The sequence below is a fragment of the Streptomyces sp. NBC_00878 genome (assembly GCF_026341515.1).
Classification (GTDB): Bacteria; Actinomycetota; Actinomycetes; order Streptomycetales; family Streptomycetaceae; genus Streptomyces.
Map to the genome: position 1 here is coordinate 6,243,851 of NZ_JAPEOK010000001.1, position 114,269 is coordinate 6,358,119.

109 protein-coding genes and 1 pseudogene (2 of these 110 running past the window's edge) are annotated in these 114,269 nt (G+C 68.8%); 72 read left to right on the forward strand and 38 right to left on the reverse strand.

Annotated features, from left to right (window positions below; translation table 11 throughout):
• The 4 genes from OHA11_RS26935 to OHA11_RS26950 all read left to right on the forward strand — a co-directional run.
• Positions 1-666, forward strand: the 3' end of a protein-coding gene (locus OHA11_RS26935; protein WP_266507478.1) for a lantibiotic dehydratase. It extends 2,283 nt beyond the left edge of the window; only the last 666 of its 2,949 coding nucleotides appear in the window; its start codon lies beyond the left edge, outside the window; the stop codon is at positions 664-666.
• On the forward strand, positions 663-1,940 hold the full coding sequence (locus OHA11_RS26940; RefSeq protein WP_266500634.1) for a lanthionine synthetase C family protein: 1,278 nt from the start codon (positions 663-665) through the stop codon (positions 1,938-1,940). The genes OHA11_RS26935 and OHA11_RS26940 overlap by 4 nt, the downstream gene beginning before the upstream one ends.
• 24 nt (positions 1,941-1,964) lie before the next feature.
• Positions 1,965-4,052 (forward strand): methyltransferase, FxLD system, encoded by a 2,088-nt coding sequence (gene fxlM, locus OHA11_RS26945; protein WP_266500637.1) that lies wholly within the window; start codon positions 1,965-1,967, stop codon positions 4,050-4,052.
• A gap of 87 nt (positions 4,053-4,139) precedes the next feature.
• Positions 4,140-5,285, forward strand: a complete 1,146-nt coding sequence (locus OHA11_RS26950; protein WP_266500640.1) for a hypothetical protein — start codon at positions 4,140-4,142, stop codon at positions 5,283-5,285.
• On the opposite strand, the gene OHA11_RS26955 is transcribed toward OHA11_RS26950, so the two are convergent.
• Both OHA11_RS26955 and OHA11_RS26960 read right to left on the reverse strand, forming a co-directional pair.
• Positions 5,239-6,330: a DUF5937 family protein gene (locus tag OHA11_RS26955; RefSeq protein ID WP_266500642.1), complete on the reverse strand. Its 1,092-nt coding sequence runs from the start codon at positions 6,328-6,330 to the stop codon at positions 5,239-5,241. The two genes, OHA11_RS26950 and OHA11_RS26955, sit on opposite strands and share 47 nt — an antisense overlap.
• Before the next feature lie 55 nt (positions 6,331-6,385).
• A complete protein-coding gene (locus OHA11_RS26960; RefSeq protein WP_266500644.1) occupies positions 6,386-7,960 on the reverse strand; it encodes an AbgT family transporter in 1,575 nt (524 codons plus the stop codon).
• Between the two features lie 319 nt (positions 7,961-8,279).
• Here OHA11_RS26960 and OHA11_RS26965 point away from each other — a divergent pair, with 319 nt between their 5' ends.
• On the forward strand, positions 8,280-10,256 hold the full coding sequence (locus OHA11_RS26965; RefSeq protein WP_266500647.1) for a CocE/NonD family hydrolase: 1,977 nt from the start codon (positions 8,280-8,282) through the stop codon (positions 10,254-10,256).
• Positions 10,257-10,343: 87 nt separating this feature from the next.
• Here the strand turns inward: OHA11_RS26965 and OHA11_RS26970 are convergent, their stop codons facing one another.
• Positions 10,344-11,369 carry an Lrp/AsnC family transcriptional regulator gene (locus tag OHA11_RS26970; protein ID WP_266500650.1) on the reverse strand — a complete coding sequence of 342 codons (1,026 nt, stop codon included), beginning with the start codon at positions 11,367-11,369 and terminating at the stop codon, positions 10,344-10,346.
• A gap of 115 nt (positions 11,370-11,484) precedes the next feature.
• Between OHA11_RS26970 and OHA11_RS26975 the strand changes: the two genes are divergently transcribed.
• From OHA11_RS26975 to OHA11_RS26990, 4 genes are all read left to right on the forward strand, one after another.
• Entirely contained in the window at positions 11,485-13,053 is a 1,569-nt protein-coding gene (locus OHA11_RS26975; protein ID WP_266500652.1) for an AbgT family transporter, read from the forward strand.
• Between the two features lie 57 nt (positions 13,054-13,110).
• Entirely contained in the window at positions 13,111-14,406 is a 1,296-nt protein-coding gene (locus OHA11_RS26980; protein ID WP_266500654.1) for a M20 family metallopeptidase, read from the forward strand.
• Positions 14,407-14,559: 153 nt separating this feature from the next.
• Complete coding sequence (locus OHA11_RS26985; protein ID WP_266500656.1) at positions 14,560-15,135, forward strand: helix-turn-helix domain-containing protein; 576 nt, start codon at positions 14,560-14,562, stop codon at positions 15,133-15,135.
• Positions 15,136-15,355: 220 nt separating this feature from the next.
• Positions 15,356-16,444, forward strand: coding sequence for a low specificity L-threonine aldolase (locus OHA11_RS26990; protein ID WP_266500658.1), 1,089 nt, complete (start codon positions 15,356-15,358; stop codon positions 16,442-16,444).
• Between the two features lie 107 nt (positions 16,445-16,551).
• Here the strand turns inward: OHA11_RS26990 and OHA11_RS26995 are convergent, their stop codons facing one another.
• Both OHA11_RS26995 and OHA11_RS27000 read right to left on the reverse strand, forming a co-directional pair.
• Positions 16,552-16,974: an arsenate reductase ArsC gene (locus OHA11_RS26995; RefSeq protein WP_266500661.1), complete on the reverse strand. Its 423-nt coding sequence runs from the start codon at positions 16,972-16,974 to the stop codon at positions 16,552-16,554.
• A gap of 48 nt (positions 16,975-17,022) precedes the next feature.
• Positions 17,023-17,658 (reverse strand): low molecular weight phosphatase family protein, encoded by a 636-nt coding sequence (locus OHA11_RS27000; RefSeq protein WP_266500662.1) that lies wholly within the window; start codon positions 17,656-17,658, stop codon positions 17,023-17,025.
• A gap of 123 nt (positions 17,659-17,781) precedes the next feature.
• On the opposite strand from OHA11_RS27000, the gene OHA11_RS27005 reads away from it, so the two are divergent.
• The 4 genes from OHA11_RS27005 to OHA11_RS27020 all read left to right on the forward strand — a co-directional run bounded on the left by OHA11_RS27005 (position 17,782) and on the right by OHA11_RS27020 (position 20,395).
• Positions 17,782-18,096, forward strand: coding sequence for a helix-turn-helix transcriptional regulator (locus OHA11_RS27005; protein WP_266500664.1), 315 nt, complete (start codon positions 17,782-17,784; stop codon positions 18,094-18,096).
• A 139-nt stretch (positions 18,097-18,235) separates the two neighbouring features.
• Entirely contained in the window at positions 18,236-19,066 is an 831-nt protein-coding gene (locus OHA11_RS27010) for an MIP/aquaporin family protein (RefSeq protein WP_266500666.1), read from the forward strand.
• A 100-nt stretch (positions 19,067-19,166) separates the two neighbouring features.
• Entirely contained in the window at positions 19,167-19,724 is a 558-nt protein-coding gene (locus OHA11_RS27015) for a GNAT family N-acetyltransferase (RefSeq protein ID WP_266500668.1), read from the forward strand.
• A gap of 59 nt (positions 19,725-19,783) precedes the next feature.
• Positions 19,784-20,395 carry an HAD family phosphatase gene (locus OHA11_RS27020; RefSeq protein ID WP_323186779.1) on the forward strand — a complete coding sequence of 204 codons (612 nt, stop codon included), beginning with the start codon at positions 19,784-19,786 and terminating at the stop codon, positions 20,393-20,395.
• A 208-nt stretch (positions 20,396-20,603) separates the two neighbouring features.
• Here OHA11_RS27020 and OHA11_RS27025 read toward each other — a convergent pair whose 3' ends face one another.
• A complete protein-coding gene (locus OHA11_RS27025) occupies positions 20,604-21,263 on the reverse strand; it encodes a hypothetical protein (protein WP_266500671.1) in 660 nt (219 codons plus the stop codon).
• Positions 21,264-21,704: 441 nt separating this feature from the next.
• On the opposite strand from OHA11_RS27025, the gene hemL reads away from it, so the two are divergent.
• The 9 genes from hemL to OHA11_RS27070 all read left to right on the forward strand — a co-directional run bounded on the left by hemL (position 21,705) and on the right by OHA11_RS27070 (position 31,786).
• Entirely contained in the window at positions 21,705-23,105 is a 1,401-nt protein-coding gene (gene hemL / locus OHA11_RS27030; protein ID WP_266500672.1) for a glutamate-1-semialdehyde 2,1-aminomutase, read from the forward strand.
• Complete coding sequence (locus OHA11_RS27035; RefSeq protein ID WP_266500674.1) at positions 23,102-23,776, forward strand: histidine phosphatase family protein; 675 nt, start codon at positions 23,102-23,104, stop codon at positions 23,774-23,776. Before hemL ends, OHA11_RS27035 begins: the two co-directional genes overlap by 4 nt.
• A 170-nt stretch (positions 23,777-23,946) precedes the next feature.
• Positions 23,947-25,257 carry a hypothetical protein gene (locus OHA11_RS27040; protein ID WP_266500676.1) on the forward strand — a complete coding sequence of 437 codons (1,311 nt, stop codon included), beginning with the start codon at positions 23,947-23,949 and terminating at the stop codon, positions 25,255-25,257.
• A 101-nt stretch (positions 25,258-25,358) separates the two neighbouring features.
• Positions 25,359-26,090, forward strand: a complete 732-nt coding sequence (locus tag OHA11_RS27045; protein WP_266500677.1) for a TlpA disulfide reductase family protein — start codon at positions 25,359-25,361, stop codon at positions 26,088-26,090.
• Positions 26,091-26,096: 6 nt separating this feature from the next.
• Positions 26,097-26,900: a cytochrome c biogenesis CcdA family protein gene (locus OHA11_RS27050; protein ID WP_266500678.1), complete on the forward strand. Its 804-nt coding sequence runs from the start codon at positions 26,097-26,099 to the stop codon at positions 26,898-26,900.
• Between the two features lie 3 nt (positions 26,901-26,903).
• Positions 26,904-28,892 (forward strand): cytochrome c biogenesis protein ResB, encoded by a 1,989-nt coding sequence (locus OHA11_RS27055; protein WP_266500679.1) that lies wholly within the window; start codon positions 26,904-26,906, stop codon positions 28,890-28,892.
• Entirely contained in the window at positions 28,889-30,034 is a 1,146-nt protein-coding gene (gene ccsB, locus OHA11_RS27060) for a c-type cytochrome biogenesis protein CcsB (RefSeq protein ID WP_266500681.1), read from the forward strand. Before OHA11_RS27055 ends, ccsB begins: the two co-directional genes overlap by 4 nt.
• Positions 30,035-30,266: 232 nt before the next feature.
• Positions 30,267-30,854, forward strand: a complete 588-nt coding sequence (locus tag OHA11_RS27065; protein ID WP_266507479.1) for an RNA polymerase sigma factor — start codon at positions 30,267-30,269, stop codon at positions 30,852-30,854.
• The gene (locus OHA11_RS27070; RefSeq protein ID WP_266500683.1) at positions 30,851-31,786 is read left to right on the forward strand and encodes a hypothetical protein; all 936 of its coding nucleotides are present in this window, start codon (positions 30,851-30,853) and stop codon (positions 31,784-31,786) included. The genes OHA11_RS27065 and OHA11_RS27070 overlap by 4 nt, the downstream gene beginning before the upstream one ends.
• Positions 31,787-31,912: 126 nt before the next feature.
• On the opposite strand, the gene OHA11_RS27075 is transcribed toward OHA11_RS27070, so the two are convergent.
• From OHA11_RS27075 to OHA11_RS27085, 3 genes are all read right to left on the reverse strand, one after another.
• Complete coding sequence (locus OHA11_RS27075) at positions 31,913-33,097, reverse strand: hypothetical protein (protein WP_266500685.1); 1,185 nt, start codon at positions 33,095-33,097, stop codon at positions 31,913-31,915.
• A 232-nt stretch (positions 33,098-33,329) separates the two neighbouring features.
• Positions 33,330-34,280 carry an isopenicillin N synthase family oxygenase gene (locus OHA11_RS27080; RefSeq protein ID WP_266507480.1) on the reverse strand — a complete coding sequence of 317 codons (951 nt, stop codon included), beginning with the start codon at positions 34,278-34,280 and terminating at the stop codon, positions 33,330-33,332.
• 61 nt (positions 34,281-34,341) lie between these two features.
• Positions 34,342-34,800 carry a nucleoside deaminase gene (locus tag OHA11_RS27085; protein WP_266500686.1) on the reverse strand — a complete coding sequence of 153 codons (459 nt, stop codon included), beginning with the start codon at positions 34,798-34,800 and terminating at the stop codon, positions 34,342-34,344.
• A 186-nt stretch (positions 34,801-34,986) separates the two neighbouring features.
• On the opposite strand from OHA11_RS27085, the gene OHA11_RS27090 reads away from it, so the two are divergent.
• On the forward strand, positions 34,987-36,267 hold the full coding sequence (locus OHA11_RS27090; RefSeq protein WP_266500687.1) for a PucR family transcriptional regulator: 1,281 nt from the start codon (positions 34,987-34,989) through the stop codon (positions 36,265-36,267).
• A gap of 13 nt (positions 36,268-36,280) precedes the next feature.
• Here the strand turns inward: OHA11_RS27090 and OHA11_RS27095 are convergent, their stop codons facing one another.
• The 4 genes from OHA11_RS27095 to OHA11_RS48405 all read right to left on the reverse strand — a co-directional run bounded on the left by OHA11_RS27095 (position 36,281) and on the right by OHA11_RS48405 (position 39,344).
• Positions 36,281-37,090 carry a VOC family protein gene (locus OHA11_RS27095; RefSeq protein WP_266500688.1) on the reverse strand — a complete coding sequence of 270 codons (810 nt, stop codon included), beginning with the start codon at positions 37,088-37,090 and terminating at the stop codon, positions 36,281-36,283.
• Positions 37,091-37,401: 311 nt separating this feature from the next.
• A complete protein-coding gene (locus tag OHA11_RS27100; RefSeq protein ID WP_266500690.1) occupies positions 37,402-38,394 on the reverse strand; it encodes an aldo/keto reductase in 993 nt (330 codons plus the stop codon).
• 29 nt (positions 38,395-38,423) lie between these two features.
• Positions 38,424-38,885, reverse strand: coding sequence for a nuclear transport factor 2 family protein (locus tag OHA11_RS27105; protein ID WP_266500691.1), 462 nt, complete (start codon positions 38,883-38,885; stop codon positions 38,424-38,426).
• Between the two features lie 234 nt (positions 38,886-39,119).
• Positions 39,120-39,344: a hypothetical protein gene (locus OHA11_RS48405; protein WP_323186673.1), complete on the reverse strand. Its 225-nt coding sequence runs from the start codon at positions 39,342-39,344 to the stop codon at positions 39,120-39,122.
• 117 nt (positions 39,345-39,461) lie between these two features.
• Between OHA11_RS48405 and OHA11_RS27115 the strand changes: the two genes are divergently transcribed.
• Complete coding sequence (locus tag OHA11_RS27115) at positions 39,462-40,406, forward strand: helix-turn-helix transcriptional regulator (protein WP_266500693.1); 945 nt, start codon at positions 39,462-39,464, stop codon at positions 40,404-40,406.
• On the forward strand, positions 40,363-40,482 hold the full coding sequence (locus OHA11_RS27120) for a DUF397 domain-containing protein (protein ID WP_266507482.1): 120 nt from the start codon (positions 40,363-40,365) through the stop codon (positions 40,480-40,482). The genes OHA11_RS27115 and OHA11_RS27120 overlap by 44 nt, the downstream gene beginning before the upstream one ends.
• Before the next feature lie 7 nt (positions 40,483-40,489).
• Here the strand turns inward: OHA11_RS27120 and OHA11_RS27125 are convergent, their stop codons facing one another.
• Positions 40,490-41,917: a cytosine permease gene (locus OHA11_RS27125; protein WP_266500694.1), complete on the reverse strand. Its 1,428-nt coding sequence runs from the start codon at positions 41,915-41,917 to the stop codon at positions 40,490-40,492.
• A gap of 140 nt (positions 41,918-42,057) precedes the next feature.
• On the reverse strand, positions 42,058-42,522 hold the full coding sequence (locus tag OHA11_RS27130; RefSeq protein ID WP_266500695.1) for a PLD nuclease N-terminal domain-containing protein: 465 nt from the start codon (positions 42,520-42,522) through the stop codon (positions 42,058-42,060).
• Positions 42,523-42,684: 162 nt separating this feature from the next.
• On the opposite strand from OHA11_RS27130, the gene OHA11_RS27135 reads away from it, so the two are divergent.
• From OHA11_RS27135 to OHA11_RS27175, 9 genes are all read left to right on the forward strand, one after another.
• Positions 42,685-44,145 carry a menaquinone biosynthesis decarboxylase gene (locus tag OHA11_RS27135; protein ID WP_266500697.1) on the forward strand — a complete coding sequence of 487 codons (1,461 nt, stop codon included), beginning with the start codon at positions 42,685-42,687 and terminating at the stop codon, positions 44,143-44,145.
• On the forward strand, positions 44,142-45,050 hold the full coding sequence (mqnP, locus tag OHA11_RS27140) for a menaquinone biosynthesis prenyltransferase MqnP (protein ID WP_266500699.1): 909 nt from the start codon (positions 44,142-44,144) through the stop codon (positions 45,048-45,050). The genes OHA11_RS27135 and mqnP overlap by 4 nt, the downstream gene beginning before the upstream one ends.
• 47 nt (positions 45,051-45,097) lie before the next feature.
• Positions 45,098-45,670, forward strand: a complete 573-nt coding sequence (locus OHA11_RS27145; protein WP_266500700.1) for a Uma2 family endonuclease — start codon at positions 45,098-45,100, stop codon at positions 45,668-45,670.
• A gap of 31 nt (positions 45,671-45,701) precedes the next feature.
• The gene (locus OHA11_RS27150; protein ID WP_266500704.1) at positions 45,702-46,379 is read left to right on the forward strand and encodes a UbiX family flavin prenyltransferase; all 678 of its coding nucleotides are present in this window, start codon (positions 45,702-45,704) and stop codon (positions 46,377-46,379) included.
• 77 nt (positions 46,380-46,456) lie between these two features.
• Positions 46,457-46,912 carry an Lrp/AsnC family transcriptional regulator gene (locus OHA11_RS27155; protein ID WP_266500706.1) on the forward strand — a complete coding sequence of 152 codons (456 nt, stop codon included), beginning with the start codon at positions 46,457-46,459 and terminating at the stop codon, positions 46,910-46,912.
• A gap of 49 nt (positions 46,913-46,961) precedes the next feature.
• A complete protein-coding gene (mqnE, locus tag OHA11_RS27160; protein WP_266500708.1) occupies positions 46,962-48,125 on the forward strand; it encodes an aminofutalosine synthase MqnE in 1,164 nt (387 codons plus the stop codon).
• Positions 48,126-48,342: 217 nt separating this feature from the next.
• Complete coding sequence (locus OHA11_RS27165) at positions 48,343-48,867, forward strand: GNAT family N-acetyltransferase (protein WP_266500709.1); 525 nt, start codon at positions 48,343-48,345, stop codon at positions 48,865-48,867.
• A gap of 139 nt (positions 48,868-49,006) precedes the next feature.
• The gene (locus tag OHA11_RS27170) at positions 49,007-49,309 is read left to right on the forward strand and encodes a DUF4229 domain-containing protein (protein WP_266500710.1); all 303 of its coding nucleotides are present in this window, start codon (positions 49,007-49,009) and stop codon (positions 49,307-49,309) included.
• A gap of 125 nt (positions 49,310-49,434) precedes the next feature.
• Positions 49,435-50,085 (forward strand): TetR/AcrR family transcriptional regulator, encoded by a 651-nt coding sequence (locus OHA11_RS27175; protein ID WP_266500711.1) that lies wholly within the window; start codon positions 49,435-49,437, stop codon positions 50,083-50,085.
• A 120-nt stretch (positions 50,086-50,205) separates the two neighbouring features.
• Here the strand turns inward: OHA11_RS27175 and OHA11_RS27180 are convergent, their stop codons facing one another.
• Entirely contained in the window at positions 50,206-51,192 is a 987-nt protein-coding gene (locus OHA11_RS27180; RefSeq protein ID WP_266500713.1) for a MaoC/PaaZ C-terminal domain-containing protein, read from the reverse strand.
• Between the two features lie 314 nt (positions 51,193-51,506).
• Between OHA11_RS27180 and OHA11_RS27185 the strand changes: the two genes are divergently transcribed.
• Positions 51,507-53,387, forward strand: coding sequence for a long-chain fatty acid--CoA ligase (locus OHA11_RS27185; RefSeq protein WP_266507484.1), 1,881 nt, complete (start codon positions 51,507-51,509; stop codon positions 53,385-53,387).
• 167 nt (positions 53,388-53,554) lie between these two features.
• Here the strand turns inward: OHA11_RS27185 and OHA11_RS27190 are convergent, their stop codons facing one another.
• A complete protein-coding gene (locus OHA11_RS27190; protein WP_033319512.1) occupies positions 53,555-53,758 on the reverse strand; it encodes a cold-shock protein in 204 nt (67 codons plus the stop codon).
• 382 nt (positions 53,759-54,140) lie between these two features.
• Here OHA11_RS27190 and OHA11_RS27195 point away from each other — a divergent pair, with 382 nt between their 5' ends.
• Positions 54,141-55,007, forward strand: coding sequence for a menaquinone biosynthetic enzyme MqnA/MqnD family protein (locus tag OHA11_RS27195; RefSeq protein WP_266507486.1), 867 nt, complete (start codon positions 54,141-54,143; stop codon positions 55,005-55,007).
• A 121-nt stretch (positions 55,008-55,128) separates the two neighbouring features.
• On the forward strand, positions 55,129-56,916 hold the full coding sequence (locus tag OHA11_RS27200) for a serine/threonine-protein kinase (protein ID WP_266500723.1): 1,788 nt from the start codon (positions 55,129-55,131) through the stop codon (positions 56,914-56,916).
• Positions 56,917-56,935: 19 nt separating this feature from the next.
• Here OHA11_RS27200 and OHA11_RS27205 read toward each other — a convergent pair whose 3' ends face one another.
• Positions 56,936-57,562, reverse strand: coding sequence for a hypothetical protein (locus OHA11_RS27205; RefSeq protein WP_266500725.1), 627 nt, complete (start codon positions 57,560-57,562; stop codon positions 56,936-56,938).
• 148 nt (positions 57,563-57,710) lie between these two features.
• Here OHA11_RS27205 and OHA11_RS27210 point away from each other — a divergent pair, with 148 nt between their 5' ends.
• From OHA11_RS27210 to OHA11_RS27220, 3 genes are all read left to right on the forward strand, one after another.
• Positions 57,711-60,047, forward strand: a complete 2,337-nt coding sequence (locus OHA11_RS27210) for a serine/threonine-protein kinase (protein ID WP_266500726.1) — start codon at positions 57,711-57,713, stop codon at positions 60,045-60,047.
• A 61-nt stretch (positions 60,048-60,108) separates the two neighbouring features.
• Entirely contained in the window at positions 60,109-60,567 is a 459-nt protein-coding gene (locus OHA11_RS27215) for a hypothetical protein (RefSeq protein WP_266500729.1), read from the forward strand.
• 159 nt (positions 60,568-60,726) lie between these two features.
• Complete coding sequence (locus OHA11_RS27220) at positions 60,727-65,175, forward strand: FtsK/SpoIIIE domain-containing protein (RefSeq protein ID WP_266500730.1); 4,449 nt, start codon at positions 60,727-60,729, stop codon at positions 65,173-65,175.
• A gap of 137 nt (positions 65,176-65,312) precedes the next feature.
• Here OHA11_RS27220 and OHA11_RS27225 read toward each other — a convergent pair whose 3' ends face one another.
• Positions 65,313-65,579, reverse strand: coding sequence for a WXG100 family type VII secretion target (locus OHA11_RS27225; protein ID WP_107020882.1), 267 nt, complete (start codon positions 65,577-65,579; stop codon positions 65,313-65,315).
• 101 nt (positions 65,580-65,680) lie between these two features.
• Here OHA11_RS27225 and OHA11_RS27230 point away from each other — a divergent pair, with 101 nt between their 5' ends.
• The 3 genes from OHA11_RS27230 (at position 65,681) to OHA11_RS27240 (ending at position 69,035) form a co-directional block, all read left to right on the forward strand.
• A complete protein-coding gene (locus tag OHA11_RS27230) occupies positions 65,681-66,082 on the forward strand; it encodes a hypothetical protein (RefSeq protein WP_266500732.1) in 402 nt (133 codons plus the stop codon).
• A gap of 117 nt (positions 66,083-66,199) precedes the next feature.
• Positions 66,200-68,293, forward strand: coding sequence for a hypothetical protein (locus tag OHA11_RS27235; protein WP_266500734.1), 2,094 nt, complete (start codon positions 66,200-66,202; stop codon positions 68,291-68,293).
• Between the two features lie 103 nt (positions 68,294-68,396).
• Positions 68,397-69,035: a hypothetical protein gene (locus OHA11_RS27240; RefSeq protein ID WP_266500736.1), complete on the forward strand. Its 639-nt coding sequence runs from the start codon at positions 68,397-68,399 to the stop codon at positions 69,033-69,035.
• A 20-nt stretch (positions 69,036-69,055) separates the two neighbouring features.
• On the opposite strand, the gene OHA11_RS27245 is transcribed toward OHA11_RS27240, so the two are convergent.
• From OHA11_RS27245 to OHA11_RS27280, 8 genes are all read right to left on the reverse strand, one after another.
• Entirely contained in the window at positions 69,056-69,907 is an 852-nt protein-coding gene (locus OHA11_RS27245; protein WP_266500737.1) for a hypothetical protein, read from the reverse strand.
• 162 nt (positions 69,908-70,069) lie between these two features.
• Entirely contained in the window at positions 70,070-70,519 is a 450-nt protein-coding gene (locus OHA11_RS27250) for an RDD family protein (RefSeq protein WP_266500739.1), read from the reverse strand.
• 4 nt (positions 70,520-70,523) lie between these two features.
• Positions 70,524-70,790, reverse strand: a complete 267-nt coding sequence (locus OHA11_RS27255; protein ID WP_266500741.1) for a hypothetical protein — start codon at positions 70,788-70,790, stop codon at positions 70,524-70,526.
• A 10-nt stretch (positions 70,791-70,800) separates the two neighbouring features.
• Complete coding sequence (locus tag OHA11_RS27260; RefSeq protein ID WP_266500743.1) at positions 70,801-71,700, reverse strand: hypothetical protein; 900 nt, start codon at positions 71,698-71,700, stop codon at positions 70,801-70,803.
• Between the two features lie 21 nt (positions 71,701-71,721).
• Positions 71,722-72,759 carry a hypothetical protein gene (locus OHA11_RS27265; protein WP_266500745.1) on the reverse strand — a complete coding sequence of 346 codons (1,038 nt, stop codon included), beginning with the start codon at positions 72,757-72,759 and terminating at the stop codon, positions 71,722-71,724.
• 253 nt (positions 72,760-73,012) lie between these two features.
• Entirely contained in the window at positions 73,013-74,023 is a 1,011-nt protein-coding gene (locus OHA11_RS27270) for a hypothetical protein (RefSeq protein WP_266500747.1), read from the reverse strand.
• Between the two features lie 29 nt (positions 74,024-74,052).
• Positions 74,053-74,727 carry a hypothetical protein gene (locus OHA11_RS27275; protein ID WP_266500748.1) on the reverse strand — a complete coding sequence of 225 codons (675 nt, stop codon included), beginning with the start codon at positions 74,725-74,727 and terminating at the stop codon, positions 74,053-74,055.
• Positions 74,728-75,303: 576 nt separating this feature from the next.
• Positions 75,304-75,594, reverse strand: coding sequence for a hypothetical protein (locus OHA11_RS27280; RefSeq protein WP_266500749.1), 291 nt, complete (start codon positions 75,592-75,594; stop codon positions 75,304-75,306).
• A gap of 171 nt (positions 75,595-75,765) precedes the next feature.
• Here OHA11_RS27280 and OHA11_RS27285 point away from each other — a divergent pair, with 171 nt between their 5' ends.
• The 3 genes from OHA11_RS27285 to OHA11_RS27295 all read left to right on the forward strand — a co-directional run bounded on the left by OHA11_RS27285 (position 75,766) and on the right by OHA11_RS27295 (position 77,847).
• Entirely contained in the window at positions 75,766-76,065 is a 300-nt protein-coding gene (locus OHA11_RS27285; protein ID WP_266500750.1) for a winged helix-turn-helix domain-containing protein, read from the forward strand.
• Positions 76,066-76,328: 263 nt separating this feature from the next.
• Positions 76,329-77,039, forward strand: coding sequence for a hypothetical protein (locus OHA11_RS27290; RefSeq protein ID WP_266500751.1), 711 nt, complete (start codon positions 76,329-76,331; stop codon positions 77,037-77,039).
• 130 nt (positions 77,040-77,169) lie between these two features.
• Complete coding sequence (locus tag OHA11_RS27295; RefSeq protein ID WP_266500752.1) at positions 77,170-77,847, forward strand: hypothetical protein; 678 nt, start codon at positions 77,170-77,172, stop codon at positions 77,845-77,847.
• A 93-nt stretch (positions 77,848-77,940) separates the two neighbouring features.
• On the opposite strand, the gene OHA11_RS27300 is transcribed toward OHA11_RS27295, so the two are convergent.
• Entirely contained in the window at positions 77,941-78,666 is a 726-nt protein-coding gene (locus OHA11_RS27300) for a hypothetical protein (RefSeq protein ID WP_266500753.1), read from the reverse strand.
• A 450-nt stretch (positions 78,667-79,116) separates the two neighbouring features.
• Between OHA11_RS27300 and OHA11_RS27305 the strand changes: the two genes are divergently transcribed.
• The 9 genes from OHA11_RS27305 to OHA11_RS27345 all read left to right on the forward strand — a co-directional run bounded on the left by OHA11_RS27305 (position 79,117) and on the right by OHA11_RS27345 (position 85,884).
• The gene (locus OHA11_RS27305; RefSeq protein ID WP_266500755.1) at positions 79,117-79,845 is read left to right on the forward strand and encodes a hypothetical protein; all 729 of its coding nucleotides are present in this window, start codon (positions 79,117-79,119) and stop codon (positions 79,843-79,845) included.
• A gap of 22 nt (positions 79,846-79,867) precedes the next feature.
• A complete protein-coding gene (locus OHA11_RS27310) occupies positions 79,868-80,722 on the forward strand; it encodes a hypothetical protein (protein ID WP_266500757.1) in 855 nt (284 codons plus the stop codon).
• Positions 80,723-80,780: 58 nt separating this feature from the next.
• Positions 80,781-82,091, forward strand: coding sequence for a CpaF family protein (locus OHA11_RS27315; RefSeq protein WP_266500759.1), 1,311 nt, complete (start codon positions 80,781-80,783; stop codon positions 82,089-82,091).
• A 7-nt stretch (positions 82,092-82,098) separates the two neighbouring features.
• The gene (locus OHA11_RS27320; protein ID WP_266500761.1) at positions 82,099-83,121 is read left to right on the forward strand and encodes a type II secretion system F family protein; all 1,023 of its coding nucleotides are present in this window, start codon (positions 82,099-82,101) and stop codon (positions 83,119-83,121) included.
• Positions 83,118-84,047: a type II secretion system F family protein gene (locus tag OHA11_RS27325; protein ID WP_266500762.1), complete on the forward strand. Its 930-nt coding sequence runs from the start codon at positions 83,118-83,120 to the stop codon at positions 84,045-84,047. The genes OHA11_RS27320 and OHA11_RS27325 overlap by 4 nt, the downstream gene beginning before the upstream one ends.
• Before the next feature lie 120 nt (positions 84,048-84,167).
• The gene (locus tag OHA11_RS27330) at positions 84,168-84,419 is read left to right on the forward strand and encodes a hypothetical protein (RefSeq protein WP_055610899.1); all 252 of its coding nucleotides are present in this window, start codon (positions 84,168-84,170) and stop codon (positions 84,417-84,419) included.
• A gap of 134 nt (positions 84,420-84,553) precedes the next feature.
• On the forward strand, positions 84,554-84,934 hold the full coding sequence (locus OHA11_RS27335; RefSeq protein ID WP_266507488.1) for a TadE family protein: 381 nt from the start codon (positions 84,554-84,556) through the stop codon (positions 84,932-84,934).
• Positions 84,935-85,363 carry a TadE/TadG family type IV pilus assembly protein gene (locus OHA11_RS27340; RefSeq protein ID WP_266500765.1) on the forward strand — a complete coding sequence of 143 codons (429 nt, stop codon included), beginning with the start codon at positions 84,935-84,937 and terminating at the stop codon, positions 85,361-85,363.
• Positions 85,364-85,371: 8 nt separating this feature from the next.
• Complete coding sequence (locus tag OHA11_RS27345) at positions 85,372-85,884, forward strand: pilus assembly protein TadG-related protein (RefSeq protein WP_266507490.1); 513 nt, start codon at positions 85,372-85,374, stop codon at positions 85,882-85,884.
• A 21-nt stretch (positions 85,885-85,905) separates the two neighbouring features.
• On the opposite strand, the pseudogene OHA11_RS27350 reads toward OHA11_RS27345, so the two are convergent.
• The 3 genes and pseudogenes from OHA11_RS27350 to OHA11_RS27360 form a co-directional block, all read right to left on the reverse strand.
• Positions 85,906-86,261 (reverse strand): annotated as a pseudogene (locus OHA11_RS27350) (hypothetical protein).
• 72 nt (positions 86,262-86,333) lie between these two features.
• Positions 86,334-86,546 (reverse strand): DUF397 domain-containing protein, encoded by a 213-nt coding sequence (locus tag OHA11_RS27355; protein ID WP_266500767.1) that lies wholly within the window; start codon positions 86,544-86,546, stop codon positions 86,334-86,336.
• 9 nt (positions 86,547-86,555) lie between these two features.
• On the reverse strand, positions 86,556-87,407 hold the full coding sequence (locus OHA11_RS27360; protein WP_266500769.1) for a helix-turn-helix transcriptional regulator: 852 nt from the start codon (positions 87,405-87,407) through the stop codon (positions 86,556-86,558).
• Between the two features lie 235 nt (positions 87,408-87,642).
• Between OHA11_RS27360 and OHA11_RS27365 the strand changes: the two genes are divergently transcribed.
• Positions 87,643-88,056, forward strand: a complete 414-nt coding sequence (locus OHA11_RS27365; protein ID WP_266500770.1) for an ATP-binding protein — start codon at positions 87,643-87,645, stop codon at positions 88,054-88,056.
• 124 nt (positions 88,057-88,180) lie between these two features.
• Here the strand turns inward: OHA11_RS27365 and OHA11_RS27370 are convergent, their stop codons facing one another.
• The 3 genes from OHA11_RS27370 to OHA11_RS27380 all read right to left on the reverse strand — a co-directional run bounded on the left by OHA11_RS27370 (position 88,181) and on the right by OHA11_RS27380 (position 91,039).
• Positions 88,181-89,197 (reverse strand): hypothetical protein, encoded by a 1,017-nt coding sequence (locus OHA11_RS27370; protein WP_266500771.1) that lies wholly within the window; start codon positions 89,195-89,197, stop codon positions 88,181-88,183.
• A gap of 127 nt (positions 89,198-89,324) precedes the next feature.
• A complete protein-coding gene (locus OHA11_RS27375) occupies positions 89,325-90,392 on the reverse strand; it encodes a hypothetical protein (RefSeq protein WP_266500773.1) in 1,068 nt (355 codons plus the stop codon).
• Positions 90,389-91,039, reverse strand: coding sequence for a hypothetical protein (locus OHA11_RS27380; protein ID WP_266500774.1), 651 nt, complete (start codon positions 91,037-91,039; stop codon positions 90,389-90,391). The genes OHA11_RS27375 and OHA11_RS27380 overlap by 4 nt, the downstream gene beginning before the upstream one ends.
• Positions 91,040-91,405: 366 nt before the next feature.
• Here OHA11_RS27380 and OHA11_RS27385 point away from each other — a divergent pair, with 366 nt between their 5' ends.
• The 4 genes from OHA11_RS27385 (at position 91,406) to OHA11_RS27400 (ending at position 97,099) form a co-directional block, all read left to right on the forward strand.
• Positions 91,406-94,438, forward strand: coding sequence for a BTAD domain-containing putative transcriptional regulator (locus OHA11_RS27385; protein WP_266500775.1), 3,033 nt, complete (start codon positions 91,406-91,408; stop codon positions 94,436-94,438).
• A 66-nt stretch (positions 94,439-94,504) separates the two neighbouring features.
• Positions 94,505-95,230, forward strand: coding sequence for an A24 family peptidase (locus OHA11_RS27390; protein WP_266507494.1), 726 nt, complete (start codon positions 94,505-94,507; stop codon positions 95,228-95,230).
• Between the two features lie 142 nt (positions 95,231-95,372).
• Positions 95,373-96,587, forward strand: a complete 1,215-nt coding sequence (gene mqnC / locus OHA11_RS27395; RefSeq protein WP_266500776.1) for a cyclic dehypoxanthinyl futalosine synthase — start codon at positions 95,373-95,375, stop codon at positions 96,585-96,587.
• A 41-nt stretch (positions 96,588-96,628) separates the two neighbouring features.
• On the forward strand, positions 96,629-97,099 hold the full coding sequence (locus tag OHA11_RS27400) for a hypothetical protein (protein ID WP_266500777.1): 471 nt from the start codon (positions 96,629-96,631) through the stop codon (positions 97,097-97,099).
• A gap of 91 nt (positions 97,100-97,190) precedes the next feature.
• On the opposite strand, the gene OHA11_RS27405 is transcribed toward OHA11_RS27400, so the two are convergent.
• Positions 97,191-98,243: a chitinase gene (locus OHA11_RS27405; protein WP_266500778.1), complete on the reverse strand. Its 1,053-nt coding sequence runs from the start codon at positions 98,241-98,243 to the stop codon at positions 97,191-97,193.
• A gap of 401 nt (positions 98,244-98,644) precedes the next feature.
• Between OHA11_RS27405 and OHA11_RS27410 the strand changes: the two genes are divergently transcribed.
• The 4 genes from OHA11_RS27410 (at position 98,645) to OHA11_RS27425 (ending at position 103,642) form a co-directional block, all read left to right on the forward strand.
• Entirely contained in the window at positions 98,645-98,980 is a 336-nt protein-coding gene (locus OHA11_RS27410) for a hypothetical protein (RefSeq protein WP_323186674.1), read from the forward strand.
• Positions 98,981-98,999: 19 nt separating this feature from the next.
• Positions 99,000-101,414, forward strand: coding sequence for a bifunctional polysaccharide deacetylase/glycosyltransferase family 2 protein (locus OHA11_RS27415; RefSeq protein ID WP_266500781.1), 2,415 nt, complete (start codon positions 99,000-99,002; stop codon positions 101,412-101,414).
• Positions 101,414-102,847: an acyltransferase gene (locus OHA11_RS27420; protein ID WP_266500784.1), complete on the forward strand. Its 1,434-nt coding sequence runs from the start codon at positions 101,414-101,416 to the stop codon at positions 102,845-102,847. Before OHA11_RS27415 ends, OHA11_RS27420 begins: the two co-directional genes overlap by 1 nt.
• A 96-nt stretch (positions 102,848-102,943) precedes the next feature.
• A complete protein-coding gene (locus tag OHA11_RS27425; RefSeq protein WP_266500786.1) occupies positions 102,944-103,642 on the forward strand; it encodes a demethylmenaquinone methyltransferase in 699 nt (232 codons plus the stop codon).
• A gap of 176 nt (positions 103,643-103,818) precedes the next feature.
• Here OHA11_RS27425 and OHA11_RS27430 read toward each other — a convergent pair whose 3' ends face one another.
• Together OHA11_RS27430 and OHA11_RS27435 are read right to left on the reverse strand one after the other, a co-directional pair.
• Complete coding sequence (locus tag OHA11_RS27430; protein WP_266500787.1) at positions 103,819-104,157, reverse strand: PASTA domain-containing protein; 339 nt, start codon at positions 104,155-104,157, stop codon at positions 103,819-103,821.
• Positions 104,158-104,238: 81 nt separating this feature from the next.
• Positions 104,239-104,745, reverse strand: a complete 507-nt coding sequence (locus OHA11_RS27435) for a GNAT family N-acetyltransferase (RefSeq protein WP_266500788.1) — start codon at positions 104,743-104,745, stop codon at positions 104,239-104,241.
• 174 nt (positions 104,746-104,919) lie between these two features.
• Here OHA11_RS27435 and OHA11_RS27440 point away from each other — a divergent pair, with 174 nt between their 5' ends.
• Positions 104,920-106,224, forward strand: coding sequence for a geranylgeranyl reductase family protein (locus tag OHA11_RS27440; protein WP_266500791.1), 1,305 nt, complete (start codon positions 104,920-104,922; stop codon positions 106,222-106,224).
• 182 nt (positions 106,225-106,406) lie between these two features.
• Here OHA11_RS27440 and OHA11_RS27445 read toward each other — a convergent pair whose 3' ends face one another.
• On the reverse strand, positions 106,407-107,237 hold the full coding sequence (locus tag OHA11_RS27445; protein WP_266500793.1) for a C40 family peptidase: 831 nt from the start codon (positions 107,235-107,237) through the stop codon (positions 106,407-106,409).
• Positions 107,238-108,002: 765 nt separating this feature from the next.
• On the opposite strand from OHA11_RS27445, the gene OHA11_RS27450 reads away from it, so the two are divergent.
• The 7 genes from OHA11_RS27450 to OHA11_RS27480 form a co-directional block, all read left to right on the forward strand.
• Positions 108,003-108,362: an NADH-quinone oxidoreductase subunit A gene (locus OHA11_RS27450; protein ID WP_033319564.1), complete on the forward strand. Its 360-nt coding sequence runs from the start codon at positions 108,003-108,005 to the stop codon at positions 108,360-108,362.
• Between the two features lie 66 nt (positions 108,363-108,428).
• Positions 108,429-108,983, forward strand: a complete 555-nt coding sequence (locus tag OHA11_RS27455) for an NADH-quinone oxidoreductase subunit B family protein (protein WP_018528252.1) — start codon at positions 108,429-108,431, stop codon at positions 108,981-108,983.
• Positions 108,980-109,726: an NADH-quinone oxidoreductase subunit C gene (locus tag OHA11_RS27460; RefSeq protein WP_266500798.1), complete on the forward strand. Its 747-nt coding sequence runs from the start codon at positions 108,980-108,982 to the stop codon at positions 109,724-109,726. The genes OHA11_RS27455 and OHA11_RS27460 overlap by 4 nt, the downstream gene beginning before the upstream one ends.
• Entirely contained in the window at positions 109,723-111,060 is a 1,338-nt protein-coding gene (locus OHA11_RS27465) for an NADH-quinone oxidoreductase subunit D (protein WP_266500801.1), read from the forward strand. Before OHA11_RS27460 ends, OHA11_RS27465 begins: the two co-directional genes overlap by 4 nt.
• Positions 111,061-111,089: 29 nt before the next feature.
• Positions 111,090-111,914 carry an NADH-quinone oxidoreductase subunit NuoE gene (gene nuoE, locus OHA11_RS27470; protein ID WP_266507496.1) on the forward strand — a complete coding sequence of 275 codons (825 nt, stop codon included), beginning with the start codon at positions 111,090-111,092 and terminating at the stop codon, positions 111,912-111,914.
• Positions 111,914-113,296 (forward strand): NADH-quinone oxidoreductase subunit NuoF, encoded by a 1,383-nt coding sequence (nuoF, locus tag OHA11_RS27475; RefSeq protein WP_266500803.1) that lies wholly within the window; start codon positions 111,914-111,916, stop codon positions 113,294-113,296. Before nuoE ends, nuoF begins: the two co-directional genes overlap by 1 nt.
• Positions 113,293-114,269, forward strand: the 5' end (the start) of a protein-coding gene (locus OHA11_RS27480) for an NADH-quinone oxidoreductase subunit G (protein ID WP_266500805.1). The gene runs 1,528 nt beyond the window's last position; 977 of the gene's 2,505 nt are visible here — the first part of the coding sequence; its start codon is at positions 113,293-113,295; its stop codon lies off the right edge, out of view. The genes nuoF and OHA11_RS27480 overlap by 4 nt, the downstream gene beginning before the upstream one ends.

Here is a 114,269-nt window from a genome sequence, read left to right on the forward strand (position 1 = left end):
GTACGTATCGCTCTCCCAGGCCCTGACGCCTTCGCCGAGGCGGCCCGTACGGTGAGTGCGTGGGCCGACGAGCTGCGCAGCGTCGGCCTGTTGGCCGATCTGCGGTACCCCACCTCCTACCGGGAGATGGGCCGCTGGGGCTCCGGCGCCGCATGGGAGGCGGCCGAGGCCGTGTTCCGGGCGGACTCGCGCGCAATCCTGGCCCAGCTTGCGCAGCCGCAGCGTCCCGACCAGCGAACGTTGGTGGCGGCCCATACCGTCGCCATCGCCTCCGCGTTCCTAGGCAGCACCGAAGCCGCGATGCGGTGGCTGGTCGACCACGTTCCGCCGAAAGCCCCGATGCGCGTTCCACGTCCGCTGTTCACCGAGGCCGTACGGCTCGCCGACCCCTGCGACGACTGGGCGGCGCTGCGCCACGTCTTCCCGGGCGGAAACATCATCGTGGAGGGATGGGCAGACCGGGATACGGCACTCGCTGCGTACCGGCCACACCTCCCGGGCCCGGACACCCAGGGCATCGCCCTCGACGACGTCCTGACCTCCCTCCTGCACGTCCACTTCGTACGGCACGTCGCCGTGAACTTCCCTGAGGAAGAGGTGTGCCTCTACCTGGCACGTGCAGCCGCCCTGGCGTGGACCGCCCGTACCACCGGGAGGACTTCATGACTGCTCACCGCGGGCTCGGCCTGGTCGATGCCATTGCCTCCCAACTCGCCCACCCCGGCAAGGCGTTCCTCGGGCCTCGGGTGGCGTCCTCGCGTCGACAGCACCTCGCCTACGGCCCTCCCGGCATCGCGCTCCTGCACATCGAGCTGGCCGCAAACGGCCTGGGACCGTGGCAGCGCGCCCACGACTGGCTCGCCGCCGCCTCCCGCGAACCGTTCACCAGCGGCCCCGACAGCCACCCCTTCTACGGGGCACCAGCCTTCGCCCACGCCCTGGCCTGTGCCGCCGACTATCTACCCGGCTCCTACCACCGCGCCCTGAACACGATGGACCGACAAATCGAGGCCGATGCCGCGCGCCGTCTCGACGCCGCACACCGCCGGATCGATGCCGGACGCCTGACGCAGCTCGCCGAGTTCGACACCATCCGGGGCCTCGCCGGTTACGGTGCCTACCTCCTACGCCGTAACTCCGGTAGCCCCACGATGCGTTCTGTCCTCGACTACTGCGTACGCCTCACCGAACCGATCAACCATCACGGCGAGACCCTGCCGGGCTGGTGGACGGAGACGGACCCCTCGGGCATCCCGGACGACGCTCGTTTCCCCGGCGGGCACGCCAACACCGGCATGGCGCACGGTGTCGGCGGCGTGCTCGCGATCCTCGCCCTCGCCGCCCGCGACGGCACTCTCGTCGAAGGACACCACTCAGCGGTGCGCACCATCCTGGCCTGGTTGGACCGTTGGCAGGAGGAGACCGGTCACGGGCCGACCTGGCCGTACTGGGTCACTCGAAGCGAGCTGCGTACCGGTCACCTCGCCCCGTCCGCGCCCCGGCGGCCCTCCTGGTGCTACGGCACTGCCGGCCTCGCCCGCGCCCAGCAACTTGCCGCGCTCGCCGTCGGCGACACCGGCCGCCAGATCGACGCGGAGAAGGCGCTCGTGGCCGCCGTCACCGATCCCGACCAGCTGGAAGCCACGACGGACAACGGTCTGTGCCACGGCTTCGTCGGCCTCGCCCACGTCGCCGCTCGTACGGCCGACGACGCCCACCCCTCGACCGTGGGCCAACTCCGCGCCGCGATCCCGGCACTCCTGGCTGCGGTCCACCCACCAGGCACCGACCCCGAAGGTGCCGCCATGGCGCTCATTCGAGACGAGGAGCGGGGCCCAGGCCTGCTCGACGGCGCGGCCGGTGTCGCTCTGTCCCTAATCGCGCCCAGCACCGCCGCACCGCCCCGGTCCGCCTGGGACACCTGCCTGCTCATCGCCTGATCCGCCGACCGAAGGAACCCCCTCATGCCCCCTGACCGCTGGCAGCAGCACAACATCACCTTCGTCGACCGCGAGAGCGCCCGGCGCGTCATCGTCGAACGCCTCGGCCCCGCCCTGATCGCGGCCGAGGCCGACGGGCAGCTCGCTGGCTGGTGGTTCATGAACAAGCAGCCCTGGCCGCTGCGTTACCTCGCCGACCAGCCCTCACCGGCCCTGGAGACGTTGCTGAGCGATCTCATCGGTGACGGTGAAGCCGTGTCGTGGTTGCCCGGCGTCTACGAGCCCGAGGTCGAAACCTTCGGCGGCCCGGAGGCCATGGACGCCGCCCACGAACTGTTCCACAGCGACTCCCGCCATCTACTTGCCTACCGGCCGAACCCGGAGCACCTGGGACGCCGGGAGAGCGCCGTTCTGCTGGCGAGCGCCATGATGCGCGGCGCCGGACTGGACTGGTTCGAGCAGGGCGACGTATGGGCGAAGGTCGCTGCCCTGCGGCCGGCCCCCACCCCGCTACCGCCCGAACGAGCCGCCGAACTCGCCCCAGTGACACGGACGTTGATGACCGCCGATGCCCACGGCCTCTGCCGCCCGGACGGCCCGCTTCACGGGCATGACGAGTGGGTGGCCGCCTTCGAACGGGCGGGAGCCACGCTCGCTGACCTCGCAGGCCGTGGCGCCCTCAGTCGCGGCCTGCGAGCCGTCATCGCCCACCACGTGATCTTCCACGCCAACCGCGCCGGTCTCCTCCAGGACGACCAGAGCGCCCTGTCCCACATCGCACGAGAGGTAGTCATGGGAACGAGTGACAACACCGCGTCGCCCGACGAGGCAACGGCCGACGCCGATAGCGTCGACGCGGTGAACACCGACACAACCACCACCGCCACCGCCACGGCGGACGCCGAGCGCCTCCGCAACGCCCTGGTCGACCAGCTTCGTGCGGACGGGCACGCCCGCACACCCGCCGTCGAGACCGCGTTGCGGACAGTGCCCCGCCACGTGTTCGTGCCCGAAGCGTCACTCGAAGACGCGTACGCCAACGCACCGGTGCACATCAAGTACGACACCGACGGCACGTCGATCTCCTGCGCTTCCCAGCCGGGCGTCGTCGCACTCATGCTGGACCAGCTTGACGTCCGGCCCGGCGGGCGCATCCTCGAACTCGGCGCCGGTACCGGCTACAACGCCGGTCTCCTCGCCCAACTGGTCGGCGAGAGCGGACACGTGACCACCCTCGACGTCGACGACGACCTCGTGGAAGGTGCCAGCGCCAACCTCGCCGCCGCCGGTATCACCAACGTCGAGGCCGTGACCCGCGATGGGGCTGTCGGCTACGTCGAAGGCGCACCGTACAACCGGATCATCGCCACCGTGGGCGCGCACGGCGTGCCGCACGCCTGGCTGCAACAGCTCGCCCCTGGCGGCCGACTGCTCGTCCCCCAGCGCCTCAAAGGCACCGTCTCCCGCTCCATCGCGTACGAGCAGCGCGACGGGCGATGGGTGTCCCTCGGCAGCGAGATGAACACCTTCATGCCGCTGCGGCGGGGCATCGCCGACGACGAGCGCCGAGTCGTCCCGCTCAGCTCGGACGGCACCGTACGACTCCAGGCCCCCGCCGGGCAGTACATCGATGCCCACGCCCTCGCTGGTGTCTTGGACCAGCCGCGCACCGAGGAGTGGACCGGCATGACGGTCCAGGCCATGGAGTCGCCGGAGTGGATGGAACTGTTCCTCACCTGCTCCCTCCCCTCCGGCCTGATCCGGATGCTGTTCCCCCAGAGCGCCAAGGGCGGTCTGCTCACGGCCGACCCCTACCCTTCATCGAGCGCGGCCGTAGACAAGGGCGCCGTCACCTACCTGGCACGGCGCCCGTCGGCGGAGAAGACCCCCGAGGGCGGCAAGCTCTGGGAGTTCGGCGTCATCGGCCACGGCCCCGGCAGCGACGAGTTGGCCGCGAAGGTCGCCGACGCGATCCGCACCTGGGACCGGGAGTACCGCGACGGCGAGGCCACGTTCGAGATCCAGCCCCTCGACGCCCCCGCCATCGAGCCGCGCCCAAGCCTCTTCGCTCTCGACACCCCACTGAACCGCATCGTCGTCGACTGGCGATGACGGCCGACGTGTAGCGGACGGTGCCCGTCGGCGTACGGCTGGCGGGCGTCGTCGCCTCAGCAGTTCTCGATCAGGCCAGGGGGACTCATGGACCCGCACGGACCCATAGCCCAGCGCTTCCCGCTCGTCGCCCGATTCCGGCCCGCCTGCCTGCCCCTGCCTGAGCGCATACGCGCGCTCGCCGACCTCGCCGACACCGCAATGAAGAAAACCGACCCAGGGCTCGCATCGGCCGTCTACAACCAGGCCGCGCTCATCGCCTCAGACCTCGGACTCCCCGCCCTCGCACGCGAGATGTGCCACCAGCACGCCGCCGCCTACCTCCACGCCTGCCCCCTGCCCGCCATGAGCGCGATCCGAGGGCTGGAACCGGTCGTCAACCTCGCCCGCCTCCAGATCCGCGCCGGCCACGGAGACGAGGGCCGTCGGCGACTCCTCAACCTGTACGAGGCCGTCGAGGCTGCCACAGCTGCTCGGTTCGAGGACATTGCGGTACCGGCGGACCTCACTGAGACCGACGAGGACCGCCACGAGGTCCGCGCGTGGCTGTGGCGCGTACTCCTCGCTGACGGTACGCGCACCCTCACCACGGAGGGACGTTGGGCCGAGGCCCTGACACACATCGAAGCTCATCACGGCGTAGGCAAACGGATGCTCGACGGGCGCCAAGTCGCCGTACTCGCCGCCCTCGTCACGGGTGATACGGCACAAGCCACTGCTCTCCTCGTCGACACCATGCCCGGCGATCCGTGGGAGCAAGCCGTCACGGCATGCCTGACCGTTCTGAGCCGCCGCGATGCCGGGCAGCCGGTTGGTGGCCGGCTGGCGGACCTGGTGACGACGTACTCCGAGTGGAAGACCGAACCCGGGATGACCGTCTTCGACATCCGACTCGGACTCACCGTTCTCGACGCGATCGGTTCCGCCGAGGCGCCCGCCGCGCACCGCATCGTCGAGGAACTGCACCGCAGGACGACGGAGGCCGAAGACGGCTACGCGGCCCGCGAGAATCTGGTGCATCCTCTGTTCACCGCGATCGCCACGGCCGGGCAGGCACAGGACTGCCGCGCACTGGTGCGTGCCTGCGCCCTTCGGGCAGGGACCATCCCGGACAGACTGCAAGCAGACCTGACGGCGGCTCTGCGTGCCGGCGACAGCGTGATCAGGGAAAGCCTTCCCGGCCCGTTCACCGCGCCACAGTCGCGAGCACATCGTTGCCCAGGCGTTGGATGACATCCGTGGCGAGGCGGTGGCGTACCAGTTTGCCGTCTCGGGTGGAGCGGACCAGGCCCGCGTCGCGCAGGGTGCGCAGGGTGCGGGAGACCTGGGGTTCGCTGGAGCCGAGGCGGGCGGCGAGTTCCGAGGTGGTGATGGGCTCGCCCAGCAGGTGACGGCACAGCTCCATCCGGGCGGGCGAGGTCAGCGCCATCAGCCGGTGGTGCAGGTCGCGCAGGGTCAGCTGGCCGTCCGGGGTGGTGCCGCGTGCCGCGTACTGGACCACCACGCACCACGGGTGCTCGTGCTTGACCGTCAAGTGTGGCCACACCCGGGCGGACGGGATGAGGACCAGGGGGCGCGGGGCCACCTTCACCTCGTCGATCTGGAGTTTGTCGAGTCGTACCCGTTCTCCTGGTCCGACCCGGGCCGCCGTCGGGAGGAGTTCGGTGAGTACGTCCGCGGGGGGCCGGACCGTCAGTCGGCGGCGTACCTCTCGCGCGTGGTCCTCCAGGGCCGGGCGCAGCGTGCGCCAGTCCTCGGCGAAGAACGCCGTGTCGGCGGCCCGCAGCACCGCCAGCAGCCGGTCCCGCAGTTCCAGCGGTGCCGCCACCAGCTGTCGCGCCAGTTCACCGCGGGTGTAGGAGCGGCGCAGGCAGCGGCGGGTGTAGTCCTCCGCGGTGGTTGTGCCGGGGCGGAGTTCGCGGGCGGGTGGTACGGGCTGTCCCGAGGTGCCGAGGACTCCGGGCGCCGCGAGGTCGAGGAAGTCGTCCTTCGGCAGTTCGCCTATTGCCGCCAGCTCCTCGTCGAGGTTCGTCGCGAGCGGCACCGTACGGGGGAAGAAGAGGCGGCAGCGGAAGCGGGCCCAGAGGGGTGCGAACACGGACAGTTCGTCGCGCAGTTCGGGGTCCGCCGCGGCGGCGTGGGCCGTCCAGCCGGTGGCCTCCGGGTGGTGCTCGGGTTCGGCGAGTACGTGCAGGCTCGCCATCAGTTCCGACAGCGCGGAGGGCCCGGCCGTGAGGTCCGCGGGGCCGAGCCCGCCGAGGTCGACGACGATGCTCACGCTGTCAGCGTACGGCCGGGCTCACCGTACGGCCGAGTACTCCGGACAGTGGCGCTCACCGTACGGGGGCGCCCGGGCCGAGTGGGATGCCCAGCAGGTACCAGACGAAGAACAGCAGTACCCAGACCGCCAGCATGATCATGGCGAGGGGCAGGGTGAACGAGACCAGGGTGCCGATGCCGGCCTTGCGGCGGAGGGTCTGGAGATAGCCGACACAGAGCATGAAGGAGGTGCTCATGGGGGTGATGGAGTTCGTGCAGGAATCGGCGATGCGGTACAGGGCCATGGTGGTCGCCGGGCTGGTGCCGAGCAGCATCAGCATCGGCACCAGGGCCGGGGCGACCAGGGCCCACAGGGCGGAGCCGGAGGTGATGAGGAGGTTCATCAGCGCGACCGCGACGATGAGGAGGGAGAAAAGCGCCAGCGTGGGCGCGCCCAGCCGCTTGAGGAAGTCCGCGCCTTCGACCGCGACGACCGTGGCGATGTTGGTCCACTTGAAAAGGGCGAGGAACTGCGACACGGCGAAGAACAGCACCAGCAGCGGCGCGATGGAGCGCACCCCCTCCGCCATGAACTCCGGTATCGCGCGGCTCCCGCTGATCCGCCCGGTGAGCCGCCCGTACACGGCGCCGATGAGCAGGAAGAAGACGGTGAGGAAGACGGCGATGGCGTTCATGAACGTGGACTCCACGATCGCGCCCCCCTCACCGCGCAACGGGGACGCGGCGGGCAGCATCGCGAGCACGATCAGCGCGGCGTAGCCGAGCACGGCAAGACCGGTCGCCCGCAGGGCCCGTACCTCGGTGGTGTCGTCGACCTCGGCGGCGACGACCCGCGCCGCAGCGGCGGCCTCCAGGTCCGCGTCGGGGGTCAGGTGGTGCTCGCGCCTGGCGAGGATCCTGTCCACGACCAGGGCGATGGTGCCGGCCAGTACGAACGCCGAGACGGTGGTGAAGTACATGTTGTCCGTCGCGCGGACCACCACGTCCTTGTCGACGAGTTGCGCGGCCTCGGTGGCCACGGACGCGAACAGCGCGTCGCCGGGGGCGATCAGCGGGTTGGCGTCCCCGGCGGCGTTGATGGACACGAACGCGACGATCATGCCGAGCATGGGGGAGCGGCCCACGGCGCGGAAGGCCACCGCTCCGAGCGGGATGAGGACCACGTACGCGGAGTCGGACAGGAACTTCCCCAGTACGCCGCCCAGGGCCACGCCCAGGACGACCGCGCGCGGGGACAGGCCCGACAGCATGCGGCGGGCCAGCGCCTCGAAGAGTCCCGACCGCTCGGCGACCGCGACGCCGAGCATCACCATCAGTACGGTGCCGAGCGGGCCGAAGGTGACGAAGGACTCCTCGGCGCCGGTGATCAGGTCCCGTACGGCGTCCGCCGACAGGGCGCTGCGGACTCCCACCAGGTCACCCGAGGAGGGGTCCTCGACGCGCAGGCCGGCGGCGTTCAGGATCCAGCTGACGCAGGCGACCACTCCGCCCAGGATCCAGAACAGCCAGAACGGGTGCGGCAGTGCGTTTCCCGCCCGCTCGACCAGGTCGAGGAGCCGGGAGCCACGGCCTCCCTCGTCGGGCTCGGTGACCTGCACCTCCTGGGTGCGGTTGTCAGGTGTGCTCATGGCGGCCTCCTGAGGGGACGGCGGAACGAGGGACGGTGGAAGGAAGGAGACGGTGGAAGGAAGTGGAAGGAAGTGGAAGGAAGGGGACAGCGGAACGAGGGCACGGCGCGGCGGAGTGGCGAGCGCTGCGCTGTGTGGAAAAGGAGGACCCGGGAAACGAGCGGCCATCCGTCGTCTCGGCACGCGGGGAGTTGCCGGGTGTTGCCGGGATGCGCTGACAGTAGGTCCCGTGTCCGGTTCCGTCACCGTCCGGCGGAACAGTTGACCTGATGACGTCAAGTGATCGCCATGATCCGGGCCACTGCCTAGCGTCACGGAGGTGACCTGCTACGACACCTCCCTCATCGGCCGACCCGAATCCCTCCAGGGCGGCGCCCTGTGGCGCCGCGACCTGCGCGTCCCGATGCGGGACGGCGTCCGCCTCGTCGCCGACCTGTACTCCGCCTCACCCGAGCCGGCGGAGACTGCGCCGCTTCCCGTACTCCTGGAGCGCACCCCGTACGGCCGCCGTGCGCGGCGCGGTTCGGACCAGGACCGCGGCGGCGTGCCGGTCCCGCGGCCCGAGGACATCGCCCGGCATTTCACCGAGGCCCGCTACCACGTCGTACGGCAGGACTGCCGTGGCCGCGGCGACTCCGGGGGGACGTTCGTGAAGTACCTCGGCGAGGGTACGGACGGGGCGGACACGATCGCCTGGCTCAGGAACCAGCCGTGGTGCGACGGCCGGGTCGTGATGACCGGGGTGTCCTACTCGGCCCACGTCCAGGCGGCCGCCGCGGCCGAGGGGGCGCCGGGGCTCGCCGCCATGTTCCAGGACTCCGGCGGTCTGTCCTGCGCGTACGACGCGGGGATGCGGATGGGCGGCGCCTTCGAGCTGAAGCAGGTGACCTGGGCGCTGCGGCAGGCGGCGAGCAGCCCGGAGGCGGCGGCGGATCCGGTACTGGCCGAGCAACTGCTGCGGGTGGACGTGGCGGGCTGGTTCGGCGCGATGCCGTGGCGGCCGGGCTGCACGCCGCTGCGGCACCTTTCGGCGTACGAGGACTTCCTGCTGGAGCAGTGGCGGCAGGACACGTTCGGCGACTACTACCGCACCCCGGCGATCTACGGGCGGGGCTTCTACGGGCGCTTCCCGGACGCGCCGAGCCTGCACATGGGCAGCTGGTACGACCCCTACGTCCGGTCCACCATCGAGAACTTCACCACCCTACGGGAGCTGAAGTCGGCCCCCTCCTACCTGGTGATGGGCCCGTGGACGCACGGGCACCGCTGCGAGACGTTCGCCGGGGACGTGGACTTCGGGCCGCGGGCCACACTGGACGGCAACCTCGCCCCGTCGTACCTGGAGTTCCGCAGCCGCTGGTTCGACCGGGCGCTGGGCCGGGAGAGCGCGGAGAACGGGGAGAACGCGGAGAACGGGGAGGGGCATCCCGAGAGGCATTCGGAGAGCGAGGGGAATCCGGCGGACCGAGACCTCCCCGCCGTCCAGTACTTCCTGATGGGCGGCGGCGACGGCCGTCGGGACGCGGCCGGGCGGATGCGGCACGGCGGCGAATGGCGCACCGACACCAACTGGCCGCCGGCGGCGACGGCCCCCGTCGCCCTGCACCTCACCACCGGCGGCGCCCTCACCCTCGCCCCGCCCACCGCGTCCGCCGCGTCGGTCACGTACGACTTCGACCCGCGCCGCCCGGTCCCCACCATGGGAGGCCAGGTCACCTCCGGCGAGCCGGTGATGACGGGCGGGGCCTACGACCAGAACGCCCCGGACGCCCGGGTGTACGGGGCGCGGGAACCGTATCTGCCGCTGGACTCCCGCCCGGACGTGATCAGCCTGACCACACCGCCGCTCGTGCGGGACGTCGTACTGGCCGGCCCGGTGTCGGCGAGGCTGCACATCTCCACCTCGACCCCGGACACCGACTTCACGATCAAGCTGATCGACGTCCACCCGCCCAACGCCGACTACCCGCACGGTTTCGCCATGAACCTCACCGACGGCATCGTCCGCTGCCGCTTCCACCGCTCCTACGAGAAGCCGGAGCCGCTCGTTCCGGGTGAGGTGTACGAGATCGAGGTCACCGCCCCCGACACGGCGAACCGCTTCGCCGCAGGCCACCGCATCCGGCTCGACGTCTCCTCCAGCAACTTCCCCCGCTTCGACGTCAACACCAACACCGGCGAACCGGAGGCGGGCGCCCGCCGCACCGCCGTGGCCGCGAACACCGTGCACATGGATGCGGAGCGCCCCTCCCACCTGTGCGTGTGGCTGGAGGGGGGCGCGGATGCCCTCGCCTAGCCACGACAGCGGGGCCGGGCGCCCTCGCCCAGGCCGACAGGACCTAGCCGGGACGGCGAGGCCGGGCGCCCTCGCCTCGCCCGTGTCTCACAGCAGCGTCGGTGCGTGGAACGTGCCGAGTCCCGAGGTCTGGTCCCGGTCCAGCCAGTAGCGGCGCGGTTCGGTGAGCATGACGTCGACGCTGACGGTGAGGATGCCGGGGATCTCGGCTAGTTCGTCGTCGATGAAGCGTGCCAGGGCGGCGCGGTCGGTGACCAGGCCGGTGGCGAGGACGGACATGTCACTGGCCACGTGGGCGACGAGCCGGGTCTGGGGGAGCTGGTCGATGCGGCGCATGAGCTCCGGGGTCTCGCCGGGTGCCACGCGCAGCCGCAGCATGAACGAGGTCTGGAAGCCCAGCCATTCGGACACGATCTCCAGGCGCGGCTGGACCCAACGCTCGTCGAGGACCCGGCGGACGACGCGGTGCGCGGTGGAGGTGGCCAGGCCCGCGGCCCGGCCGATGCTCGCGGCGGAGGCCCGGCTGTCCCGGATCAGCTGGGCGACGACGGTGCGTTCGGCCTCGCTGAGGGGTTTGGCGGGGGGTGTCGCGGTCGCGGTGCCCTCGGGGCGGGTGCCGACGAGTTCGAGCAGGCCGGCCCGTTCGGCGTCGGTCAGGAACTGCGGGTCCCACGTGATGCCCCGGCGCAGGGTGCGGAGCGCGGGCAGGGCGTTGACGCGGCGGACGCCGGGCACGGAGAACATCCGGTCGATGGCCTCGCTGGTGGCCGCCTCGGAGGGGGCGTGCACGACGGCGTAGAGCGGGTAGTCGCCGGAGATCTGCGCCAGGAGCTGGAGGTGGGGCAGGCCGCGGAGCCGGTCGAGGACGGCCAGCGGGGTGTCGCCGGTGATGTCCAGGAAGACGTGGACCGGCATCGCCGTCGAGTGCATGCCCCAGTCGGCCTGCCCGATCACCCGGACCATCCGGGCCTCGTGCAGCCGGTCGTAACGGCGCTTCAGCGTGCTGGCGTCGGCGGACAGGATCCCGCCGATGTCGTCCCAGGTGGCCCGGGGCGCCAGGTGCAGTGCCCCGATGAGGCGCCGGTCGAGCTCGTCGAGGAGAGGGCGGGTCATAGTGCCCCACCCTAGACTGCCGATTAATCCCACTGTTACATCCAGGGGCTATTGAATCTCTCATCCGAGTGCCATTGTTCGCAGGAACATCCCTCAAATGCGCGAAGGGGTACCGATGAGTGCCACCTCTGCCCAGCCACAGCCGACGGGGCCCGAGTCGACTGAGCCCCAGTCCAGAGCCCTGCGTACCGCGTTCCGGGGTTTCGCGGCGATCGAGAAGATCGGCAACAAACTGCCCGACCCGTTCTGGCTGTTCTGGATCCTCGCGGGGGCCGTCGCCGTCCTCAGCGCCGTGCTGTCGGCGGTCGGCGTCAGCGCCGTGCACCCCGGTACGCACGAGGCCATCGAGGTGGAGAACCTGCTCAGCAGGGACGGCCTCACCATGGCCGTCGAGGGCGCCGTCGAGAACTTCGCGGCCTTCCCTCCGCTGGCCACCATCCTCACCGTGATGTTCGGCATCGCCGTCGCCGAGCGGAGCGGACTGTTCTCGGCGATGCTGCGCCGGATGGTCGCGCGGGTGCCGGGCAAGTACCTGACCTTCGCCCTGTCGATGACGGCCATGGTCAGCCATGTCGCCGGTGACGCCGCCTACGTCACCCTCATCCCGCTCGGCGCACTGATCTTCCGTGCGGCGGGCCGCAGTCCGGTGCTCGGCTGCATCGTGGCGTACGTCTCGATCTCCGCGGGCTACGACGCCTCCCCGTCGCTCACGACGACCGACGTGCTGCTGTCCGGGATCTCCACCGCCGCGGCCCACACCATCGACGCGGACTACGTGGTCACCCCGGTGGCCAACTACTTCTTCGGGCTCGGCTCGTCGGTCCTCGTGGCCCTGGTGATCACGCTCGTCGTCGACAAGGTCCTCGCCCGCCGTTCCGACCTGGAGCCCGACGAGCCGGTCGCCGCGCTGAACGCCGACGAACTGGAGGCGATCGAGGTCACCGGGGACCAGCGCCGCGCGCTGCGCGTGACCGGGCTGGTCGCCCTCGGCTTCATCGCGCTCCTGGCGGTGGCCATGATCCCCGCGTCCTCACCGCTGCGCGGCGCGGGCGGCGGCATCGTCGACTCCCCGCTGATCGGCGGGATGGCGCTCGTCCTGGGCGTGTTCTTCGCCGTACTCGGCACGGTCTACGGACGGATGACCGGGACGTTCTCCGCCGCCCGCGACGTCATCGCCGCGATGGTCGACGGCACCCGCTCGATGGCGCCGATCCTCGTCCTGTTCTTCGCGATCTCCCAGTTCCTCGCCTACTTCAAGTGGACGAACATCGGCAACATCCTCGCCGTCAAAGGCGCGGAGATGCTGCGCGACCTGGACATGGACGGCTGGACCGTGCTGGTCGGCATCGCCGTGCTGATCACGTTCATGAACCTCGTCATCACCAGCGGCTCCGCGCTGTGGGCGCTGGCCGCGCCGGTACTGGTGCCCATGCTGATGCTCGTCGGCATCGACCCCGAGACCACCCAGGCCGTCTACCGCGTCGCCGACTCCGTCACCAACTGCGTCACCCCGATGAGCCCGTACTTCGTGATGGCGCTGGGCTTCATCCAGCAGTACCGCAAGTCCGCAGGCATCGGCACCCTGGCCTCCTTCACGATCCCGATCGCCGCCGTCCTCTGGTTCGTCTGGGTCGCGTTCTTCGTGGCCTGGTACCTGCTGGGCATCCCGTTCGGCATCGGCTGAACCCGGCGCCCCGACAAGGAACTTCGCCCCCACCGTCGTCGTACGAGAAAGCAGACCATGACCGCCTCACCCGCAGCCGCCGCCCTCATCGCCCGCGCCCAGGAGGTCTCGCCGGAGATCGTCACCGACATCCTGACCCTCGTCGGCCAGGAGACCGGCAGCTACGACCTGTCCGGCCTCGCGAGGGGCCTGGACCTCCTGCGCGAGCTGACCGTCCAACGGCTCGGACGCCCCGACCACGAACAGCGCCACCTCGGCGGCGAGTACGGGGACACGCTGACGCTGACCTACACCGGTACCGGTGGGGGTACGGGCGCGAGTACGGGGATGGGGACGGGTACGGTCACCGGCGCGGGCGCCGATACGGGCACGGGAACCGGCGTGGGCGCGGTCACCGGTGTGGGTGCGGGCGTCGGGCATGTCGCGCTCGTCGGCCACTACGACACCGTGTGGCCGACCGGCACCCTCGCCGGATGGGAGCGGCCGGAGGCGTCCGACGACGGCCGGGAGAAGCTCGGCGGGCCGGGCATCTTCGACATGAAGACCGGCCTGGCCCAAGGTATTTGGGCCCTGAAACTGGCGCGGGAGAGCGGTGCGCCCGTGCCCACCGTCACGTTCCTCTTCAACGGTGACGAGGAGGTCGGCTCGCTGTCCTCGCGGCCGGTGATCGAGGAGGTCGCGCAGAAGGCCGACGTCACGCTGGTGCTGGAGCCGAGCGCCCACGGCGCGGTCAAGACGGTCCGCAAGGGCTCCGGCATCTTCCGGGTCACGGCAACCGGCGTCGAGGCGCACGCGGGGCTCGCGCCCCAGGACGGGGCGAGCGCGATCACCGCGCTGTCCGAGTTCGTGGTCGCAGCCGCGGCCGTCGCCGCCCCTGACAAGGGCACCACGATCAACACCGGGCTCATCAAGGGCGGCTCCGCCACCAACGTCGTCGCCGGGCACGCCACCGCGAGCGTCGACATCCGCGTCAGCAGCGAGGCCGAACAGGACCGTGTCGACGCTGAGTTGGACGCCATCAGGGTCAGCGACCCGCGGGTTCGCATCGAGATCGACCACGCCTGGAACCGGCCGCCGATGACCCTCAACGCCGCTTCCGCCCCTCTCCTGGACCTGGCGCGCGAGGTCGCCCGCGAGCAGGGCCGCGACGAGTTGCCCGCCGCGGCCGTCGGTGGCGCCAGCGATGCCAACTTCGTCGCGGCGCTCGGCCTGCCGGTGCTGTGCGGCATGGGCGCGGTCGGTGACGGTGCCCACGCCCAGACCGAGTTCATCTACCCCGACACGGTGCCCGCGCAGACGGCACTGGTCGCGGGGCTGCTCGGCCGACTGGCGACCCCTCTGCTCGTTCGTTAAAACGAACGCGAGGTTTACTATCCCGCCGACGGTTCGGTATAGTGAACGTATGGTTCACTCAACCGAGGCCCTTCCGGAGACCCCTCCGGAGACCAAGAAGGGCCGTATCGGCGGCTCCAGCGGCTCCCGCACCCCAGCACGCGGGAGCCGCTGATGACGCCCCCGCCGTCCGGCCGTCAGCCGGTGAGCAGTACCGCGGCCGCGGTCGGCGCGAAGATCCGCCTGCGCCGCCAGCAGCGCGGTATGAGCGCCGCGGAGATGGCCCGGCGCGCCGGGCTGAGCAAGGCCACGCTGTCGCAGCTGGAGGCCGGCAACGGCAATCCGACGATCGACACCCTGGACGCGATCGCGATCGCCCTGCGCATCCCGATCGCCGACCTGCTGGCGCGTGACGCCGACACCGGGCCGGTCTTCCGGCCCGGCACGGACACCGAGCCCGGCGAGGTCTCCCGGGAACTGCTGCGCCGTATCAGCAGCGGCAACAGCCTGGAGATCTGGCGGCTGCGCATCCCGGCCGAGATGGAGCTGCCCGGCGTCCCGCACGCCACCGGCACGATCGAGCACCTGCTCATCGCCACCGGGCACGTCACCGCCGGCCCCGTCGACGCCCCGCAGGACCTGGGCCCCGGCGACATGCTCGCCTTCGCCGGGGACGCCCCGCACTTCTACCGGACCGGCGCCGAGGAAGTGGACATCACGGTCGTCTTCGCGTCCCCCATCAGCACCTGAGCCACGTCGTCAGAGCCTGAGCGACGTCATCAGCGCCTGAGCGACCCGATCAGCGTCTGAGCCACCGATCAGCGCCCGAACAGCACATGATCAGCGCCCGAACAGCACATGATCAGCGCCCGAACAGCACATGATCAGCGCCTGATCAGCACCTGATCGGCACCTGACCTCGATCAGGAGCTGAGCCTCCTGAGCCCCCTGAGACCGAGGAAGCCCCCTCATGAGCGCCACCATCCCCGTCCCGCCGGTCACGCCCGTCATCCCCGTCACCCCCTCCAGCCGTGCCTTCATGAGCGACAACATGGCCGGGGCGTCCCCGCAGATAGCCCAGGCCGTCGCCGACGCGGCCACCGGTCAGGTCCCGCCGTACGGCAACGACCCCTTCACCGACAGCGCCCGCCGCAGGCTCGGCGAGATCTTCGAGCGGGACGTCGACATCTTCCCGGTCTCCACGGGGTCCGCCGCCAACGGCCTGAGCCTGGCCGCCCTCACCCCGCCCTGGGGCAGCGTGCTCTCGCACCCCGACAGCCACATCAACACCGACGAGTGCGGCGCTCCGGAGTTCTTCACCAACGGCGCCAAGCTGGTCGGCGTCCCGGGCCCCGACAGCAAGATCGACCCCGAGGCGCTGCGCGTGGCGGTGCGGCGCCGGGCCGGTGACGTACACAGCGTGCAGCCGTCCGTGGTGAGCATCAGCCAGGCCACCGAGAGCGGCAGCGTCTACAGCGTGGAGGAGATCCGCCGCCTGTCCGCCATCGCCAAGGACGCGGGCCTGCGCGTCCACATGGACGGCGCGCGCTTCGCCAACGCCCTGGACCATCTCGGCGCCACCCCGGCCGAGATGACCTGGCAGGCCGGCATCGACGTCCTGTCCTTCGGCGCCACCAAGAACGGCGCGATGACCGCCGACGCCATCGTCTCCTTCGACCCGGCACTCGCCACCGAGCTCGCCTTCCGCGCCAAGCGCGCCGGCCAGCTCGCCTCCAAGATGCGCTTCCACGCGGCCCAGATCGACGCGTACCTCACCGACGGCCTGTGGCTGCGCAACGCCCGCCGGGCCAACGAGATGGCCACCCGCCTCGGCGACGGCCTGAAGTCCATCCCCGGCGCGGGTCTGCTGGCCGCTCCCCAGGCCAACATCCTCTTCTGCCGCCTGCCCCAGCAGGTCACCGAAGGACTCCTCGCCGAGGGCTACACCTTCTACCACGACCGCTGGGAACCGGGGATCGTCCGCTTCGTCACCGCCTTCTCGCACAGCGCGGACGACATCGACCAACTCCTGGAGGCGGTCCGCCACCACACCCGCTGACCGCGGGCCGGTGGCGTCCGACACGGAGGCCAGTCACGCTTCCCGTCCTACCTCCTGTCCTGCCTCCCGCCCTACTTCGTGCCCCGCTTCGTGCCCCGCTTCCAGTCCTACTTCCTGTCCTGCTTCGTATCGATCTCGGCGATCAGCGCCTCGATCCGGGTCCTGATCTCGTCGCGGATCGGACGGACGGCCTCGACGCCCTTGCCGGCCGGGTCCTCGAGGGCCCAGTCGAGATAGTGCTTGCCGGGAAAGACCGGGCAGGCGTCGCCGCAGCCCATGGTGATGACGTAGTCGGACGCCTGCACGGCCTCGGTGGTAAGGACCTTCGGCTTCTGGTCGGAGATGTCGACGCCGACCTCCCTCATGGCCTCGACCGCGGAGGGGTTGACCTGGTCGCCGGGGAGGGAACCGGCGGAGCGGACCTCGATCCGTCCGCCCGCGAGGTGGCTGAGGAATCCGGCGGCCATCTGCGACCGGCCGGCGTTGTGCACGCAGACGAACAGCACGGAGGCGAGCGGGCTGGAGGACATCGGTTCTTCCTTCGTCATCGGATCAAGAGCGTTGGGGGAGTGGCGGGTTCAGGCGCGCGGCAGTGAAGCGAGCAGTTCCTCGATACGGGCGTCGATCTCGTCGCGGATGCCGCGTACGACGGTTATCGGGGCGCCCTCGGGGTCGGTGACGGGCCAGTCGAGGTAGCGGCGGCCCGGGAGTACGGGGCAGGCGTCCCCACAGCCCATGGTGATGACGATGTCGGCGGCCCGCACGACCTCGTCCGTCAGCGGCTTGGGGAACGCGTCGGAGAGGTCGAGGCCGGCCTCGGTCAGCACCTGCGCGACGACCGGCTCGACCTCGGCGGCCGGGAACGTACCGGCGGACGAGACGACCACATGCCCGCCCGCGCGGTGCGCGAGGAGCGCGGCGGCCAGCTGGGAGCGGCCCGCGTTCTGGCTGCACACGAACAGAACGCGGGGCAGGCCGCTGCCCGGGGCGCCCTCGATGTGCGCGAGCGCGTCCAGTCGCTCGGCGGCCAGTCGTTCGGCCAGCACGACCAGATGGGTACGGACGCGGGCGTGCTCCGCGAGACGCTCGTACGAGTCGATGACCAGGCGCTGGATGGTCTCGGCGGCGAAGCACCCGCGGTAGCGGTGGGCGAGGCGGGCGATGCCGGCCGCGAGGCGTTCGTCGGGCAGGACGGGGAGCGGAGATGCGGTCATGGGAAACCCCTTCGGGGGTGTGGGTCCCGACGAGTGCCGAGACAGGGATCCCAAAGATCAAACGATCGGACCGGACTGGTATCAGCCCAGAATGATGTGAGGTTGATGTGAGAGTATCAGCCCATGATGATGTCAGTCGACACTGATCTGATGCGGGTTCTCGCTGACCCGCTCCGGCTCCGGATCGTCACCCTGCTGGCCAAGGAGACGCTCTGCAGCACCCACCTGATCGAGGAGACGGGGGCCAGCCAGACCAACCTCTCCAACCATCTGAAGGTGCTGCGCGAGGCCGGGGTCGTGGAGACGGAGCCGTGCGGCCGGTTCACCTACTACCGCCTCAAGCCCGACGTCATCGCCTCCCTGGCGGGCCAGTTCACCGACCTGGCGGAGACGGCACGGGCCACCGCCGAGAACGACGTCAAGCGGTCGTGTCCTTGATACCTGCCGTGAACAGGGTCAAGCGGCCCTGTCCTTGATCTCCACTCCACCTCACTCCACCCCGCCCCACCTCACTCCACTCCACCCCACCCCGTCCCGTCCCGCCCTTCCGCTCCGGCGACCGCACCGAGGAGTCCTGTTGACCGCCACCGAGGCTGCCGATAACGCCGAGCACGACAGGGCGAAGGAATCCGCGCCCGCTCCCACGCCCGCTGCCGCCCCCTCGCCCTCGCCCTCGCCCGGAACCGAACCGCAGCCCGCCCCGGGTGCCACCCCGCCGCAGGCTCCGCCGCTGCCGGCCAAGGCGGCGGCCGAACTGGTGGGTACCGCTGCCCTGGTGGCGGTGGTGGTCGGCTCCGGCATCCAGGCCACCGACCTCACCAAGGACGTCGGCCTGCAACTGCTGGCCAACTCCACGGCCACCGTCTTCGGCCTGGGCGTCCTGATCGCGCTCCTCGGTCCGGTCTCCGGCGCGCACTTCAACCCCGCGGTCACGCTCGCAGAGTGGTGGACCGCCCGCCGCGGCGGTGCCGGGGTCACCCCGCGCGAGGTGGCTGTCTATCTGCCCGCCCAGATCGTCGGCGCCATCGCGGGCGCGATCCTGGCGGATGCGATGTTCGGCGAACCGCTGGTCAAGTGGTCCACACACGACCGTTCAGCCGGACACCTCCTCCTCGGCGAGATCGTCGCGACCGCCGGCCTGATCCTGCTGATCTTCGGCCTGGCCCGCACGGACCGCCTCCGCTTCGCCCCGGTCGCGATCGCCTCCTACATCGGCGCCGCGTACTGGTTCACCTCCTCCACCTCCTTCGCCAACCCGGCGGTGACGATCGGCCGCGCCTTCACCGACACGTTCGCGGGCATCGCACCGGGTTCGGTCCCGGGGTTCATCGGAGCCCAACTCGTCGGCGCGGTGGCCGGTCTGGCACTGGTGGCGCTTATCTTCATGCGCGGCCGACCGGCCGAATGAGCCGTAGGGCGCAGGTGTTGGCGATCTGCGCGCCGCGTCCGGGCTCCGTTTTGAGTACGGGGAAGTCGAACGGCGCTGCTTCGTGGGTAGGGTCCACGACATGTACCCGGTCAGACGTTCCGGCCCACGCCTCGATCTGCGGGAACTCGCCCTCGATGACGTGGATGCGCTGCTCGCCGTCTACGGCAGCCCTGAAGCCACGGAGCACCTGTCGGTCGAACCCCGTTCCCGCGAACAGGTCGTGCAGATCGTGACCCGGTCAATGGCCTCCGCAACCGCACCCCCGCGCACTGAGCACGCGCTCGCCGTCATTGAGCGGGACACGGCAGAACTGATCGGGTCCGGCCGACTGGCCGCCGACCCGCATCAGCAACGCGGCGCCACCGTGGGCTTCGCCCTGAGACCCGACGCGTGGGGTGTGGGCTACGGCATGGAGACGGTACGGCTGCTGCTCGGCCTAGGCTTCGACGACCTCGACCTTCACCGCATCTGGGGAGCGAGATCGCCCCTCAACGAAGCGTCGGCCAAGACGATGGCAGCCGCCGGCATGGTCGAGGAAGGAGTGATCCGCGAGCACGTCCTGAAAGCCGGAAAGTGGCGGGACTCCGTCGTGCACGCGATCCTCGACCGCGAGTGGCGGTCCGCCGAACCGACGTAACACTTCCTTCCGAACCCCAGTTCACCAAGGAGGCCGCATTGCCCGCCCCATACCGTGGCTTGATACTCGACTTCGGTGGAGTCCTGACCACTCGCATGAGGCTGAATGGTGAGGCGTTCGAAAGGTCCGAGGGCCTGCCCCCTGACACCTACTTCCGCGCTCTGGGAGAACATCCGGACGGCATCGCGGTGTACGCCGCCCTGGAGGTCGGGGAGGCGACGCAGGAGGACTGGAACCGCGTCATCGGCGGCATCCTGGGCATCGACCCGACAGACCTGATGCGGCGCGCGCTCGCCAACCTGCGCCCGGAGCCGCGGATCGTGGCCGCGGCACAGCGTGCCCGCGAGGCCGGCATCAAGCTCGCGATGCTCAGTAACTCGTTCGGGATCGAGCCGTACAACCCGTACGAGGCGCTGGGCATGTACGAGGACTTCTTCGACGCGGTCGTGCTGTCGGAACTGGAGGGCGTGCGCAAGCCGTCACCGCGCATCTACCAGCGAGTCTTGGAGGAGCTTGACCTGGCCGGACACGAGTGCGTGTTCGTGGACGGCCGCCTCGCTAACCTGCCGCCGGCGGAGGCCCTGGGCATCCGGACGGTGCACCATACGACGGACCCCGCGGCGACCGCGGCGGTCCTGGACGCACTACTTCAGGACCGTGGGTCCACGTGACCTCCGTCGAGCCCTCAGGCAAGGGCAATTCTCGGGGTGCTCGACTGCGCGCAGGTGCTGGCGGCTGACGAGAGAATTCGCTGAGCCGGACCGCCGTAGGCGCAACGGCCCCACTCGTCACATGACGAGGGCGGAGCCCGAAAGCCCCGCCCGAAACCAGCGATACCAGAGATGCCGGCAAAATCAGCGATACCTGTGAAGCCCCAGATCACGGCCACACAAGGCAATACGGCTGATGCCCCGCCTCATGCAAGCGATGGCTGAAGTCCTGCCACTCGTGCAGCAGTTGGTACACGTTGTACGCGTCCCGCGGGCCGCCGCGGTCCGGGACCGTTGACCAGATGAAGGCGGCCGCGCCCACGGCCTCCTCGCCGATGCCGCGGAGGGGGTCGACGACGGTCATGGGGAGTTTGACGACGGCGTAGTCGGGATGGAGGACGACGAGCTCCAGCGGGGGCACCTTGTGCAGAGGTATGCCCTCGATGCCGGTGAGGACCATCGCGGCCATGGTCTCCGGCTTGATCTTGGTGAACATGCCGTTCATACCGAGCTCGTCGCCGCCGAGTTCCTCGGGTCGCATGGAGATCGGGACGCGAGCGGCGGTCGCGCCGTCCGGGGCCCCGAAGTATTTGTAGGTCACCCCCACCCGGCCACCATTCCCGCTTCCTGCCCTGAGCTGGTCTGCCCCGCGGTCTGTGTAGTCCATACCGTCCATACGGCTCGACGGGGCGATCCGCTCAGGTTCGCCCTGCGATCCCTGCGCCTGACGTGTCTCGGCCGCTTCCGCCTCGCGTCGGTGCTTTCCCTGTCGGGCACGCCGAGGACCCAGGTCATCGGTCCCCTCGCCCAGTCCGCCACCGCGATGCATATCTCCACCCGACTGCTTTTCTAAGGCGCGCGACCCCCGCCACGCAACCCGATCATCGTGAGAGTGACCTCCCCCACGACCGCCCGCCGAAACGTGCGTTGAAACACTTGTCCGTCGCCGTGGTCCGACCCCACGCACGTGAAGTCAACTATCCCCGAGAGCGGCTCCTTCAGGGAGTCTAGGTAGTTCGCGCTGGCGGTGACCAACGAAGAGTGGAGCGGCGCGCGGTATCACGTGACAGCAGGGTATACCGTTCCCCAGCCGATTAGCAGATATGGGGGAAATCGGGCACCCGGAGGGTTGTCCTGAGGGTTGTCTTGTGGGGCGTCCGGAGGGCGTCCGGAGGGTGGCGTGTTCGCCGCCCTTCCCCCGGGTGCGCCCTGTGGTGGACTCCCCGGGGCAGAGCCGAAGCGGCCCCACCCGGGCCGTACGCTGAAGGGCATGGCAGAGGCGAACAACATCTCCGGCGGTGCGTCACCCGAGGCGCCTGAGGTATCCGAGGTCCCTGAGGCGCCGGCGGCGCGGGCGGCCGTCCCCTACCCCTACGAGGCGCCGGTCTCGCAGACCCTTTTCGACCGTGCGGCGGCCGTCACGCCCGGTGGCGTGAACTCTCCCGTCCGCGCGTTCCGCGCCGTGGGCGGTACGCCCCGGTTCATGGTGTCCGGCAGCGGCCCCTACCTCACCGACGCCGACGGGAGGGAGTACGTGGACCTGGTCTGTTCCTGGGGGCCGATGATCCTCGGCCACTCCCGTCCCGAGGTGATCGCGGCGATCCAGGAGGCCGTGTCCCGCGGCACCTCCTTCGGTACGCCGGGGGAAGGCGAGGTCGCGCTCGCCGAGGAGATGGTCGCGCGGGTCGAGCCCCTCGAACAGGTGCGGCTCGTGTCCAGCGGGACCGAGGCCACCATGTCCGCGATCCGGCTGGCCCGCGGGTTCACCGGGCGCGCCAAGGTCGTGAAGTTCGCCGGCTGCTATCACGGGCATGTGGACGCGCTGCTCGCCGCGGCCGGCAGCGGCGTCGCCACCTTCGCGCTTCCCGACACCCCCGGCGTCACCGGCGCCCAGGCCGGGGACACCATCGTCGTGCCGTACAACGATCTCGACGCCGTGCGCGAGGTCTTCCGGGCCCATCCCGGTGAGATCGCCTGCGTGATCACCGAGGCCTCGCCCGGGAACATGGGTGTCGTGCCGCCCGGGGCCGGGTTCAACCAGGGGCTCAAGGACGTCTGCGCCGCCGACGGCGCGCTCTTCATCTCCGACGAGGTCATGACCGGCTTCCGTACCAGTAGGGCCGGATGGTTCGGGATCGACGGCGTCACCCCCGATCTCATGACCTTCGGCAAGGTCATGGGCGGCGGATTCCCGGCCGCCGCCTTCGGCGGGCGGAGCGATGTGATGGCGCACCTCGCGCCCGTCGGGCCCGTCTACCAGGCCGGGACGCTGTCCGGGAACCCGGTCGCGACCGCCGCCGGACTCGCGCAGCTGCGACTGCTCGACGACGCCGCGTACGCGAAGATCGACGCGGTGTCCGAGCAGATCCGTACGCTGGTTACGGACGCCCTCACCAAGGAAGGTGTGGCGCACCGGCTACAGAATGCGTCCAACATGTTCTCCGTCTTCTTCACCGAGGGCGACGTACGCAATTACGAGGACGCGAAGGCGCAGGAGTCGTACCGCTTCACCGCCTTCTTCCACTCGATGCTGGAGCAGGGTGTCTACCTGCCGCCGTCCTCGTTCGAGTCCTGGTTCGTGTCGACGGCGCACGACGAACGGGCGGTTCAGCGGATCGCCGACGCCCTTCCGGCGGCGGCACGGGCAGCAGCGGAGGCCACGGCAGCATGAGTGACATCACCGTCGTACACGTGATGCGGCACGGCGAGGTCGCCAACCCGGACGGGGTTCTGTACGGGCGACTCCCGGGCTACCACCTCTCCGAGCTCGGGCGGCAGATGGCCGAGCGGGTCGCCGATCACCTCTCGTCCCGCGACATCACGCATGTCGTCTCCTCCCCGCTGGAGCGGGCGCAGGAGACGGCCGCGCCGATCGCCAAGTCGCACGGCCTGGAGCTCGCGACCGACGGCCGGCTGATCGAGGCCGCCAACGTCTTCCAGGGCAAGACCTTCGGGGTCGGGGACGGTGCGCTGCGCCGGCCAGAGAACTGGAAGCACCTCGTCAACCCGTTCAAGCCGTCCTGGGGCGAGCCGTACATGGAGCAGGTCGTACGGATGATGGGGGCGCTCGACACCGCGAAGGACGCGGCGCGGGGGCATGAGGCCGTGTGCGTCAGCCATCAGCTGCCCATCTGGATCGTGCGGTCCTTCGTGGAGCGGCGGCGGTTGTGGCACGACCCGCGGAAGCGGCAGTGCACGCTCGCCTCGCTGACGACCTTCACCTACCAGGGCGACAAGATCGTGTCCGTGGGCTACACCGAGCCCGCGCGGGATCTTGTACCGGCGCATCTGCTTGCCGGGGCCAAGCCGGTCAAGGGAAAGTCCAAGGCATTCGGGGCGTAGGCACTCCGCTCGGGGCCTTTGGCCCTTATCGCATTTGCGTTCGCCGCTCGGTGATCTTCGCAGAGTCACCTAAATATCTTCGCGTGACCGGGAACCCCGGTGTTCGTCGCGCCCTCTAACTCCATGTCCGTTCGGTATGGGGATAGCGGCGCGACGAAATGGGGGACGGAATGCGTGACATCAGCCGGAGGGGGATGCTGGGGCTCGGAGTCGGGGCCGCGGCCGCGGTGGGACTCGCGGGCTGCGGTACGGCGCTGGGCAACGGCTCCGGAAGCACTGGTAGTGGCAACGGCGGTGGCGGTGGTGGCAATGGAGGTACCGGCGGGAAAAACGGCGGTGATCGCCCCGCGCGTCTCATAGGTGACGGTTCCACCTCCTTCACCGGGAAGCAGCCCAATCAGCCCGGTAAGCCCCGGCCTCTCGAACCCGGTGAGACCCCGCCGCAGTTCGTCGTCCTTTCCTGGGACGGCGCGGGCGATGTCGGCAATGGCCTCTTCGAGCGATTTCTGAAACTCTCCCAAGAGCACGACGCGAGCATGACGTTCTTTCTCTCCGGGCTCTATCTGCTCCCCGAGTCGAAAAAGCGTACATACCTCCCGCCGAACAACGCTCCGGGCGCGTCCGACATCGGTTATCTGACGGACGATCACATCAAGTCGACGCTGAAGAACGTCCGGCGGGCCTGGCTCGACGGCCACGAGATCGGCACGCACTTCAACGGCCACTTCTGCGGCGGCACGGGCACGGTCGCCAACTGGACGCCCGCCCAGTGGAAGAGCGAGATCGCCCAGGCGAAGTCCTTCGTGAAGGAATGGCGTACGAACACGGGCTGGAGCGAGGCCGAGGTGCCCGCGCTGCCCTTCGACTATGAGAAGGAACTCATCGGCGGGCGCACCCCCTGTCTGCTCGGCCGGAGCGGCCTGCTGCCCACCGCCCGCGAGCTCGGCTGGCGCTACGACGCCTCCTCGCCCGGCGGTACCCAGGTCTGGCCCAGGAAGAACGGCGGCCTCTGGGACCTGCCGCTCCAGGCGATCCCCTTCCCCGGCCACACCTTCGAGGTCCTCTCGATGGACTACAACATCCTTGCCAACCAGTCGATCAACACGACCCAGGCGCCGCCCGCCAACTACCCGGCCTGGCGCACGCAGGCGACCAACGCCTACATAGCGGGCTTCGAGCGGGCATACGGAACAAATCGCGCCCCCTTCTTCGTCGGCAACCACTTCGAGCAGTGGAACGGCGGCATATACATGGACGCCGTCGAGGGCGCGCTCAAGCACATGGCAGGCAAGAAGGACGTACGCCTGGTGTCGTTCCGCCAGTTCGTGGACTGGCTCGACGCGCAGGACCCGGCCGTCCTGGAGAAGCTGCGGTCCCTTGGCGTGGGGCAGGAACCGGCCGGTGGCTGGAACGGGTTCCTCGGTGATGTCGGCACGAACTCCGCGAACGGGTCGGAGAAGGGCTCGGGCAACGCCGCCTGACGGCCACCGGGAGCAGTGCCCGAAATGGCGTCTGACATGCGGGTTTCCGCCCGCGAGGGGGGTGGGCAAGATCCTCGGAACGGACATGCGAAACTTTTCACATGAGTGCCGCCAGCCGCGCCCCCCAGCGCTCGATCCGGACCCCTCAGCGCACGAACCGCACGAACCGCGCCCACAGCCCCGCCCGTGATCTCGCCCATGGTCCCGCTCACAGCGACGGCCACGGCCACGGCCACGGTCACGGCCGTAGTCGTGGCCGCGCCGTTGTGCTGACCGGCGGGGCCGTCGTCGCGGCGCTGTTGCTGTCCGCGTGCGGGTCCGGGGGCAGGTCCGGCGGGACGGGCAACACCGGCTTCATCACCGGCTCCGACGGCATCGCGACGGTCAAGCAGGCCAGCCGGGTCGCGGCCCCCGAACTGTCCGGCAAGACCATCGACGGCAAGCAGCTCGACGTCGCCGACTACAAGGGCAAGATCGTCGTACTGAACGTCTGGGGCTCCTGGTGCGGCCCGTGCCGACTGGAGGCGAAGAACTTCGTCAAGGTCTCCGAGGACCTCAAGGACCAGGGCGTGCAGTTCGTCGGCATCAACACCCGCGACACCAGCACCAGTCCGGCGGTCGCCTTCGAGAAGGCGCACGGGGTCACGTACCCGAGCCTGTACGACCCGACGGGCAAGCTCATGCTCCGCTTCAAGAAGGGCACGCTCAACCCGCAGACCATCCCCTCCACGCTCGTCCTCGACCGGGACGGCAAGGTCGCCTCCCGCTCGCTGTCGGCGCTCAGCGAGGCGAGCCTGCGCAAGATGCTCAAGCCGATCCTCGCGGAGAAGTGACGGCTCGTGTCCCTTCTCGCCGCAGCAGCCACTGACCTCGCCACCACGGTCGACCTCGCCGCCGTCACCGACAGGAACGAGACCGTCTACAGCGGCGCCCTGCTGCTCGCCCTGCCCATCGCGGTCCTCGGCGGGCTCGTGTCCTTCTTCTCACCGTGCGTACTGCCGCTCGTGCCCGGCTATCTGTCGTACGTCACCGGCGTCGGCGGCACCGACCTCGCCGACGCGCGCCGGGGACGGATGGTCGCGGGCGCCTCGCTCTTCGTACTCGGCTTCACCGCGGTGTTCGTCTCCGGCGGCGCCCTCTTCGGGTACTTCGGGTCGACCCTGCTGGAACACCAGAGCGTCCTGTCCAAGGTGCTCGGCGGGCTCATGATCGCCATGGGCGTCTTCTTCATGGGCCTGATGCCCTGGCTCACCCAGCGCGAATTCCGCTTCCACCAGCGGCCGGTGGCGGGTCTCGCAGGCGCCCCCGTGCTCGGCGCGCTCTTCGGGATCGGCTGGACGCCCTGCATCGGACCGACCCTCGCGTCCGTGAACGCGCTCGCCTTCGACCAGGCGAGCGCCGGGCGTGGGGCCATACTGACGGTCGCGTACTGCGTCGGTCTGGGCGTGCCCTTCGTCCTCGCGGCCGTCGCCTTCCGCAGGGCGCTCGGCGCCTTCGGCTGGGTTAAGCGCCACTACGTGTGGGTGATGCGCGTCGGCGGCGGAATGATGATCGCGACCGGTCTGCTGCTGCTGACCGGCGCGTGGGACAGCATCGTGCAGGAGATGCAGGGCTGGTCCGACGGCTTCACGGTAGGGGTCTGATCGATGAGCACGACACGGGACACGGACTCGCGGACCGGCGACCGGGATACAGACGTGCGCGACGGCGACCGGGATACAGACGTGCGCGACGGCGACCGGGACACAGACGTGCGCGACGGCGACCGGGATACAGACGTGCAGGCCGGTGGACGGGACACGGGTGTGCGGGCCGGTGAGGGGAGCGACGCCGCCGCGGTACGGGACACGGAGGCGCGGGACGCCGGCGAGCTCGGCGCGGCCGGGGCGCAGTTGTCCACCGCGCCCCGCGACACGGTGGTACCCGGCTCCTTCGGCGGTGCCCGCGCCCCCGGGGCCGCGGGCTGGCTCGCGTGGACCGGCCGCGAGACCGTCGGCTGGGCCCGCTGGTTCTGGCGGCAGCTGACCTCGATGCGGGTCGCGCTGATCCTGCTCTTCCTGCTGTCGCTCGGCGCGATCCCCGGGTCCCTGATCCCGCAGTCCGGCCAGGACGCGACCAAGGTCGCCGACTTCATGGACCGGCACGAGACCCTGGGGCCGCTCTACGAGAAACTCGGCCTCTTCCACGTCTACAGCTCGGCGTGGTTCTCCGCGATCTACATCCTTCTCTTCGTCTCGCTCATCGGCTGCATCGTGCCCCGCACCTGGCAGTTCGTGGGCCAGCTGCGCGGCAGGCCGCCGGGTGCGCCGCGACGGCTGACCCGCCTGCCCGCGTACACGACGTGGCGCACCGGGGCCGAGCCGGAGGCGGTCCGCGAGGAGGCCCTCAAGCTGCTGAAGCGGCGGCGCTTCCGCGCGCACCTCGCCGGGGACGCCGTCGCCGCCGAGAAGGGCTACTTCCGGGAGATCGGCAACCTCGCCTTCCACATCGCGCTGATCGTGATGCTGATCGCCTTCGCCTGGGGCCAGCTCTTCAAGTCCGAGGGCAACAAGCTGATCGTCGAGGGCGACGGCTTTGCCAACACCCTTCTGCAGTACGACGACTTCAAGTCCGGGAACCTCTTCAGCACGGACGACCTGGAGCCGTTCAGCTTCGTCCTGAACAAGTTCCGGGGTACGTACGAGCCGTCGGGGCCCAACCGGGGCACCCCGCGCATCTACGAGGCCGCCGTCACCTACAGCGAGGGTGCCGACGGCAAGGAGAAGCAGCGGACCATCGAGGTCAACGAGCCGCTGGAGATCGACGGTTCGAAGGTCTATCTGGTCAGCCACGGGTACGCGCCCGTCGTCACCGTGCGGGACGGCAAGGGCGACATCGTCTACAGCCAGGCCGTGCCCCTGCTGCCACTCGACTCCAATGTCACCTCCACCGGCGCGATCAAGGTCATGGACGGTTACCGCGACGCCGACGGGAAGCGGGACCAGCTCGGCTTCCAGGCCTTCTTCCTGCCGTCGTACGGCGGGGCGAACACCGCGGTGGTCTCGCAGTTCCCGGCGCTGTTGAACCCGGTGCTGAACCTGGAGGCGTTCCACGGCGACCTCGGTGTCGACTCGGGTCTCCCGCAGAGCGTGTACCAGCTCGACAAGAAGAACATGAAGGGGTTCAAGGACTCCAAGGGCAAGCAGCTCAGGGAGAACCTGAAGCCCGGCGAGACCATGCAGCTCCCGAACGGCGCCGGCTCGATCACCTTCGAGAAGGGCGTCAAGGAGTGGGCGGGCTTCCAGGTCACCCAGCAGCCCGGCTCCGGCTGGGCCCTCGCCGGAGCCCTCACCGCGATCTTCGGCCTGGCCGCCTCCCTCTTCATCCAGCGCCGCCGGGTCTGGGTCCGCGCCACCACCGGCCCCGACGGCGTCACGGTCGTCGAAATGGCAGGCCTCGGCCGCAGCGAGTCCGCCAAGGTCCCGGAGGAACTGGGCGACTTGGCCGGGATCCTGTACGACCTGGCCCCGGGCACGCCCGACACCCCGGACGCCGACCCGGACACGGAAGCAAAGACCACCACCCCCGAACCCCCTGCCGAACTCCCCGCCGAACCCCCTGCCGTACCTGCCGCCGAAGGGGCTGAGACCGAATGACTCTCGCCGCCGCAACCGAGCTCGCCGCCGCGACCAACGAAAACCTCGCGAACGTCAGCAACACGCTGATCTACTCCGCGATGGCCGTCTACACGCTGGCCTTCTTCGCGTACATCGCCGAATGGCTCTTCGGCAGCCGCAGCAAGGTAGGCCGGACGGCCGCCGCGCTGACCGCCGACAAGGACGCCAAGAGCAAGAAGGCGGCGGCTCCCGCGGTCACCGTGAAGCAAAAGGGGGCGCGAAGCTCCAGTGGAGCCGACGCTTGCGTCGGGGGAACCGCCGTACTGGAGCGGCCCAAGGTCGTCACGCGGGCCGCGCCCGGCGCCCGGGACGTGCCGGACGGACCCGGTGCGCACGGCGGGGACGAGCAGGGGGACCTCTACGGCCGTATCGCCGTGTCCCTGACCGTGCTCGCCTTCCTCATCGCGTTCGGCGGTGTGCTCGCACGGGCTCTGTCGGTGCAGCGGGCGCCGTGGGGCAACATGTACGAGTTCAACATCACCTTCTCCACCGTCGCCGTCGGTGTGTACCTCTCGCTGCTCGCGATGAAGAAGAACGTCCGCTGGATGGGCCTCTTCCTGGTGACCACGGTCCTCCTCGATCTCGGTCTCGCCGTCACTGTCTTGTACACCGCCAGCGACCAGTTGGTTCCCGCCCTCCACTCGTACTGGCTCTACATCCACGTCTCCACCGCGATCTTCTGCGGTGCCGTCTTCTACGTGGGCGCGGTCGGCACGATCCTGTACCTCTTCAAGGACTCGTACGAGAACAAGCTGACGACCGGCGGCAAGCCCGGCCGTTTCGCCACGTCCGTCATGGAGCGGCTGCCCGCCTCGGCGTCCTTGGACAAGTTCTCGTACCGCGTGAACGCCGCCGTCTTCCCGCTGTGGACGTTCACGATCATCGCGGGCGCCATCTGGGCGGGCGACGCGTGGGGCCGCTACTGGGGCTGGGACCCCAAGGAGACATGGTCCTTCATCACCTGGGTCGCGTACGCCTGCTACCTGCACGCCAGGGCCACGGCCGGCTGGAAGGGCCGCAAGGCCGCGTACATCGCCCTCATCGCCTTCGCCTGCTGGCTGTTCAACTACTACGGCGTGAACATCTTCGTCTCCGGCAAGCACTCCTACGCGGGTGTCTGACGCCGGTGTCTGACGCGGGTGTCTGACGCGGGTGTCTGACGCGGGTGTCTGACGCGGGCGTTTCTCGCCTCCGTCCGGCACTCCCGTACGACACCTCCGTCTGACACCCTCGTACGACCCGAGGCCGGTTCCATGTGACGCACGTCACGGGAACCGGCCTTCGTCGTGCGGACAGGTGGGGGACGTGGAGACGAATCAGGGGGACTGCCCGCGGCAGCGGGAGTTGAGGGATCTGCGTGGCCGCATTCGGGCCGGGGACACGGAGGCGTTCGGCGGGCTCTTCGACGCGTACGCGCGCTCCGTCTACAACCACGTCTTCCGGCTGACGGGGGACTGGTCGGGGGCCGACGACATCGTGTCGCTGACGTTCCTGGAGGCCTGGCGGCTGCGGGAGCGGCTGGACGCGGAGGGCGGTTCGCCGCGGCCGTGGCTGCTCGGCATCGCCACGAACGTGGTCCGCAACACGCGCCGGGCCGCCCGGCGTCACGCGGCCGCGGTGGCACGGCTGCCGCCCGCCCAGGCGGAGCGCGACTTCGCCGACGAGGTCGCCGCCCGCATCGACGACGAGGAGTACCTGCGGTCCGTACGCGTCGCCGTCGAACGGCTGCGCCGCGCCGATCGCGAGGTGCTCGCGCTGTGCGTCTGGGGCGGTCTCGACTACGCGGCCGCCGCCGAGGCGCTCGGCGTCCCGGTCGGCACGGTGCGCTCCCGGCTCTCCCGGGCGCGCACGAAGCTCGCGGCGGAACTCGCCGCCGGGCGCGGACAGATGAGAGACAGCCACCCGACCGTGGCCGGGCCCATCCAGGAGGGGAACCAGTGAGCACGATTCCCGAGAAGGACCTCCCGCCGGGCCGTCACCGCGCCCTGAAGGAGCACTTGATGCGTGAGATCGCGAGCAACCAGCCCCCGCTGCCCGTACGGTCGCCGGTCTGGCGCCGCCCGGCCCTCGTGGCCCCCGTGACGGCCGCGGCCCTTTCGGTCGCCGTCGTCATCGGGGTCAGCGTGACCCGGGACGCGGCCTCGGACGGGCCGTCCAGGCCGCACTCCGCGGTGTCGGACCGCCCGGAGCGCAGGAGTTCGGAGAGCGCGGCGCATCTGCTGGAGCGGGTCGCCGTGGCCGCCGCGAAGTTGCCGTCCGGGGCCGAGGGCGACAAGTTCGTCTACACGAAGACCGACGACTACCACTGGAAGTCGGACCCCGCCAAGACGGTCGGGGACTGCCCCAGGACCTTGGAGGCCCACCCCTACGGCGTACAGGAGCGCTGGGAGTCCGTCGACGGTCAGTATGCGGTCCTGGGACTCCCCAACGACACGGAGGGGATGTACCGCTGGCTCTACGGGCTCGACCGCGGTGAGAAGCCCTCCGGCAAGCGGTCCGCCGACGAGGCCGCCTTCGTGAAGGCCAGTGGCCTGCTCACCGGCAGCCTCCTGCCGCCGAAGACTGCCGCCGCGCTCTACCGTGCCGTCTCGAAGATCCCCGGGCTGATCGTTGTCGAAGGCGCCCGGGACGCGGCGAACCGCACCGGGGTGGCCGTCGTCATGGACGGAGTCGCCGCCATCAGCTTCGGGCAGGGGGGCGAGCCCCGCTCCGAGCTGATCTTCGACGAGAAGACCCTCGCCTACATGGGCGAGAGCACGGTGAACCTCTCCGCCCCGGAGAACCGGTGCCAATCCCTCGCGGCGGGCGACCTCGTGGGCTCGGTCGCCATCCTGGAACGGGCTGTCGTCGAGAAGAAGGGCGAGCGGCCGTAGGGCCCCAGCAGCCGTAGGAGACGCTGTCGGCGAGTCCCGCCAGATCCCCGGCAAGTGGGTTGTGAGTCCCAGCGACACACCGTGAACTCGGCGTGTCGCTGGGACTCACAACCCACTTGCCTCGCCCTACGGTCCGCCCGGCGGCGGCGACGCAGACGGCGGCAGCCGCACGAGCAGCGCCCGGGACGACACCGTGCCGCCGGGCTCCCAACCCGTGGCACGGGCCACCTCGGGCAGGGCCCGGCGTACGGCGTTGCGCAGCGACGGGTGGCCGTCGCCGCGCAGCCCGGCGAAGAACGCCACCCGGTCGGCGATGCCGTCGGCCCGGTCCCGCAGCACCGGACCGACCAGCCCGACACCGGCCGCGGCCTGGACGTTGTCGACGAGGACGACCGGACGCCCGGGCCGGTGGCCCCGCTGTACGGCACCGGTGTAGGCGTCGTCGAGATCGGCGAGCAGGGCCCGTACGAGATACCGCTCGGCGTGGGTACGGGAGTCGCCGCCCGCCCTGAAGTGCCCGGAGAGCAGGATGAGTCCGAGCTTCGGACTGCCGCCCGCGCTCGGGCAGTCGCGGTACCAGGTGGCCGCCTTCCGCAGCCGCCGGTGGGTGGGCGTGACACCCTCCGAGAAGGCCTCCAACGTCGCCTCGATGATCGGCTCGACGACCGGTTCCGTACGGGGCGGCGCGTCGACGGGACCCGTACGGGACGGCGCGTTGGCCATTCCCATTCCCCTTCCCGTCCCCGTCCCCGTCCCCGTTCCGGACAGCGCGTCGACCAGTCGGGCCGACACCCGGCCGACCCAGCGGCCCGCGAATCCGGCGACCCGGGAGCCGGTGTCGTTCAGCAGCAGGATCCGTTCGGCCTCCTGGCGGATGCGCGGCAGGTCACGGTCGCCCCAGCCGCCCGCCGCCACGGCCAGCAGCCCCGCCGTGAGCCGCGGAAAGGCGATCCGCCCGGCGCCGGCCACCGGCTCGGCGAGCTGCTCGGCGATGGTCAGCACGGCCTGCGACACGGGCGACCAGGCCGCACCGGACCCGGGTGACGGGGCCTCACCGGACCCGGACGACAAGGCTTCGCAGTCGATCAGCGCGACCGGGGTGATCCCCTCGTAGGCGGCCCGGAGTTCGCCGAGCAGCGCGCTCTTGCCGAGCCCGGGCCCGCCCGCGAACACCACGAACGGCGACTCCTTCGCGTACTCCAACGGAGTCGGCCCGTGCTGGAACGGGCGCAGGCCGACCAGCCGTGCGGCGAGGCCGGGTGGGTCCGTGTCGAACAACGCCCCGCGGCCGTGCAGCCCACTACTGTGCACCGCTTCTCCCCCCGGGGCTGTCCGGATCCCCGTGCTGTCGTGAGGTGTATCAACAGCGGAGCGGAGAGGGGGAGTTGATTCGGAGTCGGTCGCAGGATGCCCGGCAGGTTGCGAAAGTGTCGGTGCCGTGGGCGGAGAGTGACCGCAGAACCGGTCGTGCGACCAGTACACGGCGAACAGCGTCCCGTGAACCGCGACCCGTCAACAGCGAACCGTCAACAGCGAATGCCGGTCAGTGCACCGTGATCGAGTCCAACTGCGCCCGCAGATACACGTGCGAGTCCACCGGCTCGTGGGCCACCCGTCCCACCGGCGCCGGGACGGACTCGACGATGGTGCCCGGGGTGCACTCGCCGAAGTAGACGAGGGACATCAGCTCCTCGGCGGGGGAGTCGGCGGGCGGCGGCAGCACGCGGTGGCGGCCGGAGCGCCACCTGTCTCCCGTCCAACGGGCCATCAGATCACCGATGTTGATGGTGAAGGCGTCCGGGTCGAAGGGGGCGTCCTCCCAGCCGCCCTCGTCCGTGTAGACCTGCAGGCCGCCCTTGCCCGCCTGGCGGTCGAGGATGGTGACCGTGCCGAAGTCGGTGTGCGGGCCGATACGGAACTGGCCTTCCTCGGGCTCGCCGACAACCTCCGTACCCGGGTACCAGTTGATGTTGAAGCCGTAGGTCGGGTGGCTCATGTGGCGGGTGAAGAAGTCGGCTTCGAGGCCGAGGGACGCGCCGAGCAGGTCCAGGAGATGGTTCTCCAGCTCGGCCATCCGGGCCAGGTATTCCTCGCACAGCGCCCGGAGTTCGGGGGTTTCCGCGGGCCAGACGTTGGGCGCGTACCACTCCGCGTTGGTCTCCGGGTCGTCGAAGGGCTCGTGCGTCGCGAAGGACAGGGACTCCTTGAGATCGGGCGGGGTCTCCGTGCCCTCCGAGTAGCCGTTGGCCTCGGCGCCCGGGCCGAGCCAGCCCCGGCCGCCGACCTGGACGGCGTACGGCTGCTTCACCTCGGCGGGCAGCCGGAAGAAGGCGCGGGCGGCCTCGCGGATGTCCGCGCGGAGGGCGGGGTCGACGCCGTGGCCGGTCACCAGGAGGAAGCCGGCGGTCTGGAGCGCCGAGTCGACCGTACGCGCGATCTCCTCGCGGGCCGCCGGGTCGCCGGAGACCCAGGGCCGCAGATCGACGGTGGGAATACGGGGGTTGCCGGTGCCGCTGGAGTCACGGGTGCTGCTGGGGCTGCTGGGGGTGGCGGCGTCACTCACCGATGTCCTCATTCCACAACTCGGGTTGGTCCTTGATGAAGTCACGCATCAGGGCGATGCACTCGGGGTCGTCCAGCAGGATGATCTCGATGCCGTGCTCGGCTAGCCAGTCGTGCCCGCCGTGGAAGGTCTCGGCCTCCCCGACGACGACCCGGGAGATCCCGAACTGCCGGACGAGACCGCTGCAGTACCAGCAGGGGGAGAGGGTGGTCACCATCGTCGTGCCCTTGTACGTACGCTGCCGTCCCGCGTTCCGGAAGGCGGCCGTCTCCGCGTGCATCGACGGGTCGCCGTCCTGGACCCGCCTGTTGTGTCCGCGCCCCAGCAGGGCGCCGTCCGCTCCGTACAACGCGGCCCCGATGGGGATACCGCCCTCGGCCAGCCCCGCGCGCGCCTCCGCGACGGCGGTGGCCAGCCATGCGCGTGCCTGCGCCTGCACCTGTGCCTGCACCTCTCCCCCTGCCCCTGCCCCTGCCCCTGTCCTTGCCCCTGCCCCTGTCCTTGCCCTTGCCTGATCCATGCCTCCACTCTCCTTCGGCTGAAACACCGGGGCAACGTGCGGAAAGTACTCTTCCGGCAGCCCACAGCCGGACGAACTGTCGGTCCGACGGTCGATCCGACCCGCCGGGAGGCCCGTATGCCCGCCCTCACCCTCCGCGAGATCCTGGCCCTCGACTCCGTCCGTTCCGCCGCGCCCACGCTGCTCGCGGGCGAGGACGCCCTCGACAGCCCGGTCCGCTGGGTCCACTCCAGCGAGGTCTACGAGGGCGCGAACTTCCTCGACGGCGGCGAACTCCTCCTCACGAACGGCTTCGGCCTCGCGGAAGCGGACGCCGCTGACCGCCGCCGGTACGTCCGCGAACTCGCCGCCCGCGGCGCCGCCGCCCTAGCAGTCGAGGTGGGCCGTTCGCTGCCGCGTATGCCGGAGGAGGTCACGGACGAGGCCCGCCGTCTCGGCCTCCCGCTGGTCGCCCTGCGCCGGGTGGTCCCCTTCGTACGGATCACGGAGGCGGCGAACCGCGCGATCGTCGCCCGGGGCCTGTCCGGCCGCGCGGTACGCCCCTGGGGCGCCGACCACACCGCCGCGCTGCTTGCCGACCTCGCCGACGGCCAGGCACTCAACCAGCCCGAGGTGGAGGCCCGGGCCGCGCTGGCGGGCTTCCGTCCGGGGCGCGACGCGCGCCTGGTCGGCGTCTCGGTCCACGGCCCGCAGCACCTCGCGACGGCGGCGGTCGACCGGGCGGCACGGGCGGTGGTCGGGACGGGCGCGCTGCGGGCGGGCTTCCCCGGAGACGTACTGGCCCTGCTGGCCCTCCCGGACACGGGCGTCGCCGCGGCAGCCTGCGTACGGGATCCCGTACGGGCGCTTCAGGACGCGTTCCGGTCCGCCGCCGAACCGTCCCTGACGGTGGCCGTCGGACACACCGTCCCGGCGAGCGCGGGCTGGCTCCGCTGGAGCGACACGCTCCGCGCGGCCCGTACGACGCTGGAGCTGGCCCTCACGGTCCCGCCGGCCTCTCCCTGCCCCGCCGAGGGCCCGCTCGTGACGTCGTCCCGGGCCCTCGCCCTGGAACGCGAGCTGACCCGCGGCGGCGTCGACGCGAACCGCGACCGGCTCTCCCACCTGGTCCGGCACACCCTCGGCCCGCTCATCTCCTGGGAGGCCGCCCACCCCGCCGACCTGGTCCGCACCTTGGAGACCCACCTGCGCCACGGCTGCTCGCCGACCCGCACGGCAGCCCTCCTCCACATCGGCCGCCAGTCCCTCTACCAGCGCCTCGAACGCATCGAGTCCCTGCTCGGCCTGGAGATCGACGACCCCGACCTGCTGGGCGAGCTGCTGGCGGCGACGTGCGCGCACCGGGTGGTACGGGGGATGGGGGCGGCCGGAACGGGCGACCTGCGGACGGTGGCCTGAGACGGGCCGCCGTCTAGACCTTGTCGGCCGCCCTGGTGATGACCGAGAACTCCACTCCGAAGGGGTCCGTGATGGTGGCCATCCGGCCGTAAGGGGTGTCCTCGGGGGTGTCGGCGGTGCCGCCCGCCGCGATGGCACGGCCGACGACGGCGTCCGTGTCGGCGACCTCGAACGTGGTCGCCCAGACGGACCTGGAGGCAGCCGGGAAACCGAAGATGCCGCCGATCTCATGGCCGTCCGGGCGGCGCAGGAAGGTGAAGTCGAGGTCCGGGAGGGTCTTGTTGAGGTCCAGGGTGTAGTCGAACACGGCCGTGTAGAAGGCCCGGGCGGGTTCGGGGTCCGGGGTGACCAGGTCGTTCCGTACGAGGGAGTCGGGCTCGTTCACGACCTCGCAGCCGAGGTGGGCCCGCGCCTCCCAGAGGCCGAAGCGGGCGCCGACCGGGTCCTGCGCGATGGCCGTACGGCCGTGCTCCCCGATGTCCGTCGGAGCCGTGAGCAGGGATCCGCCCGCGTCGACGACGCGTTTGGCGGTGCCGTCGCAGTCCGCCGTCGCGAAGTACATGGTCCAGCCGGGGTCGCCCGTGGCGGCCGTGGCGGTCGGGGAGGCCGGGGAGGCCGGGTTCTGCGTGATGGCCGCGACGGGCCGCCCGCGCAGCAGGCACACCGTGCCGAGTCCGGTGCCGGTGTCGGTGTCGGCGGAGTCGGGCGCGTACTCCCAGCCGAAGAGCGCGCCGTAGAACTCCCGCGCGCGTTCGGGGTCGGGCACCCGGAGGTCGATCCACGTGGGCGTACCGTCCGGCTGAATGGTGGTGACGAGACTCATCGCGGGCTCCTTGGTCGGTCGTCGGTCGTCGGTCGTCCGTCGTCCGTCGTCCGTCGTCGGACTCCGGAGACGTGAGCCCGACGATAGGAGCCCTCCAGGCCAGATCGTGTCCTATACGACCAGGCCTGGGTCCTTCGAATCCTTGGCCCCTCCGGGGAGCTCGGGGGCCGCTGGTCCGTACCCCCTGCCCAGGGCGACGTTTGGAAGGTTCGGGACAGTTCTGACGGCTGCCACCAGGCCTTACGGAGGCCGCGAGTGTCCCAAATCTTCCAGTTACCCCGACGGTGCCCACCGCGCGGAAAGCCCCCTCCCTACGCGGGGGTCGGCGCCGCCTCGGGCAGCAGTCCCGCCGCCTTCACCGCCGCCCAGAAGCCGCCCGGAACAGGGTGGTTGAGGAAGGCCACGCTCCCCGCCACCTCCTCGGGCGAGCGGGCGCCCACGACCACGCTCGCGACGGCGGGGTGGCCGAGCGGAAACCGCACGGCCGCCGCGAGGGGCGGGACACCGAAGTCCGCGCACACGCGCCGTAACGCCTCGATACGCGCGGCCAGTTCGGCCGGCACCGACCGGTATCCGTGCGGAGCGCCCGGCCGGGGGTCGGCCAGCAGCCCCGACTGGTAGACACCCGCGGCCATGACGGCCACGCCCCGCTCGGCGCACAGCGGGAGCAACTCGTCGAGCCCCGACTGGTCGAGCAGGTTGTAACGCCCGGCCAGCAGCACGCAGTCGGGCCCGGGCGCCGCCGCCTCCCTCAAGAAACGGGCCGCCACGGGCGCGTGGTTGACGCCGAGCGAGACCGCGCCGATGACACCCCTGGCCCGAAAATCGGCCAGCGCACGGTACGCCTCGCCCACCGCGCCCCCGAAGTCCTCGTCGGGATCGTGCACATGGAGCACGTCGACGCGGTCGAGCCCCAGCCGCTCCAGGCTCTCCTCGACCGACCGCAGCACTCCGCCGTACGAGTAGTCGAGCCGCGGCCCGACCCCGGCCGGCGGGTCCGCCCAGATCGGCTGGGTGTCCGGCCCGCCCGGTTCGATGAGCCGCCCCACCTTGGTGCACAGCACGTACGCGTCACGGGGCCGCGCCGCGAGGGCCGCGCCCGTACGGGTCTCCGAGCGCCCGTACCCGTACACGGGAGCCGTGTCGTAGAGCCGTACGCCCAGCTCCCAGGCGGTGTCGAGGGTGGCCGCCGCCCGCTCCTCCGACACGGGCTCGAACAGACCGCCCACGGAAGCGAGCCCCAGCCCGAGACGGCTGACCCGAAGTCCCGTGCGGCCCAGCGGTACGAGGTCGTCGGCTCTCATCACCAACCTCTCCCCGGGACGCGACACACCTACCCGTCGGCGAGGGCGGCGGCCACCGCGGGCAGGCGGCCCATGGCGTGGGCCACGCCGAGTCCGTCCATGTAGTCGCGGACGTGCGTGATCAGGCCGTCGTGGACCCGGATCACCAGGAGGCCGGGGAAGCGGAAGGACCGGCCGGTCGTGGTCACGGTCCCGGTGACGACCTGTTCGACGGTGATCACCTCGGGGTCGGTGCTGTCGTGCACGACGACGTCACGGATCTCCCGTGGCCGCGCCGGACTGGCGCCCCAGGCAGCCCGGTAGCCCGCGCGCACCTCCTCGCGCCCCTGATACCGCTCGGGCATGCCGGGGAAGAGGAACGGGAACTCGTGGACGGCGTCGACCGCGTAGAGGTCGGCCAGGTCGTCCGCGGATCCGTCGAGCATCGCCCGCTGATAGCGGGCCAGGACCTCACGAGGGCCGGGAGAGGGCGGGGCTGCTGGGTCCGGCATGGCGGTGGTCTCCGTTCGGTCGGGCCTCTCGGTAGTGCTCCGCGCGCAGATGCCGCCTCAGCAACACGTCGGAGTCGGTCTCCGCGCTGCGGTTGCACCGGGCACGGGCGTCGTCACGGAGTATCGCGAGCTCGGTACACGCCGGGCAACCGGGGACGGGTACGGGCGGTCGGCTCAGGTCTTCTCCCTGAGCCTCTTGAGCTTCCTGAACCTCCCCGCCCTCCTGACGTACCGTCACAGCCCCCTCCCCGAACGCTTGTTGGTGGCCTTCAAGGCCGCCGCCAACCGTTCGTCGGCGGTTGCCGGGCGGATCCGCCCGGGGTCGGCTTGCCATTCCCGGCCGCCGCCCACCGGGCGCAGCATCGCGTACGGGCCCGTCGTGTCCCGGTACTCGCCGACGCGTTGCGTCACCGGGTCGTAGACGAGGGCTCCGCGTTCCGGCGCTGTTTCTGCTTCCACTGACGCTCCGTACGTTGGATGACTACTCTGGGTGCATCCAGCGTTGCGGAGCGGCACAGCCCGTTTCAACGCATGACGCGTGCCACTGGCGCACTGTCACGGAGAGGAACGGACGCCGTGAGTCGACGCAACGCCGAGGGAGGTTCGGCGGCCACGACCGCCGCCGTGTTCGGCGAGGTCCTGAAACACTTCCGCGAGGCCGCCGACCTCACACAGGAGGGCCTGGCCCGCCAGATCCCGTGCGACCGCTCGCACGTGGCCCGCGTGGAGGCGGGCACGCGCGTCCCACAGGACACGTTCGCGAAGGCGTGTGACGAACTGCTGGGTACGGGTGGGGTGTTGATGCGGTTGTGGAGCCGGATCGACTGGTATCCGGAGGTGCAGCATCCGGACTGGTTCGAGCGCAGGGCCGAGATGGATGCGCAAGCGGTGGCGCTGCGGGCGTATCAAGAGCGGGTCGTCCCGGGCCTGTTGCAGGCGCCGAACTACGCGCACGCGCTGTTCTCCCAGGTCGCGAGCGGTGATGAGGTGGAGGAGCGTGTCCGGGCGCGGCTGAGCCGCCAGCCGCGCTTCCTGGCCGACGGCGGTCCGCTGTATGTCGCCGTCCTGGACGAGAGCTGTCTGCGCAACGCGGTGGGGAGTCCGGAGGTCATGCGCGAGCAGTGCGCGCATCTGCTGAGTGTCGGACAGCGCTCCAACATCCGTATCCAGGTGGCCCCGGCGGGCCTCTTCGGGCTCGTCCGCCCCAGGGGCTCGATGTCGTTGATCAAGCTGCCCGACGGGCACGAGTGGGTGTACTCAGAGTCGCTGGACCGTGGGCATTTCAACGACGATCCGGCCGTCTTCGCGCGCTACAGCCAGACCTATGATGTGCTCAGGGCGGACATCCCGTCAGCCCGCGAATCCGCCGCTCTGATCAGCGACGTGATGGAGGGGTACGAACATCATGGACAGGCACGAGCTAAGCGCGGCGACCTGGATCAAGAGCAGCTACAGCGACAACAACGGCGGCGACTGCATCGAATTCGCCCCCGGCATCCCCGGCATCGTCCCCGTCCGTGACAGCAAGAACCCCGACGGGCCCGCCCTGCTCATCGCGCGGAGCGCCTGGGCGGTGTTCGTGGCGGCCGTGCGCTGACCCGCTGTCAGACCCCTCCGGCGGCGTTCTGTCGCCTGGCCGCCGCCGCAGGCAGCTGACGCAGTAGCGCGTACAGCCCCCCACTCACCACAAAGCCCACCAGGCATGTGATGTCCCCGAAGGACGGCCACTGCTCGGGCACCCACCCCACGTACTTCTCCTGGTTGGAGAAGAGGGGGACCGACACCGCGATGCCCGCCAACAGGGCGGTGATCCCCGGCCAGTTGGTGAAGGTACGGTCACCGAGCCGCGGCGCGAGTTCCTCGGCGGGCGTACGCGACCGGCCCCACCGCTCGACCAGCACCACCCCCAGCCACGGCCCCACCCAGTACGCGATGACCAGCAGGAACGCCTCGTACGCATGGCCCGCGTCGGCGAGTGACGCCCACGCGGCGGCCGTACCGGCGAGCCCCGACAGCACCACCAGAGCGCTCCGCCCCAGCCACTTCGGGAGCCTCAGTCCGAGCGACGTGACGGACATGGCGGAGGAGTAGACGTTGAGGGCGTTGGCCGAGACCGCGCCCAGGATGATGGCCAGCAGGGCCAAGTCGCCCAGCCAGTCGGGCAGATGACCCGTGAAGGCGGCCGTCGGGCTCGCGCCCTCCGGGGCGACGATCGTCGCCGAGGCCGCGCCGATTACCGACACGACTGCTACGGAGACGAAGAGCCCCACCGCCGGATACAGCGCCGTACGCAGCCGGGATGCCGTGGGCGGCAGGTAGCGCGAGTAGTCCGAGGCTCCCGGGTTCCAGCCGGCCGTGTATCCCCAGGCCGTGCTGAAGGCGAGCAGGAAGCCGCCGATGCCGCCGCCCGCGCCGGGCGCCCCGAGGTCGGCCTCGCGGAACGTCCACACACCGGCCAGCAGGAAGACCACGGCCAGCACCGGGAACGCGTACCGCTCGAAGACGTGCACGAAGTTGTGGCCGATGAAGCCGATGACGATCTCGGCGGCCACGACGAGGAGGAGCGAGGGCAGGGGGCGCAGGCCCGTCAGCGTGTTGAGCGCGAAGGCGGCGCTCACGCTGTTCACGGCGAACCAACCCACCCCCGCTACCAGGGCGTTGACCCCGGACGGCAGCAGATTGCCCTTGAAGCCGAAGGCGAAGCGGCCGATGGCCATCTGCGGTACGCCGAACCGTGGGCCGTCGAGCGACAGCACTCCGTGGGTCACCGAGCCCAGCGCCGTGCCGAGCAGGAGTGCCGCTGTCGCCTGCCAGAAGTTCAGGCCGAAGAAGAGGACGGAGATGACGCCGATGTAGACCGTCGCGAACTCGATGTTCGGGGAGGCCCAGGTCCACAGCAGTTGCAGCGGGCTGCCGTGCCGCTCGGCGAGGGGGATCGGCTCCGCGCCCGCCGTCTCGACGGCGATGACCTTGTCGCCGTACTCGGGGGATGGGGTGACGGAGGTGTCGGTACTGGCCGGAGCAGTCGTCATGCCCGGTAAGTGTCCGGGCCGCGCGCGCCCGGGCCCAGGGGCGCACTGTCCGCTTCGGGGGGCTCGCCGGCGTACACCTTGTAGGGCGCCGGGGCCTCTTTCCGCCCCCGCCGCTGATTTTCAGCGGGGGCCAGAGCGGCTCAGGGCTTCGGCGGAACGCCATCGTCCGGCCCGTCACCGGCCCCGCCCTCCCGCCGCTTCAGCTCCTCCTCGCGGCGCCGCAGGTCGTCCTCCCAGTTCTTGAGGTGCGCCTCGTCGTCGGTCACGGCATCCGTCGGGCCGTCGTCGTCCTCGCTCGCGTCCTTGCCGTCACCCTTGTTGCCACTCTTGCCGTCGTCCTTGAGGGACTTGAGGAACTCGGGGTTGTCGTCGGGTGCGACCCAGCCACCCCGCCCGCCCCGGCCGAACGAGGACGTGCCACGCGGCTTGCGCTGGTGGCCGACGATCAGCCAGGAGATGGAGCCGACAAGCGGGAACAGCAGCACGAGCATCGCCCAGAGTGGCTTCGGGATGTAGCGGATGTCCTTCTCATCGGTGGTGATGCAGTCGATGAAGGCATAGATGCTGAGCCCCAACGGCACCAGAATCATCAGCACCCGAAGCATGCGGCGGTCCCCCTGTGGAGAGTGGAGAAGCAGAGAAAGCAGAGAAAGCAGAGATAACGGAGAAGCGAAGATACGGAGAAGTAGAGAATGCGTGCGGCCATCGGGGCCGGTGAACCGCCCCCGTTACAGGTTCAGCGTAGCGAGTAGCCGATACTGGAACGCATGGCTTACGACGATCTTCGTTCCCTGCTCCGGGCGCTGGAGCGCGAGGGCGACCTCAAGCGCATCAAGGCCGAGGTGGACCCGTATCTGGAGGTCGGGGAGATCGTCGACCGCGTCCAGAAGGCGGGCGGCCCCGCCCTGCTCTTCGAGAACGTGCGCGGGTCGGCGATGCCGCTCGCGATGAACGTCTTCGGGACGGACCGCCGCCTCCTCAAGGCGCTCGGCCTGAAGTCGTACGAGGAGATCAGCGAGAAGATCGGCGGCCTGCTCAGGCCCGAGCTGCCGCAGGGGTTCGTCGGCGTGCGCGAGGCCTTCGGGAAGCTCGGCGCCATGACCCACGTACCGCCGAAGAAGGTGAAGTCCGACAAGGCGCCCGTCCAGGAGGTCGTGCTCAAGGGCGACGAGGTCGACCTCGATGTGCTGCCCGCGCTCTTCACCTGGCCGCAGGACGGCGGGTCCTTCTTCAACCTGGGTCTGACCCACACCAAGGACCCGGAGAGCGGCATCCGCAACCTCGGGCTCTACCGCCTCCAGCGCCACGACAAGCGCACCATCGGCATGCACTGGCAGATCCACAAGGACAGCCGCAACCACTACCAGGTGGCCGCGCGGAAGGGCGAGCGGCTGCCGGTCGCGATCGCCTTCGGGTGCCCGCCGGCGGTGACGTACGCGTCCACGGCCCCTCTTCCCGGTGACATCGACGAGTACCTCTTCGCCGGGTTCGTCCAGGGCAAGCGGATCGAGATGGTCGACTGCGAGACGGTGCCGTTGCAGGTGCCCGCGAACGCCGAGGTCGTACTCGAAGGGTGGCTGGAGCCCGGCGAGATGCTGCCGGAGGGGCCGTTCGGCGACCACACCGGGTTCTACACGCCGCAGGAGCCCTTCCCCGCCCTCACCATCGACTGCGTGACGATGCGCAGGCGGCCGCTGCTCCAGTCGATCGTGGTCGGCCGGCCGCCGACGGAGGACGGCCCGCTGGGCCGGGCGACGGAGCGGTTCTTCCTCCCCCTCCTCAAGATCATCGTGCCGGACATCGTGGACTACCACCTCCCCGAGGCGGGCGGTTTCCACAACTGCGCGATCGTCGCGATCGACAAGAAGTACCCGAAGCACGCCCAGAAGGTGATGCACGCCGTCTGGGGCGCCCACATGATGTCCCTGACCAAACTGATCGTGGTCGTCGACTCCGACTGCGACGTCCACGACCTGCACGAGGTCGCGTGGCGCGCGCTGGGGAACACGGACTACTCCCGTGACCTCACCGTCGTCGAGGGACCGGTCGACCACCTCGACCACTCCTCGTACCAGCAGTTCTGGGGCGGCAAGGCGGGCATCGACGCGACGAGGAAGTGGCCCGAGGAGGGGTACACGCGGGACGGCGGCTGGCCCGACATGGTGCTGTCCGACCCGGAGACGGCGGCGAAGGTCGACCGCCGGTGGAAGGAGTACGGACTCTCGTGAGCAGCGCATCAGCCGCGATCCCCCAGCCCCAGCCGGGGCGCACCAAGGCGTTCCTGCGCCTCGTCATGATCGAGCACTCCGTCTTCGCGCTGCCCTTCGCGTACATCGCGGCGCTGACGGCGATGTTCACGCTGGACGGGAACATCCACTGGGTCCGGCTGCTGCTGGTGACCATCGCGATGGTCGGCCTGCGGACCTTCGCCATGGCGGCGAACCGGATCATCGACCGCGAGATCGACGCCCGCAACCCCCGTACGGCCCATCGCGAGCTCGTCACCGGCGCGATGAGCGTGAAGCACGCGTGGACGGGCGCGCTGGTCGCCCTGGTGTTCTTCCTCGGCGCGGCGGCCCTGCTCAACCCGCTGTGCCTGGCGCTGGCCCCCATCGCGGTCATCCCGATGGTGGTCTACCCGTACGGCAAGCGGTTCACGAACTTCCCGCAGGCCATCCTCGGTCTGGCCCAGGCGATGGGGCCGATCGGCGGCTGGCTGGCGATCACGGGGGAGTGGTCCTGGGACGCGGTACTCCTCGGCCTCGCGGTCGGCATCTGGATCGGCGGCTTCGACCTGATCTACGCCTGCCAGGACGTGACAACGGACCGCGAGATCGGCGTCATGTCGGTCCCGGCGCGCTTCGGTATCCCGACGGCGATCTGGGGCGCGCGCGCCTGCCACGCCCTCACGACGGCCCTCTTCGTCTGGTACGCGCTGGCCACCGACGCGGGCACCTTCTTCTGGTTCGGCCTGCTGATCGTCACGGCCGCGTTCCTGTACGAGCACTCGATCGTCCGCCCGCACGACCTCTCTCGCGTGAACCGCGCCTTCTTCAGCGTCAACGGCTTCATCGGGATTGCCCTGTTCGGGTGTGCGTTGCTTGATCTTCTGGTTCGGGGTCTGACCGTGTGAATACGGTGCGGCCTACCATCGAGGGCAGGAACCCCAGGGAGGCCACCGTGACCGTCTCGGACCTTGACCGCCTGCACTCGCAGCTCAGCAAGCTGGAGGACATGTTCCCCGGCTACCTGACGGAGATTGTCGAGGGCAGCATCGTGATGAACCCGGTCAGGCCGTTCCACGGGAGGACCATCCAGCGCCTGTGGGCCCTCGTCGAGGACCAGCTGCCGCCGGAGTGGGTCGTGGTGAGTGATGTGGCCTTTCCGTTCGATGACGCCAACGAGTTCTGCCCGGACCTCGCGGTCATTCCCGCCGAAGCGGAGGCCGAGAACCGCAGCGCGTACCCGTTCGACCTGATCGAGCTCGTTGCCGAGGTGGTGTCTCCGGAGAGTGTCCGGCGTGACTACGAGGTGAAGCCCCGCTGGTACGCCTCCCGCGGCATCGCCAACTACTTGATCCTCGACCCGCTCAAGGGCCACTGCGTCACGATGTGGAACCCGGGCGCCGACGGCTACCGGGGCCGCGACATCATCCCGTACGGCACGGACCTGACCGTCGATTCGTCGCTGGGCAAGCTGACGATCGCCACCGCAGGTCTTCCCACGGATCCGAAGGCGCGCGACCGGTCCTGAGCTCCGGGCGGCCCGCCGGTAGGCTCAGGGTGTGAACGCAGGAGAAACTCAGCGTCGGCCTTGGATCGTGGGGGTCTCCGGCGCGTCCGGAACGCCGTACGCGGCGGCCGTGCTGCGTGCCCTCCTCGCGGTCGGCGAAAGCGTCGACCTCGTCGTCTCGCGGGCCTCACGGCTCACGCTGCTCGACGAGACCGGGATCGGCTTCCGGGACGCCCACTGGCAGGAGGACCTCCGGGAGTGGCTCGGCCGGGGGGCCGACGGCAAGCCCGGTACCTTCACGGCGGACGTCGGCGACATACGGTACTGGAGCGCGGGTGACCTGGCGGCGGGGCCGTCGTCGGGCTCGTACGCCTCGAAGGGCATGCTGATCGTGCCCGCCTCCACCGCATGCGTCGCCGGAGTCGCGCTCGGCCTCTCGAAGGACCTGTTGCAGCGTGCCGCGAGCGTCACGCTCAAGGAGCGGCGCAAGCTGGTCGTCGCCGTCCGCGAGACTCCGTTGAACGGGCAGACCCTGCGGCATCTGGTGACACTGGACGACGCGGGCGCGACCGTACTGCCGGCCTCCCCGGCGTTCTACGCGGGAGCGACCCACATCCAGGACCTGGTGGACTTCGTCGCCGGGCGCGTGCTGGACGCGGCGGGCGTCGGGCACACGCTCTACCGCCGCTGGGAGGGCGAACTCGGCGGCGGCGACCAACGCACCACCTGAGCAACGCGCAGCACAGTACCCACGCATCACTTCAGGGCATCACTTCAGGAACTCTTCAGCGGAAGGCTATCGATCGCATGGACGCGGTGGACAGGCAGCTCATCCAGGCCCTCAGGGAGAACGGCCGGGCTTCCTACGCGGAGCTGGGACGCCTCGTCGGACTGTCGGGACCCAGTGTCACCGACCGCATCAACCGCCTGGAGGCCGCCGGTGTCATCACCGGCTACCGCGCGACGGTCGACGCGACCTCGCTCGGCCTCGGCGTCACCGCCCTCATCGGCATCTCGCTCTCCGACGCCACCGACCACCAGGACGTGGCGCACCGGCTCAAGGAACTCAACGAGATCGAGGACTGCTGGTTCATCGCCGGCGACGACTCCTACATGCTCAAGGTGCGGGCGCCCGACGTGGACGGCCTGGAGAAGACCATCCGGCGGCTGTCGGGGACGAAGGGCGTCTCCCGGACCCGTACGACCATCGTGCTCTCCACGAAGTGGGAGAACAGGGTGGGTGAGCTGCCCGAAGAGGAATAAGACTCTGGGCGTACGGTTGGCAGGGTTCGTCACTAGGAGAGGCACAAGCATGGATGTCGGGCTCAAGCGCGAGCTGGAGGACAAGGTCCGGGCCGGTGAGCGGCTGACCCGCGAGGACGGTATCGCGCTGTACGAGTCGGACGACCTGGCCTGGCTGGGCGGGCTCGCCCACGAGGTGCGGACCCGGAAGAACGGCGACGTCGTCCACTTCAACGTCAACCGCCACCTCAACATGACGAACGTGTGCACCGCGTCCTGCGCGTACTGCTCGTTCCAGCGCAAGCCGGGCGAGAAGGACGCGTACACGATGCGCATCGAGGAGGCCGTCCGCCTCGCCAAGACGATGGAGGGCGAGAACCTCACCGAGCTGCACATCGTCAACGGCCTGCACCCGAACCTGCCGTGGCGGTACTACCCGCGCTCGCTCAGCGAACTGAAGAAGGCCCTCCCGAACGTTTCCCTGAAGGCCTTCACGGCGACGGAGATCCACCACTTCGAGACGATCTCGGGGCTGAGCGCGTCCGAGATCCTCGACGAGCTGATCGACGCGGGTCTGGAGTCGTTGACCGGCGGCGGCGCGGAGATCTTCGACTGGGAGATCCGGCAGCACATCGTCGACCACCGCACCCACTGGGAGGACTGGTCGCGCATCCACCGCCTCGCGCACGAGAAGGGTCTCAAGACCCCGTGCACGATGCTGTACGGCCACATCGAGGAGCCGCGTCACCGGGTCGACCACGTCCTGCGTCTCCGCGAACTCCAGGACGAGACCGGCGGCTTCCAGGTCTTCATCCCGCTGCGCTACCAGCACGACTTCGTGGACATGAAGGACGGCAAGGTGCGTAACCGCCTCCAGGCGCGTACGCAGATGGCGACGGGCGCGGAGGCGTTGAAGACGTTCGCGGTGTCGAGGTTGTTGTTCGACAACGTGCCGCACGTCAAGGTCTTCTGGGTGATGCACGGCGTCCAGACCGCCCAGCTTGCCCTCCAGCACGGCGCCGACGACATGGACGGCTCGGTCGTCGAGTACAAGATCACCCACGACGCCGACAACTACGGCACCCCGAACAAGCTGACCCGCGAGGACCTCCTCGACCTGATCCGCGACGCCGGTTTCCGCCCGGTCGAGCGGAACACGCGGTACGAGATCATCCGCGAGTACGACGGCCCGGACGCGGGGCGTCGGGAGTCGCCGCAGCCGATGAGGGTTTGAGTCTGCGGGGGTGCTGGGTGGGGGTCTGAGGCCGCGGGTGTGTCGGGTGCGGGCCGGCGGGGGCTCGTCGCTCCCCCACTCTCGGCTTCGCTCGAGCGGGGGGACCCCCATCGCGGCGGAGCCGCAAATGTCACAGCCCCGCGCCCCTTCGGGGCGTGACGTACGTGACGTCGGGGCCTGCTTGAGGTGGGTGTGGCGTAATGTCTAGCCTGCTCCTATGCCCCTTACGTTCGAACTCGACCCCCCGGTCGACCGCGCGTTGCGCGACGGCATTCTCACCCTGTGGGCGGACGTCGCCAACGCCGGCGGCTCCGTCGGCTTCGTACCCCCCGTGACGGTGGACGACGTACGCCCCGACCTGGTGAACCACTTCGTCGCCATGGCGGAGGGGCGGACCCGGCTGCTCGTCGGCCGGGACGCGTCGGGCGAGGTCGCGGCGACCGCGTTCATCGCCTTCAACACCCACCGGCTGATGCGCCACTGGGCGTGGCTCTACACGGTCATGGTGCACCCACGACACCAGCGCATGGGCTACGGCCGTGACCTGCTCGCCGCCTCCGCCGCCGCGGCCCGCACCCTGGACGGCATAGAGGCGATACGGCTCACCTGCCGCGGCGGGCTCGGCCTGGAGCACTTCTACGCCTCCTGCGGCTACAAGGAGGTCGGCCGGGTGCCCGGCGCGATCAGGGTCGCTCCCGGGGACGACCGCGACAGCGTATTCATGCTGCTGTCGCTCGCCTGACTCCCCACACCCCCCTGCAAGATCCTGTGCCCGGCGTGCTTCACTGGACGGTGCCCTTTGGGAATGTCGGGAACGTTCGGGGACGATCGGACCCCTTCGGACCTGTTCGGAACCGTTCGACACGGAAGAGTGGATTGAGATGCTCCGCTACACACTGATGCGCCTAGGGATCCTCGCGGGTTGCCTCGTGGTCGTCTGGGGCCTCGTCTACTCCGGCATCGCCCCGCGCGGTCTCGGTGACTCCAACGGCATGTGGATCGTCCTGCTCTCCCTGCTGATCTCGGCCCCCATCAGCTTTGTCGTCCTGCGCAAGGAGCGTGACCGCGCCTCGATCCAGATCGTCGAGCGCGTCGACCGCGTCAAGTCCAACCTGGAGGCCAACCGCAGCCAGGAGGACGACGTGACGGACGAGGTGACACGGGCCCAGGGCCAGGCGTCGTAACGACCGCTACCCCGCTACCCCGCTACCCCGCCACACCGCGATCCCGCTACGCCGCGATCCCGTCGCCACCCCGCTGAGCCGCCACTCCACCGAGCCGTCGGCGGACAACTCGTACTCTTGCTCGTATGGGTGCAGTCAAGAACAAACGGATGCCGCGTGCCGTGCGGGAGCAGCAGATGCTGGACGCGGCGGTGCGGTCCTTCGGGCAACGGGGGTACCGGGCCGCGTCGATGGACGACATCGCCGATCTGGCGGGTGTGTCCAAGCCGTTGGTCTATCTGTACCTGAACTCCAAGGAAGACCTCTTCACCGCGTGCATCCGGCGCGAGGCGGCGGCCCTGACCGCGGCCGTACGCGCGGGGGTCCAGCCGGACCTGCCCGCTGACCGCCAACTCTGGGAAGGGCTGCGGGCGTTCTTCACGCACACCGCGCAGAACCCGGACGGCTGGGCCGTGTTGCACCTCCAGGCGCGTACGCACGGGGAGCCGTTCGCCGCGGAGTTCGCCGCGCTGCGCGAGGAGATGGTCGCGTTCGTCACGGAGCTGATCGTGGTGGCCGCCCGTGAGGCGCGCCGGGATCCGTCGCTGCCCGAGCGCGAGGTCGCCGGCCTCGCGGAAGCCCTCGTCGGCGCGGCCGAGTCCCTCGCCGCCTGGGCCAACGCCACCCCCGGCGTCTCCGCCCGGCAGGCCGCCGCGACCATGATGAACTTCGCCTGGGCGGGCCTGGGGAACCTGATGGAGGAAAGACCGTGGTCGGACACGGCCGGTGCCCCGTGACGGGCGCGGGGCCGCAGGTTCCTGACTGCATCTACCGCGACTGCCGCGACTGCCGCGACTGCCGCGACTGCCGCGACTGCCGCACCTTCCGCGCCTACCGCACCTTCCGCACCTTCCGCATCACAGCTGAGCGTTGAGCACCTCGCCGGTCAGGTGCAGCCGCCCACCCGCCCCGCGCAGTTCGAAGGCGGCGCCCTCCGCCCCGTACGACACCGTCCCCGGCAGGAGCACCGGTGCCCTGAACTCCGCCCGGACCAGGGCCGTTTGAGGCGCCCCGTGCTCGGCGAGGCAGCGTGCCACGGTCCACATGCCGTGCGCGATGGCCCGGCGGAAGCCGAACAGCCGGGCGGTGAGGGGGTGGAGGTGGATCGGGTTGCGGTCGCCGGACGCGGCCCCGTACCGCCGCCCGACATCCCCGGCGAGCGCCCACTCGGCGACGACGGGCAGCGGCACGCGCGCATCGGGCCGCAACGACCCGCGTGCATCAGTCGCGTCGGGTGCTTCGGTCGCGTCGGATGCGGTCGGCCCGCCCGCGTTCCCCGCCGAGGTGTGCCGAGCCCGAGCCCGAGGCCGATTTCGATGCCGCGCCAGATACGTACTCCGCGACTCCCACACGAGTTCGCTCCCCGTCCGCACCTCCGTCACGACGACGGCCTCGGTTCCGCGCCGGTGGGGCACCAACTCATCGACGTGCACGGAGAGTTCGTACTCCCCGGTCGCCGCCGTCGCCCTTCGCCTCGTGATCCCGATGGAGGTGTGCACCAGTCCGAGCAATGGCAACGGAAAGCCGCGCTCGCTCATCAGCCGCATGGCCAGCGGGAATCCCAGCACGTGCGGATACGTAATGGGCAACTCATCGGCCCCCACCCCGAACCCACAGGCCCGTTCATACGCGGCGAGCCGGCCCAGATCGATGCGAACACCGGGGAGGACCAGCCGGGTCCGCGGTGCCGGAACCCCGCCCCGGGCCCGCTTGAAGAGCGAGAGGAAGGCACCCCGGGCAAGCAGGGGCCAGAGCCGCGGCGAACCGTCGAGGACGTGGGTACGCAGAGAACCCTTCCCGCCATCCGCCGCGCCATCCGTCACGCCATCCGTCACGTCGTCCATCACTTCTTACTCTCAAGTAGGGTTACCCGAGGTAAGGCTACGTCAGGGTGAGAAGCGGGTCGAGACGGTCCCCCGCGGCCCGAGCGCGGCCAGGTCGTCGACTTCGCGCGCGCCGGTGAGCAACGCCCGTGTTTCGTCAGTACGTTGGGCAAAGCTGAACAGTCGTCCCAACGCGCACGAACCTCTCACTCTTCCGCACACAAGCCCCCCGGTTTCCTGGGTGAACCCGCCACTTCGCAGGTCCGTAATGGGAGAAGTGCAAGAGTTAGGAGCCGCCAGTGTCCCGCGATCCCTCGGCCAACCCCGAGCTCGTCATCCCTGAACCCGAGGTGAGGCGGCTTGACGGGGTCGTACGCGAGGTCTCGGTGCCGTCGATGGTGTACCCCGTGACGCGCGGCTCGCTCGCGGACATCCCCTTCGACAACGCCGACGAGGAGCCCGACGCCCCGGTGCTCAGCCGGAAGGGCGCGGACGGCAGCTGGACGGACGTCACGGCGGCCGAGTTCGCCGCCGAGGTGCTGGCGGTCGCCAAAGGCCTGATCGCGGAGGGGCTGCTGCCGGGCGACCGGATCGCGATCATGGCGCGTACGACGTACGAGTGGACGCTGCTGGACTTCGCGGCCTGGGCGGCGGGGCTCGTCACCGTCCCGGTGTACCCCACCTCGTCGGTCTTCCAGACCCGCTGGATCCTCCAGGACTCCGGCGCGGTGGCGATCGCCGTCGAGCATGTGGCGCAGGCCGCCGCGCTCGGCCCGGAGCGCGACCGGCTCCCCGACGTCCAGCACATGTGGATCTTCGAGAAGGGGCACACCGAGCGCCTCGCCGAGCTGGGCCGCGACGTGCCGGACCAGGAGGTCGCGGTACGCCGTGGCGTCCTCGGCCCCGACTCGCTCGCGACGATCATGTACACCTCCGGCACCACGGGCCGCCCCAAGGGCTGCGCCCTGACCCACGGCAACTTCTTCGCCGAGGTCGACAACGCCGTCGAGCTGCTCCACCCGGTCTTCAAGTCCTCCTTCAAGGACCCCGCGTCCACGCTCCTCTACCTCCCCCTCTCGCACGTCTTCGGCCGGATGGTCTCCGTCGCCTGCATGCGCGCCCGGGTCCGGCTGGGCCACGCGCCGAGCATCCGTACGGAGGAACTGCTGGCCGACCTCGCCGGCTTCAGTCCGACCTTCCTGCTGGCCATCCCGTACGTGCTGGAGAAGGTCTACAACACCGGCCGTGCGACCGCCGAGAAGATGGGCCGCGCCGCCTCCTTCGACCGGGCGGGCCGTGTGGCCCGCCGCTACGGCGAGGCACTGGAGGCCCAGCAGCACGGCACGGGCCCGGGCCCGGGTACGAAACTGAAGGCGGCCCGCGCCTTCTACGACCCGCTCGTCTACCGCCGTATCCGCGCGGCCCTCGGCGGCAAGGTCCGCCAGCTGATCTGCGGCGGCTCCCCGCTCGGCCGCGGCCTGGCCTCCTTCTACGCGGGCGCGGGCATCCAGGTCTTCGAGGGCTACGGCCTGACCGAGTCGACGGGCGCCGCGACCCTCACGTACCCGCACAGGCCCCGGCTGGGCACGGTCGGCTGGCCGCTGCCCGGCACACGCGTCCGGATCGCCCAGGACGGCGAGATCCTGATCAGCGGGGAGCACCTGTTCCGCGGCTACTGGGACCCGCGGGCGGGCGGTGTGGTCCCGGCCGACCAGGAGGGCTGGTTCGCCACCGGCGACCTCGGCGAACTGGACGACGACGGCTACCTCACCATCACGGGCCGCAAGAAGGACATCCTCATCACCACCAGCGGCAAGAACGTCGCTCCCGCGCCCCTGGAGGACTGGCTCCGCGCCCATCCGCTCGTCAACCAGTGCGTCGTCGTCGGCGACAACCGCCCCTTCATCACCGCCCTGATCACCCTCGACTCCGAGGGCATGGCGCACTGGTGCCGCATGACCCGCAAGACGAACGTCCCGATCGCCACGCTGGTCACCGACCCCGACCTCCTCTCCGTCCTCCAGCGCGCGGTCGACGACGCCAACCGCCTCGTCTCCCGCGCCGAATCGATCCGCCGCTTCACCGTCCTCCCGCTCAACTTCACGGAGACGGCCGGCCACCTGACCCCGACGATGAAGCTCCGCAGAGCGGTGGTCACCCGCGAGTTCACGCGTGAGATCGAGGAGCTGTACGCGGAGGAGCTGGGCGCGGAGTAACCGCGCGGGGAGCTTGCGCCCGGGAGCGGGCAAAGGCAGGAGCAGGCAAAGGCAGGAGCAGGCAAAGGCAGGAGCCCCCGCACCTGACGGTGTGGGGGCTCCTTGGGTACTGCTCTCGGTTCCGGATCAGAGTATTGGGCTCATGGAGCCAAGACTCGGCCGAAGGATCAGACGGGGGTGACGTTCTCCGCCTGCGGGCCCTTCGGACCCTGGGTCACGTCGAAGGTAACCGCCTGGTTCTCTTCGAGAGAGCGGAATCCGCTCGCGTTGATCGCGGAGTAGTGGACGAAGACGTCCGGGCCGCCGCCTTCCTGGGCGATGAAACCAAAGCCCTTTTCGGCGTTGAACCACTTCACGGTTCCGGTAGCCATAAGCCCTCCTTGGGCCCAAAGGGTTGCCCTGCTCCAGAACCTGCAAGGTGTAAACAAAAACTTGTAAACAACTGCATTCATCTGAAAACGACGAGAGCCCGCGGTCACATGCTCCGCAGGCTCTGTACTGCAAGGGAAACCAAACTGCAACTTGCGGATGAGCCTACCCACGAGGGCAGCCGAAAGCAATAGAGGGCAAGATCACGTCACCCGGAAGTTTGGCAAGGTCGCCCGATGGGTTGACGTAGCGGTATCACTTGGCGTCACAGGGGTTGACAGGAAGGGGCGAGATCCTTTCCGGAACCCGCCGGACCCTGAAGCCTGCACCGTACCCCACGGGCGCTAGCCTCGCGATGTGGACAATCCTCCTGCCTTGGGTCCCCTGTCTCCCGACGGGCGTCCCGACGCCCGCCGCTCCAGGCCGCGCGTCGGCCACATCCAGTTCCTGAACTGCCTGCCCCTCTACTGGGGGCTCGCGAGAACGGGCACGCTCCTCGACTTCGAGCTCACCAAGGACACCCCGGAGAAGCTCAGCGAGCGGCTGGTGCGGGGTGACCTGGACATCGGCCCGATCACGCTCGTCGAGTTCCTGCGGCACGCCGACGAACTGGTCGCCTTCCCGGACATCGCGGTCGGCTGCGACGGCCCGGTGATGTCCTGCGTAATCGTCTCCCAGGTCCCGCTGGACCAGCTGGACGGCGCCAGGGTCGCGCTCGGCTCGACGTCCCGTACGTCCGTACGCCTCGCGCAGCTCCTCCTGTCGGAGCGGTACGGCGTCGAGCCGTCGTACTACACCTGCCCGCCCGACCTCAGCGTGATGATGCAGGAGGCCGATGCGGCGGTCCTGATCGGCGACGCCGCCCTGCGGGCCAACCTCCTCGACGGCCCGCGCTGCGGCCTCGCTGTGCACGACCTGGGCGCCCTGTGGAAGGAGTGGACGGGCCTGCCGTTCGTCTTCGCGGTCTGGGCGGCGCGCCGCGACTACCTGGAGCGCGAGCCCGTTCTCACGCGCCAGGTCCACGAGGCCTTCCTCTCCTCCCGGGACCTCTCCCTGGAGGAGGTCGGCAAGGTCGCCGAGCAGGCGGCCCGCTGGGAGGCCTTCGACGAGAGCGTCCTGGAGCGCTACTTCATGACGCTCGACTTCCGCTTCGGGGGCCCGCAGCTGGAGGCGGTCACGGAGTTCGCACGGAGGGTGGGACCGACGACGGGCTTTGCGCCGGACGTGAAGGTGGATCTGCTGCAGCCGTAGGGAAGGACACCGGCGTACAGCACCGCATTACCCTGCTCGACAGGGCCGCACGGCGGGACGGTGCGGCACCTACGGGGACGGGGTGGACGGGGTAGTGGAACACGGGGGAGGTGCGGGCGCCATGCAACCGCTCGGAGTCGATGAACCCACCGTCGTGGGGCCCTACCGGCTGCTGGGCCGGCTCGGGTCCGGCGGGATGGGCCGTGTCTATCTGGGCCGCAGCGCGGGCGGCCGTACGGTCGCGGTCAAGATCGTGCACCCGCACTTCGCGCTCGACGAGGAGTTCCGGGCCCGTTTCCGCCGGGAGGTGGAGGCGGCGCGGCGGGTGGGCGGCGCGTACACGGCACCGGTGCTGGACGCCGGCCCCGACGCGCCCGTCCCGTGGGTGGCGACGGCCTACGCGGCCGGGCCCTCCCTCTCCGCGGCGGTCGCGGACGCGGGCCCGCTTCCGGAGCATTCCGTACGCGTCCTCGGCGCCGGACTCGCCGAGGCGCTGTCGGCGGTGCACGGCCTGGACCTCGTCCACCGTGACGTCAAGCCGTCGAACGTCCTGCTGACCCTCGACGGCCCCCTCCTCATCGACTTCGGCATCGCCCGCGCCACGGACGGCACGGCCTCCCTGACCTCGACCGGCGTCTCCGTCGGCTCGCCCGGCTACATGTCGCCCGAGCAGATCCTCGGCAAGGGGGTCACGGGCGCGGCGGACGTCTTCTCACTGGGTGCGGTACTGGCGTACGCGGCGACGGGATCGTCCCCGTTCCCCGGCGACTCCTCGGCCGCGCTCCTCTACAAGGTGGTGCACGAGGAGCCCGAACTGGGGGCGCTGTCGGGCGACTTGAGAGACGTGGTGGCCGACTGCCTCGCGAAGGACCCGGCCGCCCGCCCCTCCCCGGCCGCCCTCGCCTCCCGCCTCGCCGCGGAGGGCGCGGCGCGGCTGGTGACGGCGGGCTGGCTCCCGGGACCACTGGTGGAACAGGTCAGCCGGAGCGCGGTCCAACTCCTGAACCTGGAGGCGACGGACGTGCCGCCGTCGGGGGTGGTGGGCTTCAGCAGCCCGTCGGTGGGAGCCGCCGACGGACCGGTGGCTTCGGGGACGCGAGCACCGGCGGCCCCGAACGACTCGGCACCTCCCGCCGGGGTGTTCGGCCCACCGGACCCGTCGTACGCGCCGTACACACCGCACGCATCGCAGCCCCCGCAAGCGCCACAGTCACCTCCGTCCGGCCCTCCGACCTACGTCCCGGAACAGCGCGACGCCGTCGCCCCTTCCCCCTCGCCTTCCCCTTCCGCCCCTTCCGACTCTCCCGGCAAGGTGTCCGTCAGCGTGGCCGCGGCCTCCGTGCCGACGGCGAACGGCCGTGGCCGCAAGCTGAGTTGCACGGTGGCGCTCGCGGTGGCGGGGGCACTGGCGGCGGTGATGGTCGGCGGGGTGTTCGTGCTCGACCTGCTGCCGGGCGGGGGCAACGACAACGACAGTGGCAGCGACGCGGGCGGACCGGTCAAATCCCAGCCCGCGGCCACCCCGAGCGCCTCCGGCACGGACGGCAACGACCTCTCCGTCATCCCCAGTTCCTACCTCGGCACCTGGGAGGGCGACGGCTTCGCCCTCGACGGCAAGCTCCCCATGGGCACCTTCCGCGTCATCGTCCGCCAGGCCAAGATCGGCGACCAACTCGGCACCTTCCGCCAGACCGACCTCATCGGCGGCACCTGCGACACCGACCTCATCCTCAAGAAGGCCACCCCCAAGCAACTGATCGCCACCAGCGTGTCCAAGCCGTCCACCACGTCCGAGTGCACAACGGGCCGCCACGAGGTCCGCCTGACCCCGGTCGGCGACGACCTGCGCTACGAGACGGACAACGCGGACGCGGGGGATCCGGTGGCGCGGATGTCGAAGGTGAACTAAGTCGAAGGTGGATAGGGGGTCAGGCAGCCGAAGGCTTGCTTGGCCCCTTCCCGCCGCGCCGCTTTTCGTACGCCTGGTGGAGCGCCATGAACAGCAGCGCGCTCAGCACTGTTCCAGCGAGGCCGACCAGCCATACGTACGGGTATTGCATGCTGATCCAGCAGTACTCACCCACGGTGGAGCAGTAGCCGTCGCGGTGGCTGCGCTTCGGGCGGATCGACTGCATGGCGACGGCCACCACCATCAGGGAAACGGCTCCGCAAGGGACGGCCGCGACAGCGAAGAGCACCGCAGGTACCTTGTGCCGCTTCCAGCGCGTGCCCGCCCGCCCCAGCGCGAGCATCATCGCGACCAGCGCGGCGGGCAGCACGGCGCCGGCGGTGGCCGCGAAGCCGTAGCCCCCGCCGGGCCAGTCCGGCGCCGTCCGCCGCCACAGCTCACCGGCCCACGCGAACGGGCCCAACGCGAACGCGGCGAACAGGGCGGCGAAGCCGACGAGGATCGCGACCACGACGGCGGCGCCGCGCACGAGGTCACCGGGGCGCCGGGGTGTGCGAGTTCGCGGCGGCCGCTGCCGCGAGTGCTTGTAGCGCAACGCGGCCCCCGCCGCCTTCCGACGCCTGGGCTTGGCCGACCCGCCGCCCATACCCCCGCCTCCCCGCTCCCCGCTCGCCGCGCCCGTCCCGGCGATTACTACTGTGTCTGCGATAGCGAACACCATCATGCGAACCGCAGGCACCACAACCACACCATCCGGGCTGCGGACCACACGAACGAACGGGGAAGCCACGACCATGGAGACACTGCAGCCCGACGATCCAAGGGAGTTGGGCAGCTACCGGTTGCTGCGGCGACTCGGCGCGGGAGGCATGGGCCGGGTCTATCTCGCACGCTCGCCGGGTGGTCGTACGGTCGCGGTCAAGGTCGTACGCCAGGACCTGGCCGCCGACGTCGACTTCCGCCGCCGTTTCCAGCACGAGGTCGAGATAGCCCGTGCGGTCTCCGGCCGCTACACGGCCCCGGTCGTGGACGCGGCCCCGGACGCGGCACTGCCATGGCTCGCGACGTCGTACGTCCTCGGCCCCGACCTGACGGACTTGGTCGAGGCGCACGGAGCCCTCGCCGAGCACACGGTCCGCGCGTTGGGCGCAGGTCTCGCCGCCGCTCTCCAGGAAATCCACGCGGTCGGCCTGATCCACCGCGACCTCAAGCCGTCCAACGTCCTGCTGGCTGCTGACGGCCCTCGCGTCATCGACTTCGGCATCGCGCGGGCGGTGGACGGAAACCGTATGACACAGACGGGAGTTGTCGTCGGCTCGCCCGGCTACCTGCCACCCGAGCAGGCTTTGGGGCAGGACGTCGGCACCGCAGGGGACGTCTTCTCGCTCGGCGCCGTTCTCGCCTTCGCCGCGACCGGCCGCAACGCCTTCGGCGAAGGCGCTGCCTCGCACGCCGCCATGCTCTACCAAGTTGTTCACGGCGAACCGGACGTCACCGGCATACCGCAGTCCCTCCTCGGCCTGATACGCGCCTGCCTGCAGAAGGACCCGACGCAGCGCCCCGCTCCCGCGGAGATCGTGGCCGCGCTGGCGCCCGGCGGAGTCGAGAAGTTGCTGACGAACTGGCTGCCCTCGGCGGTCGCTTCGACCATCGCGACGCACGCGGCGGCCATCCTCGACCTGGAGGCACCGGAGACGCCGGAGGCGCAGCCGACTCCGGGGTTCGGGCGGCCACCGACGATGCTGGACGGAACGTCGACCGCGACGGGCACGCCCGGTACGGGCACGCCCATACCGGGATACGGGTACGGCACCCCGCCGTCCGGTAGCGCGCCGTACGCGACCGGCGGACCGCTCCCCGGCACTGTCCAGGTGGGCACCACCCTCCCGGACGCCGCCCCCGCCTCGTCCCGCCGCCGCTTCCTCGGCCTGGCGACGGCCGGTGTCGCGGGAGTCGTGGTCGCCGGTGGCGGTGCGGCCTGGTGGCTGACCCAGAACGACGCCGACGCCGACGACGGGGCGTCCAGGGCCGCCGACAACGGAGGAACGGCCGAGCCCGCAGCAGAGAAGTTCACGACACCGCCGGCAGGGACGGCCCCGCAGCCCCTGTGGCACAAGTCGGTCGCCGAGGACAGCATCAGTACCACCGAGAAGCTCCTGACCCACGACGGTCTGCTGCTGGTCAACGGCGACCCGCTGGTGGCGTACGACGTGAAGACCGGCAAGCAGCGCTGGTCCCGCAAGGACGTGCTGCCGTTCGGCGCTCCGCTGCTGCTCGCCGACGGCAAGCTGTTCATGGCCGACACCGACACGAGTGGGGTGCTCAAGGCCCTGGACGTGACGACGGGCAAGGAGGCCTGGCGCAGCCGCCTCGGCAAGGACCTGAAGGTCGAGAAGACGATCGCCGTTGATGCGAAGAACGTCTACGTCACGGTGACCGACTTCAGCGACTCCCGCAGCGTCACGGACTACCGCACGGGCGTCGCGGCCATCAGCCACGGCACGGGCAAGAAGGTCTGGCTCCAGAAGCGTGACTGGGGCACGAACGACTACGACGTCGAGGGCACCGCCTCCGGAAGGCAGCTCGTCTACGCGGACTCCAACTACAACCTCACCGTCCGTGACACGGCCACCGGCACCCAGATGTGGACCAGGAAGGTCGGCGACGACTGGACCTGGCGCCCCACGGTCGCCCCCGGCGCGGGCCTGGTCTTCCTCCCGGGCGACAACCTGACGGCAGTAGACGTCGAAACCGGAAAGCCCCGCTGGACCATCTCCCCGAACGGCCGCCGTGGCTTCGACAACCCGACGGTCATCGACGGTGTCCTCTACACCGCCGACCACGACGGCGGCGTATGGGCCATCGATGTCAAGACGGGCCGCAAGCTCTGGCTCTGCGAGGACCCGGGCGCCGACAGCGCCCCCACCCAGTTCCTGCGCGTCGGCGAGACCTTGTACGGGGCCTCCGGCATGGACGGGGGCGGGGTCTTCGCACTGGGGGCCAAGAGCGGCCGGGCGCGGTGGGTCTACAACGAGAACCGGGGTACGGGGGAGCCGTGGCAGGTTGCGGTCTCCGGGAACCGGCTGTTGGCTACGCATGGCTATGAGATTTATGCGCTGCCGGCAGTGTGAGGGTGCCAGGGACAGTTCTTGCCAGGTAGTTGGTCAGCGAACCCGAGCGATTGCGATCGTCATGTCTGCAGATTCGTCGTCAGTGTACGAAGTCCACTTCACCTGGACGCCTTTCCAACTCCTCAGCGGCGCGTGGAAGAAGCGACTTGTCGCGTTCCGCGTTGATGGGCATGGCGTGACCTTGGGTGGTGCACCCGCACGGTATGAGCGTCAGACCGCTCTCGTTCCCTGGGACGACATCGAAGCGGTGGTGCTGTGGCAGCAGGACACCGCCGCGTTGACGCCGATGCGCTACGTGGGCCTCCGCCGCAGAGCAGGTGCTCCTGTGCTTCCGGGACCCAACTCCGACCTGAGCCGGGACCAGACGGGCCGCTTGGCACCGCATGTCGATCACGACGTCTTTCTGGCCAGCAGGCACATCAATCTGTGGGCGCTCGACCGCGAGCGTCTGGCCGGGGCCCTGCGCGCGTTTGCTCCGGGCGTCCTGGTGGAGGAGACGACCAATCCGGCGAAAAATTAGAGGAAAAGGGAAAACTGTCATGATTCAGTGGATAGTGAATTCCTCCCCGATATGTGCACAGGCGCTGCACCAGGATGGTTGAGCACTGCGGGCTAGGCTCGGAGCGGCGCAATTTCAGATCATGACTTGCAGGAATCGAAGGGGAGGGGACACGTCCCGATGCGAGTGCGGGCGACCGTGGTCCGGGAAGGAGTCTCACCACAGGACGCGGTTATCAACGTTGACGACGGTACGACCGCGGCTGAAGTTGCTGCGGCGGTGGACCGGCTTCATGGACGGGGCGATCCGGTGTCGTTCTCGGCTCAGGGAGTGGTGACGCCTCTCCCTGGTCAGGCCCCTTCGTGGCAGCGGCCCGCCGCCGGTGCCGGGCTGTGGGTTGACGGGCGGCTCTGTGAACCAGAGGCACGGATCGGGAGTGCGCTGAGGGACGGAGTGCGCGTCACCACGGACTCCTCCGTTGGCCCGTTCATGGCCAGTGGCGAGCCCGTCGGCAGGTACGAGGTCACAGTCAGCGGGGGTGCCGGGGCAGGCCGGGTCGCCCGACTGTCCGCCGGGGTCAGCACGATTGGCTCCGCACCCACTGCCACGCTCTCCGTCGAGGACCCGTATCTGGCGCCGCTGGCCGCGAGGGTGACCGCCGATGTCAAGGGGCGGGTGGAGATAGCCCCCATCGACGGCGCCGAACTCGCCCTGGACGACGAGCCGGTGTCCGAAGTGCGGGAATGGCAGCCGGGCGTGCTGCTGAAGTCCGGCGAATCGCTGTTCAGCCTCTCCGCGGTCGGCGAACCCGACGCTCATCTCTCCCCCGCAGGAGCGGGCGGTCTGGCATACAACCGCCCTCCGCGCCTGACCTCGCCCAGGGCGAACCCGCGGTTGACCGTCCCCGCTCCGCCGAACAAGGACGAAGCACAGCGGTTCCAGCTCATTTCCGCAGTGCTCCCCCTCTTCTTCGGAGTGGGCATGTACTTCGTCACCAAGATGATCTACATGCTCCTGTTCTGCCTTCTTTCGCCCATCATGATCTTCGGCCAATGGGTCAGCGACAGGCGCCACGGCAAGAAGAAGTACCGAGCGGCAATGAAGGAGTACAGGAAGGCCAAGGCCGAGCACGAAACCGAGGTCGAGCGGCTGAGTGAGCTCGATCAGCGCCGCAGACGGGAGGCCTACCCGGATCCCGGACAACTCCTGTTGTTCGCCACCGGTCCGCGGCGGCGCCTATGGGAACGGCGCATCACCGACCCGGACGCGATGCATCTCAGGGTTGGTTTCAGTGATCTCCGTGCAGAGATCGACCTGGCCAACGCCCGCAACGCCAGCGCGGACGCGGAGGACCCGGCGCCTCCGGTGGTGACCAACGTGCCGCTGACACTGCCTTTCGCAGAGCTCGGAGTTGTCGGCATAGCGGGAGACCGGCCGCGGGCGGTAGCCAGTGCTCGGTGGATGGCTGCTCAGGCGGCAGTGCTTCACAGCCCACGCGACCTCTCCCTGGTGGTGCTGTCCTCGGCGACGGACGCGGCGCAGAACTGGAGTTGGGCGCAATGGCTGCCCCACACGAGTCCTCAGCAGGGCCAGAACTGCGTTGCCCTGATGGGCACCGACGCGGAGTCCATCTCGCGCCGGGTCACCGAGCTCCTCGCGGAACTCACCAGGCGTCAGGCAATCGCCAAGGAGAACGGCGGTCTGAATGCGCTCCGCCCCGACGCGCAGGTTCTGCTCATTCTTGATGGCGCCCGGTTGCTGCGCAGGGTGCCCGGTGTTCCTCAATTGCTTCAGGAGGGACCGGCTCACGGGATCTTCGCCCTCTGCGTGGACGAGGACGAACGGCTTCTGCCGGAAGAATGCCGCACCGCCATCTGCTGGACGCCGGAGTCGGCGAGCAGGGTTCACCTTCGAGGGTACGGATACGAGGCCGCGGGTGACGTACTGGCGGATCAGGTCTCCATCGCCTGGTGTGAACGAATGGCCCGCGCTCTCGCACCCGTGGTCGATGTGAGCCGTGACGACGCCGACAGCGCACTGCCAACGGCTGCTCGGCTGCTCGATCTCCTGGAGATGCCGAACCCGACCGGTGCCGACATCGCCTCGATCTGGCGGCGGGGCGGGGCGACGACAGCCGCTCCGATCGGACTGGCCGCTGATGGCCCGTTCGTCCTGGACATTCGACGCGACGGACCGCACGCACTGATCGCGGGCACAACCGGTGCGGGTAAGTCGGAGCTGCTGCAAACCATTATCGCCTCGCTGGCTGTGGGTAACACTCCGGATGCCCTCAACTTCGTACTCATTGACTACAAGGGCGGAAGCGCCTTCCAGGACTGCGCGCGGCTGCCGCACACCGTCGGAATGGTGAGTGACCTCGATGCTCATCTGACGGAGCGCGCACTCGCCTCGCTCGCCGCGGAGCTGAGGCGTCGCGAGGAGATCCTCTTCGAGGCCGAGACCAAGGACATCGAGGACTACAACGACGCCCGCAGGCTACGGTCCGACCTTGAGCCCATGCCACGGCTCATGCTGGTCATCGATGAGTTTGCCTCGCTGGTCGCGGAGCTTCCCGACTTCATCGCGGGCCTGGTGGACATCGCGAGGCGGGGTCGGTCGCTCGGCGTGCACCTCCTGCTCGCCACCCAACGCCCGGCAGGCGTGGTCAGCCAGGACATCCGGGCCAACACCAACCTTCGCATCGCGCTGCGCGTCACGAACGGCGAGGAGTCACGCGACGTCATCGATGCCCCCGACTCGGGCAACATCTCGAAGGCGACACCGGGCCGCTGCTACGTAAGGTCAGGAGCCCAGTCACTCATCGGTGTTCAGTCCGCGCGTATCGGTGGACGGCGGCCCGGCCACGACACGGCACCTCAGGTCACGTTGAACTTCCTCGATTGGGTGGCTTACGGGCATCCGCCGCCGAGAGCCGCGCAGACGGATGGCGACGACGGCACGATGGTCACGGACCTGGCGGTGTTGGTGGAGGCCATCAGCGCGGGGGCGCAACAACTCGGCTGCGTGAAACCTCGCAGTCCGTGGCTGCCGCCGATTCCCCCGCAGGTACTGACATCCGAGTTGCCCGCTCTGCCCGAGGCCGGCCCCGGTGCCGACACGGTCCGCCCCGTGGCCTTCGGGCTCACCGACCTGCCGGCCCAGCAGGCGCGCGCGCCGCTCGCGCTCGACCTGGCCGACGGGGAACACCTGATGATCGCGGGTGGTCCCCGTTCAGGGCGGTCGACCGCCCTGCGGACCGTCGCGGGAGCGCTCGCACAGAACTGCGCACCGAGCGACGTCCACATCTACGGGATCGACTGCGGAGCCAACGCGTTGCTCCCGCTGACCAGCCTCCCGCACTGCGGTGCGGTCGTGACCCGTGACCAGACGGCACGTGTCGACCGGCTGCTGGGACGGCTGCTCGACGAGGTCACACGACGGCAGATGTTCCTCGCGGAGAAGGGCCAGTCGAGCGCGGCCGAGCAGCGTGCCGCCGCGGAGCCCGAGGACCGCCTGCCGTGGATGGTCGTTCTGATCGACGGGTGGGACGCTTTCCGCCTGGCGTTCGAGAACTACGACTACGGGCGTCTCGTCGAAGCGGCGAAGCGGCTGTTCCGAGAGGGTGCAGCCGTCGGCGTCAAGGTGGTTCTCGCCACCGATCGAAGCGGCCTCATGGGAGAGATCGCCAGTTCCTTCGCCGAACGGCTCGTGCTGAGGCTCGCCGACCCACAGGACTATTCGTTCGCGGGGATCACACCGAAGGACGTACCCAAGGAGGTGCCGTCCGGCAGGGCCCTCAAGGGGACCGACGACGGGGTGCAGGAGAGCCAGATCGCGCTGCTCGCGGAGAACCCGAGTGGGCAGGCGCAGGTGGCGGCACTGCAGGAGATCGCCCGGGCGCAGACCTGGGCCCGTCCGGCCCCTCACCAGAGGCCTATTCGAGTCGACGTACTGCCGGCGCGGATCAAGGCCTCGGAGGCCATGGCGCTGCAGCCCGACTTCGTTCCGCCGTCGGACCTGTGGGCCCTCTTCGCGGCCGGTGGGGACGAACTGTCGCCGCTCGGCATGGACTTGGAGGAGGCAGGACCCGGCTTTGTCATCTCGGGTCCGCCGAAGTCGGGGCGTTCGAGCACCCTGGTGGTGGCGGCGATGTCACTGCTGCGCCGTGGCACCGAGGTCGTTCTGATCACGCCGCGGCGTTCACCCCTGCGAGACCTGGCCTCAGAGCCCGGTGTCCTCGGGACGCTCGACAGCGAGGGTTCGTCGGACGACCTCCAGGCGCTGACGGGCAGCGCGCGGGGGCCGTACGTCATCCTGGTGGACGACGCGGAGTTGATCTATGACACTCCGCTCGACGAGGCTCTTGAGGAGGAACTGCGCCGCGGCATGGATGGGGGCCTTGGCCTGATCATGGCTGGCGCGGTCGACACGTTGTCCTCGCAGTACCGCGGCTCCGTGGTGCAGGCGCGCCGTTCACGCAACGGCATGCTGCTGTCTCCGCAGGGCACGGCGGACGGCGAGATGTTCAACATCCGCGTCTCGTCGAACAGTGGGGGCGGACCGACCGGGCGGGGACTCTTCATCCGGAGCGGGGAAGCCATGCCGGCGCAGGCGGTGCTGCCGGACTAGCTGGACTGGAGACGTCTCCGTGGGAGACATGGCCAACGCATTCGGGCCGGGCAACCCACAGGTTGCCCGGCCCGAATGCGCGTGTTCGAAGTGAGGGTCGATTTCCCCCACATCAACGACTATTGACGATTGCTCAACTAGTCGTTGATGGTGTCGTTCGCCTGGGCGGCGTCGCTGGTCTCCTTGCGGGCATTCTCAAGAGACGTGACGAAGTTCTGCAGCTGCGGCTTCAGCTTGTCCCATTCCTCCCGGAATCGGTTGGCTCGGCCGCCCTTCCAGAACTCTTCACTGTGACTCGTGCCCGTCGAGATGGCACGGATCAGGTCGTCGAGGTTGCCGTGCTGAGTCTTGAAGGTGGTGGAAAGACTCCGGAGTCGTGTGGTATCTGCGCCCTTTAGCGTCATGACTGCCTCCCCGTGTATCGATAGCCAGACGAACCTTCCGTCCGCCGGGCCCGATGCTATCGCAATGGGTGGAGCCGCGTCATCGGCTCAAGGCTCCTTGCTTGCGGTACTGGAAGCTCCCTATTCTTGGTTCCCGAACGACGGCAAATCTTTCCGAACAGCAACTTGATGTCGCACTGGAGGCGCAAGTGGGGGAACCGAGCGAGCAGCCGAAGGTCGATAACCCCTATCGAACCCAGCTTGAGGCACTGAAGAGGAATCTCGTAGACGAGGTCAAAGAGCTCAAAAAATGCCTGAAGACTGCATCTCAGGATGTTGGGGACAAAAAGAAGTCCTGGGTCGGCAAGACGGCCAACAAGTGGCACGACGAAATCGAAGGCAACCGCGGCCGCATGATCAGAGAGATCGACAAGCTCATCCCGGCGGTACAGAAGAGGATCGACGCCCTGCCCGAGAAGGTGTCGCCCTCCGAGGCGAAGATGATGCGGATGGATTTGCGTTGACGACGTCAGGTGTCCATGGGTGAAGTCGCCACACATGGGACCTGCGCAAGATCCATAGAATGGTCACACTGGGCACGTAAGCGTGCCAGGCATCGTGAAGTGCTCATGCTGGACTAAATGGGGGAGATTTTCATGATGGGCGAAGGGGACGGGTTCTCCGGTATTGATCCGGATCACCTGGCCGGGACGATCCAATCACTCCAGAAGGACCAGGAGAAGCTGAAGTCCAGCGCGACATGGATCAAGTCGAGCTTCGAGCGGTACGGCGTCGAAACGGAACCGCTGACCGAGTTGCTTGCCATCGCCGGCTGGTCCGAGAACCAGCTCCCTATGCTCAGGCGCCGACATCACCTCTCCATTGCCGAGGACGAGAAGTACGGCCACGGCTACAAAGGGATGGTGCGGATCAAGGAGAGCATGGTCGGCCAGACGAAGCAGTCGCAGGCCAATGGCAAGAAGCTGGGAGACGAGTTCAAAAAGAAGCTTGAAAACGGGGAGGAAATCACCCCCGAAATGTTCGCGGACCTACGTGCGAACGACGCGGACGCCGACTATGTGAAGTCGTTCTACGACGTGCTCGGGTCGCGAAATCTGCTGTGGATGTCTCAGGAAATGGGCGACCGCAACAGTGATGCCTATAAGGATGATGCGGATCAGCGGGAAAAGGATCGCAAAACAATCGCCGACACCTTCGGTACGTACACGAAGGTAGCCTTCGAGGGTAAAACGCCCAAGGAGAAGCAGCAAGCATGGAACAAATGGTTCGACGGCTCTGCGATTGACGAACACTTTGGATTCCGGCCGGACCACCTGACTCCGCTCCTCCGAGGTGGATCGCATGACAAGGACTTCCTTGTGGCGTTCGGCGATCGTGTGTTCAGCAAGGACATGAAGACCAACGAGACCCAATTCCTCGGGAACAGCGGAATCGGTGAGGGGGAGTGGGCGAAGGATGGTTACGAGCAGCTGTTCGACGCCATCTCGCGGAACCCTGAGGCTTCCGGTGAGTGGATGGATCACAATGCGGGCGGCGTTCAATCGATGCTGTACACCACTGGCCCCTGGAAGGTCGATGAACCAAAAGAGCGTGGAGTGGCCTTCCTGAATATCTTGCACGCTGGAAGTGTGACACTGAGGAAGGACAACCCGTCCTTGGCGGAAAAGAATGCTGCGCGCCTGATCTACGAAAATTATCAGCACAGCAAGGGCGATCTGAAGGACGTACATCCGGTCGACGGTACGTCCGCTCTTTATACCAGCATCATGACCGCTTACTGGAAAGATGTTGAGCACAGCGTGACATCACCTGTGAGTAATGACCTGTGGAGTGGCGGCAAAGAATGGACTGACAAGTCTTACTTTGCCGGCCAGGACAGAAAGCGTCCAGGGCTGGAGATTTCCCAGGAAATGTGGGGAGCGATTACGGTAGAAGCTGGTCGCGACCCCAAGGGAGCTGGAATTATTGGAGCACTTTTCCAGGGTTACAATCAGAAGATGATCGCGCAAGAGAATGACATCAATCCGGATCGGACGGGTGATTCTGTGCGATACATCTCGGCTCAGAAGGGGATGATGCAGCGCTTCTATTACGAGAATATGCGCACTGTTGCCGATCAACTGGGCGCCGAGCGCGACAAGTGGGTCGCGGACACCAACGCATTCCGCGATGGCCTTATTGATCAGGTAACAGGTGTCGCCATGGGCGCTACCGGCGGAGCGGGGATGGCGGGCGCCAAGGGTGCTGCAATCGGGGCTGCTTACGGAATGGGGTCAGGTATTCTCACGGGTTGGATCAAGAAGGGGGTCCATGTCGACGCATCCGATGCGCCGGCCAAGCTTCGGTATCAGATCAGTGGAGTGAAGAAAGCGACCATCGACACGAGCTGGCAGACCTCGTACCAGGATCAGGCGAACGATCTCCTCCGTGAGAAGAACGGAGGGTTCGACGCGCGGTATATCCCGGAAGTTGAGGTGTGGAAGGTCGATGGAAGTCATGAGACGTACACAGGAAACCCGAAAGAATACATCAAGGGAGACTCGTCGCGAAACTTCCTGACGAAGGATGGAATCGTGATGGAGCCGGAAAAGATGTCGCCCACGCAGCGCACAGCGTACGGCGAATGGCTTCGTGACCCTGCCGTGGTCCAGAAGGTTTACACACCCTTCTCCGACGGCCGGAATGCTTGGGACTGGCCCGGCCAAAACAACTAGGAGGATTTGGTGCGGCGTAGTGCAGATCGGAGGCAGTGTGTCTGAGCAGTATGCAAGAAATTCTGAGGGAATAGTTTCATCCGCTGGCCGAAAGGTTGTCGCGATGACTTCCATTGCTGCGGTGTTGCTGGGTGCGGCGGCATGCGGGGATGATGGAGAGGCTGCGGGGAATAAACCGCTGAGTCAGTCGGAACTCTCCCGTTCGATGCTGACGCAAGGAGACATGCCAGGATACAAGTTCTTCGACGAATCGCGTGCCAAGAAGGATCGGTCGGCGCGGGCAGCCACCAAATCCTGCCAGCCCATTGTCGCGTTTGCTATGGCTCCCGAAGTTTCAGCCTATGACAATCGCTTGGCTCGGCAGAGCATCACCAAGGGTGAGAAGCCGGATGCGAGCTATCAGCTTACTTTGACAAGCATCGAGTCGGAGTCGGTGGCTGAGGAAGCTCTGAAGGACCTTGAGAGCGCTGTCTCCGCCTGCGGCTCGGAATTTGACGTCACGATTTTCGGGGAGGAGGAAAAAATCCGCCGAATCACGGCCGACAAGACCACGTCCGGCAACGGTGAAATTGGTTTTTCGCTCGAATATCAGAGAGGTATAAAGATTCGTTATGTCGTGATGCGGCAGGGGGCGACCCTGGCCAGAATTTCTGCTGCACATCAGTCTATGAGTGAGTTCGTTGCCGTGCCGCAGCAAATTATCGATAAGCAGATTCAAAAGCTGGAAAAGGCCGCAAAATGACTTTGTGACCATTTTGCATGTCATTTGATTTGGAATGCGGTGCCTGTGGAGCTCAGTGTAGTGGTGGATTTATCGCCCTTGTGGCGAGCCAGGAGTTGAATCTCTCCTTGCCATTCACCCTTGCGCAAGTCTCCTGTTTCCTTGATTCGGAAGGTCAGGCGCTCGCTGCCGTCGCGCGCCAGGGGAATATTGGTAACGAGCAGCGCGTCGTCCTCCAGATTCTCGCTATCGGATGTGGCAGTGGGCTCGGAGGAGGGATTTTTCAGGTCTTTCCAGCCATCCGCTGTTTTCCATTGGGCGGATAGAGCAGAGGTGGACTCGTCTGCTTTGCAGTCTCCTTCTACTTCTTCGCACAGGAAGGCCAGGACCTGGATCTTCGGGTAGTCCACTGCGGAGCGGTTGTTCACCGAGAATTCGTACTCGGACCAACCTCCCCTTCGCTGTATATACTCGGATCCTGATTCTTCTTTGACCTGAAAATTGGTCAATGGCGCTGATCCGCGAGCGACGGCCAGTGACTTTTTTGCATTGCTCATCTTGGCGGTAATGTCAATTGCCTGGCCGCTGGCCGTAGGGCGCATACCAGGAGTCAAACGCAGTTTCAGCGTGCTGCTTCCTGAGGGCAGTACTGTCTGAAAGGTGCCGCTCAGGGTTTCTTCGCCTGCGGTGGTTTTGGGTGAGACTCGGAGATCCTTCCAGGAAGAGGATCTCAGTTCTTGGTATTCGACAGCGACGTCACCTTTGGGCGCGTGCTTCAAGCTGAAGGAAAGGTTGACGTCGACGTTTTTTTGTTTTGAGTCGTTATTTTCCACTTCGACGGCCAGTGACCCCGGTTCGCCCATCACATAGTCGGACGAGCTCTGAATTTTCATCCATACAGGACTTGTGGAAGATTCACCCCCAGCGTGCGGCTTCTCGCTTGTGCAAGCAGCGAGAGCTGCGATCGACATTGTCGCGACAATCACTCGGGTGCGTCGCATCTCGTTCCCGATCTCTTCGATGATGTGAACGCCAAGAGCGTTGGCGATCCTTGGTCAGCTCTTCCGACGTACGATACGTAGTCCTACTGCGTCCTGTTGCTCCACATCGCTGTCCGTTGCCAGATGGATAGGCACGAACACGACCGTCCAGTAGAAGCCGAAAAGCCAGCGGCCGATGAGGTGGAAGAGGCCGGGGCGCCCGCTGTCGGAGACGCGGACCACACGTAGACCCGCAATCAGCTTTCCCAGGCTGGCTCGGGTCGCCAGCGTGAGCAGGACGTGGTTCACGAAGGACAGGCCCAGGGCCGTGCCGAGCGCCGCACCCCACACCGCGGCGGACTGCGGTCGGAGTTCGACCACTCCATCGACCACCTTCACGCCGGCCGCGGCTCCGGCGGCGAGGCCGCACACCAGGGCGGTGAGCGCGTCGATTGTCGCCGCGGTGATCCGGCGGGCCTGAGTGGGGGCCGGATCGCGAGTGGGGGTGCGTTGCTGGTTGGCCACGGCGCTAGTTCCCTGCCCCGGTCTTCTTCTTGTCCGCCTCTTCCTGCTCCACGCGCTTGAGCGCTCTGTCTATCGCGGCGCGTGCGTTGGCCACGGCGTCAGTGATCTGCTTCTTGTGACCGGACCATTCACTGCGGAACCGCTCGCTCTTGGGGCCCGTCCAGGTGGCAGTGCCGCAGAGGTTCTGGACGCTGTCGACGGAGCGCTCAAGTTCGTCCGCGTACTTCTTGAGGAGACGTACGTCCTCTCGGCAATCGCTCTCGCGGGTCATGTTTCCTTCCTCAGCTCGGGGTGACCGGGGGAACCGGGGTGATCAGCTTGGTGATCATCTGACGCAGCGACGTCTTGCTGACGAGGCGCGCCTCAATGCCGGTCTCAGCGTTCGGCTTCTCGACGTACACCGTCCACAGGACCTTGTCGGTGGCGTACGTCGTCAGGAGGGGGCCCGGGGCGTCGGCGAGGAGCACCGTCTGGCCGACCACGAGTGCGTTGTTGATGGCCTCGCCGAGGGCGCGGCCGACGTTGTCTTCGCTGATCTGCTCGGGAGTGATCTGCTGGACGCGGCCGTCCTTGTCGGCGACCTCGAAGGGGTCGATGAAGAGCTGCACCATGTCCGCCGCGTCCTTGGCGGAGCTAGCGAGGGTGAACATGTGCAGGCCGCCGCTGGTCACACGCTCCAGGAGGTAGAGGTCCTCGGCGTGTATGTAGACCAGCATGTGCGTGACGCCGCTCGACGTGTGCTGTTCAACAGCCAGTGCGCGGGCGGCAGTTCGCCGCAGGGTCAGAGCCAGGCTCACCTCAGGGGTGATGCGCATGTCGAGGTCCACGCCTGAAGGGACGGAACCGGGGTCCGTGCCGTCGCCGGAGGCCGCGTCGCCGGACTGGGAGCTCGCGGACGCCGCTCGCAGCACGGCGTCGAGTTCGTCGATGTTGGCGACCTCCACCGCCTCACGCGAGACGAGGGACCGTAGCGCCGTGGCATAGACCCATTCGCGCTCCTGGCCGGAGAGCTCACTGATCCGTGGAGTGGGGGCGACACATTCGGTCAACGAGTCGGGATCGAGAATGGCGATCTCTTCATCGGTGAGCCTCAGGAGGGGTTGCGTTCCTCCTTCGGAGAGCGCCTCGGCCAGGATTCCGCGGAACTCCTGGAGGTCCATGTCGATTTCAGGGCTTTTCATGACGGTTAGTCCGATGCTCGCTTACCAGAAGCTGTACTTGCGGATGGCGTTGGGGACTAGGTTGGTGACGGCACTCTTGGCTCCGTCGACGATCTCGGCACCCTTGTCCTTGATGTCGTTGCCCCATTCCTTCGTGGCCTTCCAGGCCTGCTTGGCGCCATCCTTGATGTCGTCCCCCCACTTGTCCCAGGCCCAACTGCCCAGGAAGTAGGCCCCGGCCACGCCAAGGGCGACCCAGCCTACGACGGGGACCGCGGCGGCCACGGCGGCGGATGCTCCAAGGGCTGTGGCCATGCCCGCGCCGCCCAACACGGCCACGGCACCTGCGGCCTGGACGCCTCCCATGCCCCGGTCTGCCCACCCCTGAGCGCCTTCGTGAGTGGGGAGGAACATCTCCTTGACGCCGCTCACAATGGCCAGCGGAAGAAAGACGCGCGTGGCGAGAAAGCCAGTCCCGGGCGCCTTGGAGAAGAGCTTCGCGGCGAAGGGGATCTTGAGGCGCATGGCGGTGCTCCGGACCGCCTGTTGCCACTTCCAGGGCTCCTTGTACCAGTTGCGGATCCTCTGGTCCTTGAGGAGCTCCTGCAGGAGTTCGCCCCGCTTTGCGGTGGTGCGCGCAGCCGGTGAACCGAAGTACTTGTTGAGTTCCCATACGGCACGTGCGCCTGCAACGTTCTGCCCCTGGGCCCACCTCTGGTAGAGGTGCATCGAAGCTTCAATAGCAGTGGGGATCTTGAGGACCTTGAAGGGTGTCTTGATGTCCTTGAGGGTGCCTTCTTTGAACTCTTTCCACGTCTCCAGAGCGCCGGCGAGACCGGCGAAGGTGAGAACCGCCTCGGGGTCGTCCATGGACAGTCCCAGGCGACGACGGATGTCCTTGGCTTCGTTCTGCGCCCAGGATGCCTTCTTTGGGAAGTCGGAGACACCTTCCGCTTTTGTGTCCCATTTAGCGAGGATGTTGCCGATCAAGCCGCCTTGGATGGTGAGTGTTCCTCCCAAGACATCGACAGCGGCAGCCAGTTTCGGCGCCTGGACATCGTCAATTCCTTTGAAGCCCACTTCTTTGCTTCTTTCCTTTCGCGTTTTGGTCTATTGTTCTGGCGTTACCTGGAATGGGAGAAATCGCCCTCCAGTTTTGCGATGGCCCCAGTGAGAGGCAAAGGTGCGCAAATGCTGGCGACGCAGGATCAGGGCTACCGTTCCAGCGATGAGGAACAGAGTCAGCGCTGCGGTGCCCAGGGTGGGAGGGTATATCTGAGCAGGGTGGCGGCTCCTCGGCTGGTGCCCTCACCTTGGTCCGCAGCCAGGGGGGTCATCGGTTGACGGACTGGATCTCCTGGACAGTGACGGCCTGGTCGTTGCCGAAGGTGCCGTCGGGGAGGTCTCCGCCGGCGCCGCCGGTTCCGGTCCAGGTGATGTCCCAGGTGATAGTTGCTTGGAGCTTGTACGTTCCGTCGCCGGAGGAGCGGAGGTACTTGAGGCCGCAGGGCGGCGTCTCGTCTGCCTTGCCCTTGGCGTACGGCTGGCCGATCGAACCGTTGTTGTTGATCTGGCATTCGCCGGAGGCGGGGTACGTCTCGGCGTCCGCCGTTCCCGGTTCGAGCTTGAGGGAGACGGGCGTTGCTGTGGTCGTGGCTTGGATATTGAGACCTGGTGTGTTGAGGGACGCTGTCACCGAGACGGGCTTGAACGCGCTGTTGTCCAGCCAAGCCCATGTGGGGAGGTTGACCTTGGTCGTGCCGTCAGGTGCCAGTGTGACCTCGGTGCCGGGAACTTTGATCTGCTCGTAGGCGAGACCAGCAAGGATTTCCGGCGTTATGGCCGTCTCGACATCGGGTGCTTCGCCGTTCTCGACCCAGAAAGGCAGCTGCGAGTTACAGGCGGTCCGGTCGAGGATGGGAGCGTTCGGGTTCTCGACAGCCCCCCACCACATGCCCTCGCCCTGCTTGTCGAGGTTGTAGTTCTTGTACTCGCCGTCCTTGTAGATCTGCCGGAATTCGTACGAGCCCCGTCTGGCGTGTGCGGGCTGGTTGGGATCGCCTGAGATCTCCTCGTACCCGTCCTCTGTTTCCTTGGCGAACTGCTTCGCCGTCCACAGAGGGGCATGCCAACAAGCGGGCGGCGTCCAGTTGCTACCGCTGACGGTGACAGGTCCGACAGAAGATCCGGAGCCGTTCTTCGAGGTGTCGTATGAGATCGCCGTTGCCTTGGCGTAGAGATCGTCGCCCTTGAGACCGCTGTCCGTGCTCGTGTCCGTGGAGCTCTTGTCCGTCGGACCGGCGGCGAACGCGTTCTGCGCGGGTGCCAGGAGCAGAGCGGTCACGACACAGACAATGGGGAGAGCCGTTCGCTTCACGCCTTGCATTGTGTCGCCTCCTTCTGCACCTCGATGGCCTCGGCTGTCCAGAGGCCCTTGGCTTCCTTGGACGTGGTCATGACGATCTCGAAGAAGTAGTAGTCCTTGTCGCTCGGCTTGGTCTTCAGCACCTTCTTGGACTTGATCTCCCTGCCGTAGAACTTCGAGTCGTCATCGCAGAAGGAGACCGATGCGCGGTTGCCGCCGCTTGCGAGAGTGACCTTGGCGTCGCTGTAGCGCTGCGTGCCCGTGACAGTCCATCCACCGTTGATGTACTGCTGGATCTGCTTCTTCGCGTACGCCTGGGCGTTGCCGCGGGGGTCCGAGTAGAACTTGTACGCCGTGTCTTCCGCGTTCTGCTTGACGATGCCGTGGTTGATGGAGCGGACGAAGTTCTCGGCGTCGTTGAGCGCGGCGGCTTCCTTGGCGTCGGAAGGCTCGGTGCGGTCGAACGCCATCTCGAAATCCGAAGGGAACGTCATCTTCGGACGACCGATGGTGTCCGTCTCGGCCGACGCGGTTGGCGACGCCGACTTCTTGGTATCACCGGTGTCGGCCCCCGCGATCTTGTCGTTGTCGCTGGACTTGTCGTCCCCGCTGCCGCAGGCCGACAGCAGCAGGGCTGCGGTCGCGGCGAGCGCGGCAGCAACGGGCAAAGAGCGGCGCTTCACAGTGATCTCCCCGTGAGACAAAAGTGCAGTCAAGGGCTACGACGGTATCCGTGGGGCGATCGGTTTCGCTACAGCGAACTTCCTTGCATGGCTGGGCGAATGAGGGTGAATCGGGACAAGCGGTCTACCCTGAGGCCTGATCGTGTCTGGGTGCACAGCGGCCCCGAACGCTCGGCGGGCGTTCGAGGCCGGGAGGGGCGTGACGGGTGTCGGATCAGGCCTCCTGAGCTGTGCCCCGCTCTCGCGTCCGGCAGCCCGGGCATCCACACGGCGGGTACGCCGATGATCGCGGGAGTGGGTCGCCTCGGCCGGCGGCCCGGACTTCGACACTGCCCCGGGCCTCGGTCACGGCGCCGTCCGCGTCGACGGTGTAGACGCGGAGGGTGAGACGAGAGTGGCGGCGTGGAGTGGTCTCCGGGAGTTCCAGTACGTCGGCCATGGGCGGGTAGTGGTCGGCGCACTCGGAGCATGCGTACACGTTGAAGCCGGGGCCCGTTGCTGCGTGCACCTCATGAACGAGTACCGGGTGGCTCGTCGTGCGGTGGCAGCGGGCGCACATCCGTACGGCGGGGCGCGTCATCGGGCGGCCACCGGGACGCCGTGGATGCGGTCCGGGCCGACGTCGATGCCGACCGTGGCGAGATAGAGGGTGCGGCGGCGTTCGCGTTGGCGGCGGTGCTCGGCGGCGCCCAGGACGTAGGGGCGTACGAGACGGGATGCGTTGCCGTCGAGGATCTCGGTGAAGCGGGGCGGTGGGACCGGGGTGAACCGGAGGGGCGGGATCACTCCGAGGCGGTGGCGGCCTCGGGGGCGCGGGGTGCAGATGCTCAGCATCCAGGCGAGGCAGCGGACGGTAAGGTCCAGCATGTTGGCGCTCCTGTTTGAGTGTTTAGCGTCGGCCATGCCCCGGGACGGTTGCCTCCGTTGCCGGGGTCTTTTGACGTACAAGGCACGTTACAGGGTGCACATGGGAGGTGTATAGCGGTTTGCTGTGCTCCAAGGAGCCGTGGAGTTCCCTGCTGTCGTACGTTGTTCGATATGACACCAGAGTCAGGGCAGTCGCCGATCGACCCGACGAAGATTGCCTACGTCTATATGCAGATGGCGGACCACATCGCGGCCCGCATCGCTTCCGGGGAGCTCCGGCCCGGCGCCCGGCTACCGGGGGAGCGTGACCTGGCCGAGGAGTACGGGGTCGCGCACCTGACCGCTCGCCGCGCCACCCGCGAACTCCGCGAACGCGGACTCGTCGTCACGCTCCCCGCGAAGGGCACCTTCGTCGCGTACCCCGAGGCCGATGAGCCCGACGAGCCCTCGGGCGCCGACCAGGACGCGTAGCCCCTCCCTGACGACTTGGTTCGCCGTGTGTGGTGTCACACCGGCTGGACGTGGACATCGATCGGGTTGAGCACGGCCAGGACGATTGGCAGGTTTGGGACGGCGGAGCCCCGGATTGTCCCCCGGCCCGTGGCCCAAACTCTCCAAACGTCTCGTCATGGCCGCCGCCGATCGCGGTTGCGTCGGACGACTAGGGTGTGCGTTCGGGAATTCGCCGGGGAGTGCAGTGCAGAGGAGCACGGCGGTAAGTCGGCGCATCGGGCATGGGGGAGCAGACCAACGTGGGGACGTACGAGGTTCCGTCGGCCGGGCAGGCGGAGGGGGAGGGCGAGCGCCCGGTCAACGGCGCGGCACCCACCTCGCGACGCACGCTCAACAGCCTGAAGTGGGCCCTGGCGATTCCGGTGCTGGGCGTTGTCGCCGGGTTCCTCGGCCAGTACCCCTACGGCATGTGGGTCGGGGTCATCATCACGCTGGGTGTGGCCGCCGCCGCTGCCATCATCGCGGGCGGTGTCTGGCACCGGGCAGGTGCCGCTACGCTCGCGTCCGTCGCCGCGCTGGCGCTGCCCTTCTTCGCGGGGCCCGGGCTGTACGAGCTGTACGCGAAGCAGGTCGGCGAGCGGGTCCACGCCGTCGTGGCCGACACCGGGGAACGACGGGGAGTGAAGCGGACCACCGAGCTGTCCGTCTGCCGAGTCGTCGATACGTCGGGGACCGTGCAGAACCTGTCCGAACAGCAGAACTGCTATGGCCAGTTCAAGCCGGGGCAGCACGTCATCCTGTTCGAGGATCCGCTGGGCGCCCTCGATCCGTGGATCGAGGCCCTTCCCGGCGATCGGACCGCCGATCCCCTCACCCTCGGGATCACGACCGGGCTCTTTCTAGTGGCCGGCTCGGCCCTCCTCCACGCCGGGCGGCGGCGACGGTCCGAGACCGACATGGTGAAGCGGAGCCTCAAGCGCCGGCTTTCCTGAGGCCGGGTGCCCGCCTGGGAGAGACAGAGGCAACGTCCCTCATGGGGCGGGAAGATGAGGAACGGCTGGTCGACCTCGCTTGTGGATTGGCGCTCTCGGGTGGGTCCGATGCCGGCCCTATGCTCCTCACGTGCGTAACACGGACGCGAATGACCGCGAAAGTATCGGCGGAACTGCCATCCGCAGCCCGAAGAACAAGGCCGTGAGCCGAGGGGTGTCGGTGCTGGCCACCTTGGCGGTGGTGCTGCTCGGCTGGGCGATCGCCGCAGCCAACACCGGTATCGCTTATGTCGCGTTGGGTATGGACTTCATCCCGATCATGACCGGCGTCGTCCTGTGCTTGGTCTTCTTGATCGCCCTGGCCTTGCTCCACCGCGCATGGTGGCTCGCCGTGCTCTCCGTGGGACCGGCGCTGTTCGTCCTCGTGGGCTCGGTCCAGTACGCTCCCGAGGCCGCACTGGATCGCCGTGGGGTCCACGAGACCGTCGTGATCACCAAGGACTCGGCTGACACCACAGGGGGCAAGGACCACCGGTACACCCTTCTCGGCAAGGACGGTGAGCTCGACGAGACCCTGGAGTACCGGGGAAGCCATCCCGACTACCGGGTGGGCGACCGCATCGAGGTGGCCTACGACCCGGAAGGCGTCGTACCGCTGGAGGATGCCGCCGAGGTCGATCCGGACGGTCGGCTCGGCGGCCTTGTCATGGGTGTCGTCGGATGGACGGGCATGGCCTTGCTGGCCGGCTGGCGCGGGCATGTGCGGCGGCGGAAGAACCGCCATTCCCTGTTGGACCAGGTCATCTGAGCCGGGCCCTGACATCCGAGGGTGGCCGGGCAGGCACGCCTGAATGTGGCACCGGCCCCGAGTGCCGGAAGGTTCTCAGGGCCGACGCGCACATCAACTGAGCTTCGCGTTCTGGGCCTTGACAAGGTCGGCCGGGATCTTGGCCTCGCCGGGGCGGGACTGGATGAACGCCCCACTGTCCAGCGCGAAGTAGTTGACGATGGTGTCGCCGAAGCGGAAGGTCTGGGTGCGGAGTTTCTGGGTGAAGCCCTTGAACTTGAAGGTAGCAGCGGTGGCGAGCGACTCGTCGCTGCCCGAGGGGGCGGTCTCCACCGTGACCGAGTCGTACCGCGTGGTTCCCCTGTCCGACGTCGCTGTGTAGCCGCTGCCGCAGGAGTCGGCCGCCTTGGCGAGGTCCTTCATGGCGGACTCCGCTTCGCCGTCCTCGTAGGTGGAGAGCGTGATGTAGGTGAACATGGCGGCCGAACTGGTGGCGACGTGTGTGAGCGTGGCCTGCGGGGAGCCGATGGGGAGTTCGTTCATCGCGTACGCCAGCGGGGTGCAGACGGCTTTGTCGACGTCCATGTCCTCCTGACTGGCGGCCAGGGCGTCGCCGTCGGAGGGCTCCTTGACGGTGTAGCCGCTCTCGGCCTTGGTGACCATGAGTTTCGCCAGGCGCTCCGCCGGGCTCACCTCCTTGGCCTTGGAAGCCGTGGCCTTGGCCCCGGGCTTGTCGTCCGCGTCCGTCTCCGAGTCGCCGCCTCCGCAGGCGGTCAGTCCGGTCAGTCCGGTCAGTACGACGACGGAGAGCGCGGAGGCGGCGAGGGCGGATCGCTTCATGTGGGGGAGGGCTCCTTGAGTTTTCGCGGGGTGACGGATGGGGCCGTCATCCGCGCGGCTGAAGATCGCTGGAGATCCTTCCACGCCCCCGCCCCACCCCTGCCCCGCCCCCGTGAGCGACTAGTGCAGACCTGATGGACGCAGCGTGACGAACACCCGTCGGGGCAGGGCGGGATGATTCGCTGGTGCACAGCGGCAGGCCCCTGCGCAGGCCCGTTCTCGACCGGGAACCGGGCGGCCCGCATTGCGCGTGGATAACGTCGGGGCGTGTGGGGTTCGCGGGCGCGGGCGCGCCTTGAGGGGCTTATGTGCTGCTGATACGGTGCGATGACTTGACACTCGCTCGGGCCATGGCTATTCGACCAGGTCGGGCGGTACGCCCCGGTGAGGGCGGAGTGTTCCAAGTGTCCTGAATGACGAAACCTTCTTGGGTGTACGGGGAGCGGTTGCGTGAAGATCCAAGAGCGTACGGGGGCGGGCAACAACCGTTCCGCTGCGCCGGTTCCGCCGACGATGGGGGAGCGCCTTCCCTCGCCGCCTCGCGAGCGCAAACCCGCGCTGGCCGCACTCGCCGTGCTGCTGATCCTCGTGGGTGCGCTCGGGGCGACCATGCTGGTGCTGCGCGCGGGCGACCGTATCGAGGTCGTGAAGGTGACGAGCGACATCCAGGCCGGTGAGTCCGTCGGCGGCAAGGTGGAGTCCGTACTGGTCGCGGACGACGCGGGCATCAACTACGTCAGGTGGTCCCAGCGCAAGACCCTTGGGAAGCTCAAGGCCAAGTCCACGATCTACGAGGGCACTCTCGTCATCGGCGAGATGTTCGGCACCGAGGCAAGCCTCCCGGCGGGCAAGGCCGTCGTCGGTCTCTCCCTCAAGGAGGGCCAGTACCCGGAGGGCATCCAGCCGGGCGACCTCGTGGCCGCCTACCAGGTCGGCAACACCAGCTCCTCGAACTCGAACGACGAGACGGGCACCGGCTCCTCCGGTTCCGCGGGCACCGGCAGTACGCCGATCGTCGACAACGCCCGTGTCGCCAAGGTGCCGGACGCCAAGGGCGACAGCACCATCAGCAGCACCAACAAGCGCGTCACGGTAACCGTCGACGAGAGTGACGCCGCCGCGCTGGCCCGTGCCGCCGCCGCGAACCAGGTCGCCCTCGTCCTCATCCCCGGCAACTAGCGGCAAGAGAGTCACACACACCATGGCCCTCATCGCCCTCGCCGCCGACAAAGGTTCCCCCGGCGTCACCACGGCGGCCGTCGCCCTCGCCGCCGTCTGGCCCCGCAGGGTCCTGCTCGCCGAGACCGACCCGGCCGGCGGCGACCTCGTGTACCGCAGTGCCGCCGCGCACGGCGGGCCGCTGAACCCGAACACCGGCATGCTGTCCATCGCCGCCACCGCCCGCCGAGGCCTCGTACCGGATCAACTCTGGGACCACGTACAGCCGTTGAGCGGTGGGCTCGAAGTGCTCGTCGGGCTCGGGAACGCCGAGCAGGCGGCCGGGCTCGCGGGGCTGTGGCCCACGCTCGGCCGGGCCTTCGCGCACCTCGCCGACTCCCCGCACGCGCCCGCCGACGTCATCGCGGACTGCGGACGGATCAGCGGGGACACCCCGGCCGTCGAGATGTTCTCGCAGGCGGCCCTCGTACTCCTCATCTCCCGCACCGAGCCGGAGGCCATCGCGCGCGTACGCGACCGGGCCGCCGCCCTCAGCGCCAAGCTGCACGGCGGAGCGCGCGGTGCGGCGGCGCTCGGCACGCCCCTCATCGGGGTCGTCCTCATCACCGACCCGAGCGAGTCCGGCAAGCTCGTCCACCAGGTCAACGACATGCTGGTGGCCGCGCAGACCGGCGCCCGCGTGGTCGGCACGATCGCCGAAGACCCGGCGGGCGCCGACCAGTTGGCCGGCCGCAAGCGCGGACGGCTCGACAAGTCGCTGCTCATCCGCTCGGCGCGCAAGGTGACCTCGGACCTCTACCAGCAGTTCGGCGCGGCCTGGTCCGTACCGGCGGCCGGCGGTCCGAGCGGTCAGCCCACCGCCGGAGCCGGTCGATGACGGCGGGGACGTACACGCGTAGGGCAGCCGGGCGTAGGGCAGCAGTGGGGGGCGGGCGATGACCGCCGTCGACCATCAGCTGGTCAAGCGGTTCCGGCAGGAGGCCGGTGACCGTATCGCCGAGCAGCGCCGGCTCGACCAGGTCTCCGGCGTCACGCCGATGTCCAACGAGGACGAGCGGCACTACGCGCGCGCGGTCATAGCCCAGATACTGGAGGACTACGCCCGTACGGAGATCAACTCCGGGCGTACGCCGCTGGACGCCGAGACCGAGGAGCAGTACGCGGCTGCCGTGCACGCCGCACTCTTCGGAGTGGGGCGGCTGCAGCCACTGCTGGACAACCCCGAGGTCGAGAACATCGACATCAACGGGTACGACCAGGTCTTCGTCGGCTACGCGAACGGCGAGGAGGTCAGGGGCGATCCCGTCGCCGAGACCGACGAGGAGCTCATCGAGCTCATCCAGATCCTCGGCGCGTACTCCGGTCTCTCCTCCCGGCCCTTCGACTCCGCCAACCCGCAGCTCGACCTGCGGCTGCCGGACGGCTCCCGGCTGTCCGCCGTCATGGATGTGACGCGCCGCCCGGCGCTCTCCATCCGTCGCGCGCGCATGGGCAAGGTCTTCATGTCCGACCTCGTCGGCAACGGCACGCTCACCCCCGAGGTCGGGCACTTCCTCGCCTGTGCCGTCCGGGCCCGCAAGAACATCATGATCGCGGGCGCGACCAACGCCGGTAAGACCACCCTCCTGAGGGCCCTGGCGAACGAGATCCCGCCGCACGAGCGCCTCATCACCGTCGAACGCGCCCTGGAACTCGGGCTCGACACCTTCACCGATCTGCACCCGAACGTCGTGGCGTTCGAGGAGCGGCTGCCCAACTCCGAGGGCCAGGGCACCATTTCGATGGCGGAGCTGGTCCGGCGTTCGCTGCGTATGAACCCCTCGCGCGTCATTGTCGGTGAGGTCCTCGGCGACGAGATCGTGACCATGCTGAACGCGATGTCGCAGGGCAACGACGGCTCGCTGTCCACGATCCACGCCAACAGCTCCAGCGAGGTCTTCAACCGTATTTCCACGTACGCCCTCCAGGCCACCGAGCGACTGCCCATCGAGGCCAGCCAGATGCTCGTCGCGGGCGCGGTGAACTTCGTCGTCTTCGTTCAGCGGCGCAACAACTACCAGACGGGCGGCCGACTCCAGCGCATGGTCACCTCCATCCGTGAGGTCAACGGCGTCGACGGACGCGTCCTGTCCAGCGAGGTGTTCGCCGAGGCGGCGGACGGCCGGATCGTGCCGCACGCGCCCCTCGCCTGCCTCGAAGACCTGATCCAGCACGGCTATCGCCTGCCCGGCGGGAACTGGGGGTGAACCGACCATGACTCTCGCCGCTCTTGACTCACTCGGCTCCATGGGCGGGCTGTTCTCGACCACGGTCCTGTACGCGCTCGCGTGCGGCATCGCCGTCGGCGGCGGCCTCGCGCTGCTCGCCGTCGCGGTCCGCGGACTGCCCGCCAAGCCCGAGCACGAGAAGCAGAAGGCGAGCGAACGGGCCTCCGAGCTCGTACGGTTCGCCGGTCAGCGTGGTTCGATCGCGGCCGGCGCCGGCATCGTCGTCCTGCTGCTCACGCGGTGGGCCGTCGCCGGTATCGCGACCGCCGTCCTCGTCTTCTTCTGGGACAAGCTGTTCGGCGGCGCTTCCGAGGAGAAGGCCGCGATGCGCCGCGTGGAGGCCCTCGCGTCCTGGACCGAGTCGCTGCGCGACACCATCGCGGGCGCGGTCGGCCTGGAGCAGGCCATCCCCGCCTCCGCGCGCGCCGCGGCACCGGTCCTGCGCCCGCACCTCGACGCCCTCGTCGACCGTCTCCGCTCCCGTACGCCGCTGCCGGACGCTCTTCAGCAGCTCGCCGACGAGATCGACGACGCGTCCGCCGACATCATCGTGGCCGCGCTGATCCTCAACGCGCGGCTGCGCGGCCCGGGTCTGCGGCAGGTCCTGGGCGCGCTCGCCAAGTCGGCGCGCGAAGAGGTCGACATGCGGCAGCGGGTCATGGCACAGCGCGCTTCGACCCGGCGCTCCGTACAGATCGTCGTCGCCGTCTCGGTCGCCTTCGTCCTCGGACTGTCGATCTTCAACCGCGACTTCGTCGAGCCGTACGGCACGGCGGTCGGCCAGCTCGTACTCGCTTGCGTCTGCGGCCTGTTCGCGATGGGCTTCCTGTGGCTGCGCAAGCTGTCGACCATCGAAACGCCCGAACGCTTCCTGGTACGGGACGAGTCGTCGGTCCAGTTCGTACGCCCCCGTACGTCGTCCTCATCCTCATCGTCATCGTCATCGCCGTCGTCGTCCCAGACACAGTTCCCGGCGCAGACGCTGCCGGAGGAGGGGGTACGCCGATGAACTCGTCCCTGATCATGCCCGTCGTGGTCGGCGCCGTCCTGGGCCTGGGCCTCTACGCCCTCGTGCGCGCCCTGATGCCGGCCAAGCGCAGCGCGGTCTCGCAGGTCGCGCGCATCGACGCGATGCGGGCGAGGGGAGCGGCGTACGAGTCCTCGCACCGCACCACCGCCGACAAGGGGCGGCTCGGGAGCGTACGGGCCGGAGTCGGCGCGCGAGTCTCCGAGTTCTACCTGCAGCAGGGCTGGGAGCTGCGGTCGCTGCGGGCCGACCTGGCCGTGCTGGACCGGAGTTGGGAGAACTTCCTCGCGACGAAGGTGCTGCTGGCGGCGGCCGGGCTGTTCTTCGGGCCGTTCATGTTCGCCGTGGTCTGGACGCTCGGGGTCGGCCGCAGCCCGGTCATCCCGATCTGGCTCGCGCTGCTGTTCGCGACCGTCTTCTTCTTCCTGCCGGACCTGGAAGTACGCAGGGACGCGGCGGAGAAGCGGCGTGACCTGCGGCGCGTGATCGGCGCGTATCTGGACCTGGTGTCGATGAGCCTGGCGGGCGGCCGGGGTCTCCCGGAGGCCCTGATGGCCGCCGCCGAGGTCTCCGACGGCTGGGCCACGCAGCGCATCCGTAACGCGCTCGCGGACGCCCGGATCACCGGCATCAGCCAGTGGCAGGCCCTCGGCTCGCTCGGTGAGGACCTGGGTGTCGAGGAGTTGAAGGATCTGTCGGCCTCGTTGGCGCTGGTCGCGGACGACGGTGCGAAGGTGCGCGAGTCGCTCGCCTCGCGCGCCGAGACGATGCGGCACCGCGAACTCGCCGAGATCGAGGGCAGCGCGGGCGAGAAGTCGCAGTCGATGCTCGTCGCGCAACTGCTGCTCTGCGCGGGCTTCCTGGTCTTCCTGATCTTCCCGGCGGCGATGCGCGTGTTCCAGGTCTGAGCCCCGGCAAACGACAACTGCATCTTCGAACCACTCGAACCGCTCGCACCACCGATGTGAACTGCTCGAACTGCTCGAACCGCTTGACCGCTCTGAACTGTCTTGAGAGGACAACTCACCATGAACGGACGGAACTTCAGCACCGGGATCCCGGGGGTGGACTTTCTCATCACCTTCCTCCAGGGCCGGGTGCAGCGTGCCCGCTCCGGCGAGCTCGACCGTGGTGCGTCCGCGGTGGAGTGGGTCATCATCTCGGCGGTCGTCGTGGCGATCGTCGGCGTGGTCGCCGCGATCATCAACGCCGCGCTGAGCGACGGTGCCAACAAGGTCGGCGACTGCATCAAGGGCGCGGACGCGGGCAGCACCTGCTGATCTCGCTGCCGTTCTCTTCTTCTCTCTTCTTCTTCTCCCTTCTACGGGTCTATGGGTCTACGGGGTAACTGGTGAGCGTACGACGCTGGGTCCGCCGCCGGGTGGAGGCCGCCTCCGCCCGCGGCGACTCCGGCATGACCGCGATCGAGTTCGTGCTGCTCACACCCGTGCTCTTCTTCATGATCTTCGCGACGGTGCAGTTCGCGCTGTACTTCTTCGCCGACCACGTGGCCCAGGCGGCGGCCCAGGCCGGCGCCCGCAAGGCCCGCGCGACGGCCGACGAGCGGCCGGGCGCTTGGCGGGGCGAGGCACGGAACGTCGTCGACAGCTACATCGCGCAGCTGGGACCGCAGTTGGTGCTCTCCCCGGACGTGGAGATGCTCCAGCCGGAGCAGAACACGGTGGGCGTGGAGATCACGGCGAAGGTGCCGTCGGTGTTTCCCGGGCTGGATCTGACGGTGCAGGCGCAGTCGGTGGGACCGGTGGAGCGGTTCGTCGAGGAGGACGGGAACTAGATGCGCGCTCTCGTACGCCGCCGGGTTCCGGCCCCTGACCGGGACCGGGGGCTGTCCACTGTGGAGGTGGTGATCCTCGCACCGGTGATGATCCTCTTCATCCTGGTGCTGGTGGCTTTCGGGCAACTGGTGGACGGACGAGGGGCGATCGACGGGGCGGCGAGGGACGCGGCTCGGTCCGGGTCGCTCCAGCGGGACGTGGTCTCGGCGATGGCGGAGGCGCAGAAGGCGGCGGACGCCGACCTCGCGGACGTCTGCGCCGGTGCGGTGACGGTGAACAAGACCAGCGCCGGTTTCGAGGACGCCGACCTGTTCACGGTCGAGGTCAGCTGCGAGGTACGGGGCCTGGCCATGCTCGGCCTCGATGTCCCGACCCGCCTGACGGCGTCGTTCACCTCACCGCTGGATCCCTTCAAGAGGAAGGCGTGATGGGGCGGATGACGGCGATGGGGGGCGTGACGGTAGGGCGCATCGGACGCATCGGACGCATCGGGAACGCCGTGCGCTCCTGGACGGACGCACGCCGCGCTCGCCTCGACGACCGCGGCTCGGGCGCCGGAGCGGTGATCATCTTCGCGCTGGTGTTCCTCTCCCTGTCGGCCTTCGTCATCGACGGCGGCTTGTCGATCTCCAAGCGCGAACGTGCCGCCGACATCGCGGAACAGGCGGCCCGCTACGCAGCCCAGGACGTGGACCTGGACGAGCTGTACGAGAACGACGGCGGCGGCGCCCCCATCCTCTTCGAGAACTGCGGCGCCCGAGTCAAGGCCTTCGCCCAGGAGATGGGCATGACCGGCGCAGACATCGCCGCCACCCACTGCGTCGCCGCCAACGCCGACGAGGTCGAGGTGGAGGTCCAGCTCACGTACTCCCCGGTCTTCACGGGGATGTTCTACGGCGGGGATGTGGTGGTCAGGGGACGGGCTGTTGCCGAGAACGAGGTCGGCTGACGACACCCCCTGCGGGGCGGCCTACTTGCCGTCGTCCTGCTTGCCAGCCTTGCCGCCCTTGCCGCCCTTGCCGTCGGACTTCACGCCCTCGGAGACCTGTTTCGCCAGGTCGTCGTCCAGCTTCTTGAACTCCCGGACACGGCCTCGGACATCTGGGCCAGCGCGTCGAGTTGCTGGTTGATGTCCTCGCGGCCGTCCTCCCAGTTGGACTCGAAGGCCTCCAGCTTGTCGTAGACGCCGCCGTCGCCGATGTCGTCCTTGTAGGACTCGAACAGCTTCTTGGCGTGGTTCATCCGCGACTTGATGTCACGCAGCCGGGTGCCATAGTCCTCCAACTCGCTCAACGGGAGCGCGAGGTCGGGGTTTGCCCATGTGATCCCCCTGTGGTGTCCGTGCCTCGGCGGCTTGTGTCCATGCAAGTGGTGTCTACCCGAACCGGAAGGTACCCGTCACGGCGTCGAAGATGTCGTGTGATGTGTGTCCGTCTTCAGGGCCTTGATGAATGTGGTGAAGGCGCCGGAGGGGAAGGAGAGGGTGCCATGCGTGGGGGTTTTCGAGTCGCGTATGGATATGTGGGCGCGTAGGTTCGCGATCTCTACGCAGTCGTTGCCCTCCCCGCCGCCTGAGAAGGACGACTTCTGCCACTGCGGAGGGGTGATCATGGCTGGTCCTCACAGTTCCTTGGCCAACTGGTGGATGAGGTCACGTGATCGCTCTGGGGTGAGTGACGCTTCCCTCACCCTACGGAAGAGCTTTCGGAAGTGCTCCAGTTGGGCTTCGGAGTCGACGAAGGCCGTGCCGTGCGGCGCGTCGCGCACCACGGTGTCCAGACGGGGCACTGCGCCGCCCAGATGGACCATCGCGCTCCCGGCCCCCGCGAAGTCGTCCAGGCCGAAGGGGATGACCCTCACCCTCACGTGATCCGCCTCGGACTGCTCCAGGATGCAGGCGAGTTGAGCTTGGAACGCTGTTTGGCCGGCCACTTTGATGCGGAGTGCCGTCTCGTGGATCACGGTCTCGTACGGCATGGGTTCGGGTTTCTCGATGATGACCTTCCGCCGCATCCGATGGCGTACCCGATGCTCAATCTCGCTCTCCGGGAACTCCGGGTTCATGTACGAGAAGAGAGCGCGAGCGTAGGCCTCCGTTTGGAGGAGCCCGGGCACGTGGGTAACCGCGACGTCGTGACGGAACGTCGCGTGGTGATCCAGTTCCGAGAGGTCCAGGTATGCCGCGGGGAGGACGCCCCGGTACTCCTCCCACCAGCCCCGGGTCCGGTCGGTGGTCATGGCGGCGAGAGCATCGATCAACTCGCTGTCTGAGCACGCGTAGTTGGCTGCCAGTCGACGAACGCGTTCCTCGCTGACCCCTGCGACACCGGACTCGATCTGGCTCATCTGGGTGGAGTTCACGCCCAGCAGGGACGCCGCTTCGGTGGCCTTGAGCCCTGCGGCCTCCCGAAGCTTGCGCAGCTCGGCGCCCAGGCGCATCTGTCGTGCGGTGGGGTGCCGCCGCGTTGCCATGTGTTGCTCCCTGATCCAATTCGCCCTCTTGGGTGCCTCGTTCGGGTGCGAGATTACGGTGACGGCTTGCGTGGTCGCAACTTTCATACCTACTGTCAGTGACGCGACGCATGCAATGCGGAACCCCGGGACCCCGGAAGCGCACCACACCGTCATGCCGTGACGGCTGCGGCACAGCCACCGCCCGCCACTCCGCAGAATCGCCAACTCCCCTCCTTCCGAAAGGAGTTCACCCATGCCTGAAAGCGAATCCGCCCCCTGGGAGTACACCCTGTACATCCCGAACGATCTCCGAGCCGTCACTGTCTGCCGCCGCACCCTCCGTCTGATCCTCACCATGCACGGCCTCATCCGCCTCGTGGACACCGCCGAACTGCTCGCGGCCGAGCTGGTCTCCAACTCCGTACGACACACCAAAGGGCCCGCTGCTCTACGAGTGCGCTGGTCGGCCGGGGTGCTGCGGATCGGGGCCTGGGATGCGGATCCTGAACCGCCCGAGCCTCCAGGGGAGTTGGCGCAGCTCACCGGCGCGGAGACGGGGCGGGGTCTCGCCCTCGTACGCGCCTGCGCCGACCTATGGGGTTGGCAGCCGCTCACTCGGGACGGCAGCCGGGGGAAGTACGTGTGGTGCGATCTTGTCGCGGCGTAGGAGGGCGTAGGAGGGCGTAGGAGGGCGTAGGGGGACGTGGGGGCAGAGCCGTCCGGACGGGTACGGGGGATCGGGCTATCGGGTTCGGCGGCGGTCCGGGCTGACCGCCGCCGGGTTCCTCGGCCTACTTCGAGGCCGTCATCCCGTACTCGTACGCGATCACCGAAGGCTTGCCGGACTTCGGCAGGGTGGCGAGCGCCAGGCCCTGGAAGGTGTCGGTGACAAGGGCCCGCTTGGCGGGGTTGTAGACCGACTCCTCCTTGTTCGGGGTGATCTCGAAGCTGCCCATGTACTGCTGCTTGAGCAGCGTTTCCTGGGTATGGGCGGTCGGGACGACCGCGAGCACGCCGCCGTCGGCCAGCCGCAGCGCGTACGTCGTCCCGTACGCCGGGTCCTTGGCGAAGTACTTCTCGGTCGCCCACTTGGCCAAGTCGCCTTCGTCGCGCTCCTTGTAGAGCTTGAGGGCGTCCTTGGCCGGGTCCGTGGTGTGGGAGATCCCGGCGCCGGCCTTCTTTCCACCGGTCTCGTAGAGATCCTCGAACGCTGCGCTCACGTCGTTCGGGGCCAGGGTCCCGACGCGGGTGGAGGGGGTGACCGCGGTGGCGAGACCATGGTCGCCGGTGTCGATCGTCGGGATCGGCGCGTCGGAGTAGACCGCCGACATCAGCTTCCAGGCGCCGCCCTCCTTGTCGAAGACCAGCAGGGCTGGGGTCTTCGTGCCACTGGCGGTGGCCTTGACCGCGAACCAGTCCTCACCCGCGGGGATGTAGTACGCCCGGTCCTGGTAGGAGAAGGGCTTCGCGTAGTCGCTCTGCTCCGCCTTCGTCCACGTGCTGAAGGTTTTGTAGTCCGCCTTGCTCTGCTCGTGGACCTGGCCGCCTTCGACCGTGCTCAGCAGTTTGGCGTTCCGCGTCTTGTTCGCCTTGCTGTTGACAGCCACGTAGTTGTCGACGATCTTCGCCGCCTGCTCGCGCGTCACGGCGCCCTTGGGGGTGGCCGAGGCCGAGGCTTTCGTGTCGGCCTTCCCGTCCTCGTCCGTGGTGCCGCCGCACCCGGTGAGAGCGACGGTGGAAGTCATGCCGAGCACGAGCAGGGCCGTGCCGGTCGTACGTGCGGCGTGTATCGCGTGGGGGGATGCCATGGTGTGGGCGTCTCTTCTTGTGTTGTGGGGTCTCGGAGAAGTCGGAGAACTCGGAGTGCTTGGAGAACTCTGAGAACTCTGAGAACTCTGAGACGGGGAACAGCCGCTGCGAAGGAGCGGTCGCGCGTCAGCGGTTGATCGACTGGATTTCCTGGACGTTCATGTCCTGGGTGGTCTCGAAGGTGCCGTCGGGGAGGTCGCCGCCCGTGCCGCCCGCGCCCTCCCAGGTGATCTGCCAGGTGACGGAGGCACTGAGCTTGTACGGCCCGCCGCTGGTGGCACGCAGGTACGTGATGCCGCAGGGCGGGGTCCTGTCGGCGTCGCCCTTCACGTACGGGGTGCCGATCGAACCGTCCTCGTTGATCTCGCAGTCACCGCCCGCGGGGAAGGTCTCCGCGTCCTCCGTGCCAGGTTCCAGGTGCAGGGCGACCGGCTTGGCCGTCGTCTCCGCCCAGAGGTTGGTGTTGGGCAACTCGGCGCGGACCTTGACCTCCTGGAAGGTGCCCTTGTCCAGCCACACCCAAGTCGGCAGGTTGACCGTGGACTTGCCCTCCGGCCTCAGCTCGATCTCGGTGTCGGGGACCTCGACCTTGTCGTAGGCGTACTCGGCGAGAGTCTCCGGAGTGGGGGCGTTCGGTACTGCGGGAACCTCGCCGGCGTTCTGCCAGAACATGACGCGTTCGCAGTCGTACGACTCCGGGTCGGCCATGTCGGGGGCCACGCCGCGCCAGAAGTAGCCGTCCTTGCCGATGTTGTAGTTGTCGTAGCCCTCGACGGGGGTGAGGGAGCCGTCCTTGTAGTTGTAGGCGTCCTTGCCGTCCCGGTAGTGGTCCGTCCACAGCTTCTCGCCGCCCCAGGACGTGTGCGGGCTGACGTATCCCAGACTGTTCGTCTCGGCGAGCGCCTTGAGCTGCTCCGGGGTGAGGACGGGCTCGTACCAGCAGGGCGGCGGCGTCCAGTTCACGTCCGTCGACGAGATACTGCCGCGCTTGCCGCCGGTGGGGCCGCTGACCTGGGTGACCCTGATACGGGAGACGGAGGCGGACAGTGCTTTGTCGTCGGCTCCGCCGGCGGGGCCCGGCGGTCGCGTCTCCTTGCCTGTTGGAGCGTCGGCGTGAGCGATGCCGCCGCCGCACAGAGCTACGGTGACAGCGGCGATCGGGGCCAGGAGGCGTGCAGGTGTCGCAGTCCTCATACCTGGCACTCCTTTGCCTTGCCCACGACGTCGATGATCGACGCCTTCCAGACCTTCGAGGAGCCGGACGGCGGGAGCATGAGCACGCTGTACTTCAGGTAGCTCTTCAGGCTTTCCTTGGTGTAGAGGATCTTTCCTGTCTTGATTTCCTTGCCGTAGTACTTGGCCTGGTTCTCACAGAAGCTCACGAGGACGCCCTTGCCGTCGCTGAGCGTGTTGACGTCCTCGTCGTAGAACTTGTCCGTCCCCGTGGGGGTCCAGCCCCCCTTCACCCAGGTCTGGATCTGCTGCTTCGCGTACTGCGCGGCAGGACCGGCCGAGTAGTACTGGTAGGCCGGGTCGTCCGGGTCCTGCTCGGCGAGTCCGTGGTTCAGCGCCCGGAGGTAGTTCTGTGCGTCGGTGAGCGCCGCCGCGTGCTTGGCGTCGGACGGCTCATCGAAGTCGAAGGCCAGATCCAGATCGTCCGGGACGCTGATGTCCGGACTGCCGCCCGCCGCCGCGGATGCCGAGGCCGACGGACTGCCCGACCCCTTGTCAGCCCCCTTGATGTCATCCGGTGACGAATCGTCGCCCCCGCCGCACGCGGTGAGCAGAAGGGCCGCGGTGGCGGCGAACGCGGCGGCGGTGGTCACGGTGTGGCGGGCCACGGGTGTACTCCCCCTGTTTAAGGCGTGTGTTCAAGGCGTGTGTTCAAGGCGTGTGTGCAACAGAGAACGAAGCTATCAGGGGGGAGTAGAGGGTCTCGGGGCGGCGCTGGGGGATTGTGTGGGGATCGTGAGATCTGTGACGTGACAGTTGCGAAGTGCCTGGATCCTGGTTGTGGCCGGGCGTGGCCCGGCGGAGGCCCGCATGGATATCGCGGGCATAGGGGGTGGGCCGTGAGGAATCGGATGGCCTGAAGGTCGCCCCCTCTCCCCGCCCTTCGACACCCTCAATAAGATCTCAGTAAGGTCAGTACACCCCCATACACCGCCGCTCTCCCTCCCTCCACACACGACACCAGGACACCCGCCATGGCGCGACGTACCACTTCCAACTCGACGGGAACTTCGCCGGGTCCGAGGAATCGGACGCCGCAGCCCTTGCCCCGGCGTCGCCGTACGTTCGGAGATTTCCTGAAGGCGTTCGTCGCCTTCGTCGCCCTGCTCGTGCTGCTCATCGGGGTGCCCGGGTCGCTGGCCTCGCAGATCGGGTGGCCGCTGCCGAGCGGTGCGCCGAGTCTGGACTGGCTCCAGAAAGAGATCAGCGTCGACACGTTCATCAACACACTGACGGTCGTCGTCTGGTTCGCCTGGGCCCAGTTCACCGCATGCGTGCTCGTCGAGGTGAAGGCCGCGCTGTCGGGCGTCGGGCTGCCGAACCGCGTGCCCGGCGCCGGGCCGAGCCAGCTGCTCGCGCGGCAGCTCGTCGCCGCGCTGCTGCTCGTCGGCGCGACCGCGGCGAGCTTCACGCCGGGGCTGTCGCAGCTCGGCCAGCAGTTGGAGGGGAACCAGCGGCCGGTCGCCGCCGCCGCGCAGCAGACGCCGGGCGGGTTGCTGGGGCAACAGCAGGAGCAGGCGGCCTCGACGGCCGCCGCCCTGGCCGAGCAGGCCGCCCACGCGGCCGTGCACGCCGAGAGCGGGAGCGGCGCCCACGCCTCCGCCGACGACACGAAGTTCTACCGGATCCAGCCCCCCGAGGGCAGGCACCACGACTCCCTCTGGGAGGTCGCCGAGCGCCACCTCGGCGACGGGCGGCGGTACAAGGAGATCTACCAGCTCAACAAGGACCGTACGCAGCCCGACGGTTCGAAGCTCTCCGAGGCCAGCCTCATCCGGCCCGGCTGGATCATGGAGATGCCCGGCGACGCCCGCGGCGGCGACCTCGTGGAGGTCCCCGACGAGGCCCCGAAGGCACCGCAGGCGTCGCAGGCTTCGAAGGTCTCGGAGGAGGTCCGGCAGCAGCTCACCGACTACGCCCGGACCGGCGGTGCCGAGGGTGCGGGCGGGCAGCTGGGCGGCGGCTCAGGGTCCCTCGACCGCGACACCGCCCACATCAGCCTTCCCGAGCAGCGGCCCGCCCCCGACCGGGGGCACCAGCACGGTCAGCCCGGACAGCAGGGCCAAGGCGGTCAGCAGGGGCAGGAGCACGCCGCCCCCGCCGCCGGGGAGGACGGCGGCTTCGGGCTGCCGCAGGCCCTCCTCGGCGCGCCCCTCCTCGCCGCCGGCCTCCTCGGCGCCCTCGGCCGGCGCCGGCGTCAGGCGCTGTGGCAGTCCGCCCTCGGTGCCGTCGGCGGGCGGCGCGGCATGGAACCGCCGACGCCCACCGGTGCCGCCGCCGACGCGCAGGACGCGCTGCTGGTGGGGGCCGACCCCGAGGGCGTACGCCTCCTCGACCTCTCCCTGCGCGGGCTCGCCGCGTCGCTCGCGGGCGAGTCCCGCCCGCTGCCGACCGTCTACGCGGCCTGGATGAGCGGCAACGGCGACCTGCACCTCCAGCTCGCCCAGCCCGCCGGAAAGCCGCCGGCCCCCTGGCAGCTCGGGCAGGACCAGACGTTCTGGATGCTGGCCCGCGCCGACGCCGAACGGTACGAGGACGTCGACACGGCCGCTCCCTACCCCGGCCTCGTCAGCCTCGGCACGATGGACGACTCGCGGCTGCTGCTCAACCTGGAGGCCGTGCCCGGCATCGTCTCGCTGAGCGGCCGCGAGCAGGACCGGGCGGGCGTGTTCGCCTCCGTGGCCGCCGAGTTGGCCACCAACGGCTGGTCCGACCGCATGACGATCACGCTCGTCGGCTTCGGCGAGGATCTCACTCCTCTCGCTCCCAACCGGCTCCGCCACCTCGACGACATCGAGGCGCTCGTGGAGACCATGGAGGCGGAGACGCGGCAGCGGCGCGGCGCGCTGGGCGCCGCGGGTCACGACTCGGTCCTGACCGGCCGTACGGGGCCTGCCCAGCACACCCGCTGGGCCCCGCACCTCGTCCTGCTCGCCGCCGAGCCGTCCGCCGAGGACGCCGTCACCCTCGCCGAACTGGCCGCCGACGCAAGCCGGTTGGGCATCGGGTACCTCGTCGGCACGCAGTCGGGCGAGCTGCCCGGTGCCGCCTGGGAGATGGAGATCACCAGCGAGGGCAAGCTCCTCGCGCCGCTCCTCGGGCTCGAACTCGACGCGCAGCTCCTGCCGGTGTCCCAACAGCGGGCCGTCGTCGAGCTGTTCGTCGACGCCGACCCCGAGCGCGCCGACGACCGCCCGACCACCACCCCGCCGTTCCTCGTCGACATCAGCGAGCAGGGACGTCCCGCGGTGTACGCGCGGCTCGTCGGCCCGTACGAGATCATCGGGCTCGAAACGCCGGACGGGGAGCGCAGCCCGCTGCTGCACGAGGCGTTGGCGCTGCTGCTTCTGCACCGCGAGGGTGTGCATCCGCGGGTGCTGTCCTCCGCGCTCTGGCCGCGCGGCGTCACGGACGACGTACGGGACGCGCTCGTCGAGCGGCTGCGCGCCTGGCTCGGCAACGACCCTGACGGCACGCCGCGCCTCGGCAGCGACGCGACCGGGCGGCTGACGCTCGCCAAGTCCGTCGTGTCCGACCTGGACGTGCTGCGGTCGCTGTACCACGAGGCCACGCAGGGGCGGGGCGCCAACAGCCGTGCCGTGCGCGGGCGTCTGCTGACCGACGCGCTGGTGCTGGTGCGGGGGCCGTTGCTGGCGGAGCGGTCGGGCGGACGGTACGGCTGGCTGACGCACGAGATCATCGACGCCCAACTGCCGTTGCTCGTCGCGGACATCGGGCTCGCGCTCTCCGCGTTCCACCTGGAGAAGGACCGGGCGGAGAAGGCGATCGAGGCACTGAACGCCGCGCTCGGCTCGGCGCCGGGCGATGAGCGGCTGTGGAACGAGTTGCTGCGGGCCACGCATGCCACGGGTGACAGCGATCGCCTGAAGCGGCTCGCCGCCGATCTGGTGGCGCGCAGCGGGGCGCGGGGGCTGCCGCCCCGGACCGAGGCCCTGCTGGACGAACTGCTTCCCGCTTGGCGGAGTGGTGTCGCTGCCGTCGGATGAGCGGGACCCGCTGAGCAGCGTGTTCAGGGCGATCAGGGTGATCAGGGGGAGTGGTCCGTGGATTCCGTGGATCTCCTGCTGATCATCGGCGCCGCCCTCTGGGGCGGTGCCGTCGGCCTGCTCGTTCCTCGCCCGGCCCACCGCTTCTCCGTCGCCCCCGACGAGCCCTGGCAGACGCGGTGCCCCGAAGGCCACCTCATCGGCGGCTGGGTCGGCCTGGCCCGCTGCCGGGACTGCGGAGGGCGGATGTACGGCCCCAGCACGCCCCTCGTCGCCCTCGCCACCGCTCTCGTCTGCGGGGTGCTGGCCGCAGCCACCGGTACCCGGCCCGAGCTGGTCGTCTGGCTGCTGCTCGCGCCCCTCGGCGTTCTCCTCGCCGTCGTGGACTTCACCGTGCAGCGGCTGCCGGACGTACTGACGCTGCCTCTCGCGGGAGCCGCCCTGATCCTGCTCGCGGGAGCGGCGGCGGCGCCCGAGCACGCCGGGAACTGGCTGACCGCGCTGTACGGATCCCTTGCCCTCGGCGGCGGCTACTTCCTCCTCTTCCTCATCAACCCCAACGGCATGGGCTTCGGCGACGTGAAGCTGTCGCTCGGCCTCGGCGCGGTCCTCGGCTGGTACGGCTGGGGGGTCCTGCTGCTCGGCACCTTCGCCGGGTTCCTGTTCGGCGGGCTGTACGGGCTGGGGCTGGTGATCGCACGCAGGGCAGGCCGGAAGACCTCCATCCCCTTCGGCCCTTTCCTGATCACGGGCGCGTTCGTGGGCCTGCTCGTGGGGGCGTACGCGGCCTGACGAGCGGGCCGATCGCACGGCCTGACGTTGGGTGCTCGCACGGCACGGCGTCGGGTGATGGCACGGCCTGACATCGGGTGATCGCATGGTCTGGCGTACGCTGGATCAGTCCGTCCATGCCCCTATGAAAGGGACCGCTCCGGTGACCGAGAAGGCCGACCTCACGTCCGTTGATGTCACAGCCGTCCTCGACCGTGCCGCCGAGGGTGGGCGGATCACCCCGGAAGAGGCGCTCCACCTCTACCGCGACGCCCCGCTGCACGCGCTGGGTGCCGCCGCGGACGCCGTACGCCGCCGTCGGTACGCCGGTACGGAGCACATCGCGACGTACATCATCGAGCGCAACATCAACTACACGAACGTCTGCGTCACGGCGTGCAAGTTCTGCGCGTTCTACGCCCCGCCCAAGGACACCGCCAAGGGCTGGACGCGCGACCTCGACGACATCCTGCGCCGCTGCGCGGAGACCGTCGAGCTCGGCGGCACGCAGATCATGTTCCAGGGCGGGCACCACCCGGACTTCGGCGTCGAGTACTACGAGAAGCACTTCGCCGCGATCAAGGCCGCCTACCCGCAGCTCGTCATCCACAGCCTGGGGGCGAGCGAGGTCGAGCACATGGCCCGTATCTCCAAGGTGTCGGTGGAAGAGGCCATCTCGCGGATCCACGCCGCCGGTCTCGACTCCTTCGCCGGCGCCGGCGCCGAGCTGCTGCCCGCGCGGCCCCGCAAGGCGATCGCGCCCCTCAAGGAGTCCGGCGAGCGCTGGCTGGAGATCATGGAGGCCGCGCACAACCTGGGCGTCGAGTCCACCTCCACCATGCTCATGGGCACCGGCGAGACCAACGCCGAGCGCATCGAGCACCTGCGGATGATCCGTGACGTACAGGACCGGACGGGGGGCTTCCGGGCCTTCATCCCGTACACGTACCAGCCTGAGAACAACCACCTGAAGGGCCGTACGCAGGCCACGCTCTTCGAGTACCTGCGGATGATCGCCATCGCGCGGCTCTTCATGGACAACATCGCCCACATCCAGGGCAGTTGGCTGACGACCGGCAAGGAGGTCGGCCAGCTCTCCCTGCACTACGGCGCGGACGACCTCGGTTCGATCATGCTGGAGGAGAACGTCGTCTCCTCGGCCGGTGCCAAGCACCGCTCCAACCGTATGGAGATCATCGACCTGATCCGCAAGGCCGGCCGCGTCCCGGCCCAGCGGGCCACGACGTACGAGCACCTCGTCGTCCACGACGACCCGGCGAACGACCCGGTGGACGAGCGGGTCCAGTCCCACATCTCCTCCACGGCGATCGAGGGCGGCACGGCTCACCCGGAGCTGAAGCTCCTCGCCTCCAACTAGGTCCCCAACAGGTATCCAACGGGTCCTCAACTGGTCTTGCTGTGCTGACGATTCACGTCGCGGACGAGCTGCGGTACGCCTGGGACGACCCTGATCCGGTCAAGGGCGGCTCCGACCCGGTCAAGGGCGGGGCCGTCGCCGTGGAGGGCGCCCGGATCGCCGCGACGGGGTCGCTCGCCGACCTTCGGGAACGCTTCCCGGCCGCGCGTGTGCGGCGCTGGCCCGGTGTCCTCGGGCCGGGCCTCGTCCTCGACGGCCCGCTCCCGGACGCGCCGACGCCCCGCGAGCGGGTGCACTCCGTTTTGAAGCGGGGGGTGGTGGCGGTGCTGGAGGAGTACGTGGGCGCGCCCGAGTTGAGGGCGGCGGTGGGACGTAACGACGTGGCCGTCCTGACCCGGGTCCGCCCCGCGGGGATCGTGGCCGGGGGCCGGGCCGACCTCGCGGTCTTCGACGAGGACTGGGTGTGCGTGGCGACCGTTTGCGCGGGGCGCCTTGTGCACAGGCGCCGGTAGCTCCGCTGGTCGTGCGGTTTTCGGCTGCGCGACCAGCCCCCACCCACCCGCACTCGAAGAACCGGCCAGAACCCACCCATAAATCCCCCGGTCAGCCGGTGAACGCCTCCGCGAAATCCCCCGCCCCCTGCTCAACCCCACTGCAATTCGTCGCCGCGTCATCCGAAGCCGCATCGTCTCCTTCGCACGGCTGGTCCCGGAACGTCGACCACATCGAGACCCACGCCACCCCCTTCTCCTCCGCGAACGACCGAACCTGCGCCGCGTCGGACAAGGAGAACGTCTCGTTGTCGACGTCGTTGACCCCGATCATCGAGGTGAGAGCGAGCCCCTTCCAGGCACCGTCCTCGGACAGCCCGAAAACGTCCTCCAGTTGATCGTGGGCGGCCTTGGCCGACGTCTCCGCGTAGTCGCCCATGTCCTCGTCGTACGTGCTGCCGTAGTTCATGGTCATGATGTTGACCGTGGAGACCTGGACGGCGTTGTCGTTGGCGGACTCCAGCAGCGCCAGGCTGTCGTTGTCGAGCCCGGACGGCATCACGGGCAGGGTGAAGGTGACCGCCAGGTCGGTGCGCTCCTTCTGGAGGAGAGCGATCGCCTCGGAGCGCAGCGCGACCGAGTCGGAGTCGGTCAACTGCTTGCCCTCGATGTCGAAGTCGGCCTCCGTCGCCCCGGCGGCGTCGAGCGCGGCCCCGTAGGCCTCGGCCAGCTCGGCGGCGCTGTCGCAGACCGAGGCGAGCTCCTTGCCGGAGGCGCCGCCGAACGAGACGCGCACGGCGGAGCCGGACTCCGTCAGCGCCGCGATACGGGACTTGGTCGCCGCGTCGCCGATCGCGGTCGAGCCGTTCCACTTCGGCGTACAGCTGCTGCCGTCCGAGATGACGAAGGCCAGGTTGTACGTTGACGGCGAGCCGGCCGAGTCGTTGTCGGAGGCGCTGGTGGCACTGACGTACGGGGCATAGCCGGTGGCGGCCGACTGCGCCGAGGCGGACGCCGACGCGGAGTCCGACGCCTGCTCGGACGGCGTGCCGCCCGCCGCCGATGGGGCGGAGTCCGGTTCCGGATCCGCCTCCGAGGAACACCCCGTGCAGGCCAGGGCGATGACGCAGGCGAGCCCGGCAGCCGGCTTCAGGAAAGTCCTCATCGCGCACGCTCCAGCTCTCGTGATTCCTGTCTCAGGATGGAAACAAACTGCGTTTCCGAAGTGGGAATGTCTCACGAGCGGCCAGGCCCCACGAAGACAGGAAACGCATGGAGAGCCCACAGTAACGGCCGGGCAAGCCGGGTCAACCGGACATGGATATGCGGATATTGGGTCTCTTCTCGGTAATCCTCGCCCCCGCATGCGATCAAGGATTCTCTCAGGGAATAGACAGACTCAGCCGATTCTCATGGCAGCCTCACAACAGAATCAGAGTTTCTGACACATAAAGGCTGCCTAATATCCGGGGAATGCATTCCGAGCCTGCCATCGAATCCCGCGCCGCTGGGCGTGGCCGCCGCCGCAAACGCGGCAACGGGTCCAACGGGTCCGAAGACGGTCCCGTGTTCGTTGACAACTCCGGGCGCAGAGCCAAGCTGCTGCGCCGGATCGGGCTCCTCCTCGGCGTCGTCTGCGTCGGGTACGCGGTCGTACTCGGCATGGCGTTCATGGGCTGGGGCCCCTCGCTCTCCCCGTCCTCGCTGCTGCCCTTCGGGGGCGGCGGCCCGGGCGGCAACCAGAACTCCGGGCCGGGCCGCGGCGTCCAGCCGCAGGGCGGCGCGGGGAACCGGCCCACCGGCACACCGCCCACGGGCGTCGCCACCGGCGCCCCGCCCGTCTCCGCTCCGTCGGAGCCCGTCTCCGCCCCGTCCGCGTCCGCCACCGCAGACGCCAACTGACCGGAACGCACTCACACTCATGGCTACTACGACGCCCTCGCGCGGCCGCCGGCGCGCCCCGTCCCGGATGACACGGGCCGCGGGCAAGGCCGCGGCGCTGCAGAAACCGCGTGTCATCCTCGCCCTGCTGCTCCTCCTCGCGCTCACCAGCGTGATGCTGCTCGACGGCTATCTGCGCGCCGAGGTCGGCGGCGACGAGCGCGTACGCAGCAACGCCAGTTCCAGCAAGGTCCCCGACGAGGTCATCGACGGCGGGCCGATCCTCTCCTTCCGGGGCGGGCAGGCGCAGAGCCAGTCCGTCCCCGAGAAGACCATCGCGCTCACCTTCGACGACGGTCCCAACCCCACCTGGACGCCCCAGATCCTGAAGATCCTTCAGGAGAACGACGTCCCGGGCACGTTCTTCGTGGTCGGCTCGATGGTCTCGCGCTACCCGGACATCGTGAACGACATGGTGGACCAGGGCAACGAGATCGGCATCCACACCTTCACGCACGTCGACCTCTCATACCAGAGCGACGACCGGATCGCCCGCGAGATGGACCAGACGCAGCTCGCGCTCGCGGGTGCGGCGGGCATCACGACCACGTTGTTCCGCGCCCCGTACTCCTCCAAGGCGGACGCCATCGACAACTACAGCTGGCCCGTCTACAAGGAGCTCGGGGAGGAGGGCTACACCAGCGTCTTCGTCGACACCGACAGCGACGACTGGAAGCGTCCGGGCGTCTCGAAGATCATCAAGTGGGCCACGCCGTCGAAGAACAAGGGCGCGTCGGTCCTCTTCCACGACGCGGGCGGCGAGCGTTCGCAGACGGTCAAGGCGCTCGGCACGTACATCAAGAAGATGAAGGCGAAGGGCTACACCTTCACCACCATCAGCGGCGCCATCCAGGAGACGGAGAGCGCGAACGGGCAGGCGGGCGCGGGCGCGGAGGCCGGAGCGGCGCCGGACGCGAACCAGCAGGCGACCGGTCAGCCCGGCGAGACCGGCCAGAACGGCCAGCAACCCGGCGCTGAGCAGGGCGAGCAGGCGGCCGGTCAGGCGCCCGGCGGCCAGCAGGGCCAACTGGGCGGGCAGGGCCAACAAGCCGGGCAGGCCGGGCAGGCCGCCGGGGGCGGCAACGGCCTCCAGGCCGCCCACCGCACCGCCACCGGCACCACCCTCTACGAAGGCAAGGCCCTCGTCGCGGCCGTCGCCGTCGCCGAGTGGACCGTACCGGGGCTCGCGGCCGGGCTCGCCGTCGTCGGCGTCGCCGTCATGGGCCGCTTCGGGATGATGCTGATCCTCGCCCGCAGGCACTACCGGCAGCGCAACAAACGCCGGTTCAGCTGGGGGCCGACCGTCACACAGCCCGTCAGCGTGATCGTGCCCGCGTACAACGAGAAGGAGTGCATCGCCAACACCCTTGAGTCGCTGGCGAAGAGCACCCATCCGATCGAGATCATCGTGGTGGACGACGGCTCGACGGACGACACGTCCCAGATCGCGCGCGATGCGGCACGGTCCTTCGGCATGACGAACGTCCGGGTCATCCGCCAGGAGAACGCGGGCAAGCCCGCCGCCCTCAACAACGGTGTCCGCAGCGCCAGTTACGACATCGTCGTGATGATGGACGGCGACACGGTCTTCGAGCCGGACGCCGTGCACCAGCTCGTCCAGCCCTTCGCGGACCCGGAGGTCGGCGCGGTCGCGGGCAACGCCAAGGTCGGCAACCGCAACACGATCATCGGCGCCTGGCAGCACATCGAGTACGTGATGGGCTTCAACCTCGACCGCCGCATGTACGACCTGCTGCGCTGCATGCCCACCATCCCGGGCGCGATCGGCGCGTTCCGCCGGGACGCCGTCCTGGAGGTCGGCGGCATGAGCGAGGACACGCTCGCCGAGGACACCGACATCACCATCGCGATGCACCGCGGCGGCTGGCGGGTCGTCTACCAGGAGCACGCCAGGGCCTGGACGGAGGCACCCGCCTCGCTCAAGCAGCTGTGGTCGCAGCGCTACCGCTGGTCGTACGGGACGATGCAGGCGCTGTGGAAGCACCGCAAGTCCCTTACGGACAAGGGTCCTTCGGGCCGCTTCGGCCGGGTCGGTATGCCGCTGGTCGTCATCTTCCAGATCGTCACGCCCGTCTTCGCCCCGCTCATCGACGTGTTCACCGTCTACTCGATGATCTTCATCGACTTCAAGGCGGCCCTGCTCGCCTGGCTGGCCGTCCTGTGCGTCCAACTCGTCTGCGCGGCCTACGCGTTCCGGCTGGACCGCGAGAAGTACCGCTACCTGCTGATGATGCCGCTGCAGCAACTCGCGTACCGGCAGATGATGTACCTCGTCCTCATCCACTCCTGCATCACCGCCCTCACCGGCGGTCGCCTGCGCTGGCAGAAACTGAAGCGCACCGGCGAGGTCGGCACACCGGCGGGGGTCGGCTGATGAGCTGGGGGACGGATCAGCCGGGCTATCCGCAGGAGCATCCACAGGGCTACGGCCATGGCTACGGGTACGGATACGACCAGCAGCCACAGCCGTCGGGGCAGCCGCAGTACGGCAGCACGCCGTACCCCCAGCAGTACGTCGACCACGACCAGCAGGGGTACGCACCGGAGTACGTACCGGAATACGCGCCGGCGGACTACACGGCGTACCCCGCGCCGGAAACGGAACAGGTGTCGGGCGACACGGCACAACTGCGGGCGGTGGGGCCGGAGTTCGCGGCTGCCGCCGAGGTCGGGGCCGAGGCCGAGGCCAAGCCCCGCGACCGGGAGCCTGAGCCTGAAGCGGCCCAGGCCCAGGCCCAGGCCCAGGCCCCGGCCCCGGACGCGCCGCCGAAACTCGCAGGCCGCGACCGCTACTTCGACACCCTCCGCGCGGTCGCCCTCGTCCGCGTCGTCACGTACCACACCTTCGGCTGGGCCTGGGCGGGCATGGTCTTCCCCTCCATGGGGATCATGTTCGCGCTGGCCGGCACGCTGATGGCGAAGTCGCTGGAGCGGCCCGCCCTCACGGTGATCAGGAGCCGCATCCGCCGGCTCCTGCCACCGTTCTGGTTCTGGGGCTTCTTCGTCGTGGTCGCCATGATGATCCACGACTGGATGCCCGGCTGGCAGATCGTCTACTGGATGGTGCCGCTCGGCGACCCGCCGGGCAACGCGTGGGGCGAGCAGGCCTGGCAGATCCTCTGGTACCTGCGGACGTACCTGTGGTTCGTCCTGCTCTCGCCCCTTCTCCTGAGGGTGTTCCGGCTGGCCCCGGTCGCGGTCCTCGTCCTCTCCCTCACTCCGATCCTGGTCGTCCATTTCCTGTGGGAGCCGCCGGACAACCGCTTCGGCAGCGCGCTCACCGACCTGGCCATCTTCCTGTTCTGCTGGCTCCTCGGCTTCGCGCACCGAGACGGCGTACTGCAACGGCTGAAGCCGTTCGCCGTCGTCGTCCTCTCGCTCGCCGCGATCGGCTACGGCGGCTGGTACGCCTTCACCCACCAGGCCGAGACGGGTACGTACGACCTCGACGACATCCCGCTCGCGCAGGCCTTCTGGTCGGCGGGGTTCGTGACGCTCCTGATGTACGCGAAGGCGCACTTCGCGATCGACTTCGCCGGGCTGGCCCGCTTCAAGCGCCTCGACCGGATCGTGACGATCTTCAACGCCCGTGCCGTGACCCTCTACCTCTGGCACGAGATCGCGCTGATCCTGGCCGTCCCGCTGATCGACCAGTTCTGGAACGTGCCGGCCTTCGAGACGTACCTGCCGCTGGAGAGCCAGTGGTTCATGTTCGGCATCGGCTGGCTCCTCATCGCCGTGTTCATCCTGCTGTGCGGCTGGGTGGAGGACGTGGCGGCGAAGAAGAAGCCGAGGCTGCTGCCCTGAGGGGCGTTGCGGGAGCCGTCCTCGCGGCGGCGTTCTGACCGGCGTACGGGCCGGGTGCTGGAGAAGTCACCCGGCCCGTACTGCCACAATGGGACCGTGACCCGCGCATCCCTGAACAAGCAGCCGCACGAAGTCGCCTCGATGTTCGACGACGTGGCGGAACGCTACGACCTGACGAACGACGTCCTGTCGCTCGGCCAGGACCGGGTGTGGCGCAAGGAGGTCGCGAAGGCCGTTGACGCACGCCCCGCGCAGAAGATCCTCGACCTGGCGGCGGGCACGGCCACGTCCTCGCTGCCGTTCGCGCGCACGGGTGCGTACGTCGTCCCCTGCGACTTCTCCCTCGGGATGCTCAGGGTCGGCAAGAAGAACCACCCCTGGCTGCCGCTCACGGCCGGGGACGCCACGAAGCTGCCGTTCAAGGACGACACCTTCGACGCGGTGACGATCTCCTTCGGCCTGCGGAACGTGCAGGACACGGACACCGCGCTGCGCGAGCTGTACCGGGTGACCAAGCCCGGCGGGCGCGTCGTGATCTGCGAGTTCTCGCACCCGACCTGGGCGCCCTTCCGCACGGTCTACACCGAGTACCTGATGCGCGCCCTCCCGCCGGTGGCCCGCACGGTCTCCTCCAACCCCGAGGCGTACGTCTACCTCGCCGAATCCATCCGCGCCTGGCCCAACCAGCCCGCCCTCGCGGAACGCCTCACCAAGGCAGGCTGGTCAAAGGTCGCCTGGCGCAACCTGACGGGCGGGGTCGTGGCCCTGCACAGGGGCTACAAGCAGGCCTCGTGATTCTTAGGGGCGCGGCAACTGCTTCTTTCAGGGGCGCGGGGAACAGCGCAATCTTTTAGGGGCGCGGGGCTGTGACATTGTGCGGCTCCGCCGCGTGGGCGCGACCAGCCCCTACCGGCCGCGGTATCTCCTCAAGCCGCAGCCGCAGCCGCAGCCGCAGCCGCACCCCCCAGCGACTACCGCAGCACCACAAACGGATCCCCCGGCTCATCAAGCTCCCGGTACAACCCCCCGGCCGGCGGCCCACCCCGCCGAGGCTCCCGCACCCCCGCACCGCCTCCACCTTCGCCCTCCCCGAAGTCGAACCACACCGTGATGACCGAACCCTGAGGCACCTCGGACCCCGGCAGCGGGTACTGGCGTACGACGTAGTCGACGATGGTCAGATGAAAGTCGGGCCGATCCGGCGCAGCGAGCCGCACCCCTCGCGCCTCGGCCGTCTCGCGCGCGTCCACGGCCATCAGACCGACGAGTCGCGGTACGCGCACTTCGGGTGTCTTGCGTGGTATGCGCACAGACGTCACCCCCAGCGGTACCGGCAGGGTAAGCCCTGCCGGGCCCGTGCCGGAAGGCGTCGGAGGTCTGGCGGGAAACGGTCAGAGTGCCAGCCGGTAGCAGTGACCCAGCTGGTCCGACGTCTCCGTGGTGTACGTCTCGGCGAGTTCCATGCCGAGACGTCTGGTCACCGCGATCGAGCGTTCGTTGCGCGAGTTCACCATCGCCACGACACTCCGTGTGCCCGTCGCGCGCACCCGTTCCAGCGTGATCCGCGCGGCCGCGGTGACGTACCCCTTGCCCCAGTGTTCCCGTCCGAGCCGCCAGCCGATCTCGATCTCGCCCTTCGGTCCCCACTCGCGTGGCCACGGCTGGGCGCCGGTGAAGCCCATGACCTGCCCCTCCCCGTCGACCATGGTCCACAGACAGAAGCCGTACTCGGCGTCGTGGCGGCGCTGCCGGGCGGTCAGCTCCTCGTAGAAGGACAGCTCGGCCGGCTTTCCGCCGTGGAACTCCATCACGTCGGGGTCGTCGAAGACCCGGTGCCAGGCGAACGCGTCCTCGTCGGTCGGGACGCGCAGGTGTACCACGGGGAGAGCTCGGTTCACGGGGCAGCCCTTCAGCCAGGTGATCAATACCGCTGCATAGACTGCCCATGTCCCGTGCCCCTCAGCACGCGGATTTCGAGACTTCGCGCTTCAAGACTTCGCGCTTCGAAAATCAGTACTTCGAGAATCAGCACTTCGAGACATAGAGCCTTCGAGACTTGGGGAGAACCCGCCGTGACCGAGTCCCACCCCCTCTCCGAACACACCGCCGATGTGATCGTCGTCGGGGCCGGACCAGCCGGTTCCACCACCGCGTACTACCTGGCCAAGGCGGGGCTGGATGTCCTGCTCCTCGAAAAGACCGCGTTTCCGCGGGAGAAGGTGTGCGGTGACGGGCTGACGCCCCGCGCCACCAAACAGCTCGTCTCCATGGGTATCGACATCTCGGAGGAGGCGGGCTGGCTCCGGAACAAGGGGCTCCGCATCATCGGCGGCGGCGTCCGCCTCCAGCTGGACTGGCCGGAACTCGCCGCCTACCCCGACTACGGACTCGTACGGAAACGGGACGACTTCGACGAGCAGCTGGCCCGGCAGGCGCAGAAGGCGGGCGCACGGCTGCACGAGCGGTGCAACGTCGGCGCCCCGATCATCGACGACCGTACGGGCCGGATCACCGGTGTGCACGCGAAGCTCGGCGACGCCGACTCCAAGGAGAAGCGCGACGTCACCTTCCACGCACCCCTCGTGGTCGCCGCCGACGGAAACTCGACCCGGCTGTCCCTCGCCATGGGCCTGCACCGCCGCGAGGACCGTCCGATGGGCGTCGCGGTCCGTACGTACTTCACGTCCCCGCGTCACGACGACGACTATCTGGAGTCGTGGCTGGAGCTGTGGGACCGCCGCGGCCCCGGCGAGGACCGGCTGCTGCCCGGTTACGGCTGGATCTTCGGCATGGGCGACGGTACGTCCAACGTCGGCCTGGGCGTACTCAACACCACCTCCTCGTTCAAGGAGCTGGACTGGCGCGAGGTCCTCAAGGCCTGGTGCGCCTCGATGCCCGAGGACTGGGGCTACACCCCGGAGAACATGACGATCCCGATCCGCGGCGCCGCCCTTCCGATGGCCTTCAACCGCCAGCCCCACTACACGAAGGGGTTGCTGCTCGTCGGCGACGCGGGCGGCATGGTGAACCCCTTCAACGGCGAGGGCATCGCCTACGCCATGGAGTCCGGCCAGATCGCCGCCGACGTCATCGTCCAGGCGCACGCCCGTGCGACCCCCGCCCAGCGCGAACTCGCTCTCCAGCGCTACCCGAAGGTCCTCAAGGACACCTACGGCGGCTACTACACGCTCGGCCGCGCCTTCGTGAAGCTCATCGGCAACCCGAAGGTCATGAAGATCGCCACGCAGCGGGGTCTCACGCACCCCATTCTGATGAAGTTCACGCTGAAGATGCTGGCCAACCTGACCGACCCGACGGGCGGCGACGCGATGGACCGCATCATCAACGGCCTCTCCAAGGTGGCCCCGAGGGCGTAGCGCACGGACGGGCCTGGAAGCGGGCGGAGCCCCGTTTCCAGGGGCGCGCTGGGACGCGTCGTTCGGGTGGGGCCGCTGAGGCGCGACTGAGGGCCGCTCCCGCCACTGGGGGAGCGGCCCTTCAAAGTGCGTGGCCGGAGGCCGCAGAAGCCCGGTCAGGCGCCGGGAAGGCGTGACCGAGGTCAGAGCACGCGTACCGCGCCGCTCGCGGGGTACCCCGACAAGTCCTGGATGACGACGCCCTTCGAGGGGTTCGCGGCGTCCAGGTACTGACCGCCGCCGATGTAGACGCCGGTGTGGTACGCCGAGCCCGCGCCGCCCCAGTACAGGATGTCGCCGACCTGGACGTTGGACAGCGAGACCGGGGTGCCGGCCACGGACTGGTCCTGGGAGACACGCGGCAGATCCACACCGACCTGCTTGAAGGCGGCCTGTACGAGGCTGGAGCAGTCCCACGCGTTGGGCCCGGTGGCACCCATGACGTAGGCGTCGCCGACCTGCGCCTTGAGGAAGCCGATGACCGTGGCGACGCTGCCGCTCGCGGGGGCGGTGACGGTGCTGCTCGCGGGCGTGGAGGTGGAGGTGAGCGTGGTCCGCTCGGACGACCGGGTGGCGCGCTCGGCGGCGGCCTTGCGGGCGTCCTCGGCCTTCTTCTTGGCCGCCTTCTTCGCGTCGGCGAGGTCCGCCTTGGCCTGCTTGGCGGCCTTGGCGGCGGCCGCGTCACGCTCGGCCCGCAGCTGGTAGTCGGCCGCGGCCTGCTGGGTGACCTCCGCGGACTCGGCGACCTGGGCGGTCATGTCTGCCGTGAGGGTGGGCAGCTCCATGGTCTGGGTCACGGGCTCGGCAGCGTTCGCCGAACCGGCCGCACCTGCCACTGCGAGGGTGCTGAGGACGCCACCGGCAACTCCGGCGCGCATCGCGAGCGCCGAGCTGCTGCGAGGCCGGGGTTTCCGGTGGCTGCGTATGTGAGCGGTGTGGGACATAGGGACAACCGGTATCAGGGGCTCCTCCATACCTTCAAGAAACGTGTGGTGCGCCACAATTGTTCAATGGACCGCTTGAATCCCGGGCGTGGCGTTCCTTATTGACGCCGTATCGGGCATTGCGGACACACCTCATCATGCCTGTGATCACTGTCTTTCCGTATTACGCCCGAATTGCCCGCTGCTTAGCACTCGTTGAAGCGGTTGGCCAAGCCCGGCTGTTTCCCGCCTGTTACCAATGTGACGCAGGTCACGGAACGGCTGCCCCTGCGGCGGTGTCACGTGCGCGAGGTGGGGGAGTCGTGGAGGTCGGGCCGAAGGGGCGTCCCGCTCGTGAATGGATGCACGCGCCCGAGTCGTCCACACCTGGCATGCCAACTCCCCCCGAAGTGTGAACGAGTTCCTCTATCAAGCGCCGATGTCCACCACCAATTTGCCTTGGATCTCGCTCCCTTGATAGTGCGCCGAGGCTTGGACCAGCGACGACGAGCGAAAATGTCACCTCTGGTGATCACTCGGGCGCTTCTCGTACGAAGATCGGCACTCATCCGACTTCATGATCCTTCGCCAGGTGGTGGAGATCACAAAGGTGTTGTCGTACCCCGTGTCGCAGATCACAGACCCACAGGCATAGGATGCGAGGCAGTTGGGCTTGTGACCTGCTTCACATGTTCGCGATCTTCGTGGAGCCGCACGAGGTTCGTGGGCCTCATGAGGTTCATGGGGCACGTGAGGCAGGAGCAGCGCCTGATGCAACCGCCAGCAGTCAATGCCGACTGAGAGGAGCGAGGAGCGGTGAACGCGTATGCGCCCATCCTCGTACTGGGAGCCCTCGGGGCAGGCTTTGCGATCTTCTCCGTGGTCATGGCCACGCTTATCGGTCCAAAGCGATACAACCGGGCCAAGCTCGAAGCCTACGAGTGCGGTATCGAGCCGACCCCCACGCCGGCCGGCGGCGGGCGGTTCCCCATCAAGTACTACCTGACGGCGATGCTCTTCATCATTTTCGATATCGAGATCGTCTTCCTCTATCCCTGGGCCGTCACGTTCGACGCGCTCGGGGTATTCGGGCTCGTGGAGATGTTGCTCTTCGTGCTCACCGTCTTCGTCGCGTACGCGTACGTGTGGCGGCGAGGCGGCCTGGAATGGGACTGAAACCCGCATGGGACTGACCCCCGCAAGGGACTGAGCCCCGTATAGGGGACAGAGGAGCCACTGAGCATGGGACTCGAAGAAAAGCTGCCGAGCGGCTTCCTGCTGACCACCGTCGAGCAGGCCGCGGGGTGGGTGCGCAAGTCGTCCGTCTTCCCCGCCACCTTCGGCCTCGCCTGCTGCGCCATCGAAATGATGACGACGGGCGCGGGCCGCTACGACCTGGCGCGCTTCGGCATGGAGGTCTTCCGCGGCTCGCCGCGCCAGGCCGACCTGATGATCGTCGCCGGACGCGTCAGCCAGAAGATGGCGCCGGTACTGAGGCAGGTCTACGACCAGATGCCGAACCCCAAGTGGGTGATCTCCATGGGGGTTTGCGCCTCGTCGGGCGGCATGTTCAACAACTACGCGATCGTGCAGGGCGTCGACCACATCGTCCCTGTCGACATCTACCTGCCCGGCTGTCCGCCACGGCCCGAGATGCTGATGGACGCGATTCTCAAGCTCCACCAGAAGATCCAGAGCTCGAAGCTCGGCGTGAACGCCGAGGAGGCGGCCCGCGAGGCGGAGGAAGCGGCGCTCAAGGCGCTTCCCACCATCGAGATGAAGGGCCTGCTGCGGTGAGCGACGCGAACGGCAACGGCAACGGGGTGAACCCCGAGAAGGACCTCGGCGCCTCCAACCTCCCGGGCCAGCGCGGCGAGGGAGGCGAGGAGATCCGCGTCCAGCGCGGCATGTTCGGCGCCAACAACGGCGGGGACACCACCGGCTACGGCGGCCTGGTCCGCTCGATCCGGCTGCCGGGACCGGCCACCCGCCCGTACGGCGGCTGGTTCGACGAGGTCGCCGACGAGCTCGAAGGCGCCCTGGAGGAACAGGGCCTCGTCCCCGAGAACGCGATCGAGAAGACGATCGTCGACCGCGACGAGATCACCTTCCACATCGATCGCGAGCACCTGCTCCAGGTCGCCCAGACGCTGCGCGACGACCCTGCCCTGCGCTTCGAGCTCTGCACCGGCGTGAGCGGAGTCCACTACCTGCAGGACAAGGGCCGCGAGCTGCACGCCGTCTACCACCTGCGCTCGATCACCCACAACCGGCTGATCCGCCTCGAAGTCAGCGCCCCGGACAGCGAGCCGCGCATCCCGTCCCTGGTCTCGGTCTATCCGACGAACGACTGGCACGAGCGCGAGACGTACGACTTCTTCGGCATCGTCTTCGAGGGGCACCCGGCACTGACGCGGATCATGATGCCGGACGACTGGCAGGGCTTTCCGCAGCGCAAGGACTATCCCCTCGGCGGCATCCCCGTCGAGTACAAGGGCGCCCAGATCCCGGCTCCGGACCAGCGGAGGTCGTACTCATGAGCACATCGCACGCATCCGCGTCCGCCGCTTCGGCCCGCGAGACGACCGAGGGCACCGTCTACACGGTCACCGGCGGTGACTGGGACGAGGTCGTCCAGACCGCCGCCAGGGCCGACGACGAGCGCATCGTCGTCAACATGGGCCCCCAGCACCCGTCCACACACGGCGTGCTCCGGCTCATCCTGGAGATCGACGGCGAGACGGTCACCGAGGCCCGCTGCGGCATCGGCTACCTGCACACCGGCATCGAGAAGAACCTCGAATTCCGTACGTGGACACAGGGCACGACCTTCGTGACGCGCATGGACTATCTGACGTCGTTCTTCAACGAGACCGCGTACTGCCTGGCCGTCGAGAAGCTCCTCGGCATCGAGGACCAGATCCCGGACCGCGCGACGATCATCCGGGTGCTCCTGATGGAGCTGAACCGGCTCTCCTCGCATCTGGTGTGCATCGCCACCGGCGGCATGGAACTCGGCGCCACCACGATCATGATCTACGGCTTCCGTGATCGTGAACTCATTCTCGACATCTACGAGCTGATCACCGGCCTGCGCATGAACCACGCGTACATCCGGCCGGGCGGCCTCGCCCAGGACCTGCCCCCGGGCGCGGTGGACCAGATCCGCGAGTTCGTGAAGAAGATGCAGAAGAACCTTTCCGAGTACGACAAGCTCGCCACCGGGAATCCCATCTTCAAGGCCCGTATGCAGGGCATCGGCCATCTCGACCTGGCCGGCTGCATGGCCCTCGGCGCCACGGGTCCGATCCTGCGCTCGGCCGGTCTGCCGCACGACCTGCGCAAGACGCAGCCGTACTGCGGCTACGAGACGTACGACTTCGACGTCCCGACCACCGACACCTGCGACGCGTACGGGCGCTTCCTGATCCGTCTTGAGGAGATGCGCCAGTCCCTGCGGATCGTCGAGCAGTGCCTGGACCGGCTGCAGCCCGGCCCGGTCATGGTCACCGACAAGAAGATCGCCTGGCCCGCCCAGCTCGCGCTCGGCCCCGACGGCCTCGGCAACTCGCTCGACCACATCAAGCAGATCATGGGCACCTCCATGGAGGCCCTGATCCACCACTTCAAGCTGGTGACCGAGGGGTTCCGCGTGCCGCCGGGACAGGCGTACGCGGCTGTCGAGTCACCCAAGGGCGAACTCGGGGTGCACGCCGTGTCCGACGGAGGCACCCGCCCCTACCGGGTCCACTACCGGGACCCGTCCTTCACCAATCTGCAGGCCATGGCGGCGATGTGCGAGGGCGGCCAGGTCGCCGACGTCATCGTCGCCGTCGCGTCCATCGACCCCGTGATGGGAGGCGTCGACCGGTGACCACGACCCCTGAGGGCGTCAGCCTGGGCATGCCCCAACTGCCCGCGCCCGACTACCCGGACGACGTTCGAGCCAGGCTGGAGGCGGACGCGCGCGAGGTCATCGCCCGCTACCCGGACTCCCGGTCCGCCCTCCTTCCGTTGCTGCATCTCGTGCAGTCGGAGGAGGGCCATGTCACGCGCACGGGGCAGCGGTTCTGCGCGGAGATGCTCGACCTGACCACGGCCGAGGTCACCGCGGTCGCGACCTTCTACTCCATGTACCGGCGCAAGCCGAGCGGTGACTACCAGGTGGGCGTCTGCACCAACACCCTGTGCGCGGTCATGGGCGGCGACGCGATCTTCGAGTCCCTGCAGGACCACCTCGGTGTCGGCAACGGCGAGACCACCGGCGACGGCAAGGTCACCCTGGAGCACATCGAGTGCAACGCGGCCTGCGACTTCGCGCCGGTCGTGATGGTCAACTGGGAGTTCTTCGACAACCAGACCGTGGCGAGCGCGAAGCGCCTCGTCGACGACCTGCGCGCGGGAGCACAGGTCGACCCGACACGCGGTGCCCCCTTGTGCACGTTCAAGGACACCGCCCGCATCCTGGCGGGCTTCCCCGACGAGCGCGAGGGCGCGGTCGAGGCGAGCGGCGGCGCGGGCCCGGCCTCGCTGATCGGCCTCCGGCTGGCCAGGGGGGAGACGTCCCCCGCGCGCGTGGTGCACCCGCGAGGGTCCGGCGCTCCCCGGAGCGGGTCGCCGCACGACCCGTCTTCGACCGAGCACCTCAGTTCGCACGACGCGCCGCAGGACACGTCGGCCTCAGACCCGGACCACCCGGCCGGGCCGGTAGCCGAGGAGGGGGAGTGATGACCGTGTCCACTCAATATGGGGGCACCTCCCAGCCGGGGGCCGGCGGAGAGACGAGCCCCGAGAAGCTGCTCTCACCGGTGCTGTCGGCCTTCTGGGACGAGGACAAGTCCTGGACGCTGGACGTGTACCGGAGGCACGACGGGTACGAGGGCCTGCGCAAGGCGCTCGCGATGTCGCCGGACGACCTCATCGCGTATGTGAAGGACTCCGGTCTGCGCGGCCGTGGCGGCGCGGGATTCCCCACGGGAATGAAGTGGCAGTTCATTCCTCAGGGTGATGGAAAGCCTCACTATCTTGTTGTCAACGCCGACGAATCAGAGCCGGGGACCTGTAAGGACATCCCGCTCCTCTTCGCGAACCCGCACAGCCTCATCGAGGGCATTGTCATCGCCTGCTATGCGATCCGGTCGTCGCATGCCTTCATCTATCTGCGGGGCGAAGTGGTCCCCGTGCTCAGGCGTTTGCACGAGGCCGTCCGCGAGGCCTACGCGGCGGGCTACCTCGGTGAGAACGTCCTGGGCAGCGGACTCGACCTCCAGCTCACCGTGCACGCGGGCGCGGGCGCGTACATCTGTGGTGAGGAGACCGCACTTCTCGACTCGCTCGAAGGCCGCCGTGGACAGCCGCGACTTCGTCCCCCTTTCCCTGCCGTCGCGGGCCTCTATGCCTGTCCGACTGTTGTGAATAACGTCGAGTCCATCGCGTCGGTTCCCGCGATTCTGCACAAGGGCAAAGAATGGTTCCGGTCGATGGGAAGCGAGAAGTCCCCGGGCTTCACGCTCTACTCCCTCAGCGGCCACGTCACCAGTCCCGGCCAGTACGAGGCCCCGCTCGGCATCACGCTGCGTCAGCTCCTCGACATGAGCGGCGGCATCCGGAAGGGACACCGCCTCAAGTTCTGGACGCCGGGCGGCTCCTCGACCCCGATGTTCACCGACGAGCACCTCGACGTCCCTCTTGACTACGAAGGAGTGGGTGCCGCGGGTTCCATGCTCGGCACGAAAGCACTCCAGTGCTTCGACGAGACGACCTGCGTCGTCCGGGCCGTCACCCGGTGGACAGAGTTCTACGCCCACGAGTCCTGCGGCAAGTGCACACCCTGCCGCGAAGGGACGTACTGGCTCGTGCAGTTGCTGCGCGACATCGAGGCCGGCAAGGGCGTCATGGCCGACCTCGACAAGCTGAACGACATCGCCGACAACATCAACGGCAAGTCCTTCTGCGCCCTCGGCGACGGCGCCGCCTCGCCGATCTTCTCCTCGCTCAAGTACTTCCGCGCGGAGTACGAGGAGCACATCACCGGCCGGGGCTGCCCCTTCGACCCCGCCAAGTCGACGGCCTGGGCCGACAAGGACAAGCACACGGAGGTGAACGCATGACGGTAACCACGAGCGCTCCCTCCGGAGGCGGGGAGGCTGCGGTGCCGCCGGAGGATCTCGTCTCGCTGACCATCGACGGCGCCGAGATCAGCGTGCCCAAGGGCACCCTGGTCATCCGCGCGGCCGAAGAGCTCGGTATCGAGATCCCCCGCTTCTGCGACCATCCGCTCCTCGACCCGGCCGGCGCCTGCCGCCAGTGCATCGTCGAGGTCGAGGGCCAGCGCAAACCCATGGCGTCCTGCACGATCACCTGCACGGACGGGATGGTCGTCAAGACGCACCTCACCTCTCCTGTCGCCGAGAAGGCCCAGAAGGGTGTGATGGAGCTCCTGCTCATCAACCACCCGCTGGACTGCCCGGTCTGCGACAAGGGCGGCGAGTGCCCCCTGCAGAACCAGGCCATGTCGCACGGCCACTCCGACTCCCGCTTCGACGGCAAGAAGCGCACGTACGAGAAGCCCGTCCCGATCTCCACCCAGGTGCTGCTCGACCGCGAACGCTGCGTCCTGTGCGCCCGCTGCACCCGGTTCTCCAACCAGATCGCGGGCGACCCGATGATCGAGATGGTCGAGCGGGGCGCGCTCCAGCAGATCGGCACCGGCGAGGGCGACCCCTTCGAGTCGTACTTCTCCGGGAACACCATCCAGATCTGCCCGGTCGGCGCGCTGACCTCGGCGGCGTATCGCTTCCGCTCCCGGCCCTTCGACCTCGTCTCGTCGCACTCGGTGTGCGAGCACTGCTCCGGCGGCTGCGCGACCCGCACCGACCACCGGCGCGGCAAGGTCATGCGGCGCCTCGCCTCCCCGGACCCCCAGGTCAACGAGGAGTGGCTGTGCGACAAGGGACGGTTCGGCTTCCGGTACGCCCAGCAGCGGGACCGGCTCCAGACCCCGCTGGTACGCGGCGAGTCCGGTGAGCTGGAGCCCGCTTCCTGGCCGGAGGCCCTGGCGGCCGCGGCCCAGGGGCTGCTGGC

Excerpts from the sequence above, each read along its gene's own strand:
- OHA11_RS26960 (WP_266500644.1), bottom strand. The coding sequence starts at position 7,960 with ATGAGCACACCTGACAACCGCACCCAGGAGGTGCAGGTCACCGAGCCC.
- OHA11_RS27055 (WP_266500679.1), top strand. The coding sequence starts at position 26,904 with ATGAGCACGACACGGGACACGGACTCGCGGACCGGCGACCGGGATACA.
- hemL (WP_266500672.1), top strand. The coding sequence starts at position 21,705 with ATGGCAGAGGCGAACAACATCTCCGGCGGTGCGTCACCCGAGGCGCCT.
- OHA11_RS26985 (WP_266500656.1), top strand. The coding sequence starts at position 14,560 with ATGACGCCCCCGCCGTCCGGCCGTCAGCCGGTGAGCAGTACCGCGGCC.
- OHA11_RS27385 (WP_266500775.1), top strand. The coding sequence starts at position 91,406 with ATGGCGCGACGTACCACTTCCAACTCGACGGGAACTTCGCCGGGTCCG.
- OHA11_RS26975 (WP_266500652.1), top strand. The coding sequence starts at position 11,485 with ATGAGTGCCACCTCTGCCCAGCCACAGCCGACGGGGCCCGAGTCGACT.
- OHA11_RS27320 (WP_266500761.1), top strand. The coding sequence starts at position 82,099 with ATGACTCTCGCCGCTCTTGACTCACTCGGCTCCATGGGCGGGCTGTTC.
- OHA11_RS27100 (WP_266500690.1), bottom strand. The coding sequence starts at position 38,394 with ATGAGAGCCGACGACCTCGTACCGCTGGGCCGCACGGGACTTCGGGTC.
- OHA11_RS27045 (WP_266500677.1), top strand. The coding sequence starts at position 25,359 with ATGAGTGCCGCCAGCCGCGCCCCCCAGCGCTCGATCCGGACCCCTCAG.
- OHA11_RS27335 (WP_266507488.1), top strand. The coding sequence starts at position 84,554 with ATGACCGCGATCGAGTTCGTGCTGCTCACACCCGTGCTCTTCTTCATG.
- OHA11_RS27260 (WP_266500743.1), bottom strand. The coding sequence starts at position 71,700 with ATGAAAAGCCCTGAAATCGACATGGACCTCCAGGAGTTCCGCGGAATC.
- OHA11_RS27040 (WP_266500676.1), top strand. The coding sequence starts at position 23,947 with ATGCGTGACATCAGCCGGAGGGGGATGCTGGGGCTCGGAGTCGGGGCC.
- OHA11_RS27360 (WP_266500769.1), bottom strand. The coding sequence starts at position 87,407 with ATGGCAACGCGGCGGCACCCCACCGCACGACAGATGCGCCTGGGCGCC.
- OHA11_RS26940 (WP_266500634.1), top strand. The coding sequence starts at position 663 with ATGACTGCTCACCGCGGGCTCGGCCTGGTCGATGCCATTGCCTCCCAA.
- OHA11_RS27340 (WP_266500765.1), top strand. The coding sequence starts at position 84,935 with ATGCGCGCTCTCGTACGCCGCCGGGTTCCGGCCCCTGACCGGGACCGG.
- OHA11_RS27255 (WP_266500741.1), bottom strand. The coding sequence starts at position 70,790 with ATGACCCGCGAGAGCGATTGCCGAGAGGACGTACGTCTCCTCAAGAAG.
- OHA11_RS27345 (WP_266507490.1), top strand. The coding sequence starts at position 85,372 with ATGACGGCGATGGGGGGCGTGACGGTAGGGCGCATCGGACGCATCGGA.
- OHA11_RS26950 (WP_266500640.1), top strand. The coding sequence starts at position 4,140 with ATGGACCCGCACGGACCCATAGCCCAGCGCTTCCCGCTCGTCGCCCGA.
- OHA11_RS27285 (WP_266500750.1), top strand. The coding sequence starts at position 75,766 with ATGACACCAGAGTCAGGGCAGTCGCCGATCGACCCGACGAAGATTGCC.
- OHA11_RS27200 (WP_266500723.1), top strand. The coding sequence starts at position 55,129 with ATGCAACCGCTCGGAGTCGATGAACCCACCGTCGTGGGGCCCTACCGG.
- OHA11_RS27370 (WP_266500771.1), bottom strand. The coding sequence starts at position 89,197 with ATGGCATCCCCCCACGCGATACACGCCGCACGTACGACCGGCACGGCC.
- OHA11_RS27375 (WP_266500773.1), bottom strand. The coding sequence starts at position 90,392 with ATGAGGACTGCGACACCTGCACGCCTCCTGGCCCCGATCGCCGCTGTC.
- OHA11_RS26990 (WP_266500658.1), top strand. The coding sequence starts at position 15,356 with ATGAGCGCCACCATCCCCGTCCCGCCGGTCACGCCCGTCATCCCCGTC.
- OHA11_RS27465 (WP_266500801.1), top strand. The coding sequence starts at position 109,723 with ATGAGCACATCGCACGCATCCGCGTCCGCCGCTTCGGCCCGCGAGACG.
- OHA11_RS27000 (WP_266500662.1), bottom strand. The coding sequence starts at position 17,658 with ATGACCGCATCTCCGCTCCCCGTCCTGCCCGACGAACGCCTCGCGGCC.
- OHA11_RS27175 (WP_266500711.1), top strand. The coding sequence starts at position 49,435 with ATGGGTGCAGTCAAGAACAAACGGATGCCGCGTGCCGTGCGGGAGCAG.
- OHA11_RS27365 (WP_266500770.1), top strand. The coding sequence starts at position 87,643 with ATGCCTGAAAGCGAATCCGCCCCCTGGGAGTACACCCTGTACATCCCG.
- OHA11_RS27210 (WP_266500726.1), top strand. The coding sequence starts at position 57,711 with ATGGAGACACTGCAGCCCGACGATCCAAGGGAGTTGGGCAGCTACCGG.
- nuoE (WP_266507496.1), top strand. The coding sequence starts at position 111,090 with ATGCCCCAACTGCCCGCGCCCGACTACCCGGACGACGTTCGAGCCAGG.
- OHA11_RS27300 (WP_266500753.1), bottom strand. The coding sequence starts at position 78,666 with ATGAAGCGATCCGCCCTCGCCGCCTCCGCGCTCTCCGTCGTCGTACTG.
- OHA11_RS26980 (WP_266500654.1), top strand. The coding sequence starts at position 13,111 with ATGACCGCCTCACCCGCAGCCGCCGCCCTCATCGCCCGCGCCCAGGAG.
- mqnE (WP_266500708.1), top strand. The coding sequence starts at position 46,962 with ATGGATGTCGGGCTCAAGCGCGAGCTGGAGGACAAGGTCCGGGCCGGT.
- OHA11_RS27315 (WP_266500759.1), top strand. The coding sequence starts at position 80,781 with ATGACCGCCGTCGACCATCAGCTGGTCAAGCGGTTCCGGCAGGAGGCC.
- OHA11_RS27035 (WP_266500674.1), top strand. The coding sequence starts at position 23,102 with ATGAGTGACATCACCGTCGTACACGTGATGCGGCACGGCGAGGTCGCC.
- OHA11_RS27455 (WP_018528252.1), top strand. The coding sequence starts at position 108,429 with ATGGGACTCGAAGAAAAGCTGCCGAGCGGCTTCCTGCTGACCACCGTC.
- OHA11_RS27355 (WP_266500767.1), bottom strand. The coding sequence starts at position 86,546 with ATGATCACCCCTCCGCAGTGGCAGAAGTCGTCCTTCTCAGGCGGCGGG.
- OHA11_RS27405 (WP_266500778.1), bottom strand. The coding sequence starts at position 98,243 with ATGAGGACTTTCCTGAAGCCGGCTGCCGGGCTCGCCTGCGTCATCGCC.
- OHA11_RS27005 (WP_266500664.1), top strand. The coding sequence starts at position 17,782 with ATGATGATGTCAGTCGACACTGATCTGATGCGGGTTCTCGCTGACCCG.
- OHA11_RS27445 (WP_266500793.1), bottom strand. The coding sequence starts at position 107,237 with ATGGAGGAGCCCCTGATACCGGTTGTCCCTATGTCCCACACCGCTCAC.
- OHA11_RS27245 (WP_266500737.1), bottom strand. The coding sequence starts at position 69,907 with ATGAAAATTCAGAGCTCGTCCGACTATGTGATGGGCGAACCGGGGTCA.
- OHA11_RS27025 (WP_266500671.1), bottom strand. The coding sequence starts at position 21,263 with ATGCATCGCGGTGGCGGACTGGGCGAGGGGACCGATGACCTGGGTCCT.
- OHA11_RS27240 (WP_266500736.1), top strand. The coding sequence starts at position 68,397 with ATGACTTCCATTGCTGCGGTGTTGCTGGGTGCGGCGGCATGCGGGGAT.
- OHA11_RS27190 (WP_033319512.1), bottom strand. The coding sequence starts at position 53,758 with ATGGCTACCGGAACCGTGAAGTGGTTCAACGCCGAAAAGGGCTTTGGT.
- OHA11_RS27205 (WP_266500725.1), bottom strand. The coding sequence starts at position 57,562 with ATGGGCGGCGGGTCGGCCAAGCCCAGGCGTCGGAAGGCGGCGGGGGCC.
- OHA11_RS27180 (WP_266500713.1), bottom strand. The coding sequence starts at position 51,192 with ATGGACGACGTGACGGATGGCGTGACGGATGGCGCGGCGGATGGCGGG.
- OHA11_RS27090 (WP_266500687.1), top strand. The coding sequence starts at position 34,987 with ATGCCCGCCCTCACCCTCCGCGAGATCCTGGCCCTCGACTCCGTCCGT.
- OHA11_RS27155 (WP_266500706.1), top strand. The coding sequence starts at position 46,457 with ATGGACGCGGTGGACAGGCAGCTCATCCAGGCCCTCAGGGAGAACGGC.
- OHA11_RS27170 (WP_266500710.1), top strand. The coding sequence starts at position 49,007 with ATGCTCCGCTACACACTGATGCGCCTAGGGATCCTCGCGGGTTGCCTC.
- OHA11_RS27225 (WP_107020882.1), bottom strand. The coding sequence starts at position 65,579 with ATGACGCTAAAGGGCGCAGATACCACACGACTCCGGAGTCTTTCCACC.
- nuoF (WP_266500803.1), top strand. The coding sequence starts at position 111,914 with ATGACCGTGTCCACTCAATATGGGGGCACCTCCCAGCCGGGGGCCGGC.
- OHA11_RS27135 (WP_266500697.1), top strand. The coding sequence starts at position 42,685 with ATGGCTTACGACGATCTTCGTTCCCTGCTCCGGGCGCTGGAGCGCGAG.
- OHA11_RS27095 (WP_266500688.1), bottom strand. The coding sequence starts at position 37,090 with ATGAGTCTCGTCACCACCATTCAGCCGGACGGTACGCCCACGTGGATC.
- ccsB (WP_266500681.1), top strand. The coding sequence starts at position 28,889 with ATGACTCTCGCCGCCGCAACCGAGCTCGCCGCCGCGACCAACGAAAAC.
- OHA11_RS27220 (WP_266500730.1), top strand. The coding sequence starts at position 60,727 with ATGCGAGTGCGGGCGACCGTGGTCCGGGAAGGAGTCTCACCACAGGAC.
- OHA11_RS27165 (WP_266500709.1), top strand. The coding sequence starts at position 48,343 with ATGCCCCTTACGTTCGAACTCGACCCCCCGGTCGACCGCGCGTTGCGC.
- OHA11_RS26995 (WP_266500661.1), bottom strand. The coding sequence starts at position 16,974 with ATGTCCTCCAGCCCGCTCGCCTCCGTGCTGTTCGTCTGCGTGCACAAC.
- OHA11_RS27130 (WP_266500695.1), bottom strand. The coding sequence starts at position 42,522 with ATGCTTCGGGTGCTGATGATTCTGGTGCCGTTGGGGCTCAGCATCTAT.
- OHA11_RS27215 (WP_266500729.1), top strand. The coding sequence starts at position 60,109 with ATGTCTGCAGATTCGTCGTCAGTGTACGAAGTCCACTTCACCTGGACG.
- OHA11_RS27310 (WP_266500757.1), top strand. The coding sequence starts at position 79,868 with ATGGCCCTCATCGCCCTCGCCGCCGACAAAGGTTCCCCCGGCGTCACC.
- OHA11_RS27415 (WP_266500781.1), top strand. The coding sequence starts at position 99,000 with ATGGCTACTACGACGCCCTCGCGCGGCCGCCGGCGCGCCCCGTCCCGG.
- OHA11_RS27420 (WP_266500784.1), top strand. The coding sequence starts at position 101,414 with ATGAGCTGGGGGACGGATCAGCCGGGCTATCCGCAGGAGCATCCACAG.
- OHA11_RS27015 (WP_266500668.1), top strand. The coding sequence starts at position 19,167 with ATGTACCCGGTCAGACGTTCCGGCCCACGCCTCGATCTGCGGGAACTC.
- OHA11_RS27280 (WP_266500749.1), bottom strand. The coding sequence starts at position 75,594 with ATGCTGGACCTTACCGTCCGCTGCCTCGCCTGGATGCTGAGCATCTGC.
- OHA11_RS27235 (WP_266500734.1), top strand. The coding sequence starts at position 66,200 with ATGGGGGAGATTTTCATGATGGGCGAAGGGGACGGGTTCTCCGGTATT.
- OHA11_RS27105 (WP_266500691.1), bottom strand. The coding sequence starts at position 38,885 with ATGCCGGACCCAGCAGCCCCGCCCTCTCCCGGCCCTCGTGAGGTCCTG.
- OHA11_RS26970 (WP_266500650.1), bottom strand. The coding sequence starts at position 11,369 with ATGACCCGCCCTCTCCTCGACGAGCTCGACCGGCGCCTCATCGGGGCA.
- fxlM (WP_266500637.1), top strand. The coding sequence starts at position 1,965 with ATGCCCCCTGACCGCTGGCAGCAGCACAACATCACCTTCGTCGACCGC.
- OHA11_RS27325 (WP_266500762.1), top strand. The coding sequence starts at position 83,118 with ATGAACTCGTCCCTGATCATGCCCGTCGTGGTCGGCGCCGTCCTGGGC.
- OHA11_RS27125 (WP_266500694.1), bottom strand. The coding sequence starts at position 41,917 with ATGACGACTGCTCCGGCCAGTACCGACACCTCCGTCACCCCATCCCCC.
- OHA11_RS27290 (WP_266500751.1), top strand. The coding sequence starts at position 76,329 with ATGGGGGAGCAGACCAACGTGGGGACGTACGAGGTTCCGTCGGCCGGG.
- OHA11_RS27330 (WP_055610899.1), top strand. The coding sequence starts at position 84,168 with ATGAACGGACGGAACTTCAGCACCGGGATCCCGGGGGTGGACTTTCTC.